Origin of the sequence: Photobacterium sp. 53610, assembly GCF_036409375.1 — a bacterium.
Lineage (GTDB): Bacteria > Pseudomonadota > Gammaproteobacteria > Enterobacterales > Vibrionaceae > Photobacterium.
On sequence record NZ_JAXOFS010000004.1, the window covers coordinates 1 to 115,343 of the forward strand.

A 115,343-nucleotide genomic window follows, 5' to 3' on the forward strand; every position below is an offset into this window, starting at 1 on the left:
CAACAATCACATCCCCGGCCGCGAAATCACTGCTGCTTTCGCTCAGGGTAAAGGTTAAGGTCGCGGTTTCACCCTGCTTCAGGGCCGACTTGTCGCTGGTGATGGTGACCGTGGGCGGAATCACATCGACCACAAGACTCAGTTGTATCGCTGCCGTATTGTTATTCCCAGCGCTGTCTGTAAATACATTGGCCGCAACATCAATCGTACCGAGCGTGATATTGAGATTCGGGGTAAAGGTCGCACTGTAACTGGTGCCACTGCCGGTAAAGTTTGACAAACTACCGCCGGACACAGTTACATCTGCGGCCGAGAAGTCGCTGCTGCTTTCACTCAGGGTGAAGGTGAGCGTAGCAGCCTCACCCAGCTTCAGAGCCAACTTATCACTCGTAATGGTAATACCAGGTTTTGTTGTATCCAGGGTTGCGGTACTGGCCACAGCCGTCGCCGCATTCCCGGCAGCATCGGTCAATGTGACGGACAAAACGATCGTGCCATCGGATAAGCCGGACACGTCGATGCCTGAGACCGTCTGCGAGCCACTACTGAGTGTTCCTGACCCGGTCACTGCTGTTCCGCCGCCACTGGAAGTAACGGAATAGCTGTATTGTGCGCCTACCTCACCACCGGAGAAGTTAAAAGCGACACTGCCGGCATTGCTGCTGTTGTATTGACTCTTATCCAGCGCAACGCTGTGTCCGGTAGGCGACGTCGTATCAATCGTGACACTGAGTCCGGATGACGCCACACTCTGGTTATTACTGCTGTCTGTGGCTTTGGCTGTGATCACATGGGTCACGCCTGAGGATAACGTACTGGTCGTTATGCTCCAGTTTCCTCCCGTCACCGACGAGGATCCCAATGGCGTACTGCCTGACTGATCACTGAAAAGTTCCACTGTACTGCCATCTTCAGCGGTGCCGGTAAAGGTCAAAGTGACATTCTTGGTCAGATTATCACTGTCAGAAGTACCGGTATCTGAGGATGAAGATAAATCCGGCGTCGAAGGTGCTGAAGGTGCAACATCATCGGCAACGGAAATTGTGAACGGTTTCTGGTAAGTGGTCGTGCCATCATACGTCTGAACACAAATGCTATAGCTACCAGGAGACAATGCGCTCCCGGTTTCCAGTATCGCACCGTTAATTTGAAACTGACTGTTATCTGCATCTGAAGTACAGCTGCCGAAAGCACTGCTCCCTTTCGAAACCAGTGAATAGCTGTGTGAGTCCCCGCTGTCAGCATCCGTCGTCGACAAGGTGCCCACATCCGCGCCGGAAGCCGTCGCAGACTGATTGATGTTGGAAGACGTCAGACTGATATTCGAGGGGGCATTGTTGGATGGTGGTGACGTATTACAATCCGCATCCGTATTACAGAGCTGGCCGGGATTATTGGTACAGACATAGAGATAGCATTCCCCGGCCGCAAGCATGGCTTCTCCGGGCTGTGAGCCGGAAGCTCCGTCCGAAAATGGTGACAGCTCACCGACGACACGTTTCGATGCCTGAAGCCCTGGATTCAGATTTTGGGTTTGGGATAAAAAAGTGTTCAGATCAAATTCAAGCCCGGAAGAGGCCGGCTGAGAAATGGCGGTTGGTTCCGCTTGAGTTGATTCAAAAGGCACAGGCTGTGTCGCCTCTGCGTAGGCGCTCGCGATAAGGAGCTGACTGCCAGCCAAACCTAAAGCCAGCGTCGATATCCAGCGTTTATTATCTTGTTTCACGGGATGAAGAGCGAGTATTTCAGCGCTCACCTCATCCGAGCCTGCGAAGAACTGTCGCGTAGCATGAGCCAATTGCGACATCATCAGTCCGTTGTTCATAATCTGCCTGCAATAGTGTGATGCGAAAAACGAGCGTGATGTCCGCATCACATCTTCCATTCATGGGCGCGAACAACAGCGACTCAACTGAGTACTCAATGAAAAACCCGGTTGAGAACTCAAACCAAAAAAATATGGAAATTAGTGCAACTAGTAGCTATTGAAACAGAGGATGATGAATGTGCAAGAAGCGCATATCAAAAATATGACATATCAGAATATTTTATGATTTCATTTCACCACAAAAATGACGTTTAAAGCATAAAATATTCCGTTCTTTGGTCGGAATATACGTCAATGAATAGTGGATTATTACTGCCAAACAGCAATTCAACGTCATAAATCTGGTTTAAATCGCCTGAAAACACCAAACGTGCAATTTCATGACCATTGCGGATATCAATCACGCTCACGCCGGACAGTAATTCGTTTTTTTTCTCCAGAAGCGGCATATCCGTGTGCCGGGAAGAACCGTCTTTTGCCTTCCGGACTCTGGATAACCCGACAAAAGCCATTTCACCAAATAGCCGGAGTCCGCGAGTAAATCCATCAAACTCGGCCACCAGCTCCAGATCCGCTCTCGTGGCAGGCAAACTCGACTCTAAACAACGCCACAGCCGCCCGGTACCGGATTCACAAAAATACAGATATCCCTGATGAAGTCTCGGCGAATGGGGCAAACACAGGCCACTGAGCACGGTCTGATTATCCTCAATCCGCATAATCTGACCATCGAAACTACTGCCTTCCCGCCAGCCGTACTGAACATCCGAAACTGCAAAATAACTGACATAAGCTGGCGATCCGTCTTTCATGGCCAGCCCGTTCAGATGGCAGCGGTCTTCAGCAACCAGCTCTGAAATAAACGGCGGCCGCCAGACATGTTCAAAACTTTTCCCGTAAACCGCTTTGGCAATACAATTAAACCGGGTGTTCACCATGAACAGCGCTTCACCTCCCCAGGCTAGATCATGTGTATTCAGGTCACCCGTCATGATGGAACCACAGGGATAAAAAATGGTATCCCGCGCCGTCGAATGATTCGGAGATATCACCAGTTCCGAAGATGACATTACTTGCCGGTATTCCCAGAGCTGATGGGCTGCAGCCAGAGATAACCGCTGCTGATCGTCACGCAATGCAATCCCGAGTAACTGAGGAACCCGGACATGTTCAACCCGGAGGGTTTCCCCATCACTGCTGATGACAAACAGACAATCCAGATGATGAGCACTCACCAATAAACTGCTTTTCATAGAATGCAGCAACATTGGAAAACGAGCACAACTGGTCATGACGTAATTGAGTTTCACTTCTTGCTCAGTCATAGCGATTGATTTTTATCCGGAAATAAAGATATGGTGCTTACAATATATACAGACTCAGATATTTCATTCTGACTTTCACGGGTAAATTATGCGTCTCGATAAAGCCTGCATCCGAATTGGTGATGTCGATATCACCGAAATCACCCGGCATTTGAAACAATTACCGGATTCCGCCTGGAAGGCAAATACTTATCGCCAAAACACCTATGCAGTGCACAAACAGACGGAAAGTCTGGTGCTGTATTTTAAAACCGATGAATTTACTGAAACTAATACGGAATTATTATCGGTCATGCAGCCTTTGCTGGCCCCGATATTTGCCCGTTTCGCGCAATACTATGGTTATTCCAAACTGGATATTGCGAAACTGATGTTTGCCAAATTACCGGCAGGTGCTGAAATTGCGGAACACAGTGACAGCGCACCGATATTTGCCCGGTACCACCGCGTTCATGTGCCAATAGTGACCAATGATGCCGTCATGTTTTATTTGGATCAGCAACCATTCCATTTTAAAACCGGGGTGATGTACGACATCAATAATCTTGGATTACACCGTGTGGTCAATCCCTCTGATGAAGACAGGATTCACCTGATTTTCGATGCCAGGCCCGTCAAACGTATTCAAAACGCCAGCAGCCACTTGTTTATCTTGAGCCCGAACAATTCCGGATCATCCCTCATGTCTGCTGCGCTCAGCGACTGTCAAAATGCCATTACCCTGCCTGGTGAAGGTCATTATATTGCCGGGTTTGCCGGACCGAATCCCAACCGGGATAACAGTCATTTTGTCTGGAGCCAATTCAATACACTGAATAAACTTCAGTGCTCCAAAGCTTACGACTGGCCGGCAATTCGCAACCTCTGGTCCGGCGTGGCAACGCCGCAATCCGGGACTGCCAGTATCTTTGTGGAAAAATCGCCCTGTAACATTGCCCGGATGGCGATGTTAGCTGAGGAGTTTGATGATGCGAAATTCCTCTTTCTGATCCGTAATCCATACGCCATGTTTGAATCAGTCGTCCGGGCCAGACGGGATTTACCAGAGGTTGAATCCCTGGCAGCACAACATGTTTTGTGGTGCTTCCGGCAGCAGGAAGCAAATTTGCAGCAGTGCGAATCTCCTCACCTGTTGATTCGTTATGAAGACGTCTGCGATTCACCGGAAGCGACTGCGCAGACAATCCGCAAATTTATTCCGGCGTTTGAAGACATCGACTTCATCCCGCCACGATGGGTGAAGGGTCAGAAGTCTGCGCTGGATAATCGTAATGCGACGCAAATCGCCAGGCTGACGGACAATGAGCGGGCTGTCGCAGAAGCCTTTTTTCAGCCGAATGCGGAACTGTTTGCCCGATTTGGTTACCCGGTTTAATCCGCTGGCTTATACGCCAGCGAAGACCGGTCGCAGGCTGGGCGGATACCAAATCATCCGCTCATAAGGCGGCTCTGCCTGCTCAATGGTAAATCCCAGTTTCAGGTAAAGCTGCCTTGCGCCCTGATTGATCTGCTGAACCGAGAGCATCATGGGCGCCTTTAACTGATTCGCTGAATACATAAATGACCGGATCACGGCTTCGCCCAGACCATGCCCTCTGGCTTCCCGTTTAAAAGCAATATCAATGAGATGCACCTTGCCCTGAGAAAAATCCAGCACCGCTCTGCCAACCGCTTCTTTGTGATACTCAATCACAAAATAAAGAGCTTCAGGATACTGATCGCCATAGCCCTGATTCATGGCTTTGAACTGCATGTCGATCAGCGACTCAATAAAATCACGTTCACCGTCAATCAAACGCAAATCATCCCGTCGCTCGTTATGTAATTGCTCCAGAAATATACGGTCTGCCGCCGAACGGTTCGAAGGCCGGACATGTAAACCACCCGGCAGTTTTAAATCCTGTAATTGCATCTTTTTTCTTCCTTGTATCAAAGCCTTACATTTTGATTCTGCGTCCTTTGCACATGCTGCATCAGGCTTTGTGCATCCAGAACCGGCTGACTGAACTGGCGCACCAAATGATGTAACTGAGCAGCCGTCAGCGTGGGCTGAACACTCAGCACGGCAGCCAGTACACCCGTTGTTGCCGCCGTGGCTGCAGAGGTGTTTGAATACGCCAGACTGTATGTCTGGGTTGCACTTGAATAAACCTGATAGGGAACTTCAACGGCAGTGGCAAGATTGCGGCCCGTTGCGGGCCATTGTGTACCCGCACTTACCGCATTCACGGCCAGCACCTGCGGTTGTGCCGCCAGCGCAAAATTCGCATCCAGATTCTGTGACTGATTTCCGGCTGCAGCAACCACGACCAGCCCTTTGCCATGTCGCCCCTGTGCTTTCAGCATGAGCAACGCATCCGTCAGCGCTTGCTGCGTGAATGGCAATGTCCAGGCTGCCTGAATCAAATCCGCTTCCTTCAGAAAGGCCAGTTGCAACGCAATCAGAATATCTGAGGTCCAGTTTTTATCCCGGCGCAGTAAAATGGCACTGGCATCCGGCGCCAGCCCGGTAAAATCCGGATGCCGCGACCAGATCATCGCTAAATCACCATCGCCATGTAGCGTATCGAACTGAAACGCCGCTAACGCTTTTGCGTTCAGCGGAAGTTCACGACGATGATCCACATCGTAATGAAACAGCACCGACATCGGCTGCAGCGTTGGATCTGATAAACTGAAAGCCGCATCAATCACAGCTACCCGCATGCCCGCCCCCGCCTGCGCAGGCCAATGAGTCAGAGATAGCTGGGTTCTGACAGCTTTCGCCTGGACGCTGGGTGAAAAAACAGGTTCCCGGTTTCGATGCAGCCGAACTTGCAGGAAATCAGGTTCAGCCAACGTCACCCCGTCTGCATGCCGTAACGACTCAACCAGACTCAGAGAGTCTGCCGCCCCCTGTGTCAACACCACGGACCAATAGACGGACTCCAGCTCAAACACCCGGGCAACTCGCCGGCCTTTCAGAGCATCAAGCTGATTGAAATTCAGTGATTTGTCATGACGAAACAAGACCCGATGGCTCAGCCGGAGACCTGCGTTCCCCATCGCAGGATGCGAATACACCGGCTCATCCTGCTGAAGCTTTTCAAAAGACAACCTGACCGGTTGTCCCTGATACTGCACCGTCAGCGATGCCGGCCAGATCTTGCGGGCCTCAGCCTGACCCGCTACAAAGATCGCAAACAGCACAATCAGCCAGTAAATGCTGATTGTGCGCATTCCAAATACCTTAGTGACAGTCACAGCCTGAACATCGTCATGAACGGACCGGATAAACCCCGTCAATACAGATGCAAAAGTTAATGGCCAGATACGGCTGCATATTTTCATGCGGAAGGCTCTGACCCGCCATATCCAGACTGCCAAGATTCAGTTTGGTATCAACATCGCCTGTACTGTATCGGTTTTCAACCGTGATGCTATCCGTCAACAGACCCGGTACGGCTCCCTGTGCAACATCTGTAGAACCTGGTTTAAAGGTACCCGACAACTGATGGGTGTGAGGCGGGATCTGTTGATCGGTCAATGAAACCTGATCACTCCCGATGACATTACCAATCTGATATGGGGTTAACCCCGGTCCCCGGCCTGCCCCCATAGGTACCCTGCCCCTGAGATCCGGCAGATAAAAATAGTTCGGGTCCCATGGACCAAAAATATTCTGAATCACGGAGAACAAAGCCTGGTTCTGTACAGTGCTCATTTTCTGCCCGTAACAGACGGCCCAGTAACGAGGCGCATAGTTGTAAGGCATCATCATGATTTCGCCGTAAAATGCTTCACTCATCTTGCCATCCCCTCAGCTTCTTTGCGGGTAAACACCCGCTGTGCAAATAATAAAATTCAGCGCCAGCACGGGTGCCATATTATTGTGCGCCAGGCCGCTGCCCGTGGATGCAATCGCGTCCGTTTTCATGGCAACCATGTCTTCTGCCGCCGGATTGGCAAAATACTGATTTGCTTTCCCCAGGACAAAAGAGGAAGAGGGTTCAGGTGAGACGGCGCTGTCAGAAGAAGCGATGAGTGAATGCGTATGTTCCGGCAGATTTTTAATGTCAAGAACCACAGATTCTTCTCCGAACCGACTCCCCTGATTTCTGAGTGTCAGCCCTTTGCCCTGCCCCATACCAACCGGCACGCGCCCCCGAAGATCAGGCAAAGCAAATGTTGTGCGACCATCCCCGCCATTGGTGGTTCCAAGCAACGAATACAGCGCTTCATTGTTCACAATAGGCACCACATCACCGTAGCAATATGCCCACTGCTCAGGTGAATAGTTACCCGCAAAAAGCGTAATTTCCGACAGAAAACGTGTAGACATAAATAATCTCCATTTCAATCTCTATTCGGGAAAATACCGGTCAAAGCAATGCAAAAATTCACGGCGGTACTTGGCTGCATATTGTTATGCGCAGTACCGGCACCGGTTGCACCGATTGCCAGCCCATTCATCTTCACCAGATTGGCAGGTAAGGAATAAACAGATGTATTCTGGGCTGATGCTGCAAAGACCGTCGGCTGCGTCAGCTTTTTATTATTTGGTCTTGGCGAGTCGCCCACTTGTGATGAAGCATTCACGACATGATTATGAGCAGGCATTTCTGATTGCAGCAAGGCAACGGACTCCAAGCCGCCAAGTTGTCCCTGACTCAGATTCGTGTTTGAAGGTTTGAGGGTTCCGGGATTGACCGGCATTCGCCCCTGTAAATCCGGTAATTGGAAATTCAACTGCGGGGTGCCGCCAAATGTATTTCCCAAGAGCACATAGAGTGTCTGGTTCTGGTTGATATCCAGGATTTGGCCATTACACAACGCATAGTTCCTGGGTGCAAAAAATGCCCCAAACATCTGAATATTACCGATATAAGGTTCCATACTCACCTCTGCTGATTAAGACTGGACTGCCTTCCGGGAGAAAATCACTTCCAGCTCTTTTTCAGAATTCGGGGAAACAAACAGTGCTGCTTCACCTAATTTCTGGTGGCTGAATAAATAAGTACCCTGTGCTATACCACCCTCTAAATCGCCACAATTGAGATACAACGCAAAAGAATCCCACGCCTTATTTTGCGTGTTTGTCCGTTGCACACCGGTAATCTCAATATTTCGGGTTGTCTTGTCATCCAATGCCACTGATATTTTTTCGCCGACCATTTTTTCCAGTCGTTCGAAAGTAAACTGCTCCATGTCGCCTCCCGTCACAATTACATTTACTGCTGATGGATGTTTCAGTTTCCACCCATTAGGTGTAGAGCAAGAAATCCCCTCCAACAAAACGGATCATGAAAACTTGATGTTCGATCATACAAACACATCTGGATATACAGAGAAAACATACAGTATTGATATCGCGATAAAAAACGACCCGGCAACCAATGGATTGATGAGTCGATATATATCCATCAGCGTTCGCAGCGTATGTCGGGGAGATTGAATGAATCAGGAGGAAAGACGATCAGCAGAGCGCCAGATGCAATATAGGATAAGGGTTACCTTGCCCGTCCAGCGGCGAACGGCTGGTTACCGTAAACCCCAAATGCTGATAAAACCCTAACGCTTGTTCATTTTGCTCATTAACATCCACTTTCTTTACACTCTGAACATGAATGGCATGATGCACCAATGCAGAACCCACACCTTTGCCCCGGACATCCGGTGAAACAAAAAGCATTTCAATATTGTCACCATGTACACCACAAAATCCCATGATTTCCCCATCCGGGTTTCTGACACACTTCAGGTCTACCGCATCGAAATACTGATTCAGAATGAGCGGCTTCAGGGCCTGCAGATCAGATTCCTTCAGAAAGTCGTGAGTCGCTCTGACGGAAGATTCCCAAATCTCTATCAATTTCTGATGATCTTTCTTTTTCGCTTGTTCTATTTTCATCATAACGCTTACCAAACCATTTCCTTGAAAAAGCTATTAACATTTATTTTCCAAAGAACCATTCAAATAGTTTTCAATTTACTTTGAACGGCCGCGGTACCAAGCATAAACAATCATCAGCAAGCCAGTGAATAAAGCTGGTAGTTTCATCTCCGCCAGGAGTTCCCATTCGCTGTCATGACCTGAAACCACACGAGCATAGTCGTCGGTCCCGGAGAATGACGTAAATGGTTCGGAGGATACACTCACCGGAAACCAGTCACTGGCAAACAGGGCAAGCGAACCAATCAAGAATATCCATCCAAACATGGCAATGAACTTCATCATCAATTATCTCGAATGCTTTTTAAAAAATGTCCAGATGACTGCTGCTCCGTCAATATCTCTGTTTTTCTGTCCCAAAATCCGGGGAAGATCGGGCAAGTCACTGCCCGACAGAGTATGACCGCCACCAATGACCGTATACAGTTCCACCGGACATGAGCTTCCATAAATTGTCCGGGTCACTCGCGAACTGTCACCTGTGTCCCGATCAGGTAATTGTCGGGTTTCTGGCATACCACGGCACTGATTCTGCTGTCGCCAAAACAACACTGTCTCTTGCGTTGAAACCACTTTCCCCCGCCTTTGACGAAAAAAACGGACATCCCCACCATCATAAGGTACCAGAGGATCTGCCGTACCATTCATCACAAGGACAGGAAGTGAAGCTGCTGGTTGACAGGTATTGTATATGCGCCTGGGAATATTGGCCGCAATCGGGGCAATGGCGGCCAATTTAGCACTGAGTTCACATCCCAAGCGCAAGGTCATCATACCGCCGTTGGAAATGCCGGTGACATACACCCGCTTCGGATCAACATGATATTGATGAACAAAACGATCGATGAGCGCAGAAATATACGCAACATCATCAACTCGTCCTTCAATATCACCACGAAATGTCAGGTCTCTGCCGTCACGCCAAAAAGCATCCACACCATTGGGGTATGCCACAATGAAATGTTCGCGGTCTGCCAATGCCGTAAATCCCATATAGCGGGCAGGCGTGAGACCATTCCCTCTTCCGCCGCCATGGAGCACCAGCACCAGAGGCAATCTGGCCGGTGTCCGGGAAACCGGTGGAAAGTGAACATAATAACTGCGTTGCAATCCATCAATCATGATGGACTGTTGCACGACACCTGAAGCCTTCTCTGCCCGATTGTTGAGCGACTGTGCACTTGCTGCGACCGGGATGAACAGCACGGCAAAGATGACGAATAAAGCTGAGATTAACTGACGCACTGATTCCTCCATGCTGATGATTCAATATAACTCTGCTTCAATATGATGCAGCATTTGGCGTATTGTTCATCTGAACAGTCTCAGCAACTCAGGTGAAGTGCTGACTGTCAGTTTTGTGCTTTGCCTGCTTCCAGAATTGGTAAACCAGCTTCTGTCGGAATATAAATTCGCTCCCCTTTACCGTCCTGAAGCCCTTTGATCCACACATAACGAAGATACTCTTCATTATTTTTCAGCGATTCGCCAATAATTCGGTTCGCTTCAGCTGCAGCTTTTGCCCGCTCTATATCGGCCTGGCCTTCAGCTTTCGCCAGAGTAATTCTGGCTTTTGCCTGCATGAGTGAAGCCTGTTCTCTCGCTTTTGCTTCTTCAATCAGAATCTTTTTGCTCCATTCCGCTTCTTTCAGCGCCGCAATCCCATCCATTTCCTGCTTATACACTTTGTACTGAGGCCAAGCCCACAGCGTCAGTAAAATATTGCCAACAATCACAACCATTAAAAATACAAGACTTCCAAAAGCAATCGCGTGCCGGTTCGGGTGCATCTCTTTTCCTTCTTTAAAACTATCCTGAAATAGGAACAACAATATTCATCAATGAATGATGAAATTTCACATCCATAAAGAAAGGCACACTTGGCGGTTCAAGCGTGCCATTTTTTAACGGAAGTATGCTGCATGCACATTGTGCATGCCCCGGAATGAAAACTTTAGACCCAGCCCAGCTGCTGGAGGCTAAACCCATCATTCCAGATTTTTGTCATATGCCGGATGAGGTTTCCCTCAAACTGCATGACGTATACATAGTCCGCCGCCACCGTTTTACCTGTCGGATCAACCGGGCCACCCGGTCCGGTATTTGTACCGTGATAGACCGCATAAGCCGCCACACAGGCACGCTCTGAGTCCTCGGCAAAGAAACGCAGCTCATAGTGGCCATCGGGTATCGGGCCAAACAGACCTTTCGTCCATTCGGTATACCCCTGAATTGTCCTGATATCGGCAAGCGCCGCAGCCTGCGCTGAAAAAGTCGCATCGGAGTGACAATAGGTTTTACACACTTCCCAACCTTTCCCTGTTTCACACGCATCAAAGAACTGCAGCGCTTGTTCAGCCAACCCACTCATAATGACATCCTATTTTTGAGAAAACCGGACTATGAGTGTGAACCATCACAGGGATCTTTGGTGACTCACTTTTACACATCCCTCTTGAAATCATTGGGTGATCAACAGACTTCAGCCCATCAGTCACGCAACACAATGAATCGCATCACCAGGTGTAATGCGAGTTGTCATCTGACGGATCACGCGGCATTAAAATTTCGGTTCACCGTCAGGGACATCATGGTGTAAGCATGTGATTTTCCATCGATTCGGAACTTATCTTCAATTTCGCCACACTTGATAAAGCCACACTTTCGGTAAAGCGCTTTCGCTGCATGATTTTCAGAAAGAACCCAAAGATCGATATATTCAATGGCCGTATGGGTTCGGACCCAGTCGATGAGAAAAGCAATGAGCTGGGTTCCTAAACCTTGTCCTCTGACAGCAGCGTCAACCCCCATCCCCAGCAACACCCGATGCTCAGTATGGCGGTCAGGATACGGCCTGATATCAATATGACCGATCACTGCATCACCCTCTGTTGCGATAAACAGCTTCCGCCAGCCAAGCTCATCAATCTCACGAGGCACTGCCAACCTGAAACGCTGCTCCAGCTCTGGCGTCAATTTCGACGCTTCGGCAGATAACGGCTGAAAGAATGGTGTCGAACCGATTCCATTTTCCCGAAGGTGTCTATCTAAATAAGCAAAGAACCCATCCAGGTGATGTTCTGTCGCTAATTGAAGTTCTATATTCACGAAAACCTCCCAATTTATTTACAGTATTCAACTGGCCAATTCACCAGACAGCATCAACCTGAACCTCAGCATCAGAGCTGGTTCTCCTGCGCTGTGATCGGACGCTTTCCGATTTGTCCCAAATGTGTGTCATGAAAGCCCGACGCATATTTCAGGCCATAACCCAGCGCACGGTCAAAACCAATATGCGCGCACCAGATTAATCCAGCCTGAATCAACAGATCCGATGCATTCAAATAACCAACGGCAATCATGGTCAATGCACCGACCAGCGAATGAGTCAGATTGTAAGCAATTGCGCCCAGCTTCGAATAAAAAAGGTAAGCGAACAAGGCAAGATCTGGTGCAAAGATGAACCAGGCAAATGTCGACCACGACATGTTAAGGTGCGCATAAACAAGTAATGAGATGACTAAAAGGCACAATCCTTCCATTCGAAGCAATGTGCGAACATTTCCGGTTGCTGATGACATTTCCCATCTTCCTGTGCAATTGAAAAGGCGAAGTATAGTATGACCGTGATTGATGAAACTTTTCTGCGATAAGTTGTTCGTCATTCGTTATCCATACATAAAACTGCACTTGACGAAGATCACCACGGGCTGTTTTCTGCGCATGCCGGATGCCGTCTTTCAATTCGGCATGATACGAAACAAATACATCTGCAATTTCAGGAAGATCACAATAAAATCTGTTATCACCTTCACTCAGACGTCAAGAATGCGTTCTCAGTATCCATTCTCAACCGACAGGCCAGACACCTGAGCCAGCGAGACTGAACAAACGATAAAGTCTGATGTTTCTAGTTCCCGATCGTTTCTCACATGCGCTGCGCCATTAACCTTTTCTGTTTTTTTGAGCCAACAGAAACAGTGAAGGAACTTAGGACGGTATCCTTTTCAGAATTGCTCTATACAGCACATTGGCATCAACCCCAAATGATCTCAGCTTGAAAGGTTTATCTCTACGCTTTGAGACAACCCATACTTCAGGAATACGTGACCTCTCTCAAATTGATCCACTAGATGAACCCCCTGAATTTCATGAAATTTCATTTCTTTTTTTGACAAAGGATAACGAATTTCGATAGCGTGATTGCCCAAGCAGATACCTGTCGGTGTCTTTAAATACTCATAGGAAAAAACCACCAGAATAAAGGCGAGCCCTGTATAACCAAGAAATATAGAATCTGATGTCTCAGCCCACATGATCATAAGGGCTGAAACGAAGACTGTGCCAAATATCATGAAAAGATGATAGCCAAAATTTTTTTGAATACATCTCTGTCGTAGTCACCACCTTCTGCTGGCATGCTTTCGACAATATGGCTTCTCAATAAATCATATTCAGTCAAATCATAGGAAACACGAATGATGTTCTTCCCACTAAAATCATGTATATCCAAGCGTTGCGTGATAAATTTTTCTTTTACTTCTGATATATCCAGCCAAGACACAAAACCATTGTCTTTTCCTTTATATTTATACCATAAGCCATTATCATCACACTCAATATCATATTGGTATAACTTCCGGAATTCATACCCTGCATAGGCCATGAAAAGAACAAGAAAAATACTCGCGCATAAAGACATCTGAAAAGCTTCTTCAGGATCACCAATTTTTTCATCGGGCAGAAACGCCCAAAGATTCACTAAAATAAGCAATAAAAAGCTGAGCAAAAAAACAAATTTTATTTTATTCACATAAGATTTTTTCAATGTAAAAATATGCATAAAACTTCCAAATCATAGTGTGGATTTTCATCACTGCATGATACTTTCATTCATCCTTGTAAAAGTTTCAGACCATAATATAAACAGACACACTGACTATCTAAAGTAACGTTTAATCGTCATTATTATATAGATATGTGCTCTGAAAAATCAGAACACATAATTTTTATCACATGTTTTATTCACTGATTCAAATTTAAATCAATGTACATAAACCCGATACGCTGTATTGCAGTCATTCTTATCTTTTAAGTCGACTCTGACTTTTTTATTCGCCATTTTGGCTGCCAGCAAAATGCTGAGTGCGGTATCTGTATCTGTATTTTCTTTTGTAAAACGAACTTCAGAGCATGAGCATTCATTCGTATTCGATCTTGTTGTTGCATAAATATTTCCTGATGCAGAATCAAGGCCGACCAGACCAGGCAATTCATTATAATTTTGAGAGCAAATTTCAGCCAGACTTGCCTGCGAATACACGGTGCATGCCAGCAGTAGCGACAATTTCATCATTTTTTTCATCATATAGCCCTTAATCAATGTCAATCGGAGAAATCATTAAAACAACCTTGCACGAATGCGTCATATCCGCACAAAAACTGAGTCCGCTTTTTAGAGAGAACACCAAGCCAAAGTGCATACTCACGCTCCCGAAGTACGCTACAGTTCGAAAGCAAATGCGAAATTGCGAGCATAATAAGATGATATGCTCTTAATTTCACCAATCTTTAGAGTTTTCTTGAGATATCTGTGGATTCGGACAAAATTATGCTTCTAAAGCCTGGTCTGCCGGAAGACTGCAGCCAGGCTAAGATGACATCTTCAATGATGATAAGAAGTATCCGATTTCATCCAACACTGAGATTCAGCACCATTGGCACATCCAGCATGCCGTCCCGATCACGGATGCCGTCGACACGTTGAAAACCGAATGCCTGATAGACACGTTCAGCATTCAATGCGGAATTCACTGTAAACTGACCCGGATTTCCATGCTGCAGGCATGCATTTTTCGCAGTTTCCCAGAGCTGGCGTGAAAGCCCTTTACCATGATGATCATCACGCACAAACAAATGATACAGATGGCTGTTTTCCTTCATGCCAACCACACCAATGATCTCACCCGACACCTGTTCAGCGACATGATAACGATATCCCTGATTCAGATAATTCGTAATACTTTGCGCCGACATCGTGTTCAGCAACATCTCATGGACTTGAGGGGCGACGGTTGGCAAAACATGCTGTCGTAATGCGGGTTGAATCAGTTCGCTGATGGCCTTCGCATCAGACAAATCTGCGATACGAATACTCATTGACTCTCCCCGAAAACCGGACTGAAAAAGCTTCGTTCATAACTCAGAAAACACCGGGTTTCTTCCGCAAATTGAACCGCGCGGATACACTCAGGATCATCTTTGGCTTGATTGCGATACGCTTCGTATGCCGCCAGACTCGGAAAAGAAAACAACGCCAGTGCGATATCACTTGCACCTTCTGAGGGCAGGAAATAGCCGTGATGCTGACCGCCAAACTGATTCACCAGCGGGATCCACATCCGGGCATATTCTTCGAATTCTTTCACTTTATACGGGTCAATCACGTAACGTAAATAACAGGTCACCATATTTAAATCCTTTTCACAGAGACTGTCGCGAGCTGACCGTTATGCCAGCGAGAAAGAAGTAGAATGGCACTAAGTGCGCCCAGTAAAGCAAATCCCATATCAGACTGGGTATCCCAGACATACCCCTGGGTCCCCAGGAATGCTTCTGCATTTTCTCCGGTTGCCAGAGCCACCCACCATTCAATCAGTTCATAAAATGCACTGAAGGCTAAGCAAATCGAGACCGAAACAAAGCTCACCCAGAATGCACCGTTGATGATTTGTTTTCGGATCAGAATCTCACGCGCCAGAATGGCAGGTACAAAGCCCTGGAAAAAATGTCCGACTTTGTCGTAATTATTCCGTTCGGCCCCAAAAAGATTGTCAAACCATGGCACTTCCGCGTACGTATAATGACCACCGAACATCAGGACAATACAGTGAAGTAAAATCAGCCCATACAATAGCGGTGTCAGCCGGAATGTATTGTATGTCCAGACAATCAGAACCAGTCCGATCATGGCCGGAAGGACTTCCAGAAACCAGGTGAATGTATCTTTGGGGTCAATACCCGACCAGATCAGTACAGCAGCAAAAATAGCCAGCCAGATAAATTTCATCGTCTTGCCTTTGTTATCAGTGTGAAATAAAAACTTGTATCGGAGTGTAATTAATCTGTCCGGACCGGCAAACGGATATCATCATCATGACAAAACATCATGGCAATATCTTCTGCCAGCACCCGACTGAGAGAAAGAGGCGGAATGGAATGGCGATCAAAAAAAGCGACTTCCGAGATTTCAAGATTCTCACTCGGATCACCTGAAATATAATCACAGAGAAAAAACAACTTATAAATATGATAAGGATACGCCGGCTGATAAGGGTGCGCTGCTCTGTCTTTGATTGCAACCAGTCTGGGATTGCCCACCAGAAGACCGGATTCTTCCATCACTTCACGAACGATCCCTTCCGACGGTGTCTCACAGACATCAGCCCAGCCACCCGGTAAGGTCCAGCAATCATCTTCCCGCTCTCGCACGAGCAGTATCCGGTATTCACGAATCACACCCGCCCTCAAATCGACTTTCGGCGTCGGATATCCCGTTTCCGGAATAAAAAGATTCTGAATTTTTGCCAATGGCTCATGACTGAGTTCAGCCAGCATTTGCTGGGAAATCGCTTCTATCTGGCCAAACCGTTCCAGATCATACGGATCTTTTGTGTAAGCTTTACCCGCCTGGGCGATTGCCTGCAGCTGAATTGCCCATACCAACGGGTCTGTCATTCTTATCTCAGTTCTCGTGCCTCATTACAGAATATGCACAATAACACACTACATCAGCACACGCACTGCCGTTATTCCTGATTTCCGGGCATCAAACCATAAGGTAAATTGGTAAACATTCCGGGTTGCCGCTGGTAAACAGGGGCTGGATGCGCGCCACGCCAGTCCAGCAGCATAATCGCCAGGGTGTTACGGTGCTCGCTATCCACCAGCTCGGTTTCCCCTTTCACCGATGGCACCATACCCGCTTTTCGGTCGATGGCTTTCTGAATGGCTTTTCGCGCTTTTTCAACAACCGGATCTTTTTCCAGACCCGCCAAAAGAAAACTGATACCGACCTCGGCAATCACATCTTCTTTGGTGTGCAGAAGGATATGATCGATGTTGTGACGAAAGTGATCGTAAATCCACTGAAAGTCACTTTCCCTGAGCTGATACTGATAATAGGACGAAGCCGCAAACAGGATATGCGTCATCCCATAAATTTTGTTCATGTACTGCTGCTCACTCAGTTGCTTGTCTTTGCTGTCAGGATAGGTCGCACGGAAAGCCGTAATAAAAGGCTCCACCACATCCTGCTCTCCCAGCTGACGGAGCCAGTAAACCTGATTCGCCAGTTGAGCTGCCCAGGCCCGAATCATCTCCGGATCAGTCGCATACCGTGCAAAGTCGTAACGGCGGAGAATCTCCCGCAGCTTGTGATCAGATTTATGTTTCAGACCGTATTCATTCGCCCGTGCCATTGAACCCAGTAAATCGACACCCAAAAAATAATATTCGGGATACTTGCGGGTCGCCAGGTACCTGAGCTCACTGCGCGCCCCTTCTTTCTGACTGTATCTGGCTTCACGCGCATCGGAGTAAGCCTTTACTTGCGCTGGTGTGTAGATGTCTTCACTGACTTCATTCAGACGGTCCGCCACCCGTGCCATGTCTGCCCACACCGCCGATTTATATTTTGGGTCTAAAGTCTGGCGGTACATTCGCAAACCATAATGGCCCATCTTAAAAGCGGGCAGCATATAAAGCCGGGTTTCGAAGGTATGCCGAATCAGGGCTGCATCCTCAGCATAAGCAGGCAGCACCTGTTGCTGAACAACCGCATGATTCTGCTGAGGATAGATTTGTACTGCCGACCACCCCGGCAATGACAGCAAGGCAATCAGAAGATAGATGATAGAGCTGCGCACCGTTTTCATAACAATCCCTTTATGTATGAATGACATAAACATAGCAAAGCCATGGCGAGCTGAAGTCAGCCAAATGTCATTTCAGGCCCGGACGAAAGCACGTTTAGACGTGATAAATCCACCGATAAGTCAGGTTGATCCGTTCACCTGAATGCTGCTGTGTTTTTGGCACACTGTGCGCCCAATTGGACTGGGTCTGGCCAGCCATGACCAGAAGAGAACCATGGCCAAGCTGGAATTCAATTTTCTCAGCCGTACGTTTATGTTTCAGTAAAAATCGCCGGCTTTCTCCAAATGTCACTGAGGCGATGACCGGCTGTGGACCCAGCTCGGGCTCATTATCCTGATGCCAGCCCATACTGTCCTGCCCGTTGCGATACAGGTTGGCGAGTACCGAATTGAACTGGCTTTGACACGCAGTTTCGCAAGCCATTTTGATTGCCAGCAGTTCCGGCGTCCACGGTTCTGGCTGCATCGTCAACCCGGAATAACTGTATTGCGCTTCGCCGCACCAGGACTGCAAACGAGGCTGCAACACCTGCCTGCCATAGAGTGCAATCGCCTCCTGCTTCCAGTGCAGTGACTGACGCAGTGCCGAAAAATACCGGTCAGATTCAGTCAGTTCGAAGAATGCCGGCGCCCAGTACAAACGGCCGCCATCAATTTCAATCCATTCCCCTTGTGAAGGTGCCGGGGTAAATAAGTCCAGATTCATCATCAGCTTTTATTTGATCAGCCTGTATTCACAGGCAATTGCACATCCACCCACACCAGCCGGTGATCCGAGCTGATTTCAGCGCGTTCCCTGCCGTCTTCCCCTGCCACCAGCTTCCGAAGCGGATCTTTCTTATCCGGCCAGAACACACCGCTGTTCATGACCGAAAAGTCTGTGGACGGCAGCACATAATCCAGTCGCAAGCCGCCCAGATGGGTCCATTCCGAGCTTCGGCCACGGCGCAGTTTCCACGGGCGGAAAAACCGGCCGCCCAGGCTTTTGGGCGTCAATTTACCTTCACTCACGGCGCGGTGAATCCGGGGGTGATACAGCAGGTGATGCAGTGCCAGCGCCATTCCCTCACCGTCATGCAGATCGGCATTGAGATCCCCCAGCAGCACAAACGGCTCATCGGCAGACAGTCCGCCTCGCCGTCCCTGATCATCTGCCAGATAACTTTCATTCCCGATGATATCCGTCAACAGACGCAGTTCATCATGGTTACGGCGGGCATTCCGCCGTTCCGGACCGTCAAACACCGGTGGTGTCGGATGCGCACAGAGCAACTGAAAGCGCTGCTGTCCGACCTGAACCGGCAGCAACAGATGGTTTTTTGAAGACAATCGGAGCGCATTCATTGCCGCTGCGCTGTAATACTCATCCGGCATCAGGTTCTCAGGCATGTGCTGCCATAAAAACGTCTGCCAGCTTCGAAGCTCTGCTTCAATCAAGGGATAACGCGACAACACGACAAAGCCGAAATGACCATGATGAAAACCAAATCCCTGTCCGTCCTGAGGCAGCGTCAGTGCTCCGTCACCATCAAGATCAACCTGGCACAGCAAGCCCGTATTCGATGGCGGACAATAGCGATAGGGATAATCCACGGGGACCTGACCGTGCTGAGGCTCCGCCAGATAATAACGACAGAAGTCTTCCAGACTGCCGTCATCTCCGCCCTCTCCGGGGTGATCAAATTCGCACAGCAGTAATACATCCGGCTGTATGCGCTGAATCATGGCGGCCAGACGGGAAATCCGGGCATCACCCGGCTCGGCGAGTATTTGTCTCATCCGGCCAGGTTCGGGGTCAGACATCGCTGCATTTAAAACAGCGATACGTATGGTCGGTGTCGGCACAACGTACTCCCAACAGACTGAAATTCAAAAGCCTGTTCAAATTGTACGCTGAGTTGCAAGCTGGCTCCAGCGGCATACGTCAGCCGGGAATTTTCACCAGACTGCTGATGGCCTGATAAATCTGACGGGCATCGTGCATCGCCCGGTGCCTGGCCGGCCCCAACTCTTCCAGCGCACGCTGAAAACAGGCGCGTTCTATGCCATTTTCCTGCTGCAGCCAGAGACCGACTTCCGTCAGAATAAATGACGGCCGCATATGTGCGGCATGATACAAACGGCCCAGCCAGAATAAATCCCACTGACTGTCACAAAACACATAATCCAGCTGTCCGAGCACACTGTTTAAATGCTGGCAGACCTCAAGCACCTGCATCCCATGCTGCTCAAGCTCAGAACGGGGGATCTGATGGATTCGCTGCTCTGCATAGCTGTCCCAGTATTGCCAGACATCGCCTGCAGTCAGCGGGTTAATCAAAATACTTTGGCCACTGCCGTCAGGCAGAACGTATCCGACTTCTATCGGGTAAGACTGATCAGATAATCCTGACGCTTCAAAATCGAGTGTTGCCCACATTGCACTCTCCCTGATGCTTATTTTATTGTCCGCCTGCCGGCACTCTGGCTCCTTCCGTCACCCGCACCAAAGGTGCAGGCTTACCTGCCCGGACGCTGCTTCGTTTCAGCAACATGGCTCCTGCCGTTCGAACCCTGTGAACGAATCCATGCTGGCTATCTTCATGTGTCACTATTCTTGTTTAACTTTAGACGCCACTCACCGCTTTACCTGTCAATTCATTTGCTTGACGCAGGAATGATACATTCATCCCAACCGTAACAGGCTTTGATAGATCGCCGTATCCTCTTGCCCGAAGCAAACAAAATAAACTTTGTCAGGCGTGGCCTGAATTTCCAGCACCTGCCGGACGGTTGCCACGGCAATTTCAGCAGCCTGCGCCTTCGGGAACCCATAAACGCCGGTACTGATACACGGAAAAGCAATCGTGACGGCGCCGACTTCATCGGCGAGTGCCAGACAGTTTCTGTAGCAATTTGCCAGAATTTCCGCTTCCTGCTGCCCGCCTCCGTGCCAGACCGGACCCACCGTATGAATGACCCACTTGGCAGGTAACTGATACCCCGGTGTGATTTTTGCGTCTCCGGTTTTACACCCATGTAAACGCCTGCACTCTTCGAGAAGTTGCGGGCCAGCCGCGCGGTGAATTGCACCATCAACACCGCCGCCACCCAGCAGGCTGTTGTTGGCAGCATTCACAATTGCATCCACAGCCAGCGTCGTGATATCGCCTTGCCACACCAATAAATCCGCCATGTGTGCCTCCGGTTTGATCTGTCACAGTCCATCGTGATTTCCGCTCACGCACGACTGTGTCGGCCATCACTATCATGTTATTTTAGTGTCTCTCATACAAAAACAGACCAAAGAGTGACTATGGTACCTGTCATCGGCTTTGCCGGGTTCAGCGGCTCAGGCAAAACAACCCTCATTGAACAGATCATCCCTTGCCTGAAAGCGCATGGGTTGCGGGTCGGCCTGCTCAAGCACAGTCATCATGATGTAGAACCGGACACCCCCGGAAAAGACAGCTACCGGCTCCGTCATGCCGGAAGCGATCAATTACTGCTGGCGACACCCCACCGGAATATTCTTTTCTTTGAATATCCGGAGCCTGCACAAAGAGAGCCTGAGCTTGTGGCATGTTTACAGCAACTGGATCAGTGCCAGCTGGACATCATTCTGGTCGAAGGTTTTCGTGATCAGCCCATCGCCAAAATCGAAATTCATCGTCCGGATTACGGCAAACCTCTGCTCTACCCGCAGGATCATCACATCATTGCACTGGCTACCTGTGAGCCAGATGAAGTTCATCCCTTGCCGGTTCTGGATTTAAACCAGCCCCAAACGATCGCGGATTTTATTGTGAAGTGGATGAAATAAACGGATGGCTTCATCAAGGTACGCATCAAGATAATGACGTCCATAAAAAACAGGTTGCGATGTATCCACGCCTTATTTACAACCAGCCTGTTTTTTCGGGACATCTGAAATGATATTGATGACATTGAACAATCACGTTCAAAGATAAATAACCGGTCTTGAGTTCAATTTATTTCTCATTGAAAAGTTTTCTTTTCATTTCGGAATCATAATGTAGAATCCCGCGCCAGATTACCTTAAATCTGTCACAACACAGCGGTATTCTGCCCACCTGCCTTCATTTTACTGATAAATACATTGGTTATTTCACAAAGGAATCTGTCATGAAAAAAATGATCTTTTTATTTTTATTACTGTTTGCTCCGGGAATGGCATTAGCAAATGCAATGTCGGCTCAGGGATACATTACCCAACTCTATGTGAAACCCGGCAGCAATTTCGTCCGGGTCACCTTTTCACAACCAATAGTCAATACAGAAAACTGCGAGAAGTCAGGTTCCTATATTGCTGAACTTGATGATTCAAAATCCAGCGACCGTTTTTACAGTGCCCTGTTAGCTGCACATATGGCACAGAAAAAAGTCAGTTTCTGGATTGCTGGTTGTACATCCGGTGAATATTGGGGAGGAAAACACCCTAAAATTTACGACATCTATATTTACTAATCCATCATTAAATCAAGCATGGATAAATAAAAGTGAATTGTAATAAAGTCTGAGAAAGCTGATTTTATTCGATTGGCTTGTAACAACTGGCTCAGGAATTTCCAAACCGGCTGCAATTGATTCAGCACAACCGATTTGGCCTGAGCCAGAAAATATTGCCGCTCTCAATCAGAACATCAGGCGTTTACGCCCGGTTTGCTGATCGGCATCTTTTCCAATCTTTGCAGGCTGACGGGTTTTAGACTTTGCATTCCCGCCCTTGTTTGCCGCTTTATTTTTTGCCTGTCTGGCTGGGCGTTTTTTCGCGGGTTGCTGAGCCTTCTCTGCTTTCGGCTTCACAACCGGCTCACTGACCGTTTCTGTCACCGGCTGATCACACAGCACAACGTAAAACTCCTCGTTAAATTCAATCACGTCACCGTTATAGACTTTCCGGCGCTTACGCTGTTCCAGCTCACCATTCACGGCTACGTAGCCTTCAGCAATGGCCATTTTGGCTTCACCGCCACCACCCACAGCATTGGCGATTTTCAGCACTTTATACAGCTCAATGGGTTGGGCGGAGACCTCTATCCCAAGGGCTTCGACTTCAATTTCCTGATCCTGACTCACGACACTCTGCCTGTAATTAACCGCGTATGACGTGAGTATACCATTCCCGGCCCGCAGTCAGCCCCTCTTTAACGAACGGAACCCCCTCCGGACGATGTGAGTGCATGAAAAATCTTCGAAACGCAGAGAATATCTTGGTTTGAAGCCACAGATTAGAGATAGCGATCTCAATCAGTTATGCTTGTAACAACTTTCACTCTGCGACTCAGTGACAAGGAAAACATCATGCTGAAACTGCTGTACACCACTGCCTTCTGTCTCCTCTTTGCCCTTCCGGCCATGGCGCAAGAAGAAGAGGTTCCCTATTCGGAACAACCGACTCTGGATAAGCCATTGATGGAAAGGTACATCATGGATGAGCTGAAATCCCTGCGCCAGGATCAGCAAGATCTGGAACGTCGCCTGACGGTTTCATTCACCGATCGGGAATTGGCCGTTGCCGACAAATCGCTCAACTACGCGAACGTAACCGTCACTTACTTTTTCTATCTGATCGCAGGTGCGGCTTCACTGATTGCTCTGGTCGGCTGGCAATCGCTGAAAGAAATCAAAGTCAATACAAAAAAAATGGCCGATCAGCAGCTGCAGGAAATCACCGAACAGTATGAGAAGAAATTCCAGATGCTGGAACGGGATCTGAAAAGAAAAACCCGCATTATCGCGCAGAACAATAAAGAGATTGAAATCATCAACGAGGTTCATAACCTCTGGCTTCGGGCACAGAGCTCTCAAACGGCCGAGCAAAAAATGGAAGTCTATGATGAAATTCTCAAGCTGCGGCCGGGCGATCTGGAAGCTTTAACTCACAAAGCCGACGCCGCCATGGAAATCCGTGAATTCCACTGGGCGCTGAGTATCTGTAACCGGGTTCTGGAAGTCGACGGTACGAATGCAAATGCACTGTATCAGAGAGCCTGTGCCTACGCCTGTTTGGGTGCCGAAGATCAGGCCGTCTCGGATCTTGAGCGAGCCATTCAGGGCAGCGCATTTCTGGTAGAACTGGCGCGTGACGAGGCTGATTTTGAAACCCTTCATGGTCATGAACGTTTTGATCAGCTGATCTCTCATCATCATGATTAGCGAGCTATGATTCAGGTATGGCAAGGGAATCGCCTTCATTTTGACGGCTTCTGCGACGCTGCCCTCCCTGTCGCGGATATTCTCTGGACAAGTTAATGACAGCGCGCTTAGTATCTCTTTAAACGACGTTTTTACCGAGTTAACGGAGTAACCCATGCAAGCAACTACCCGCCAGATGCAGGCCCGCAAACACATTGCCCTTGTCGCACACGATAACTGTAAAAGTCATTTGCAGCGTTGGGTTGAGGAGCACAAAACAAAGCTGGTTCAGCATACCCTTTATGCAACAGGGACAACGGGGCACCTGTTAGCCAAGCAAACCGGACTGCCTGTGAACTGCCTGCTCAGCGGCCCGATGGGGGGCGATCAGCAGTTGGGTGCCCTGATCTGCGAAGGCAAAATCGACATGATGATCTTCTTCTGGGACCCGCTCAATGCGGTTCCGCACGACCCGGACGTCAAGGCCCTGCTTCGAATTGCCGCGGTCTGGAATATCCCGGTTGCCACCAACCGTGCCAGCGCCAACTTCATGATCGAATCCAGCATGATGGATCAGGAAGTACTGATTGAGATCCCGGATTACGAAGCCTATCTGGCTGAGCGCCTTTCTTAATCTCAGCTCATGATACGTCCGGTCTCAACCCCCTTCACGTTTAATACCGATTTTGAAACCGGCAGCAAATTGATCATCGTCAGATAGTCGTTTTCCTCAACCAATCACCGCCATCCCCGCGAAAGCGGGGAGCCGGGGCATGCCGCAACAACACCAATCCGGGTTCTGAGTTTCCTGCTCCTCCAGTCCGGACATGAACCCATCCTCCCGATTCAGCGCGAGGCTCCCCGGCAGGCAAAGCCCCATTTTTCGGTATATGCTTTCAATCAATACCAAAAACAAACTGTTACCTCATGGTGGCCTATGAAAGCCTGGACCCTGACAGAACCCAACGGACTGGATTGTCTGCAACTGACCCGAACAACCCGCCCCAAACCCGGTCCGACAGAAGTCAGGATTCAGGTTGCCGCAGCAGGCCTCAATCCCATCGATTACAAACTTGCCCATTGGGGGTATGCCACCTGGGATTATCCGCAGGTCATGGGGATGGATATCGCGGGAACCATTGAATCTGTCGGATCCCGGGTCAGACAATACAAGCCCGGGGACCGGGTCTTTACCTTCCTCGACCCGCGCCAGTGCGGCGGATTCGCGGAATATGTCTGCTGCAAAACCGACGCACTGAGCCGATTACCGGCCTCCGTCAGCTTTGAGCAGGCTGCAGCGCTGCCTTCTGCAGGCTACAGCGCCTGGCTGGCCGTTCATGACAAGCTCCGTCTGGCCCCGGGACAACGGATAGCGATCACCGGTGCAGGCGGTGGCGTCGGGGGCTTTGCGGCACAACTGGCCAAGCTGGCCGATGCCACCGTTTATGCCATTGCGGCCAAGCAGCATCATGCCAGATTACAAAGTTACGGCGTGGATGCCGTGATTGATGCAGACAAAGAAAATGTCGCATTACGCCTTATTGAACTGACTGAAGACAGACTGCTGCACGCCGTAATTGACTGCGTCTCCGCCCGCTCGGGCAGTCTGATGAGTTCGCTGATCCGATACAACGGGCAGATTGTGATGGTCGCTGACCAGTTTAACCAGGTGCCCTTGCTCGCAACGACGAAAGCCATCAGCATGCACGAAGTGGCGCTCCACGGGACTTATGCCCATGGCGCACCGGAAGATATCCGTCATCTGGCCGATATCGGAAACAGCCTGAGTAATCTGGTCGCGGAAGGGAAACTGGACCCGATGCTGGATAAGCTGTTTCCCTTTGATCAGTTGAAAAACGGGCTGACGCAGCTGTACAACCAGCAGCACAGCGGCAAACTGGTCGTGGTGCTGGATTAGTTCAGGTGCTGACCTGTGGGCAGACTAACGGCCCGGTTTTTTGATCTTATTGTTGACCGGATAACGATCCTCAATCATTTCATGAATGAAAGGAGAAATGGTTTCCGGGTTGGCACAAATCCACACATGCTCCTTGGCCCGGGTCATTGCCACATAAAACAACCGGCGTTCTTCCGCATCGGCAATCCCTTCATTACCACCGGATTGCAGGCAGGCCAGCAGACCCCGGTCTCTGTCCGGTGCCGGAAATACACCCCGGTTGGCATTGAGCACGAATACAAAATCAGCTTCACGGCCTTTACTGGCATGGCAGGTCATAAACTGAAGATTTAACTGCGGCCACTGCGATTGCCAGTCCGCCAGTTTTTCCGGCCGGTGGTCATGATTCCGCCCCAGCAGCAATACTGTGACTTCTTTCTTCACTTTTGAAGCCAGCTGAACCAGTTCCTGTTCCAGCAAATCCTGCGCCAGCAGCGTCACCGCTTTGCGTTTCTGTTTTTTGAAACTCTTGAGTGACTTTTTCAGCTGTTGCGGATTTTGCTGAATAAACAGATTCGCGACTTCACCGATCATATTGTTAAAGCGGTAAGTCGTATCCAGTTCCATCACATGGCTGGCACCAAACCGCTGTTCAAATCCCGTGGTCAGATTGACATCCGCTCCGGCAAAGCGATAAATCGCCTGCCAGTCATCCCCGACGGCATACAGCGTGGGTGCGAGTGCGCCTTCCCGTACAGGCTGGCAAATGGCATCAATCAGCGCCAGCCGGTGCGGCGAAATATCCTGATATTCGTCCACCATCACGAAACGCCATTCCGGTACAAACTTACCCTGTTTCACATACTCAGTGGCGGTCTGGATCATTGAATTAAAATCAATCTGACGATTGGCTTTCAGGTGCTGGCTGTACGCTTTATAACAAGGCCACAACAGCGCCAGTTCACTTTTCATCTGCGCTTTGTCGTCATGACCCAGTGCACTGTCCACCAGCGCCGACAACACGGATTTATTCCCGCCGTGCTGTCCGATCAGTTCAAGATGGCGCCAGACCCAGTTCAGTAACTCTTCGCTCCGGGCCTGCGCCTCCATCGAGTTATCCCCCCGAAAACCCGGCAAACGCCATTGGGTCAGATGTTTCTGCCAGCGTTTGGCGGCAGCCTCATTCTGCCACTGATCTTTCAGTAAGGCCGACAGCCACTCGTGACGCGCCTGTTCGTCCAGGACCAGAGGAGACACCGCAGGTAATTCCCCTTCGACGGCCTGAATGATCTGGCATCCCAGACTGTGGAAGGTCGCCACCCGGATCCCACGCCCGACTTTTTCGGTCAGTCGTTCACTCATTTCTTCGGCTGCTTTTCGGCCAAAAGCCAGCAACAGGATTTCACCCGGCTCCGCCTGCTGGCTGGCAAGCAGGTACCCGGCCCGGGCGACCAGAACACTGGTTTTTCCCGAACCGGCACCGGCAAGGATCAGGTTATGGTCCTGATTCAGCAATACAGCCTGACGCTGAGACATATTCAGCGGCGACGATTCAATGCGGTCAAACCAGGAAGACCATTTCTCAGTTTCCGTTTGCATCCAGGTTTGGTTGGCTTCCTCAACCCACGCCGGATCATCTTCCAGCCAGGGAGAAATGCGCTCGAAGGCCATCGGACGGAAGGACGCCGCCAGTTCATCGGTCAGTCCGGCTTCTCTCAGGGCCGTATGCAAAGAATCCTGTAAATTCAGGTGAGCAGAGCGGCGCTTATAGCCGGGCTCCGTCATAAAAGCATCAATGTCAGACAGCATCTTCGGCAGATGCTGATCTAATGTTTCTACCCGGCCCCGGGCCCAGTGACGGTAAGTGCTGACAAGGTGTTCAGCGAAATCTTTACAGGCTTGCCAGGGCAGGCCATGGATGGTCCAGCTGGCAGATTGATCGGCTGAGGTCAGTTCCAAGGCCCCCCACATCACCCCGCGGTGCAGCGTCACGGAGCCGTCCCAGTCATCGAATGACAGGACTTCGCTTCCTTCCAGGCTCTCAAGCAGCACCTGCTCTTCCCCCAGTTCAATGCTGCAAAAATCTCCCTGCACCAACCATTGTGCAAGCCAATTGGCTGTTAATCGCATGTTGTATCCTGACACCTTGTTTTACCGAGCGAGAAGATTATCAAGATCTGTACACAGACCATAGCGGTAAGCACCTTATTTACGTAAAATTTGAGACAAAAATGTCTGCCGCTTCAAAACTGTGTTCTGTCTCGGCACTTACCGGATATGCAATGATAAAACGCTCCCTGCTCATGCCCATTCGTCGCTACTGGGCCAAAGAACGCTTCCAGCTCAGTGCCCGTGTTGCCATCGCCCTGATTTGTGCTGTTATCCCCTGCTGGTATCTGAATGCGACGACAGCCGTCACCCCGTTAGTCCTCGGCATCATTGCATCGGCGCTGGCAGAAACAGATGACAACCTGACCGGACGACTGAAAGCCCTGACCATGACGCTGCTGTGCTTTCTGGTGGCGTCCCTGTCGGTCGAGCTGTTGTTTGACTCGCCCGTTCTTTTTGCCATCGGTTTGTTCACATCCAGCTTCATCTTCATGATGCTGGGCGCGATGGGCACGCGCTATGCCAGTATTGCTTTTGCTTCACTGCTGCTGGCGATTTACACCATGCTCGGCGCCGAAAACAGTCAGGATTTATGGTTCCAGCCGGTCTTATTGCTGGCAGGTGCAAGTGGCTACGGGCTGCTTTCCCTGATCTGGCAGATGCTCTGGCCGAATCAGGCTGTCCAGCACAGCCTGGCCAGCGTTTTTGAAGCTCTCGCCGATTATCTGGATGACAAAAGCCGCTGGTTCCGGCCGGTTGAGAATCTGGATCCCCAGCAGTTGCGTATTCAGGCTGCCGGCAGTAACGCGAGAGTTGTTTCCGCACTGAATCAGGTCAAGATGACGCTGCTGAACCGGGCCAAACGCGTCCAGCCGAATCAGCGCGGGCATCGTTTTCTGAGTCTGTACTTTCACGCTCAGGATATTCACGAACGAATCAGCTCTTCCCACCAACGCTATCAGGATTTAGCCGCAGCGTTTCGCCGCAGCGATATCCTGTTCCGTTTTCAGGATCTGATGCACCAGCAAGCTGCGGCGTGCCGGCAGATCAGCCACTGCCTGGCGATGGGACACCACTATCGCCACAGCCTCGACAACAGCCTGGCGCTGGATGAACTGAAGGAATCGCTGGATTACCTGAAAGCGCAGAAAAATCCGGACTGGCGATCGTTTCTGGTTCAGCTGGATTATCTGTTCAGTAATCTGGCAACCGTCGAACGTCAGCTCACGAACCTCAACAACCCGGATGTCAGCGAGCCACAGGAAGACACTGAGCTGGCAGACTCTGAAGCCCATACACTGGCCGGGTTATGGCAGCGGGTGAAAAGTCAGCTGCATACCGACAGTCAGTTGTTCCGCCATGCAATCCGCATCGCCATTGCGTTAACTGTCGGATACGGCGTGATCCAGCTGTTGGACCTCAAGCACGGCTTCTGGATCCTGCTGACCACGCTCTTTGTTTGTCAGCCCAACTATAGCGCGACCCGCCAGAAGCTGACTCAGCGGATCATCGGAACACTGGGTGGTCTGCTCATTGGTCTGCCTTTACTGTATCTGTTTCCGGGTCAGGAAGGACAACTGGTGCTTATGATTCTTGCCGGGGTCGCTTTCTTTATCCTGCGCAATCAGCAATATACGCTGGCAACCGGCTTTATCACCCTGCTGGTTCTGTTCTGCTTTAACCAGTTAGGCGCCGGGTTTGCGGTCATGCTGCCCCGTCTGGGCGATACACTGGTCGGCTGTGTGCTCGCAGTACTGGCGGTCACTTTTATTCTGCCTGACTGGCAATCCCGCCGGCTGCACAAAATCATGGCTGCGGCTGTCACCACCAACCGGGATTATCTGGCTCAGATCATCGGCCAGTACCGGATCGGCAAGAAGGACAGCCTGAGCTACCGGATCGCCCGCCGAGAGGCCCACAACACGGATGCTCAGCTCAGCACGGCCATCAGCAATATGCTGGCCGAACCGGGCCGCTACCGGCTGGCCATCGAAGAATGCTTCCGCTTTCTCACGCTCAACCATGCCATGCTGAATTACATTTCGACGCTGGGCGCACACCGGACTCAGCTCGATGAACACAAAACTCACAAGCTGATCGCCCAGGCACACAGCCAGATCCATCTCCAGCTGGAAGCGCTGGCACAGCAACTGGCAGACAAACATTGCGCCCCGCCACCGGAAACGGACAGCAGTCTGGAACAGGCACTGGCGACGTGGCGGGAAGGCGACGATCAGTCGGTCCGCCTGATTTTGCAACAGCTGTTTCTGATCCAGCGGATGCTGCCGGAACTGCATTCAATGGCCAATAAACTGGCCGCCAGAACCCAGCAGGCCAACATGACTGGCAAGTAAATCTGCAGTAGCGATATCAACCTTAAACTGATACATATTCAGCCAATCAAACCACTTCAGGCATAATTTATCTTCAGTTATGCCTGTAATGGTATAGAATCCAGCCCATTCCTCGTTCCTGTTCTGTTGACTGAATACCATGATTGATTTCACGACACTGCCACTGTACCTGACTGCGGTGGTAGCTCTGTTGCTGGTGCCCGGGCCAGACATGCTGCTGATTGCCAGTTCAAGCCTGAGCTATGGCAAACGGGTCGGATTATTTGCCAGTCTTGGCAATGCCACATCAGGCCTGATTCTGACGTTTCTGGCCGCCATGGGGGTCTCGGCACTGATTGCCATGAGCCCCATCGCACTGGAAGCACTGCGCTATCTGGGCGGAGCTTACCTGCTGAAAATGGGCTGGGATTGCCTGCGCAGCCAGCCGGCAGAATCGCCGACTGTGGAAGCACAGAAAGGCTTGGCACGCGCCTTATATCGTCGTGCAGTCTTTAGTAACCTGCTGAACCCGAAAGCACTGATTTTTTTCGTCCTGTTTCTGCCTCAGTTTGTCTCCGGCCAGATTGAAGCCAGTTCAGGAGAGCAAATGCTGGCGCTCGGACTGGTGCTGAACGTCATGGGACTGGCATTCAATCTGCTGCTGGTGGTCCTGGCGGGCACACTGGGACAGCCGCTGCTCAGAAACGCAAAGTTCCGGGCGAACCAGAACAAGTTCATGGGCTGTATTTTTATCTTGCTGGCGCTGTGGCTGCTGCTTTCCCAGTTACCGCAAGCCTGAACCTTCTGTTCAAAAAAAGCCTCCCAACCAGGAGGCCTTTTTTCTTTGATTCAGACTATTTTCCTCTCGCATCAAGCCGTTTCAAACAGCCAGACACGACTTTCGTAAGGACACAGTTTGCCGGCCAGGCTGACCGTTGAGGCTTCTGCATCCTCATAATTGCACAGCAGCGTTTTCCCCCGGCTGAAATCCAGCACGCCATCCGCACCAATGACAGTACTCAGGTCGAAATCCACCAGCTCTGCCGAGTAATTATTCAGGCAGATCAGGGTTTGTTCCCCGGTCCGGCGACGGTATACATGCAGCGCTTGATCCTCAGGCAGCAAATCGGTGTAATCGCCTTCTACAATCACCGCCACCTGTTTTCTCAGCGCAATCAATTTTCGGTAGTAATGGAAAACGGACTGCGGGTCAGCCTGCGCCTGCCCGGCATTAATGCGGGGATAATTCTCTGCCACATCAATCCAGGGCGTTCCCTGAGTAAACCCGGCATGCCTCGTGTTATCCCATTGCATCGGTGTCCGGGAGTTATCCCGGGAACGCTGAGCCAGAATCGCCAGGGCTTCCGCTTCACTCAGTCCCTGTTCTGTGGTCAGAATACGGAACATATTGATGCTTTCCACATCGCGATACTGCTCAATCCGGCTAAAGCCCGGGTTGGTCATCCCCAGCTCTTCGCCCTGATACACATAAGGTGTGCCCTGCATCATGTGCAGCGAGGTCGCCAGCATCTTGGCGGACTGTTCGCGGTACACCCCATCCTGTCCGAAGCGGCTGACCACCCGGGGCTGATCATGGTTACACCAGAACAGTGCGCCCCAGCCCTGATCGTGCAATCCGTGTTGCCAGTGGCTGAACAACTGCTTGAGCGCAAGAAAATCCATCGGGGCCAGTTTCCACTTTTCACCGTCCGGATAATCCACTTTCAGGTGATGGAAGTTAAAAACCATCGACAGCTCTTTACCGTCTGTCGCCGAGTACTGCTGGCAATGTTCCAGTGTCGTCGATGACATTTCACCCACGGTGACTGACCCGTATTTCTGAAACACATCCGCGCTGATTTCCTGCAGATACTCATGAACACGGGGGCCATCGGTATAAAAACGGCGTCCGTCTCCGTGGTCATCGCTGGGGAAATCCTGCTGCTTGGAAATCAGGTTGATCACGTCCAGCCGGAAACCATCAACACCCTTTTCAGCCCAGAAGCTGATAACCTGCTTCACTTCCTCCCGAACTTTCGGATTTTCCCAGTTCAGATCCGCCTGTTCTCTGGCAAACAGATGCAGGTAATACTGCTGTGTGGGTTCATGCCATTCCCAGGCGTTCCCGCCGAATTTCGACTGCCAGTTATTCGGTTCCCGGCCGTCTACTGCATCCTGCCAGATGTAGTAATCCCGGTACGGACTGTGTTTATCTGCCAGCGCCTGCTGAAACCAGGCATGCTCTGTGGAGGTGTGATTGACAACAATATCCATGATGATACGGATACCCCGCTGACGGGCCTCATCCAGCAGGCGGTCAAAATCGGCCATGGTGCCGAAATTCGGGTTGATGCTGTAGTAGTCGGAAATATCGTACCCGTTATCAATCATCGGCGATGCATAGACTGGTGTGAGCCAGATGGCATCAACACCCAGTGCCTGCAAATAAGGCAACCGCTGGGTGATCCCATTGAGATCGCCGGTGCCTTTGTCTCCACTGTCAGCAAAGCTTTTCGGATAAATCTGATAAACCGTGGCTGTCCGCCACCAGGGTTGAGTTGTTTTTGTCATGTGACCTAGCCTTGAAAAGAAACGGCAGCTTTGCTGCCGTTCAATGACGTTATGCTGTTTGTGGTTGTTGATTGTTCAGTTGACCTTTTGCCGCAGCACGTTTGTACATCACCAGCGTCAGGACCAGCGGCACAGCAATGGCCACCACCATCGCCAGCAGATAAACCAGCCAGTACTGCGGCTGAATTGAAAGGATACCCGGCAGACCGCCGACACCAATGCCGTTCGCCATCACGCCGGATGCACCGCAGATCGCTGCGGCCAGTGCTGAGCCGATCATTGCGCACAGCATCGGGAACTTGTATTTCAGGTTGATGCCGTACATCGCAGGTTCCGTGACCCCCAGGTAGGCTGAAATAGCCGCCGGGACGGAAATCTCACGCTCGTTCTCTTTCTTACTGATGATGATAATACCGACCACAGCCGACGCCTGCGCGATATTAGACAGGGCAATCAATGGCCAGATTGGCGTGCCACCCATGTCCTGCATCAGTTGCAGATCCACAGCATTGGTGGTGTGGTGAATACCCGTGATCACCAAAGGCGCGTAGAGGAAACCAAACAGTACAGCACCCAGAATTGCAAAGTCGCCGGTCATAGCGGCTTTAGCTATATAAGCCACCCCATCACCCAGCATCCGGCCAAACGGGCCAATCAGGGCGTGAGCCAGCACCACCGCGGTAATCAGGGAAATAAACGGCACAACCACTAAATAGAGGTAATCCGGAATGATGCGCTTCAGCCGTGTTTCGATAAAGGCCAGTGCAATCCCCGCCAGCATCGCCGGAATGACCTGCGCCTGATACCCGACTTTCTCAATCACGAACCAGCCGAAGTCCCACACTTCCGGCACTTGTTTCCCGATCAGATACGCATTCATCAGCTGAGGAGACACCAGTGTAACCCCCAGCACGATCCCCAGAATCGGCGTCCCACCCAGTTTTTTTACGGTTGACCAGCACACGCCGACCGGCAGGAAGAAGAAAATTGCCTCGCCGATCAGCCACAGGAATGCATGCACCTGCGCCCAGAACGGACTGATTTGCGTCAGTGTCTTGCCGTCGAACATGGCAATGTCGCCAATGACATTGCGGAAGCCCAGAATCAGACCACCGGTGATAATGGCTGGCAGCAACGGTACAAAGATTTCGGCAAGATGGGAAATACCGCGCTCCAGCAAACTCATGTTCTGACGGGCAGCCACTTTCGCTTCATCTTTGCTGGCTGCTTTGCCGCCCATCATAGCATTCATTTGCTTGTAAACCTGATCAACCTCGGTTCCGATCACAACCTGAAACTGACCGGCATTGGTAAAACAGCCTTTCACCATAGGCAAAGCTTCCAGCCCGGCCGTATCGGCCTGTTTCGGGTCCTGTAACACAAAGCGCAGCCGGGTCAGGCAGTGGCTGACACTGACAATGTTCGCCTCGCCGCCGATGCGGGCGACGAGCTGTTCTATCTGCTGTTGGTCGATTTTACTCATGCCGATATCCGTTTAAGTCGTAGGTACACAGGGGGATGTTGTTATCGTCTTTATTAAATTGGGAATGTTCCCAAAACACACCGCTAATGATGAACCTGACAAAAAGAATTGCAAATGGGAATGTTCCCAAATTGTGTGACAACTCACGAACTGTGTCCTGTTTGAGGATAGACATAAAACCCGGATCACGTTCACGACAGTGTTCGCAGACTTGTCCGAGAAAGCGAACGCAGGGACCTTGATAAAAGTGTGCTTGAGTTAGCTCTGGCTTGAGTTAGCTCTGGCTTGAGTTAGTCCTGGCCTGAATTTCTGATCGTCAGGAACTGGAAGGTGCGCTGGCTTGCTGAATCAGATGGGTAATGGCAGCGCCCTGCTGCAAATGCTGCAATAACAATTGGGCTGCGCGCTGACCCGCATCGAAGTAACCCGGGTCAATGCTGAACGTGTTGGAAAACATAAAACTCAGCAGATCCGTTGCCCCCACGCCAGAGACAATCACCTCTGTCCGCTGAATTTCCTGAAGTCGCTTGGCGACGCCCATCGCCAGTGTGTCACTGGCACAGACAATGGCCTGCGTCTGCGCATTCAGGACTTTATCCGTCAGCTTGTAGGCACTGTCGTAACTGAGTTCGCCTGTCTGATAACAGGGCTCAATCTGACGCTCCCGGCAGGCGGCCAGATAAGCATCCAGACGAAACTGTCCTGTGGTCCGGTCGGCGGGATCCACACCGATATAACTGATTTGTTTCAGCCCCTGCTCAGCCAGCTGCTGCATCGCCAGACGGATCATCCCCTGATTGTCGTAACTAACGGATGAAACCGAATCGGTATCGACGGCAATCACAACAGCACGCTGTGCAAACCCATTCAGGATCGTGTCGTCAAAACCCGAAAAGCCAAAGACGATCACCCCATCCACATTGCGCTTTTCCAGCACGGCAAGATGCTCGCGGGTTTTCTCAGCGCTGAACTGGCTTTCCATGATCACGGCATCATAACCGGCCGCATAGATCACGGCCAGAATGCCTCGGACCGCTTTATTTTCAGACGGTGAATCGAGTCGCGACACCACCACGCCTATCACTTTGCTGGAGCCTCCACGCATCGACTGCGCTGATTTCGACGGCACATAGCCTGAATCACGAATGACTTCTTCGACTTTTTTACGGGTCGCAGGTTTGACCCGGGGATCTTGCGTCAGCACCCGGGAAACCGTGGATTTACCCACACCGGCCAGCTTCGCTATATCAAGAATGGTGAGTTTCTGTGCCATAGAATATTTTCGTGCGCCATGCAAAAGGCTTTGTCTGTCAACGCCGTATTGTCACTGTCTTGCCAGTGACCTGCAACAGTACCTTACAGAAAAAATGCAACAAATTGACAGGATGCCAACAAAAACTCCTGAGATATCCGATACTTTTTTTAAGTGCTTGAAAAAAGTTTTCCATGCACCCATATAAAATAAAAGCTTACTCCGAAGCAGGTACCGGCCGTTTTCTGTTCCCTCATTTTTGCCGGTATCAGCCGAAGCACAAAAGGATAATTATGATTACTCATGTTGGCATTATTGATCAGGACCCGGTCCGCTTGATCACCCCGCTTTTAGACCACGGTGTTCCTGCCGGGAAAATGATCTTTATTGGTACCGAATCACAGCGGGAAACTTTTGAGCGACTGAGCTCCATTCTGACACCCCGCGATATCCAGACCGAATTTTTTACGATTCCAGACTCTATCAATATCACAACGATTCGCAGCCGATTGAATGAACTGGCTGCCCGCCTGAAAGAAAGCGGCTGCGAAGTCTGGTTCAATGCCAGCTGCGGTCTGCGCCACCGGTTGCTGTCTGCCTATGAGGTTTTCCGCAGTTATCAGTGGCCCATTTATGTAATTGAACCTTTCAGCGATGAAATGTGCTGGCTCTTCCCGTCGGACCGGGAACAACAGCAGGTTGAAGACCGGATTCAGTTAACCGACTATCTGACCATTTTCGGTGCTCGGGCAGAGCTTCCGGAAACCATGGTCCCGGAAGCACTGAACCAGCAGCTGTGGGATTTAGGACAGCGCTGGGCCAGTTCGGCACTGGAACTCGGACCAGGTCTGGCAACCCTGAACTATCTGGCGACCACCTGCCGGAAAGAACAGAAACTGGATGTCGAACTGAGCGAAAAACAACAGGGTTACAAAGAACTTGCCCAACTGATCAATGACCTGCAGGAAACTGGACTGGCGAGCTACGACAAGGGTGTCCTGACGTTCAAACACGAAGAAGCCCGACGGTTTGCCAACGGCGAATGGCTGGAGAACCTGGTCCACAGTACGGTAAGAGCCATTCAGAGCAAACTGCCGACCATTCAGGATCACTCACTTGGTGTTCAGGTTTACCGTCAGATTGGCGACCGTGAAGTCCGGAACGAACTGGATGTCGCAACCGTGGTGAACAACAAACTGCACATCATTGAATGTAAAACCAAGGGCATGCGCGACGACGGTGATGATACCCTGTATAAACTGGAATCGCTGCGTGATTTGCTGGGTGGCCTGCAAGCCCGGGCAATGCTGGTCAGCTTCCGTCCGCTGCGTCATCACGATCTGGTCCGGGCTGAAGATCTGGGACTGGCCATTATCGGCCCTGAACAGCTGGGCGATCTGGAACAACATCTGCACACCTGGTTCAAAGCCGCAGGTGGTCAGGCCAACCGAATGCTGTAATCACATTCAGTCCAGATCAAAAAAACCGATGCCCAGGCATCGGTTTTTTGTTTCAGCTCTGAATCAATTCAGAACAATTATTTTGTCAGCATGCGACGGGCAGCATCAACCACAACGCGAATCGCGCGGGCTTCTGTCTCTTTCAGTGTCGCGTGATCAGGCGTTTCTTTCTGTGTACGGTTGATAATCACACCCGCCACACAGCCTGCACGCAGACCTGAACTTGCACACATGGTCAGCAGGGTTGCTGATTCCATTTCAAAGTTCAGTACGCCCATGTCCTGCCATTCTTTCATAGAGCCCTGGAAGCGGCGAACAACACGGCCAGAGAATGTGTCGTAACGCTCCTGACCTGGGTAGAAGGTGTCACTGGAAGCAGTCACGCCCGTGTGGACAGCAGTATCTTCTGCATCACAGGCTTCTTTCATTGCCGTTGCAACTTCAAAGTCAGCAACCGCCGGGAATTCCATTGGCGCAAAATGCAGGCTGGCACCATCCAGACGAACTGAACCTGTGGTCACAATCATGTCGCCAACATTAATGTTTGGCTGAATTGCACCTGTTGTCCCGACACGCAGGAAGGTACGCACACCCAGTTGCGCCAGCTCTTCAACAGCAATCGACGTAGACGGGCCACCGATACCGGTAGAACACACAACAACAGACTGGCCATCCAGCTTCGCACGGTACAGGGTGTACTCACGAGCACTGTTCAGAAATTCTGGCTCATCCATCAGGTTCGCGATTTTTTCAACACGAGCCGGATCGCCTGGAATGATGGCAATCTCAGCACCCTGAAGGTCAGATTTCGTAACACCCAGATGGAAAACAGCGTTCTCAGACATAATTCTATCCTTTATTGTGTGGCTCACTCTGTGGTGGCCTGGATCTTATTCAACAACTTGAACTCTCGAATACCCGCTAACCATAGCCCATTGCCGCACCAACATTATTGATGGTGATCACAACAATATGACAGCAAAATGTAACCGAAATCGAAAAAGATATCATAGATCACATTATGAATGTAAAAGTGGGGTAAGTTTCATCAACTATCTGTGCATCAGCAACCGTTACACTCACCCGCAACATGCTGAGCCATACTGCTGAATGCCGAATGTTTTCCCGGCCCCTTTGGTGTTTTTTCCGCTGTTTTCAGGCTGTTTTTTTCCGATTAGGCCACTGAAAACAAAGAACTCATTTTGAGTAAAGTTCATCCAGCATCAAATAATGTCACTCATTGTAATTTACATTCGAGAAACACTTGATTAAGTTATGCGTTTAGTATCACAAGTGTAGTTTATCACTGCTTCAGGCAGTCACTGTTTTTGCCCGCAAAATTCAGGTTGTTTCTTCAACTTTGTGAAAAATATTTTCATGATGGAAACGATGTGACGCCAGCCGGTGCTGAATCAACAAACACAAGTACATTGAAACGGGTAAATCCGATGTGGAATGAAATGAATAAGCTTCCCAAATTCATTTGGGTGCTGCTTTTTGGTGTCTTCGTGACACGGGGCAGCTTTTATATGGTATGGCCGTATATATCGATCATCCTGATTCAGAAACACCACCTTTCCGCGAGTGAAGTCGGTACGTTTTTATCAATCGCAGGCATTATTTCTGTCTGCCTTGGGCTGATTGTTGGTGTTATTTCTGATTTCATCGGAAGAAAATTAATTTTATTACTCAGCGGAATCCTGAACATCATTGCGTTTTGCATGTTAGCTGTTTTCGACTCTGTATGGGGATATCTGATTGCGATTGGACTTTCATCCATTGGCCGTGCAATGTGGGAACCCACCATTTCCGCTTTATTCGGCGATATTATCCATGATAAAAATAAAAGAGAGTTTGCTTTCCATATTCGCTATTTTGCGATCAATATCGGCAGTGCAATCGGACCGTTAACCGGAGTGTGGCTGAGTATCGAGGGAGAACCTTCGAACTTTTTCATCACCGCGTTTTCATATCTGATTTTTCTCATCGCGATGTGTTTATGTTGGATGAATGCCCCTCAAGAAGAAAATATAAAATCGGAGAAAATTCATCACTCACGTCAGCCACCGTTACGAGAAATATTCAAATCGCTCTGGCATGATAAATTATTATTACTCATAATCATTTCAAACATCATCATACTCTTTATTTATGGTCAGCAAGACTCGACTTTAATTCAGTACCTGACCATTGAAAATGCAGACAACCTGATGTCTTTAGTTTCTATGATGGTCGCAGCGAATTCATTCGTTACCATTGCATTCCAGTTTATTTTCATGAAAAAACTTGCGTCACTCTCGATCCATCTGAAAATGATCATTGGGATTGTTTTCTTCGCATTCGCTCAAATACTCTGTGCGTACAATTCGGTGACAATGTACTGGGGATGGATTGCCGTCGCTGTCACCATGAGCTTTGGCCAGACCATCATCTTCCCGCTCATGACGATTCAGATCGATAACATCGCACCTGCACACCTGAAAGGCACCTACTATGGGGCAGCCGCCCTGAACGCTCTGGGCTATGTTTGCGCGCCTTACATCGGCGGAATCATGCTGGATCACTGGGGAGGACCGGCTGTTTTTCAGATCATGAGTGGTTTATGCGGCCTGGTTATTCTGCTCTTCATCTGTTTAGACAAAAAACAACGCGCAACAATCGCAGTGCAACCCTCTCAGGTTTGAGGTTTTATTATTTCCCCTTAGCACCGGACAATCACATGCTGAAACTGTCGGATTGATACAAACGACAGCTGTCCGGAGAGCCGCACTCCGGACAGCTGGTTGGTTCCATTGAGCAGGCTGAATTCAGCCATCACGCCTGGGAGCGATCGTGAATACTCATTCTTTCGGGGCCGGCTTAAACCTTAACAGCCGCAGCGCATTCACCGTCACTAACGCGGTTGCCCCGCTGTCTGCCAGTACAGCCAGCCAAAGGCCGGTCCAGCCGAACAAGGTCGTCACGAGGAAGATCAGCTTCAGCCCCAGGGCCAGCGTAATATTCTGGCGAATATTGGCCAGTGTTTTACGGGACAGACTGATCATCTCGGGCAGTTCACTCAGGCGGTTATGCGTCAGCGCTGCATCTGCGGTTTCCAAAGCAACATCCGTACCGCTGCCCATGGCGACGCCGACATGTGCCATCTTCATGGCTGGGGCATCATTAATGCCGTCGCCCACCATTGCCACCCGCTGATGGTGACTCCACTCCGCCACTTCTCTGACTTTATCTTCCGGCATGAGCCCGGCTCTGAAATCCACCCCCACTTCAGCGGCAATCGCCCGGGCGGCACGCATGTTGTCCCCGGTCAGCATCAAGGACTTCACGCCCATCGCGGCCAGCTGCTTCACGGCATCCATGGCATCCTCTCGCAGATTATCCCGCCAGGAAATCAGTCCGACAGGCACCTGATCGCGCAGTACAACCACCAGCGTTTTCCCTTCATCACCAAGTCGCGCGATATCGTCGAGATGTGACTGGGATAACATGATGTCATCATCCAGACGATCCGGTGCCAGCAGCTGAATGGTGTGGCCGTTCACAATCCCCTGAATACCTCTACCCGGCAGTGCCTTGCGATTTTCTGCGGCAATCACAGGCACATCACTTTGCTGTGCTTTCTCGATCACAGCATTCGCGAGCGGGTGCAAAGACCCCGTTTCCACGGCTGCCGCCTGCGCCAGCACATCAGAGGTTTCTCCTTGCCAGGCAAGGATATCAGTGACCTGAGGTCTGCCCTGAGTCAGGGTACCGGTTTTATCAAATGCCACCACCTGAGCCTGCCCTAACTGCTCCAGAGCTGCCCCGCCTTTGATTAAAGCACCGCGTCGTGCCGCTGCGGCAAGCCCCGACGTAATTGCAGCCGGTGTGGAGATCACCAGTGCACAAGGGCAGGCAATCAACAATAAAGTCAGGCCTTTATACAGCCATTCATCCCAGGACTGTCCCAGGAACAGTGTCGGGATCAGCACTATCAGGGTTGCCAGCGCAATCATCGCCGGCGTATACCAGCGGCTGAAACGGTCAATAAAGCGTTCGATCGGTGCTTTACTGGCTTCTGCATTTTCAATCAGATGCAATATACGGTCGATGGCGTTCTCACCCGGTTCAGAGACAACTTTCAGGCGAACCAGATGCTCCACCGACAAGGAACCCGCCAGCACGGTTTCTCCTGAAAAACGCTCCACCGGTACGGATTCTCCGGTCATCGCACTCTCATCAAAACTGGCCGCCTGATCCATCAAGACCGTATCAGCAGGTAATCTTGCGCCAGGCGCAACTTCTATCACGTCACCCGGCTGCAGCTGATCTGCCGCGACGTCCTGAATTGTGCCGTCAGCATTGACCCGTTTTGCGGTTTCCGGCACCAGTGCCATCAGTGCCTTCACACCACTGCGAGCGCGGGAGGCCGCATAACCTTCCAACTGCTCACCCAGCAGGAACAAGAGCAACACCATTGCCGCTTCAGCCGTTTCCCCGAGATACAGCGCACCGACAGCTGCCACACTCATCAGAGTTTCAATTGAGAAAGGAGAACCATTTTTTGCCAGTTGAAAGGCTTTACGCAATATCGGCGCTAATCCCACCAGGGTAGTGGCCGTAAATGCCGCCAGGCCGAACAACTCAGACTGCGTCGAAATCAGATAGGAAAGAACAACCAGTACCGCCGTCAGAATCAACATACCGTATGTTTTCAGAATACTTCCCGATTCAGCCTCTTTCTCCTGCGGCCGCAACAAAGGAAATCCGGTGGCTTTTGCTACCGCTTCAACATCCGCCATCAGGCTGGCAGATGCCCCTGACACAAGCAGTTTTTCCGTCGCGAAAGCAACAGAGACATGTTTGACACCTTCGACCGACCGAACGGCTTTTTCAAGTTTCCCGGCACAGCTCGGACAGTCCATGCCCTGAATTTGCCAGCTCAATTGCAGATCTGAGCCTGATGGGATGTCATCAAAGGCTGATGACTCGGCAGCGTCATCCGTAATACGTTCGAAGCGAAGGTCCGGACTCAAAATAGCTGAGTCTGGTGCTAAACGGGCGGGTTTGAGATGGTTGATTCTAGACAGTGACGAAACTTTCGGTTCAGTCACTCGAACAGGCTGATGCTGACCGGGGCCTCTGGCGGGGTCACTGTCCTCAGCATCACCTGAGCCACAGGCTCCGCCGCAACAGTCGCCCGTCCCGGCAGACATTGAGGTGCTGCTTGAGACTGCTGATGCTGAGGCCGTCCCCTGTTCAATGCGGACACTGGTATTGTTGCCTGCAGGTTTGACGCTGTGAACATGCATTTTTTTGTTATTACATTGATGACACATGCTTTTCTCCTTCAAAGACTCAATGCTGGCTTGTGTTACCTTCACTATAAACCTTGGAGGCGACTCCAAGGTCAAGTCTGTTTTATCTCTGAAGTTATGTGCACGGCTATTTCCGGCCGAAGACACAAAAAGCGCCCGGAGGCGCCTTGTTCATGTGTAAACTGTCAGTTCTTAAACCGGATGCTTGAAACAGTCACTGATTTGATCACTAATCGCTGACAGCACATCCCGACGGGTAATAATACCAACCAGACGCCCACCCTCAACGACTGGGTAAAGCTTCGGTTTCTGACCGGACATGGTGTCCGCCAGCTCGATGATGCTGGTGTCCGGAGTGACCGTCAGTACCTCCGTTCGCATGACATCACCAACGGTATGAGTATCCTGACAGTGGTAACCGACCTTCAACAGTTTCTGAATAAAATCCTGTTCTGACACAAAGCCCACGACTCTTCGATATTCATCAATCACGGGCCCGCCAATCTGCTTGGATGTCAGCATTTTGTCCAAAGCTTTAGACAGTGACATACCAGCTTCGAAAGTGACTGGCCGTGTATTCATGTAATCTCTGACTTTGATAGACTCCATGCATCCCCCTGAATGATTTTCTTAGACTCGCAGGCAGGACGTTCACTTACTTCTTATCCCTGCGCCGATAACTTAAGTGTCGTCGATCTCAGCAAAATGTCTAAATCGAAACATTCTATTTTATGCATTGCTGTTGCCGATGAATCGGTCTTAAGAAAGAAGCAGGCTCATGAACATGGTCAATGGCAACTGGTCACCATTCCCCAGAATTACCTTGTCACCTTCCAGTTTGAGCGACAGATAAGCTCTGTCTTCTTTCAGGGTGAGCACACCACTCTGCACCAGTCGTTCAGTTTGCGCTTCCATGCCTTCAACGGTATTCAACAACACAGACGGAAATTCCAAATAGAATTCACCCTCCAGTTTTGAAGAAATTTGCGACAGATTTTGAGAAGCTCTCGCTAACCCGGGCTGTACGGTTAGCCGGACATGCCCGGCAACCAGCCCTTCCGGTGCCTCAATGCTGATGTCCTTCAGATTCACCGTCAACCCTTTGGCAATCAGTAAATCCAGCGCCAATATGACATCCTGAGCTTGCTCCTGCGTGAGCTCCCCGTCCAGATCTTCACCCATGACACTCAGGCGAGTCACTGCGTCATAATTCAGATCCGCCAGCAGCAAATCCACATTGAAATTCTGGTACTGCTTTCCGTCCAGACTGAGCAGAGAAGACACACTCAGCTGGTTTCGGTTATTCAGTGTCGTATTGGTGGTTGCCTTCTCTTCGGCCGCTTGCTCACCTTGCATCAATGTATTGACCGAAGACACTTTGATGGTGTCCAGGTCAACAGACTGTTCGGTCAGGTGATTCGTAAACCGCAGCTTATCCAGCTGTAGGTGCTGATCACCAATCCAGAAACCACCATCCCATCGGCCTTGACCGCCGCCCTGCAGGCCAGACACATGCATGCTTTCATCGGTGATTGTTTTCAATTGCGCATCTTTCAGTGCATAGCTGAAATGACCGTTACCGTCAGCAGAGACTTCTCCGGTGAAAGTCCAGGGCTCAGACTTGAAGGTATTGCCTTCCTCATCCTGATAGACGAAAGGATTCAGCGTTAAACTGAGGTCCGTTTTTCGGGTCAGTAATGTGGTTGTCTTGAGTGTCAGCGGTACTGCATCACTTCCCCACCAGGCTGTCACCTGAGGCGCCACGGCGTCATCAACGACCAGCGTACTGTCAGACGACAGACCAAACAAACCATGCCGGATGTCATGGGCAATGTGCCATTCAGTTGGCCAGCCCTGCTCTTCAAACAGATCTTTCCAACTGGATTTGAGCGCAATTTTAGAAATGGCATGCGAACTCAGATAACCGCGATCGTAGCTTTCCGTTGTCACTTCAACATAAGGACTGTCGTAATCTCCGACTGTGTCCTGATAAATACGTTCACCAATCTGACCGACGGCTAATGGCCAGCACAATGCGACAGCCACCGCACCGGCAACCGCACCAACTTTTCCTAACATATCTGTTTCCAATGATTATTTCGGGTTGAATGCAAAGAGTGTATTACAAACCCTATCTTTGCTCTATGGATCAAGGACTTTTATCGCCCTAACGACACGACTATTCTGCTTGTCTTACGCCATTGACTGTGGGAAAGTTGCGGTTGGATCACAATTTTACTTCTCCGGGAGACCATGATGAAAGTCGCCGTGTTCAGTGCAAAAAAGTACGACCAGATTTCATTCAATAAAAGTAACCAGCAATTTAACCTGGACCTCGACTTCTTTGACATTCAGCTGAATCTTCAAACGGTTAAACTGGCCCACGGCTACGATGCCGTCTGTGCTTTTGTGAACGACGATTTGAGTAAACCTGTGATTGAAGCGTTGTCTCTGCTGGGTGTGCGTATCATTGCCATGCGCTGCGCCGGATTTGATAAAGTCGATTTAGATGCAGCCCGAATGTATGGTGTTCAGGTTGTGCGTGTACCGGCCTATTCGCCTCAGGCCATTGCAGAACACACTATCGGCCTGATGCTGAGCCTGAACCGGAAAATTCACCGTGCTTACCAGCGCACCCGGGATGCAAATTTCTCGCTGGATGGCCTGACCGGTTTCAATTTCTACGGTAAAACCGTTGGTGTCATCGGTACCGGCCGGATTGGTATCGCCACCATGCATATCCTGAAAGGACTGGGGATGAACCTTCTGGCCTACGATCCATTCGAGAATCCGGAAGCTTTAAAACTGGGCGCAACCTATACCACGCTTGAAGACATTTACAGCAAAGCAGATGTCATTACCCTTCATTGCCCGATGAGCAAAGAAAACTATCATATGCTGAATGCTGATTCGTTCGGCAAAATGAAAGATGGTGTCATGCTCATCAACACCAGCCGCGGCGAACTGATCAACTCCAAAGATGCGATTGAAGCTCTGAAGAGCCAGAAAATCGGCGCTCTGGGTGTGGATGTTTACGAAAACGAAAAAGATCTGTTCTTCGAAGATAAATCCAATGACGTGATTCAGGATGATGTTTTCCGTCGCCTGTCCTCATGCCACAACGTTCTGTTCACCGGACACCAGGCCTTCCTGACCGAAGAAGCACTGGCGAATATTGCCGATACGACGCTCACGAATCTCGGTCGTTTTGCAGATGGAGAACAGTCGGGCAACGAACTTGTACAATAAAAAAATCCTGCATCTGTGCAGGTGATTCCGTTTTTGAAAAGTTTGTCAACGATCACAAATATGTGATTTTTGCTACATTTTTGCTCTATTGTCCCTGGAATACAGCAGTTATGCCCTTGCCAACCTGTTATTGCAGGGACGAGTTGATTAAAATAATCCAATTCATTTTTGTCCTTTGGAACAAGATTCATGCGTAAAACGTTAACCGCTGCTGCACTGATGTTGTCATGCATTTCTGCAGCACAAGCAAATCCGGCAAATACAATGAGCAACTTCAGCTATGACTATACTGAAGTGCGCATTGGTATGAGCCCGCTGACCTATGGTGCAGGCTTCAGCAAGTCTATCCATCCGAATGCTCATTTAACTGGCCACGTAGATTCTGAGTTCGAAAACGACTGGGATATCGCCTTGGGCGTCGGCTTCCATGCTCCTATCAACAACTGGGCAGATCTGACCGGTGAATTGAAAGCGCGCAACATCAAGAACCGTGACCGCTTTGACGAGACCGTTGGTAAAACAGGTATGGAAGTAAACCTGGGCGTACGTCAATGGTTAGGTCCGCAGCTTGAAGTCGGTGCGAAAGTTGGTCACATCAACGTCCACAAAATTGAAGAGACATTTGGTTCCATCTATGGACGTTTCCATGCGACCGAACTGTTCTCTGTTGGTGCAGAAGGCCGTATCAACGATGTCTACGGCGATCAGATCATGCTGACCACTCGCTTCAAATACTAAGAAACACTGTCACCTCTTTTTCAAAAAGACTCAGCCAATGGCTGAGTCTTTTGTTTTAAAGCAAGCGACTTCCTGAGCCGCAGACAAAAAGAAACCCGCCATTTGGCGGGTTTCATCTTTCGTAAGGACACGCTGATTACCAGCCAGTGACTTCACGCAGTGCTTTACCAATCTCGGCCAGACTCTTCACAGTCTTCACACCCGCGGATTCCAATGCAGCAAATTTCTCGTCTGCTGTACCCTTACCGCCAGAGATGATGGCACCCGCATGACCCATACGTTTACCTGGAGGCGCAGTGACACCCGCAATGTAAGAGACAACTGGTTTGGTCACGTTCTCTTTGATGAATGCTGCTGCTTCTTCTTCAGCAGTACCGCCGATTTCACCAATCATCACGATCGCTTCTGTCTCAGGATCTTCCTGGAACAGTTTCAGGATATCAATGAAGTTTGAACCTGGGATTGGGTCACCACCGATACCAACACAAGTTGACTGGCCGAAACCTTCGTCAGTGGTTTGTTTCACGGCTTCATAAGTCAGCGTCCCTGAACGGGAAACGATACCTACTTTACCTTTCTTGTGAATGTGACCCGGCATGATACCGATCTTACATTCATCAGGCGTGATCACACCCGGACAGTTTGGACCGATCATGCGAACGCCAGTTTCTTCCAGCTTCACTTTCACGTCGATCATATCAGTTGTAGGGATACCTTCAGTGATCGTCACGATCAGCTGAATACCTGCATCGATCGCTTCCAGAATTGCATCTTTACAGAAAGGTGCCGGTACATAAATCACAGATGCCGTTGCACCTGTAGCTTCAACGGCTTCACGAACTGTATTAAATACTGGCAGACCCAGGTGAGTTGTACCGCCTTTGCCCGGAGATACACCGCCAACCATCTGCGTTCCGTATGCAATTGCCTGCTCAGAGTGGAAAGTACCCTGACCGCCAGTGAAACCCTGACAGATTACTTTGGTGTCTTTGTTAATTAATACAGACATTCTTATTTGCCCTCCGCAGCAGCAACAACTTTCTGAGCTGCATCCGTAAGCGACTCAGCAGCAATGATATCCAGACCAGACTTAGCCAGTACTTCGCGACCCAGGTCAGCGTTAGTACCTTCAAGACGAACAACGACCGGCACGGTCACACCGACTTCTTTCACAGCGCCGATGATACCTTCTGCGATCATGTCGCAACGTACGATACCGCCGAAGATGTTCACCAGAACAGCTTTGACGTTGTCGTCAGACAGGATGATCTTGAATGCTTCTGCGACACGTTCTTTGGTTGCACCGCCACCAACATCCAGGAAGTTTGCTGGTTTACCGCCGTGCAGGTTCACGATGTCCATGGTACCCATGGCCAGACCTGCGCCATTCACCATACAACCAACATTACCGTCGAGAGCGACGTAATTCAGTTCCCATTGTGCAGCGTGGGCTTCACGGGCATCTTCCTGAGAAGGATCATGCATTTCACGCAGTTTTGGCTGACGGTACAGTGCGTTGGAATCGATGTTGATTTTACCGTCCAGACACAGCAGGTTACCTTCGCCAGTGATGACCAGCGGGTTGATTTCCAGCAGGGCCAGATCGTACTGAACGAACATTTCGCCCAGACCCATGAAGATTTTGACAAACTGCTTAATCTGGTCGCCTTTCAGGCCCAGTTTAAATGCCAGTTCACGGCCTTGGTAAGCCTGCGGGCCAACCAGCGGATCGATGGCAGCTTTATGAATCAGTTCCGGTGTTTCTTCCGCAACTTTCTCGATTTCAACACCACCTTCAGTGGATGCCATGAAAACGATACGGCGGGTTGCACGGTCGACTACTGCACCCAGGTACAGTTCATTGGCAATGTTCGACGCTTCTTCAACCAGAATCTTAGTGACAGGCTGACCATTCGCATCTGTCTGATAAGTCACCAGGTTTTTACCCAGCCACTTTTGAGCAAATTCTTTAACACCGTCTTTGGTGTCGTGCAGTTCTACGCCGCCCGCTTTACCACGGCCGCCAGCGTGAACCTGACATTTGACAACCCATTTGTTGCCGTTGATTTTACCTGCTGCTTCAGCAGCTTCTTGTGGGGTATCACATGCATAGCCTTCAGGAACTGGCAGGCCATACTCAGCAAACAGTTGTTTTGCCTGATATTCGTGCAGATTCATTATGTTCTATCCGTTCTCTAATCCCTGTGGGACGTGTTATATCCATTGAAATGCTCTTGGGCATTTCTTCTTCAGTCATTCTGGCTTGACTCAGCCACCCATGCGGATGGCGGAGTCAAGCACAGTAATTACACGTCCAGAAGCAGACGTGTTGGGTCTTCCAGAAGCTCTTTAATGGTCACCAGGTAGCCTACAGACTCTTTACCATCAATCAGACGGTGGTCATAAGACAGGGCCAGATACATCATCGGCAGGATTTCAACCTGACCGTTTACCGCCATTGGACGATCCTGGATCTTATGCATACCCAGAATTGCAGCCTGTGGCGGGTTGATGATTGGTGTAGACATCAGAGAACCGAATACACCACCGTTTGTGATGGTGAAGTTACCGCCGGTCAGCTCATCAACAGTCAGCTTACCGTCACGGCCTTTGATCGCCAGTTCACGGATGCCCTTCTCGATTTCAGCCAGGCTCAGCTTGTCACAATCACGCAGAACCGGAGTAACCAGACCACGTGGTGTCGATACTGCAATGCTGACATCGAAGAAGTTGTGGTAAACAACATCATCACCATCAATCGACGCATTCACTTCAGGGAAACGCTTCAGCGCTTCAACGACAGCTTTCACGTAGAAAGACATGAAGCCCAGACGAATACCGTGGCGCTCTTCGAAGATGTCTTTGTACTGCTTACGCAGATCCATGATTGGTTTCATGTTGACTTCGTTGAACGTTGTCAGCATCGCTGTGCTGTTTTTCGCTTCCAGCAGACGCTCGGCGATACGCTTACGCAGACGAGTCATCGGAACACGTTTTTCGCTGCGATGGGCCAATGGTGCCTCAACCTTCGCTTCAGCAGCTGGTGCAGCCGCTGATGCAGATTTTCCGCCTTTCACAAAAGCTTCAACATCTTCACGGGTAATTCGGCCACCCACGCCAGTACCTTTCACTGCAGAAGCATCAATACCATGCTCACTGATCAGGCGGCGAACCGCTGGGCTCAGGGCATCATTGGTTTCTTCTGTCAGCGACGCGGTTGTACGTTTGGTCGGAGAAGCTTCAGCACTGGCCGGTACATCTTTCGTCGGTTCACCGGCAACAGCACCGGCTTTGATTTTACCCAGCAGCTGCTTGGTCAGTACCGTAGTACCTTCTTCTTCAAAAATCGCTTCCAGGATGCCATCTTCAGGCGCTGGCACTTCCAGTACGACTTTGTCAGTTTCGATATCGACCAGAACTTCGTCACGGCTGACTGCATCACCAGGCTTCTTGTGCCAGGTTGCTACGGTTGCGTCTGCTACTGATTCAGGTAAATCAGGAACCAGAATTTCGATTGTCATCTCAGTTTGTCCTTTTTGTTCCAGCTCTGGGCTTATTGTTCTGTGTTCAGAGCGTCGTCAATCAACGCTTTCTGTTGTTTCAAGTGTACTGACATATAACCAACGGCAGGTGAAGCTGACGCTGGACGGCCGGCATACTCTAATTGCGCACCTGCAGGCAGAGCGGCACGGAAGTTATGCTGGCTGCTGTACCAGGCACCCTGGTTTTGCGGCTCTTCCTGACACCATGCGAAGTCAGTCACATGCTGATAATCAGCCAGAGCAGCTTCCACATCCTCTTTCGGGAATGGGTACAGTTGCTCAATTCGGATAATGGCAACATCCGTCTGCTCGCGCTTACGACGTTGTTCCAGCAGATCGTAATACACCTTGCCTGAGCACAGGACAACACGTTTTACTTGTTTCGGATCCAACGCATCAATCTCGCCAATCGCCGGCTGGAAATTACCTTCAGACAAGTCATCCATGGTGGATGTACACAGCGGATGACGCAGCAGCGACTTCGGAGACATCACAATCAGCGGACGACGCATCGGGCGAAGTACCTGACGGCGGATCATGTGATAAACCTGCGCTGGTGTGGAAGGAATCACGACCTGCATGTTCTGCTCAGCACAAAGCTGCAGATAACGTTCCAGACGTGCAGAGGAGTGCTCTGGACCCTGTCCCTCATAACCATGAGGCAGCAACATGGTCAGACCGCACATACGGCCCCACTTCTGCTCACCGGAACTGATGAACTGGTCAATCACAACCTGCGCACCATTGGCGAAATCACCAAACTGTGCTTCCCAGATTGTCAGACCGCCAGGCTCAGCCGTTGCGTAACCATATTCAAAGGCCAGTACAGCTTCTTCCGACAGGACGGAGTCGAAAACCTGGAACGGGCCTTGTTTGTCATGGATGTTCGCCAGCGGCATGTAAGTACTGGCATCCGTTTGGTTATGCAGAACCGCATGACGGTGGAAGAAGGTACCTCGGCCAGAATCCTGACCCGTAATACGGATGCGGTGGCCTTCATCAACCAGTGTTGCGTAGGCCAGAGTCTCAGCCATACCCCAGTCGACGTCTTTCTCGCCGGCAACCATTGACTGGCGATCGTTGTACAGTTTCTGTACACGACTATGCAGTTTATGGCTTTCAGGGTACTGGCAAATACGCTGACCCAGTTCATGCAGACGCTGGCTGCCGACTTTATTTGCCCACTCTTTCGTCCAGTCATGACCCAGATATGGAGACCAGTCGACAGAGTGCAGCGTCATCGGACGCCATTCTTTCACCACACATTCACCGCGATCCAGTGCATCACGGTATTCATTCACCAGTGCAGTTGCAGTTTCTGCTTTGATACACGTTTCATCAACCAGTGCATCAGCATAGATCTTACGTGGTGTCGGGTGTTTTTTGATCTTCTGGTACATCAGCGGCTGGGTCGCGTTCGGCTCATCCGCTTCGTTGTGGCCATGACGGCGGTAACAGACCAGATCAATTACAACATCACGCTTGAATTCATTCCGGAAATCCAGCGCCAGACGGGTCACAAATGCAACAGCTTCCGGATCGTCTGCATTGACGTGGAAGATTGGTGACTGAACCATCTTCGCGATATCAGTACAGTACTGAGTTGAGCGGGTGTCATGAGGATTTGAGGTTGTGAAACCAATCTGGTTATTCACCACAATGCGGACCGTACCGCCAACACGGTAGCCGCGTGATTGAGACATGTTGAACGTCTCAGCAACCACACCCTGTCCCGCGATCGCAGAGTCACCATGAATGGTGATTGGCAGAACCATAGAACCGTCTCTGTCTCCCAGGCGGTCCTGACGGGCACGCACAGAACCAACAACCACAGGGTTGACGATTTCCAGGTGAGAAGGGTTAAAGGCCAGAGCCAGGTGTACATCACCGCCTGGTGTTGCAAAGTCTGCAGAGAAACCCTGGTGATATTTCACATCACCGGTCCCCCAGGACTCACCGTGTTTGCCCGCGAACTCATCAAACAGATCCTGTGGCTTTTTACCCAGAACGTTCACCAGCATGTTCAGACGACCACGGTGGGCCATTCCGATGACAACTTCACGCACACCACTGTTACCAGCACTGCGGATCAGTTCTTTCATCATCGGGATCAGCGCGTCACCACCTTCCAGCGAGAAACGTTTGGCACCCGGGAATTTCGCACCCAGATAACGCTCAAGACCTTCAGCGGCAGTCAGTTCGTCCAGGAACGTTAATTTCTCTTCCTGAGTGAAAGTGCCTTGACCAATCACAGATTCCAGACGCTGCTGAATCCAGCGTTTTTCTTCCGTGTCGGTAATGTGCATATACTCAGCACCAATCGAACCACAGTAGGTTTTTTTCAGCGCCTCATAGATCTCAGAAAGCTTCATTGTCTCTTTGCCTACGGCAAACGAACCGACATTGAAGCTTTGATCAAAATCTTCCGCTGTGAGGTTATGGAAAGCAGGATCCAGGTCCGGAACTCGTTCCTGTTGCCATAATCCCAGCGGGTCCAGGTTTGCATGCTGATGGCCACGGAAACGGTATGCGTTAATCAACTGCAATACCTTCACCTGTTTGGCATCAACATCAGGATCGCTGACGCTAGCACTTAAAAAGGTCGTTTCTTTCGCTAAACGCCGGAAGTAATCACGAACACGTGAATGCGGCTGCTCGACGGCAACACCATTCACAACAGGCAATTCACTAAAAACGTGACGCCATTCTTCGTCAACTAATTCTGGGTCGCTTAGATACAACTCGTAGAGGTCTTCTACATAAGTTGCGTTGGCGCCAGCCAGATGTGAAGACTCGAGCCAAGCCTTCATAACGCCGTTCTGCATTGTTTTCCCTTAACCACTTGTTATCGCCACTTGCACCGGTCGTTCACCGGGCTGAAAAGCCAGCTGAAACTCAGCTGGCATATCGATAATTCTTTTGAATTACACCGCGCGCTTCAGCAGCATCGAACGGATGTTACCAATCGCTTTCGTCGGATTAAGTCCTTTCGGACAAACGCTGACACAGTTCATGATGCTGTGACAACGGAATACACTGAATGCGTCATCCAGATCAGACAAACGCTCTTCAGTCGCCGTATCACGGCTGTCAATCAGCCAGCGGTAAGCTGCCAGAAGACCAGCCGGACCGATGAATTTATCCGGGTTCCACCAGAAAGACGGGCACGATGTCGAGCAGCAAGCACACATGATGCACTCATACAGACCATCCAGATGCGCACGTTCTTCCGGCGATTGCAGGTTTTCCCGTGCTGGCGGATGCTCGCTTTCATTAATCAGGAACGGCTTCACCTTGGCATAGTTGGTATAGAACTGGTCCATATCAATGATCAGGTCACGAATGACAGGCAGACCCGGCAGCGGACGAATGACAATTGTTTTCTTGTCTGTCAGTGCTGACAACGGCGTGATACAAGCCAGTCCGTTCTTACCGTTCATATTGATACCGTCAGAACCACAAACACCTTCACGGCAAGAACGGCGGAATGCCAGTGTCGGATCCTGCTCTTTCAGCAGAATCAGCGCATCCAGTACCATCATGTCGGAACCTTCAGGCACTTCCAGCGTGTACCCTTTCATGTGTGGCGCGTTATCTACGTCAGGGTTATAACGGTAAATAGAGAAATTCAGTTTCATGTTGTTTACCTCCCTTAGTATGTCCGCGCTTTCGGCGGGAATGCTTCACGATGAACCGGGGTCATATTTACGTCACGCTTAGACATTTGCTCAGTCTCAGGGTTGTAAATTGAGTGACACAGCCAGTTCGCGTCATCACGCTCAGGGAAGTCGAAACGTGCATGAGCACCACGACTTTCAGTACGGTAATTCGCTGCAACAGCCGTCGCGTAAGCGGTTTCCATCAGGTTATCCAGCTCCAGACACTCGATACGCTGTGTATTGAACTCAGAAGACGTATCATCCAGACGTGCTTCTTTCAGACGCTCACGGATTTCTTTCAGCTGGTTCAGGCCTTCAGCCATTGCTGCACCTTCACGGAAGACCGAGAAGTTGTTTTGCATGCAAGATTGCAGGTCTTTACGGATCTGAACTGGATCTTCACCTTTCTGGGTGTTGTTCCAACGATTCAGACGTGACAGAGAAGCTTCAATGTCAGATTCAGTTGCCGGACGTGCCTCCGCTTGTGCCGCCAGTGTTTCACCCAGGTGCAAACCAGTTGCACGGCCGAAGACCACCAGATCAAGCAGGGAGTTACCACCCAGACGGTTAGCACCGTGTACAGATACCGATGCAATTTCACCACAGGCGAACAGACCCTGAACTTCAACATCCTGGCCGTTTGCATCTTGCTTGATTGCCTGACCGGAAACCTGAGTCGGTACACCGCCCATCATGTAGTGACAGGTTGGAATGACCGGAATCGGCTCTTTCACAGGGTCAACGTGTGCAAAGGTACGGGACAGTTCCAGGATACCCGGCAGACGTGATTCCAGAACATCTTTACCCAGATGATCCAGTTTCAGTTTAATATGCGGGCCCCATGGACCATCACAACCGCGACCTTCACGGATCTCAACCATCATCGAACGTGCCACCACGTCACGACCCGCCAGATCTTTCGCATTTGGTGCATAACGCTCCATGAAGCGCTCACCGTCTTTATTCAGAAGATAACCACCTTCACCACGACAACCTTCAGTCACCAGAACACCAGCGCCTGCAATACCGGTTGGGTGGAACTGCCACATTTCAATGTCCTGAACAGGAACGCCTGCACGCAGTGCCATACCCACGCCATCACCGGTGTTAATATGCGCGTTCGTCGTTGACTGGTAGATACGGCCTGCACCACCAGTTGCCAGAATTGTCGCTTTCGATTTGAAATAACAAATCTCGCCGGTTTCCATGCACAGAGCTGTACAACCCAGGATTGCGCCATCTTGGTTTTTCACCAGATCCAGGGCATACCACTCAGAGAAAATGGTTGTTTTATGCTTAATGTTTTGCTGATACAGCGTATGCAGCAATGCGTGGCCGGTACGGTCAGCCGCTGCAGCTGTGCGTGCAGCCTGCTCGCCGCCGAACTCTTTCGACTGACCACCGAATGGACGCTGATAAATACGGCCATTGTCAAAACGGGAGAAAGGTAATCCCATTTTCTCCAGCTCAATCACAGATTGAGGGCCATTCTTACACATGTACTCGATCGCGTTCTGGTCACCGATGTAATCAGAACCTTTCACGGTATCGTACATATGCCATTCCCAGTTATCCGGATGGGAGTTACCCAGTGCAACGGTGATACCACCCTGCGCAGATACGGTATGGGAACGGGTTGGGAATACTTTAGAAAGCAGCGCACATTTCAGGCCCTGCTCAGAAATTTGTAGTGCTGCACGCATGCCTGCACCACCAGCACCGATGACTACGGCATCAAACTCTCGAACTGCAATGCTCACTTACGCACCCCACAAAATAAAGAAACCAGAAAACAGATAACCAAATAGCACAGCGACAATCGCGAGCAGCAGACCAGCACGCAGCAGTGCAGGTTTAATGTAGTCTGTCAGCACTTGCCACATACCGATCCAACCGTGAATCAACACAGATACCAGAGCCAGCATCGTGAAGACTTTGGTGCTCAGTTGTGAAAAGAACGCCGTCCAGGTTTCATAGTTCAGCTCAGGGCCAAAAGCGAAAAAGCACACCATATAAATGGTGTAAAGAGTGAGGATAATCGCAGTTGCACGAACAAGGATAAAGTCGTGAACACCATTACGTCCGACAGTGGAAACGTTGCTTACCATACCAGGCCTCCTGCAAATACGGCCAGAACCGCCACAATTGCAAAACTGATTTTCGCACTCGTGGTTCCTGATTCAAGCTCTTCAAAATATCCCATGTCCATGATGAGGTGACGTACGCCCAGCACAATGTGGTAGAACAGTGCTGTCAGCACACCCCAAAGGACGAATTTGACGAAGAAGCTGTCGACAATTTCAGCGGCTTCCGCAAATCCCTGAGGAGAAGATAAAGAGAGGTTTAGCAGCCATAGCAGGATGGCAAGGGAAATAAAAGTGATCACGCCCGATACACGGTGCAGGATAGACGAGATCGCTGTCAGCGGAAAGCGAATCGTCTGTAGGTCGAGGTTGACAGGTCTTGTCTTATTAACTTTCACGGTCTTTGCCCACTCAGCTCCATAGAAGCGTTTTATTTTTATAAAACCTCCGGCATGCGTACGCCAAAACAGCGCAACAAAGGCACAACAACTGCGCTACACTTAATTAGCACAAGTCTATGTACAGCAAAGCAAAAGTCGTTTCAGCTTAAGTCGCTAATATTACTAATAACTTTATCATTGTTTCTGGCGATGGCAGAACCAGAGACCTGCCGCCGAGTATACGCCTCGCAACAATCAATTACAAACCCTGTTACATGACCTCTAACACGGTTTGAGATATACGCCCGCTTTTACTTAAAGTTATTAACAAGCGCACACTCCCATGAAGAGGAATTGACAACAACATATCCGAGCTGTACAAAGACGGCACATCCGATTTCGGATGAGGATTATAAAATAACAAAGGAGATTGTTATGGCAGACAAGAAAGCTACTCTTCATATTGAAGGGAAAGCACCGGTCGAACTGCCGATTCTCGGGGGCTCACTAGGTCCGGAAGTACTGGATGTGCGTAAACTCGGTGCATCTGGCTACTTTACCTTCGACCCTGGTTTCTTAGCTACTGCATCATGTGAATCTCAAATTACGTACATTGACGGTGCGAAAGGTGTGCTGCTTCACCGTGGCTATCCGATCGACCAATTGGCTAATAACGCTGATTATTTAGAAGTCTGTTACATCTTGCTGTACGGCGAAGTTCCTACCCGCGCCGAATACGAGCAATTCCGTAAAACCGTGACCCGCCACACGATGGTTCATGAGCAAATTGCAAGCTTCTTCCATGGCTTCCGCCGTGATGCTCACCCAATGGCCGTGATGTGTGGTGTTGTGGGTGCACTTGCAGCTTTCTACCACGATTCACTGGACATTAATAACGACGAGCACCGCGAAATTACTGCATTCCGCCTGCTGTCTAAAATGCCAACTCTGGCGTCCATGTGTTACAAGTACTCAATTGGTCAGCCGTTCATCTACCCTCGCAACGATCTGGACTACGCGGAAAACTTCTTACACATGATGTTCGCAACACCATGTGAAGAATATGAAGTCAGCCCGGTTGTAGCGAAAGCGATGGACAAGATCTTCACTCTGCATGCTGACCACGAGCAAAATGCCTCAACGTCAACCGTTCGTCTGGCAGGTTCTTCGGGTGCAAACCCGTTTGCATGTATTGCTGCTGGTATCGCTTCTCTGTGGGGCCCGGCGCATGGTGGTGCAAATGAAGCATGTCTGCGGATGCTGGAAGAGATCGGCAGTGTTGAAAATATCCCAGAGTATATCGAACGTGCGAAGGATAAAGACGACCCATTCCGTCTGATGGGCTTCGGTCACCGTGTCTACAAGAACTATGACCCGCGTGCAACCGTCATGCGTGAAGCATGTCATGAGGTACTGCAAGAGCTGAAGATCGATGATCCACTGCTGGATGTCGCGATGGAGCTTGAGCGTATTGCACTGTCTGATGAGTACTTCATTGATAAGAAACTGTATCCGAACGTAGACTTCTACTCTGGCATCATTCTGAAAGCCATTGGGATTCCTATCTCTATGTTCACAGTGATCTTTGCAATGTCCCGTACCATTGGCTGGATTGCACACTGGAACGAAATGCACAGTGATCCGAACAACCGTATCGGTCGTCCGCGTCAGCTGTACACTGGTCATCAGCAGCGAGATTTCCAACCGCTGCATGAGCGTGAGTAATACAGTAAATATACGCTGTGAAAAGAAGAGGTTGAGCTTCTGCTCAACCTTTTTTATTTCTTCAACCTCAGCCTGCGAACTTATACCGGATTATCGATATCAATAAATGTGACATCCAGGTGATGTTCGTCAGCTAACCACTCGCCCAACGCTTCAACGCCATAACGTTCAGTGGCGTGGTGGCCGGCACTGTAGAAATGAATACCCTGCTCCCGGGCTGTATGGACAGTCCGTTCAGAAACTTCGCCGGTAATATAAGCATCCAGCCCTAATGAAACCGCCTGATCAATGAAGTCCTGACCCCCGCCGGTGCACCAGCCAACCGTCTTAATCTCGGCGGCCCCACCTTCTCCGATGTGGAGCGGTTTCCTGTGTAATGCTTTCTCAATCCGGGTCGCCAGCTGTTCACCGGTAAGCGGTGTCGGAAACTCCCCATAAACAGCTACAGGATGGGGATTACCCGGCTCCATGCCACCTAAATGCTTGATTCCAAGCAGCTCAGCCAGCTGGGCGTTATTCCCTAACTCCTGATGGACATCCAGAGGCAAGTGGTAGGCATACAGGTTAATCCCATTTTCAATCAGCGCTTTGATGCGACGGTATTTCATGCCACGAATTTCTGCCGGTTCATTTTTCCAGAAGTATCCGTGGTGAACCAACAATGCATCCGCTTTCATCTCGATAGCGCGATCAATTAAAGCCTGACAAGCTGTCACACCAGCGACAATGGTTTGAACTTCACTTTTCCCTTCAACCTGTAAACCATTAGGACAGTAATCCCTGATCAAATGCGGGCTTAGTAAAGTATTCAGAATTGATTCGAGTTTAAGGTTGTTCATGCGTGCTTCCTTCAGAGCTGATACATTTATTTTAACCAACTCAGCAAGGAGAGAACCAGTCAGAACGAGCTCGGGACTGGGTCTTATTGCCCATTTGTCATAAAAAATGCTGCCGATGGCAGCATTTCAACAGCAACACCAGTATGCTGGTATGCTTAGTAAAGTTCCTGAACACCATGCTCTGACTGCTTCAGCCAGACAGGTTTTGTGCTGGTTTTCAGCCAGACCTTATGCAGATAACTGTAAACACGTGACTTGATAGAGGTCGGCATCAGCATCAAAATCGGAAAGCTCAGCACGCCCGCGATCACAACAAAAGTCCGGCGCAGGATAATTTGTTGAGTTGATAAAGGTGTAAACATCATTGCCTCCTGATTTGCTAACTGGTCATACCTCTACACTGTAGCGCGTTTTTGAAATTTTACTACTTTTATTTTGTTTTATTCTTGTTAAAAACTGGTAAACAATCGAATTCAGACAAATATTGATGACAAATTTCATAAAAAGTGAAAGAAAAGAACGTAATGTTCACGACAGAGATTTTCAGAGTGTCCTGACCATTCCTGTCCTGACCCAGGACATCAGCCATCAGGTTGATGATGCCTGGCTCTCTCATTTCAGAAAACGGGCAGTCATTCCGACACATGTGAGCTATGAGGGGAACCAGCGGCTTGGCTTTTATTATCAGTGGCTTTGGCAACAGTTGATCATCCACCATCCTGATTTCGAACTGGTCGCTGAAGAACTGCAGCTTCATGAAGACAAGCGTACACTTGGCGCAATTGATTTTCTGGTTTTCAACAAGTCCATGAATCAACTGGAACACTGGGAAGTGGCCATCAAATTTTATCTGGCTCACCAAAATCGCTGGTTAGGGCCAAACTCAGCAGACAACCTGGACCGAAAAATCAACCGAATGGTTGATCATCAACTGGCGATGACAAGTCATCAAGCCTATCAGACCCAATATGCAGAAACGCTGGGACAGCCGGTTTGCCAGCGTCTGATTGTGCAGGGAAGGCTCTTTGACCACTTTCGGTATGAAGAGTCAGGTTCCGGATTATCCATTAACCCCTGCGTTAATAAAGGCTTATGGTGTTTCCAATCACAGGCAGACACGCTCTCCTTGAGAACACTGTCCAAACGCGAATGGCTGACGCCGCCGGCCTATGTTCCAACAACGCTTGAAATGGATGTAAGTACGATCACCGTTCCCACTCAGGGGATCGATGCGTGCAATCGCGTCTGGTTCATTGTGCCCGACCACTGGCCACTACATAACCGGGATAAACACCGCAGCGCAGCTTTAAATCCTGTCAGAAAACCATAAAAAAACCCGCAGTCATCTGCGGGTTTCATGGACACACTTCACTGGAACACTACAGACCAGCGTCAGCAAAAACTATACTGACAATTTCCTGCGCTTCCGCTTCAATCTGGCGCAAATGCGCCTCACCTTTGAAACTTTCGCAATAAATCTTATAGATTTCTTCTGTTCCCGACGGACGCGCCGTAAACCAACCGTTCTTGGTGGTAATTTTCAGTCCGCCAATCGCAGCACCATTTCCAGGCGCATGCGTCAGGCGAGAAATAATCTCATCACCTGCCAGCATTTCTGCTTTCACCATTTCCGGCGACAGTTTACTCAACACAGCTTTCTGTTCGCCGTTTGCAACTGCCTGCAAGCGGCTGTAGCAACATTCACCATGTTTCTCGGTCAAGGCCTGGTAATATTGCTGCGGATTCATGCCTGTCACCGCGGTGATCTCAACCGCCAGCAAACAAAGCAGAATGCCGTCTTTATCCGTTGACCAAGGTGTTCCATCCTTGCGCAGGAAAGAAGCTCCTGCACTTTCTTCACCACCAAAGCCCAGCTCACCGCTGTACAAGCCATCAACAAACCATTTGAAGCCTACAGGGACCTCACACAATTCACGGCCTAAATCAGCGACGACCCGATCAATGATGGCACTGGAAACCAGTGTTTTACCAACAGCAACCGTTGCTTTCCATTCCGGACGGTGGCGATAAAGATAATCAATACACACAGCCAGGAAATGGTTCGGATTCATCAGTCCTGCCGGTGTCACGATGCCGTGGCGGTCAAAATCAGGATCGTTTCCGAATGCCAGATCATAATCGTCCTTATGGGCAAGCAGACCTGCCATCGCATAAGGAGACGAGCAGTCCATGCGAACGACACCGTCTTTATCCAGGCTCATAAACCGGAACGCCGGATCAATCGATTCATCCACCAGCGTCAAGTTTAGATTGTAGTGACTACCAATGGCACGCCAATACTCAATTCCGGAACCCCCGAGCGGGTCCACAGCAAGTTTCAGGTTCGCCTGTTGAATGGCAGCCATATCAATGACATGGATGAGATCAGCCACATAAGGTGCTACCAGATCCTGCTCAGAGACGAATTCACTCGACAGGGCTTCAGAAACAGGAATACGCTTCACGCCAACCAGGCCATCAGCAATCAGCTGATTTGCGCGATTTTCAATCGCAGTCGTAAGCGCACCTTCGGCAGGACCGCCATGAGGAGGATTGTACTTAATCCCGCCATCCTGTGGTGGGTTGTGCGAAGGTGTGATCACAATCCCATCCGCCTTATCCGCATGTTGGCGGTTATAAGTCAGAATGGCATGCGATATCCCTGGAGTTGGCGTATAGCCTTGTTTCATCTGGACAATGACTTTGACATCATTGGCAACCAGTACTTCCAGAGCAGAAAGAAATGCGGGCTCAGATAAAGCATGCGTATCTTTCCCCAAAAACAGCGGACCCGTGATCCCCTGCTCCCGGCGTACATCAGCCACAGCCTGAGCAATCGCCCAAATGTGAAACTGGTTAAATGTACCTTTGTCAGCACTGCCGCGATGGCCTGAAGTTCCAAATGCGACCCGCTGAGACGGTTCAGATGCATCCGGTTCAATCAAAAAATAATTGGCCACCAGGGCCGGAATGTTATGCATGTCTTCTTGCCGGGCGCGCTGCCCGGCACGAGGATGAATCGCCATGAACATATCCCTTGTACGAGTTTTTTGCTGTATCAGCAGCGGTTAAATTTCACCGCAAACTTTGTCGATGATGTCCTGAGTAAACTGCATTTTTTGCATCAGCTGCTCAATCATCTGACGTTTACGATCAGTATTCGTATTGGTGATTACCCAGAATGGTGTGTCAGGTATGGCTTTCGGTTTGGTCGTTTTACCGCTGTTCAATAGTTTTTCTTCACTGTCAGCGAAATAAACGCGAGTACGGCCTTTGATTTCTGTGGCGTCGGTGAAAGCCTGAGAATCGAGACGATAGAGTGTCGAAAGCACCAGCATGAAACGACCAATCGCTTTTTCCTGGCCGGCAAATTCGTCTGAAATCAGCAAAGAGCGCATCGCTTTCACTCTGTCTTCAGACTGCGGCAGATTGCCTGCATCTTTGCTGACAACAATCGCTTGTGCTGCCTTTGGACGGACTGGCATGACCGGTTGATGATGATGCTGTGCTTCATCCACCTTCAGTAACCGACGCAGAATATCTGACGCACTTTCACCGATGTGCCGGGTCTGGCTGGCAATATAACGATATAGCTCTTCGTCAACCTCAATAGTTTTCATCGTAGTGTTCATTATCGTTCCGTTAAAAAATCACCGGGAGATTATAACGTGAAGCGAAGGTATACTCTACGCCAAAGCGTTAACTACAAGAGAAATAGTCTGTGAATCTTCATTATCAAATTCAGGGGCAAGGCCAGACTGTCGTGCTCATCCATGGCCTTTTTGGCAGCGCAGATAATCTTGGCATTCTGGCCCGTTCACTGAAAGATACCTGCCAGGTCATCAGTGTTGACCTTCGTAATCATGGGCGCTCCCCTCATAGTGAGCACTTTACTTACCAGGCGATGGCACAGGATGTTCTTGACGTACTGAATCAACTGGATATTGAAAATTTCACTGTCATCGGCCATTCCATGGGCGGAAAAGTCGCAATGACAATGGCAGCGCTGGCTGCGGAACGCATCAAAAGTCTGATTGTACTGGATATGGCACCTGTCGCTTATCATGTACACCGTCATGAAAACGTCTTCGCCGGTTTGCAAGCCGTGAACAATCAGACCGTGACCAGCCGCAAAGATGCTGAACACTACCTTGCATTGCATGTTGAAGAAGCTGGTGTCCGGCAGTTTTTGCTGAAATCACTTTATAAAGCTGATGAGGGCTTCCGCTGGCGCTTCCATGTTGAGGCTCTGATTGCCAATTACAGTACAATCATGGGCTGGGAAACGATTTCACCATTCACGGGTCCGACGCTGTTTATCAAAGGACAGAACTCCGAATACATTCAGCCTGAACACAGAGAAGCCATTATGGGTCAGTTCCCGAATGCCAAAGCTCACATGGTTGCGAATACAGGCCACTGGCTGCATGCAGAAAAACCAGAAACCGTGAACCGTATCATTCTGAACTTTTTACAAGGCCTTAAGAATTAACACATCCGGCACACTATGCTATAGTGCGCGCCGGATGCAAGGATGAAACTTGCGAAGGAGAAACAGATGTTATACGAGCACATGGACCTGCTGGAATCAGTTGGACTGGATTTCTTGTTCGCTACTATCTTCTTTTTCATTGGTATGGCAATCAAAGATGTCCTCAAGCAAGGCAATGTGCCTCCGTTTGGTCGTAAAATCGTCTGGCTGGTCTTGTTCTTAGGGTGCTTCGGATTCATATCTAAAGGCGTGATTCAATTCACAATGGAAGGCGTTGGCATCGGTTAAAACCTGAGGTTTCGGCTTTTTTCAGCTCAAGCAAACCCAAAGGGCAATCTTAAGGTTTTCACAACAGCCGACACCACGATCGCTGCAACGAATACTTTCAGGCGCGTATCAGCACCAGAGTGACCGACAGCCTGTTCATTTTCTGATGCCGTTAGCCATAGCTGGCGGCCAACAACTTAAACACGGGTAATCTCTACTATGGCGAGTGTAGGACTCTTCTTTGGTAGCGACACAGGTAACACAGAAGCCGTCGCTAAAATGATCCAAAAGCAACTGGGTAAAAATCTGGTTGAAGTCAAAGACATTGCTAAGAGCAGCAAAGAAGATATTGAAAACTTCGACCTGCTGCTGCTGGGCATCCCGACCTGGTACTACGGTGAAGCTCAATGTGACTGGGATGACTTCTTCCCTGAACTGGAAGGCATCGATTTCGAGAACAAACTGGTCGCAATTTTTGGCTGTGGTGATCAGGAAGATTACGCCGAGTACTTCTGTGATGCCATGGGTACAGTCCGTGATATCGTTGAAGGACGTGGTGCCGTGATCGTGGGTCATTTCCCGACTGAAGGCTATGAATTTGAAGCCTCAAAAGCGCTGGTAGACGACAGCCACTTTGTCGGTCTGTGCATTGATGAAGATCGTCAGCCAGAACTGACGGATGAACGTGTTGAAAAATGGGTGAAACAAATCTACGAAGAAATGTGTCTGGCTGAACTGGCTGACTAAAACGCCATCCCTCTGCAACTTTAAAAAAACGCGCTTTCGCGCGTTTTTTTTCATTCATTTACCAAAGCTTCGCTTTGATTTTGCTGCTCATCAGAATCAGTTTCCCGGTACTGCGGTTTTTTTCTCACATAAAGCACGCGTTTCACCTGAGCAACAACCTCTCCTTTTGCATCCATGACATGCACAACAAATTCAGGAAAAAACTTATCACCCGATGCTGTCGAACGTCTGATTTCATCAACATACTGGTCTGAAATCGTAAAAACAGCCGTTAAATCGGTCTGACCCGGCTTCAGAAAATTCACTTCTGCCTGTTTATCCCAGACAAAGTATTCTTTCCCGAGAATTCCCATCAGCATCAGCGCATAGACTGGATCCGTCAGCGAAAAAATACTGCCGCCATATTGCGTCCGGTTTGCATTCTTATTCCACCATCTTAACTTCAGGCAGATTTCTACATGGCGAAAATCCTCACTGATCCGTCGAATCCGAATGCCGGCCCCCCAAAATGGCGGCCAGATATTCAAGGCAAATTTTACAATGCCAGGCTTATAAAACTTGTACACGCCTTCACTTCCCTATGATCTGGTACGATGAGTATAGTACGTTTTTTTAACATTTATATCAGGCGAATTAAAGTCACAACTTTCCTAGACCCATTCAGCATTAAGGTTTATTGTTGTGCTGTCGTCACTTATAATGAACAGATATGCGAAAGACTACCGTAACCTCCATTTTCATTGTTACGGCTAGCCAAAGGAAACTCGAATGTCAGATAACAACCAAGCACTTAAACAAGCAGGTCTAAAAGTCACACTTCCGCGCCTGAAAATTTTGGAAGTACTTCAGGATCCTGAGTGTCAACACATCAGTGCTGAAGATTTGTACAAAAAGTTGATCGATATTGGTGAAGAGATTGGCCTGGCCACTGTTTACCGTGTTCTGAACCAGTTTGACGATGCAGGCATTGTCACTCGACACCATTTTGAAGGCGGAAAGTCAGTTTTTGAACTTTCTACCCAGCATCACCACGATCACCTTGTGTGTCTTGATTGCGGAAAAGTCATTGAATTTTCAGATGATCTGATTGAAGAACGACAAAAGCAGATTGCTGAAAGCTACAACATCCGCCTGACAAACCACAGTTTATATCTGTACGGCCATTGTACTGCAGGTGATTGCAACAAAGATGAAAGTCTGCACGACGAGAAAAAATAACCATCTTTCAACCTCATAAAAAAACCAGCCCTTCGGCTGGTTTTTTGTTTCGCTCAGATTCAGGCTGACATAGAAGCCAGCCTAGAGATCATCATTCAGCAATCTTCGCCCAGGAATCACGCAGACCCACTGTACGGTTAAACACCAGATGCGCCGAAGACGAATCTTTGTTATCCGCACAGAAATAGCCCATACGCTCAAACTGGAAAGCATACTCAGGTTTGGCCTCTGCCAGACTTGGCTCAACAAAGCCCTTCATCACAAGCAGTGACTCTGGATTAATTGTCGATGCGAAATCATCTGCAGCACCAGGATTTGGCACATTGAACAGACGATCATACAGACGAATCTCAGCCGGTACTGCCTGCTCAGCCGAGACCCAGTGGATGACGCCTTTCACTTTACGGCCATCTTCCGGATTCTTACCCAGAGTCTCAGGGTCGTAGCTACAGAAGATTGTGGTGATATTACCTTCAGCGTCTTTTTCAACACGCTCAGCTTTAATCACATAAGCGCCACGCAGACGCACCTCTTTACCCAGCACCAGGCGCTTATACTTCTTGTTGGCTTCTTCGCGGAAGTCTTCACGTTCGATATACAATTCACGACTGAATGGTACATCGCGCTCGCCCATTTCTGGTTCATTCGGGTGATTCCCAATTTTCAGGGTTTCAGTGTCACCGAAGTTTTCAATCACCAGTTTCACTGGATCCAGAACAGCCATCGCACGCGGTGCATTCTCGTTCAGATCATCACGAATACAGGATTCCAGAGAGCTCATTTCAATGGTGTTTTCCTGCTTGGTCACACCAATGCGCTTACAGAACTCACGAATCGAAGCTGACGTGAAACCACGGCGACGTAAGCCAGAGATTGTTGGCATACGCGGGTCATCCCAACCCGAAACCAGATTCTCTGTCACCAGCTGGTTCAGCTTACGCTTGGACATCACTGTATATTCAAGATTCAGACGGCTGAATTCGTACTGACGCGGACGACTATCGATTGTGATGTTATCCAGCACCCAGTCATACAGACGACGGTTATCCTGAAATTCCAGCGTACACAGTGAATGTGTAATGTTTTCCAGCGCATCAGAGATACAGTGCGTGAAATCGTACATCGGGTAGATGCACCATTTGTCACCGGTCTGATGGTGCGTTGCAAAACGAACACGGTACAGCACAGGATCACGCATCACCATAAACGGTGAAGCCATATCAATCTTGGCACGAAGCGACATTTTGCCTTCTTCAACTTCGCCGTTTTTCATTTTCTCAAACAGAGCCAGGTTTTCTTCAACCGGGCGATCACGGTATGGGCTTTCCTTACCCGGCTCAGTCAGAGTACCGCGATATTCACGCATCTGCTCTGGCGTCAGCTCATCGACGTAAGCCAACCCTTTCTGAATCAGCTCAAGAGCATATGCATAAAGCTGATCAAAGTAGTTAGATGAGTAACAAATCTCACCGCTCCACTCAAAGCCCAGCCAGTTTACGTCCTTTTTGATTGACTCTACGTATTCAATGTCTTCTTTTTCCGGGTTCGTGTCATCAAAACGCAGATTACATTGTCCCTGGTAATCCTGAGCAATACCAAAGTTCAGACAGATAGACTTTGCGTGACCAATATGCAAATAGCCATTCGGTTCAGGCGGAAAACGTGTGTGGACGCTGGTGTGCTTACCACTGGCTAAATCCGCATCGATAATTTGGCGGATAAAATTGCTTGGACGAGCTTCAGATTCACTCATCAATAACACCTCGTGTGCTAACAGGATCTTCAAACCTGTAATGATCCACAAATACAGGCCATGACTCAACAATTAGTATGCATTGATTCATGATCAGAGCGAAAAAAAACCGGCCCATTTGGGCCGGCCTCACTTTTCACTCGATTTTTAACTCAGATGAGCTGTCAGTTACGGCAGTTTTACCGCAGACAGGTCTTCTGATGCCGGGATCTTCTTCATCTCACCCGCAACGATTTCGGCCAGTGGGCCAAGAATTACCTGCAGGTTGTTTGAACCCAGTTTCACAACACCCATGGCACCCAGTGCTTTCAGTGTTTTCTCGTCAGCCAGACTGCTGTCTTTCAGTGTCAGACGCAGACGAGTAATACAAGCATCAATGTTTTCCAGGTTGCCATGACCACCCAGCGCTTTCAGGTACTGTTTCGCCAGCTCACCGGTTTCCTGAGAACCTGCGCCAATAGCTTCGTCGGCATCTGCATCTTCACGACCAGGAGTCTTCAGATTGAACTTCACGATTGCAAAACGGAAGACTGCATAGTAAATCGCAAAGAAGACCAGACCCTGGACAATCAGCATATACCACTGTGTCGCCAGCGGGTTTTTAGATTGCAGAACCATATCGACCATGCCTGCAGAGAAACCGAAACCGGAAATCCACTGCATGCTTGCTGCGATATAAACGGAGATACCCGTCAGAACTGCGTGAACAACGTACAGCGCAGGGGCCAGGAACATGAAGGCAAATTCCAGCGGCTCAGTCACACCAGTAAAGAATGAAGCAAAAGCAGCTGCAATCATGATAGAAGCAACTTTCTCTTTGTTTTCAGGCTTCGCTGTATGGTACATCGCCAGTGCAGCACCAGGCAGACCGAACATCATAATTGGGAAGAAACCACCCATGTAAATACCGGTTTGACCAGGAACCGCCACACCGTCAGCAATAGACTTCGCGCCACCCAGGAAGTTAGGCAGGTCATTAATACCTGCAACATCGAACCAGAATACTGAGTTCAGTGCGTGGTGCAGACCAACAGGGATCAGCAGACGGTTGAAGAATGCGTACAGACCCGCACCAACATCACCCAGCCCTTGAATTCCTTCACCAAAGTGAACCAGACCGCCATAGACGTGTGGCCAGACGTACATCAGAACGAATGCCAGGAAAATACCTGCAACAGAAGTCAGGATAGGAACCAGACGCTTACCACTGAAGAATGCCAGCGCTTTATGCAGTTCAACACTTGAATAACGGTTATACAGCTCAGCCGAAACGATACCGACCAGAATACCGACGAACTGGTTTTCAATCTTACCGAATGCCGCAGGAACAGCACTTGGGTCGATACCCTGAATCTGAGCAACGGCCGCTGGAGAACAAAGAGTGGTGACAACAAGATAGCCAACGAAGCCAGAAAGTGCCGCAGCACCGTCTTTGTCTTTCGACATACCATAGGCCACACCAATGGCGAACAGCACAGACATGTTACCAATAATCGCTTCGCCAGCTTTCAGCAGAAACGCAGCAAATGCGCTGTTTGCACCCCAGCCAGTTGGATCCAGCCAGTAACCTATACCCATGAGTATTGCGGCGGCAGGCAGCGTGGCGACTGGCACCATCAACGCCTTACCTACTTTTTGAAAGTATCCAAGAATATTCACCCTTAGTTCCCCCTATGGTTTTCTTAGATGCGGTTTAGATAACTTATTTTAGTTACCCGATTAAGTTAGTTGCAGTTTATGCCTTTAATTTCGCCCCGCAAATTAAAACGTTATCATTTGTGATCCCAATCACCAGCACCTGCGCTGTTTACGCGATTTTGCTAGCCCGGTCATAAAACTTATTTTATCATTCGAAAGAAATCGGATATAAAGCTAAAATTCTCGAGTATTCTTTTATAGCAATGAGGTGTTACCGTGAGACTTATCCCACTGAACAACGCACGCGAAGTTGGTTTGTGGTCAGCACGTTATATCGTTGATCGCATTAATAAATTCAAGCCAACTGCTGATCGTCCTTTCGTACTTGGCCTGCCTACCGGCGGTACGCCTCTGGCAACCTACAAGCGTCTGATTGAGCTTTATAATGCTGGTGAAGTAAGTTTTAAGCATGTGGTCACATTTAACATGGATGAGTACGTTGGCCTGCCTTCTGACCATCCGGAATCCTACCGCAGTTTCATGTATAACAACTTCTTCAATCATATTGATATTCAAGAAGAAAACATTAATCTGCTGAACGGAAATACCGATGACCACTCAGCAGAGTGCAAGCGTTACGAAGAGAAGATTAAATCTTACGGAAAAATCCATCTGTTCATGGGCGGTGTTGGCAACGATGGCCATATCGCATTCAATGAACCAGCGTCTTCCCTGGCATCACGTACCCGGATTAAAACCCTGACCGAAGACACACGTATTGCTAATTCTCGTTTCTTCGATGGCGATATGAAACAAGTACCCAAGTATGCACTGACTATCGGCGTCGGTACTCTGCTGGATGCGGAAGAAGTCATGATTCTGGTAACAGGCCATAACAAGGCTCTGGCACTTGAAGCCGCTGTTGAGGGCTGTGTAAACCACCTCTGGACGGTTTCTGCCCTGCAGCTGCATCCGAAATCTCTGATCGTCTGTGATGAACCTGCAACGCAGGAGCTGAAAGTGAAAACAGTTCGTTATTTTGAGGAACTGGAAGCAGAAAACATCAAACACCTTTAATCAATAGGATATGTTCATGTACGCGCTGACCAACTGCCGCATTTTTACCGGTAGCGATGTGCTGGATAACCACGCTGTTATTATTGACGGAGTGAACATTCGCGCTGTATGCCCTGAGGCAGAGCTACCTGCTGATCTTCCTATCCAGAATCTGGATGGGGCGAACCTGTCTCCTGGCTTTATTGACCTTCAGTTGAATGGTTGTGGTGGCGTGATGTTCAACGATGAAATCACAGCTGACACAATTCACACCATGCACAAAGCCAACCTCAAGTCAGGTTGCACCAGCTTTCTTCCGACCCTGATCACCTCGTCAGATAATGACATGAAAGCTGCCGTTTTCGCTGCCCGTGAGTATGAAGAAAATTACCAAAACCATTCATTAGGTCTTCACCTTGAAGGGCCCTACCTGAATGTGATGAAAAAAGGGATCCACAGTGTTGATCACATCCGTCGTTCAGATGATGAGATGATTGATTTCTTGTGTGAAAACGCTGATATCATCACCAAAGTGACCCTGGCTCCGGAGCAGACCCCCGCTAAACATATTGAGAAACTAGCCCAGGCCGGCATTGTAGTTTCTGCAGGCCATACGAACGCAACATACGCAGAAGCTCGCAGAGGCTTTGCTGCAGGTATCACTTTCAGTACGCATCTGTTCAATGCGATGACTCCCATTGCCGGACGCGAACCGGGAATGGTCGGAGCTATTTACGATACGCCAGAAGTATACACTGGCATCATTGCTGACGGCTTTCACGTTGACTATGCCAATATTCGTATAGCTCACAGAATTAAAAGGGAAAAACTGATTCTTGTGACGGATGCGACAGCACCAGCAGGAGCAGACATAGATCACTTTATTTTTGTTGGTAAGAAAGTATATTACCGTGATGGTAAGTGTGTTGATGAAAACGGCACACTTGGCGGTTCTGCACTGACGATGATTGAAGCCGTTCAGAACAGTGTTGAACATGTAGGTATCGCCCTGGACGAAGCGATTCGTATGGCTACCCTGTACCCTGCCCGCGCCATTGGTGTGGATAAGAAACTGGGGGCTGTCAAAAAAGGCATGGTGGCTAACCTGGCTGTTTTTGATCGTGATTTCCGTGTCAGGGCGACAGTGGTTAACGGAAAATACGAGCAAACTTAACTATGACTGGCGGACAAATCGGTAATGTCGACCTGGTGAAACAGCTGAATAGTGCTGCTGTTTACCGGCTCATTGACTTGCAAGGCCCTATCTCTCGAATTCAAGTGGCAGACGTCAGTCAATTAGCGCCAGCCAGTGTGACCAAGATTACCCGCCAATTGCTTGAACGCGGCCTCATCAAAGAGGTCGCACAACAAGCTTCGACAGGTGGCCGTCGCGCAATCTCTCTCACAACAGAGTCAGCGCCTTTCCACTCGATTGCTATCCGGCTGGGTCGCGATTATATCGAAATGACGCTTTACGATTTGAGCGGTAAGAGCCTGGCAGGAACGGCTCATCATTTTCCTTACTCAAATCAGCAGGAACTGCTCGACGGACTCTCGGAGCATATCCGCCAGTTTATCAGTGCGAATCAATCCATCCTGAAAGAACTCATTGCATTCGGCATCACTCTCCCCGGACTCATCGACCCTGAAAAAGGGATTGTAGAGTACATGCCAAATATTACAATTGAGTCTCCTCTGGCGCTTGCCGATATCATTACGGATAAATATGGGGTGTCTTGTTTCGTCGGGAATGACATCCGTGGACTGGCTCTGGCCGAACACTACTTTGGCGCAAGTCAGGACTGCAGAGATTCGATTCTTGTCAGTGTCCATCGTGGTACAGGGGCCGGAATCATCGTCAATGGTCAGGTTTTCCTGGGTTATAACCGAAATGTAGGTGAAATTGGTCATATCCAAATCGATCCTCTCGGTGATAAGTGCCAGTGTGGCAATTTCGGTTGCCTTGAAACTGTTGCAGCCGATCCAGCAATTATCCGCCACGTTCAGGCATTGCTTGATCAGGGCTATCCAAGCAGCCTGCAGAAACTGGAAGACGTGACCATGCCGGCGATATGTGAAGCGGCGAATCAAGGTGATGAGCTTGCAACACAAGCGCTGGTGAAAGTGGGGAACCAGCTAGGCAAAGCGCTGGCGATGACAATCAACCTGTTCAATCCGCAAAAGATTGTTGTTGCAGGCAACATTACACTCGCAAAAGATATTGTTTTCCCGGCAATCAGACGTTGTATCGAAACACAATCACTGTCTACCTTCCACCAGTCACTGCCAATTGTGGAGTCCCAGCTCTATACGCAACCCACAATCGGAGCATTTTCGATGATCAAACGTGCGATGCTCAACGGAGTTCTGTTGCAACGCCTACTTGAAGATTAAAAACAGTTACAATTAGAAAACTATTATGTTGACAGGGTATGTCTTTTTTAAGGCATACCCTGTGTTATATTCGGCCCAACAAATGCAACCAATTGAAATGATATCATTTCTTATTGCTCTGGATACGAAGCTTTCTTATGGATCTGATTTATATCATTGCTGCTTTTCTGGCAGGTTATTTAGCGCTTAGAAGCAAACTCCCTCCGTTAGTCGGATTCCTGGTCGCAGGATTTGTACTGAACTCTTTCGGCTATTCAACCACTCCCGTGATTAGTGCCATTGCTGATCTCGGGGTCACCATCCTTTTGTTTTGCATCGGTCTGAAGCTGGACATTAAAACCCTGCTGCAAAAAGAAGTCTGGGCCGGAGCGACGATACACAACATTCTCACGACAGCTATCTTTACCTTTACCCTCTTCGCCCTCAAAACCTTAGGGCTGGGTATCCTTGAGAATCTGGAAATCGCACAACTTGCTTTACTCGGCTTCGCGCTTTCATTCTCCAGTACTGTATTTGCAATCAAGGCGTTACAAGAGAAAGGTGAACTGAATGCGACCTATGGTACCCTCGCCATTGGCGTACTGGTTATGCAGGATATTTTCGCGGTCATTTTCCTGACCGCTTCAACTGGCAAATTACCCGAAATCACTGCACTGGCACTGTTTGCCTTACCCTTACTCCGTCCCTCTCTGTTCAAGATTCTGGATAAAGCCGGACATGGAGAAATGCTGGTTCTCTATGGCATTTTTCTGGCTCTGGTTGCCGGAGCCGGGCTCTTCAGTCTGGTCGGCATGAAGGCAGATTTGGGGGCTCTGGTACTGGGAATGCTGCTGGCAGCTCATCCCAAATCGTCCGAACTGTCGAAGTCACTCTTTAACCTGAAAGAACTGTTACTGGTTTTCTTTTTCCTGAACATCGGACTTGCAGAATCGCCCACCTGGGAAGGGTTCCTGTTAGCACTGCTGCTCTTGTTGCTGCTGCCGCTGAAGGGATTACTTTACTATCTGGTATTCCATAAGTTCCATTTCAGGGTCCGGACTTCATTACTCGGCACACTCACACTGTTCAACTACAGTGAGTTTGGTCTGATAGTGGCCGGACTTGCCTATCAGCTTGGCTGGCTGCCGGGCGACTTTTTGGTCGCCATTGCAATTGCCGTGTCACTGTCCTTCTTGTTGTCCGCTCCGCTGAACAGCCTGAGCCACCGAATCTATCTGGAAAGTACCCGATGGCTGAAGGAATTTGAGCCGGAAAAACTGAATCCGAATGACCGGCTCATCGACTTAGGAAAGAAACAAGTCCTTATCCTTGGGATGGGCAGAATCGGCACCGGGGCTTATGAAGAAATGGTTCACCGCTTCGGTCCCCAGGTCGTCGGTATCGAAAACCGCGAAGAGGCCGTAGAAAGCCATGTTCAGGAAGGCCGTCACGTCATCCTTGGGGATGCAACCGATCCGGATTTCTGGGCACGGGTGATTTCGCGTCACCAAACCCGCCTGATCCTGTTGGCGATGCCTCACAGTCAGGCAAACACTGTTGCTCTTGAGCAAATCCGCCAGCTTGGCTACAAGGGAAAAATCGCAGCGATTGCGCGGTATGAAGATGAAGAAGCAGCACTCCTCGAACAGGGTGTTGACGCGGCCTTCAACATCTACCGGGAAGCCGGTAACGGTTTCGCCCGGCATGTCTGTGAATCAATCACCGCAGATATCAAATCCTTTTAATTCCTCTGAATTTTCCGAGCGGTCACCAAGGTGGCCGTTCGGATTCCCGCCCAAAAAACCAGCCGATTTTAAAAAAAATTCACCTAAGCCTAATTTTATTAAATATTATTCACCAAAGATGTCTTTTTTACATTGATTGATGGTTTTGGGTTGCTTTTGTTTGTTGAATACGCAATTTTAACAATCAGAACGGAACAAAAGCTGAGGGACAATAACAATACCCTTGCTTCATTCAGGCTTTGTTTCCCCCTATTTAACTATGTGTTGGAGTAGTCAGTATGTGCTCAGTATTCGGGATTCTAGATATTAAAAGTGACCCAACGGCCCTGCGCGAAACCGCGCTGTCAATGTCGAAAAAAATGCGTCACCGCGGACCAGACTGGTCTGGTATTTATTCATCAGATAAAGCCATCCTTGCACATGAGCGTCTGGCTATTGTCGACCTGAACAGCGGTGAACAGCCTCTGTATAACACTGACCGTACTCATGTTCTGGCCGTCAACGGTGAAATCTACAACCATAAAGATTTACAGGCTGAGCTGGCTGCAGACTACTCATTTCAAACCGAATCTGACTGCGAAATCATCCTGGCTCTTTACAAAGAGAAAGGCCCTGAGCTGCTGGACTACCTGAACGGTATTTTTGGTTTCATTCTGTACGATGCAGAAGAAGATGCTTACCTGATTGGCCGGGACCATATCGGTATCATTCCGCTGTATCATGGTCATGATGAACATGGAAACTACTACGTTGCCTCTGAGATGAAAGCGCTGGTTCCGGTGTGTAAAACCATCAGTGAATTTCCTCCGGGTCATTTCCTGTGGAGCAAAAAAGGCGAGCCTGTCCGTTACTACAAACGTGACTGGATGGAATATGGCACGGTCGCCGACGCAGCTACTGACAAAGCGAGACTGAAATCTGCACTGGAAAGTGCCGTGAAACGCCAGCTGATGACCGATGTCCCTTACGGTGTATTGCTGTCAGGCGGTCTGGATTCTTCCGTGATTTCTGCAATCACCAAGCAGTTTGCATCACGCCGTATTGAAGACAACGAACAGTCTGATGCCTGGTGGCCGACCCTGCACTCATTCGCAATTGGCCTGGAAGGCGCGCCGGATCTGAAAGCCGCGAGAAAAGTGGCCGATCATATCGGTACCGTCCATCACGAGCTGACCTACACCATTCAGGAAGGTCTGGACGCGATCCGGGATGTGATTTACCACATCGAAACCTACGACGTCACAACGATTCGTGCATCCACACCAATGTACCTGATGTCCCGTAAAATCCGTGCCATGGGGATTAAGATGGTTCTGTCCGGTGAAGGTGCTGACGAAGTCTTCGGTGGCTATCTGTACTTCCACAAAGCGCCTGACGCTCAGGAATTTCATGAAGAAACCGTTCGTAAGCTACTGGCTCTGAACATGTTCGATTGTGCCCGTGCGAATAAATCTATGGCAGCCTGGGGTATCGAAGCACGTGTTCCCTTCCTGGATAAAGAATTCCTGGAAGTCGCCATGAGCATCAACCCACAGGACAAAATGTGCGGCAACGGCAAGATGGAAAAACACATCATCCGCGAGTGTTTTGGTGACCTGTTACCAGAGTCCGTGGCATGGCGTCAAAAAGAGCAGTTCTCCGACGGTGTTGGCTACAGCTGGATCGACACCCTGAAAGAAGTTGCTGCAGCGAAAGTAACGGATCAGCAACTGGAAACTGCCCGCTTCCGTTTCCCGTACAACACGCCGACCACCAAAGAAGCGTATGTGTACCGTGAGATCTTTGAGGAATTGTTCCCGCTGGAAGACGCAGCCAAATGTGTACCAGGAGGCCCTTCAATTGCCTGTTCTTCAGCCAAAGCGATTGAGTGGGATGAAAGCTTTAAAAACAGCGCAGACCCATCCGGCCGGGCAGTTGCAGCCGTACACAACGAAGCCTATCAGAAGGCTTAAGACCGAGCGTTACTCCATCCAAGAGCGCGTCCGCCTTTGCTTGCCTTATCTCCGCTTGCGAAGGCTATCTCAAAGGGGCCAGGGAGGCCCCTTTCCCCCTTTCTGACATCCCAGAAAGTTCTCAGAAGCCCCAAATAAGAGTGACAAAAAAGGAGCCATCGCTGGCTCCTTCTGTCGTCACTGATCGTTGAACTTACACGTCGTAAGTTGTGGATGCAGTGTCACCACCTGTGCCGGTCCAGTTGGTGTGGAAATACTGGCCACGAGGCTGGTCGATACGCTCATATGTATGCGCACCGAAGTAGTCACGCTGTGCCTGCAGCATGTTTGCCGGCAAGCGTGCAGTTGTATAGCCATCCAGGAAAGTCAGTGCTGATGTCAGACATGGCATTGGCAGGCCGATTTCCAGAGATTTCGCTGCAACTTTACGCCATGACTTCATGCTGTTGTCCAAAATCGCTTTGAAGTACGGATCTGAGCCCAGGAATGCCAGAGACGGTGCATTTTCGAAAGCATCACGGATATTGCCCAGGAATGCAGAACGAATGATACAGCCACCACGCCACATCAGGGCAACATTACCGTAGTTCAGGTTCCAGTTGTTCTCATCAGAAGCCTGACGCATCAGCATGAAGCCTTGTGCGTAAGAGATAATCTTCGATGCCAGCAGTGCCTGACGAACTGCTTCCAGCCACTCGGCCTTGTCACCTTCCACCGTACCAACAGTCTTGTTGAACAGCTTCTCGGCTTCTTCACGCTGATCTTTCAGGGAAGACAAGCAGCGCGCGAACACAGACTCAGTGATCAGCGTCAGCGGGATGCCCATGTCCAGTGCATTAATGCCTGTCCATTTACCCGTACCTTTCTGACCGGCTGAGTCCATGATTTTCTCAACCAGCGGCTCACCATCTTCATCACGATATGCCAGAATATCGGCTGTGATTTCAATCAGGTAGCTGTTCAGCTCCGTTTCATTCCAGTCACGGAAAGCCTGTTCCATTTCATCATGTGTCATGCCCAGACCGGTCTTCATGAAGTGATATGCTTCGCTGATCAGCTGCATGTCACCGTATTCAATTCCGTTGTGGACCATTTTCACAAAGTGACCGGCACCGGATTCACCAACCCAGTCACAGCAAGGCTCACCCTGTTCAGTTTTAGCTGCAATCGCCTGGAAAATTGGCTTCACGAACGGCCATGCTTCAGCATCGCCACCCGGCATGATAGAAGGTCCGAAACGCGCACCTTCTTCGCCACCGGAAACACCGGCACCGATGAAACGCAGGCCTTTTTCTTTCAGGTAATCAACACGACGGATTGAATCCGGGTAGTTTGAGTTACCGCCATCAATGATGATGTCGCCTTTGTCCAGCAGCGGGATCAGTTGCTCAATAAAGCTGTCAACCACATCACCGGCACGCACCATCAGCATGATTTTGCGCGGCGCTTCCAGTTTGTCCACCAGCTCCTGCAGGCTGTAAGCACCTTCAATGTTGGTGCCTTTTGCAGGGCCGTTCAGAAATTCGTCGACTTTGGCAGCTGTACGGTTATGCGCAACGACCTTAAAACCATGGTCATCCATGTTCAGGATCAGGTTCTGGCCCATCACGGCAAGGCCGATTACACCAATATCACCTTTCATTCTTTTATTCTCCAATCGCTAACTTACTGGCTGCTACTGCATCCAAATACCATTCTGTTTTACCGTTACGGGCCTGAATTTTTGCGGCCGGGTAAGGCAGGGTCTCGGCAGGTTGCGTGTGGATTTCTTCCACAATCTCAGTTTTTCCTGCACCGATAACCAGATAAGAAATACGTTTTGCGGCTTCCAGCACACGCGCAGACTTACTCACACGCAGCTGACCGCTTTGCGGATGAGGTGCCACTAAGCTCAGTGCAGGCTCATCATAATTTGTCTGTCCCGGGAACAGAGAAGCCGTATGGCCGTCATCACCGACGCCCAGCAAAATCCAGTCAAATACCGGCACACCGTTTTCAGACGGGATAACTGCTGCCATTTCTTCAGCAAAGCGCTTGGCTTCAGCCTGAGGTTCATCCTCACCCCGGATGCGGTGAATATTTTCTGCAGGAATTGTGACGTGATCAAACAGCAGTGCCTGTGCACAACCATAGTTGCTTTCTGCATCATCCGGCGCAACGCAACGCTCGTCACCCCACCAGAAATGCAGATTTTTCCAGTTCACACCTTCGGCATACGGGGCTTGTGCCAATGCCGAAAATAGTTGCTTCGGCGTGCTGCCACCCGAAAGCGAAATATGAACCGGCGTATTCTGCTGGCTGATGGCCATCATCTCATCAGCCAGATTTTGAACAACCGCTTCCGCATTGTCATGAATTTTCAGCTCAGTCATGATTAAAGCTCGCAATATTCAGTGTTGGTCAGGTTTGAACACGGGAAACGCCAGGCACGATTGTCACGGGCCAGCAGCTCATCCGCTTCCTTCGGTCCCCAGGTTCCGCAAGCATAGCCAAACAGCGCATGCGGGTCCTGATTAAACGACAGGATAGGCTGTACATAGCGCCAGCAGGCTTCAACCGCATCGCTACGGGCGAACAGGGTTGAATCGCCACCCATTGCATCCAGCAACAGACGCTCATAGGCAGTCAGAACGTTGCTGTCCACCAGTTCGTCGTAACGGAAGTCCATCGCAACTTCCTGGGTTTTAAATCCTGCGCCCGGACGTTTCAGGGCGAAGTTCATCAGAATGCCTTCATCCGGCTGAATGCGAAGCACCAGCTTATTATCCGGAGCGTCTTTGCCGAATACCGGGTGAGGTGTTTTCTTAAAGTGAATGACAACTTCAGTGACACGGGTCGGCAGGCGTTTGCCGGTACGGATGTAGAATGGCACACCATTCCAGCGCCAGTTGTTGATGAAAGCTTTCAGGCCCACGTAAGTTTCGGTACGGGATTCTTCAGACACACCCGTTTCTTCGCGGTAACCCGGCAACTCTTTACCACGCAGCTCAGAGGCTGTGTACTGCCCCAGCACCAGATTCTGACGCAGGTCTTCATCAGACAACGGCTGCAGGCTGTTCAGCACTTTGGCCACTTCATCACGCATCGCGTTACCGTTGATTGCTGAAGGGGGTTCCATCGCAACCATCGCCAGCACCTGAAGCAGGTGGTTCTGAAGCATGTCACGTACAGCACCGGCGTTATCGTAATAACCGCCACGTTCTTCTACTCCGAGAAATTCTGCGGCTGTAATTTCCACATAATCAATGAAATTACGGTTCCACAACGGCTCGAACATACCGTTCGCAAAGCGGAAAACCAGCAGGTTCTGTACCGTTTCTTTCCCAAGGTAGTGGTCAATCCGGAAAATCTGACTTTCCTTGAAGTGCTTATGCAGCTTCTTATCCAGTTCCTGAGCCGTTTCCAGATCATATCCAAAAGGCTTTTCAATGATCAGGCGTTTCCAGCCGGTACTTTCATCGTTCAGGCCATGGGCCGCGAGACTGGCTGGAATCACATCGTACAGACTTGGTGGCGTGGCGAGATAGAAGAGGCTATTACGGGGTGCATCTGATTGAGCGGCTTTTTCTTGCAGTCGTTGTTGCAACTTACCATAGTCATCACAATCAAGCGTGTTGATGGCCTGATAACCAACATGCTGACAAAACTCGGCCAGCTTCTCAGGATCGGTCTTCTCGGTTTTCAGCAGAGAGGCCCGAACTTTTTCTCTGTATTCTTCATCGCTGTGAGCGGTACGGCTGACGCCAAGGATAGAGAAATCAGAAGGTAACATCTGATTGACATACAGATGATACAGCGCTGGGATAAGCTTACGATATGTCAGATCGCCTGAGGCGCCAAAAATAACGATATCGCTGTTTTCAGGTATGACCATGTTCTTTTTCTTTCCCTAACAGGTGTACAGGTTTGACGGGTTGAAAGTCCGGCAAAGCATAACATTCAGAACGACAGTATGCCGATGTCCTGGCCTCTCAATTTAATAGCCAAAGCCTATCAAAATGGGGGGTTACCCAGGGTGAAGCACACTATAGCTGCATTTGTCACAAAGTTACATCCCGCTAATTCTATCAATTGACGTAAAAACTGAAACATCAAGGCCTGATAAAATATCTCACTGCGCGTTTACAGTCAGAACCCATCCTCTGTACGATGAACAGAGCTGATCCGAAATCACCTGAAAAACAAGAAAAATGCACTTAAAATACTCAAAACAAGCCAGGTCGATTTTTTCACCCGCCCCAAAAAATCTGCCCTGAAACCCGATTTCCTCTGATGCGGACACTGTGAGGTCCAGTCAAAAATCACCCTGTTCCGCTCTTTTTCATCATGACGTGCTACTGGCGCTTATTCGGAGATTTTCTGAAAGTAATTAACAAAACCTATCATGACGAAATCGTTTGCTTGCATTTTCCAGTGAGATTCACCGTACGAATTTGTCATTTCTTTCATCACCAGATAGCAAAAAACCGTCAAAATGACGGTTTTTTACAAGCAGATTTTCAGACTGGATTAACGTTCCCAGTAGGCCTCTTCCAGACTGTCTTCCCGCTCAGGCAAACCACGCGACAGACGAGGTGAATGCTGCGCCAGTACTTCATAACTGACCCGGTTCGAGTACAGGCAAATCTGGGAGAATGACGAATAAGTCAGGAAATCGTAACTGTGCTTACTGGATTTCGGCACATTTTCTTTGTGATAGCGATTAGCAGCCATATCGTGAAGCAGCGCAGACAACGCACCGTCCCCTGCACCATTGGTGTTCTTGATGCGCTCAGGTCCACCCATGTAAGGCGCAATGTGCGAATACACCCGGATCGGCGTCTCACAGCCCGCTTTCATCATTGGACGACTGAATTCATAGCGATTGAACTCAGGAATTTCACCCGGCAGCAACGGCAGGCTGGTTTTACGCTTGGTGCTCTCTTCTGTATAACCCGCCGTATACAAACCGACCGGTCCAGCCGTACATAAAACAAAATCAACCCAATCCAGCGCTTTGTCGGCGGCCTGCAGCGGATCAGAATACCCGGTCAGGGCTTCCGCTTCGTCTTCGTTCATCGCGACAACGGTGACATGCTCCTTCAGAAAATCACGCCACCACTGAGGATCATCCGCAATTACAAACTTGGTTCCCAGCGTGAGGACAACAGGCACATCGTATTTTTTCGCATATTCGATAGCACGCATTGTCGCTTCCGGCATCGGATCGCCTTCTTTACAGCGAACCAGATACGCCGTCAGAACCAGCGCTGAAGCACGCTCAAAAATGGATTCAGAAATGTTGTCTGGCTCCAGCTGGTTCATTCGTCCTTCGTTAATGGCAAATGTGCGCTCGCCATCGGGAGTGATCAACGCAAAACAACGTCCGATCGGGCCATCCACAGGCTGAAGATGGTTCAAATCCATACGGCTGGAGGTATTTACCAGATACCGGTAGGCATAACTGCCAATCTGAATATCCTGGCTCATCACCCCAAGAAGAACCGACTTGTCATCAGCCAGCACAGAATAATTATGGAGCGTATTACCAATGGTACCGCCGGCAAACTCATGACGAATCAGATCATTCTCTTTCAGTTCACGGTACAGTGCTTCGGCTGCATCTTCAGCAATCACCAGAGAATGGCCTTTGCTGAGCGAGTAACGACTCAGGAATTCATCATCCACACAGGCTTCAATATCTACCAGGGTCTGATCAATACCGACGACATGCGTACGGGCAAGAGGTCGCGAGCTGGCCTGAGTCAGAAGGGGATCTCGGGCATGAACAGGAAAATAGTGTTTTGATTTACGTTGACCAGGAAATTTCATGATATCGCGCTGCCGGATAGAAAAAACTTGCGGATGATATCACAAAATATAGTCCAATGAAGAAATCGCTCGCACAATTAGTGCGAGCCGAATCATAGTATTTGTAAAAGTTAAGAAAAGGTTACCAGTTTTGAATTTGCTGCTGGACCAAAGCTTCCATCATTCCGATGTGCGCCGAGCTGTCGTTCAGACACGGGATAAGATTGAATTCCTTACCGCCTGCTTTCAGGAAAGCTTCTTTGCATCCTTCTGCAATTTCTTCAATGGTTTCCAGGCAATCCACCGAAAATGCCGGACAAACCACATCCAGCCGTTGTACCCCTTTTTGGGCCAGCTCAATGATTGTCGGCTCTGTATAAGGCTTGAGCCATTCTTCCCGGCCAAAAATCGACTGATAACTCATGCTCATTTTCTCACGAGGCATTTCCAGAGATTCGGCAAGCAATGCTGTAGTTTCATTGCAGTGAACCGGGTAAGGGTCACCCAGATCCGCGTATCGTTTGGGGATGCCGTGATAGGAACAAAGCAAATAATCGGGCTCTCCCTGCTTGGCCCAGAAATCAGAAACAGATTCTGCTAAAGCCTGAATATATGCCGGATGATCCTGATAATGATTGATGAACCTCAGTTCCGGCAGATAAGCGGTCTGCTTCAGACTGGCTGCAATTTTGTCGAACACAGCAGCAGTAGTCGTGCGTGAATACTGCGGATACAAAGGCAGAACCACAATTTTACGGCAGCCCTGATCACTGAGTTTTGCCAGCGCAGACTGAATCCCGGGATTACCATAGGTCATTCCCAGAGCCACAGGAATACCCAGTCTCGCTTCCAGCGCATCCCGCTGACGCTGGGAATACACCATCAGCGGTGAACCTTCTTCCATCCATACGGACTGGTACAGTTTTGCTACTTTCGGAGAACGAATGGGCAGGATCGCACCAAACAGAACCGGACGCCAGATCCAGGGGGACAGATCAACGACACGAGGATCACTCAGAAACTCTGCCAGAAACCGTTTCACGGCAGCAGGTGTTGCTTCATCCGGCGTACCCAGATTCACTAAAAGTACACCAATACCTTGATTTTCCATCTTCACCTACAGGTCATACTCATCTTCTTTCGCCTGAACAGTGTACCATTCCGCGATTGATTTGCATTATCGGACAAAAAAAAGCGAGGGGTGATTCACCCCCCGCTTTTCACTGTGCTGTCTGCCTGCGGTCACAATACTGCAGGGCGTGATATCACATTACTTCGACAGTGCTGCTGACAGCTCTGCACTTACATCCGCAACTGGCTGAGTGCCGTCAATCTTGATGTAAGTCGTGTTGCCTGCTTCCGCTTCTTTGCTGTAGTAGCTGATTAGTGGTGCCGTTTGATTGTGGTAAACACCTAGGCGCGCGCGAACTGTTTCTTCTTTGTCATCTTCACGAATCACAAGCTCTTCGCCAGTCACGTCATCTTGACCTTCCACTTTTGGCGGATTGTAAACCGCGTGGTAAGTACGGCCTGATGCCAGGTGAACACGACGACCAGCCATACGCTCAACAATCACGGTGTCCGGAACATCGAATTCAATCACATAATCCACGTCAACACCGATTTCTTTCAGGCCATCAGCCTGAGGAATCGTGCGTGGGAAACCGTCCAGCAGGAAGCCTTGTGCACAGTCGTCTTCAGCAATACGCTCTTTGACCAGACCCAGAATAATATCGTCAGACACCAGTTGACCTGCGTCAATCACGGCTTTCGCTTGCTTACCCAGCTCAGTACCCGCTTTGATTGCCGCACGCAGCATATCACCAGTCGAAATTTGAGGAATACCAAACTTCTCCATAATGAATTGTGCCTGTGTGCCTTTACCTGCACCTGGAGCGCCCAGAAGAATGATGCGCATCTTGATCCCCTTTTCTAGAAATTAGCCGGAGTTTTGGAAAGTCAGAAAAATACACTGATTAGACCATACTCGCAAGTCCGCTGCCGAAACAGCCCTGAGTTTACATTCTTTATCAGCATACTCTTTGAAGCAAAACGGGCGCTAACCTGCGCCCGTTTGGTTTTCATTACTGAGCCAGCAGCTTATTTACTGCCGACAGGAACTGCGACGGGTCTTCCATCGACCCACGCTCCGCCAGCATCGCCTGACCAAGCAGCATTTCAACCCAGCGGCCGAAAGCTTCTTCATCGGCTTCATCTGCCATCCGGTTCACCACCGGATGATTTGGATTCAGCTCAAAGATGTATTTCACTTCAGGCGCCTCATGGCCGGCAGCCGCCAGCAGTTTCGCCATCTGTGTTCCCATCTCATTTTCGTCCGTGACCACTACAGCAGGCGTATCCTGCAGCTTGAAAGTGGTACGAACGTCCTGCACACGCTCACCCAGATAAGCTTTGGTGCGCTCAACAACAGACGCAAAGGCTTCTTCCGTTTGCTTCTGTGCTTCTTTTTCTTCCTCACCATCAAAGCTGGACAAATCCAGACCGGCTTTGGTGATGGACTGGAACTGTTTCCCGTCGAACTCAGGCAGGTAACCCATCAACCACTCGTCGATCCGGTCATGCATCAGCACCACTTCCAGACCCTTCGTGCGGAACTGCTCCAGATGAGGGCTGTTCTTCGCGGCATTGAAGCTGTCTGCCGTGATGTAGTAAATCTTGTCCTGACCTTCTTTCATCCGGCTGACGTAATCGGCCAGAGACACCGTTTGTTCAGCGGTATCGTTGTGAGTCGTACTGAAACGCAGCAGACCGGCAATTTTTTCACGATTCGCGAAGTCTTCTGCCGCACCTTCTTTTAGTACCTGGCCGAACTCTTTCCAGAAACGCTGATATTCGTCTTCTTTCTTCGCCAGTTTTTCCAGCATCGACAGTGCACGCTTGGTGCAGGCTTTACGCAGTGCCTGAGTCACTTTGTTATCCTGCAGGATCTCGCGGGAAACGTTCAGCGGCAGGTCATTTGAATCAATCAGGCCGCGCATAAAGCGCAGATACATCGGCATGAACTGTTCCGCGTCATCCATGATAAAGACGCGCTGTACATACAGTTTCAGGCCGTGCTTGCTGTCACGGTTATATAAGTCAAAAGGGGCTTTTGACGGAATATACAGCAAGCTGGTGTAATCCTGCTGACCTTCCACACGGTTGTGGCTCCAGCTCAGTGGTTCAGCATAATCATGAGAGACGTGCTTATAGAATTCCTGATATTCTTCATCAGAAATCTCAGATTTACTGCGGGTCCACAGCGCCTGTGCCTTGTTGACCTGCTCCCATTGCTTACCCGTTTCGTTGCCTTCCTCATCGCGTTCAGCCGTTTCCATCAGCACCGGAATGCCAATGTGATCCGAATACTTGCTGATGATATTGCGCAGACGGTATTCACTCAGGAATTCTTTTTCATCTTCACGCAGATGCAGAATAATTTCGGTCCCGCGGGTCGACTTCTCGATATCTTCAACCGTGTAATCGCCTTCACCGGTCGAATGCCAGCAAACAGCCTGCTCAGCTGACGCACCTGCTGCACGGGTATTGACCGTCACAGCATCAGCAACAATAAAGGAAGAATAGAAACCCACACCAAACTGACCAATCAGTTGCGAGTCTTTACTCTGCTCTTCACTCAGCTTGGCGAAAAAGTCTTTCGTCCCTGATTTGGCAATGGTACCCAGGTGTTCAATCACCTCATCACGGGTCATCCCGATACCATTGTCGCTGATCGTGACTGTCCCAGCTTTTTCATCAAATGACAGACGAACAGCCAGCTCGCCATCATTTTCATACAGCTCAGGGGCAGAAAGCGCACGGAAACGTAACTTATCCGCCGCATCGGAAGCATTGGAAATCAGCTCCCGTAAAAAAATCTCTTTATTTGAGTACAGTGAATGAATCATTAAATGAAGTAATTGCTTCACTTCAGATTGAAAGCCACGTGTCTCTTTATTCTTTTCCAGGGTTTGCTCGCTCATTTGAACTCCGTAATCCATGTTTACGTCATTACTGACAACTAGATATGGGCTCGCCACTCATTTTCAAGACCTGTCGGCTAATTTTCTGTCCGATCGTCCCTGAACGGCTCATACTGATGACAGAGTTCCGGAAAAACAAATCACACTGAATGAATAGGTTGGGAATGGAACAAGCGCATTGTAAATTTCTGATTGGACAACGATTTATATTTTCACCGAACCACAACAGTCTGGTTGACAATACTCAGTCTGAAGACACCATCCATTTAGGCATCAATGAAAGCCGGGCCTTACACCGGATGCTGACTGAGCCAGGCACCATTATTTCCCGGCAGGAAATGCATGACTATATCTGGCGGGATCAGGGATTCGAAGTGGATGATTCCAGCCTGACCCAAGCCATTTCAACCCTGCGGCGATATCTGCAGGATTCAACCCGCTCTCCTGCCTTTATCAAAACGATTCCGAAACGCGGCTACCAGATGATTGCCAGTGTCGATCGCATTGACGACCGCCCGGCCGAATCCGGTGAAATACAGCAAAATGATCCGGAGCCGGAGGCGATTCTCAACTCGCACATCATTATCGCTGCCACAACTGCGCCAACAGACAAGCAGATAGCAGACACTGATGCCGTTCAGGTTAATCCTGTGATTTCAACCGCTGCGACTATGCCCGAAAACAAAATATCCGGACACAAGCAGCATCGTTACCGACTCACTCTGGTGACTGCCCTGCTGCTCTGTGTCGTGCTGCCACTCTGGGCTTATTTTAGTCCACCGCCAACCTCAAGTGCTTTCTATCCGGCGTTCAGTTATCAGGGGATACCGATGCTCATCCCCAGTGAAACGGTCATGACAGACGCCTGGTATCCGCTGATCAGACAATGTATTGCAGCCCATATCCAAACGCACGGCAAAGCATCCGCGCCAGCCCGGGTCATTGTCACCGGCGGAAGACATAATCAGCTTTGGATAAACCTGATATATGGAACCGCGGACTACCGGAACAACATGACACTCACCATTGTGACACTGGACAAGGAAAGGGAGCAGCCATGTCGCGTTCAGTAACCCGTTCAAATTTGAAGCGAGCATATGTTCCGCTGCTGTTGCTGGCTTTTATCACACTGATGTTCCTCGGCAGCCTCTATTACTATTTCAAAAGCGATCACCGGATAAACCGTTTTCTGGCATCCCATGACTGGGAGTCCTACACCGTCACCAACGTGGCTTCAACGGAAGCGCCTGGTCTGGGGCGCTTGAAAAAAATTACCGAAAAAAGCCAGGTTCTGTTTTTGCCGAATCACAGCTATTCACGAGTCACCCGCATGAGCATGACCAATCAAAGTCGTATTCAATTGCATCTGACGATCACAGAGTCCGGCTATTGGGAAGTCAGCGGCGGTTATCTGCAGGTTCGTCCGAAGCAATTCAGCAAGTTGAAGACCGGGGATGAGAACGCTTTCAGCAATGAACAAATCATGTCTGTTTATCAATATTTTCAGGCAAATGCTGAACAGAGTAACCGGGTTGATATTTTGAGCGAGTATTCAGTTCTGCTCACCGGATTAAATACCCGCTCACAAGTCCTGAATGCGGCTCCTTAACGAAAAAAGCCGACGATATACGTCGGCTTTCAATGTATGACTGACTCAAAAGATTTAATACAGCTTCTGCCGGCCAGCTATTGAGTGTGACAGAGTTGTCCCATCAACCAGCTCCAGCTCACCACCGACCGGGACACCATGTGCGATTCGGCTGGCAGGCACCTGATAGGCCTGACACAGCTCAGCAATATAGTGCGCGGTAGCCTCTCCTTCAACCGTCGGGTTGGTTGCCAGAATCAGTTCGGCAATCTGCTCGTTCTGCAATCGGTATTCCAGCATATCCAGCCCGATATCACTCGGACCGATTCCGTCCAGTGGAGACAGATGCCCCATCAGCACAAAATAACGGCCGGAAAACTGACCGGTTGCTTCAACGGCCATGATATCTGCCGGGCTTTCCACCACACAGATCTGCCCACTTTCCTGGCGGCGCGGATTCTCACAAATTGCGCACACATCTTCTTCTGTAAAAGTGCGGCAATCGCGGCAATGGCCAATCTCAGTCATGGCTTTACCCAGCATATCAGCCAGCTGCAAGCCTCCCTGACGGTTTCGTTGCAGCAGGCTGAAAGCCATACGCTGTGCAGACTTCGGCCCGACGCCGGGCAAGCAGCGCAGCGCGTCCATCAACTGCTCAAGTAACGGACTGATGCGCATTGATTAGAATGGCATCTTAAAGCCGGCTGGCAGGTTCATACCACCTGTCACGCTGGCCATTTTTTCTTTCTGGGCTTCTTCGATGCGGCGTGCAGCATCATTGAATGCAGCTGCAATCAGATCTTCCAGCATATCTTTGTCGTCTTCCATCAGGCTGTCATCCAGCTCAACACGACGCACGCTATGGCTGCCAGTCAGTGTCACCTTCACCAGGCCGGCACCAGCTTCACCAGTCACTTCCATGTTGGCGATTTCTTCTTGCATCTTCTGCATGCGCTCTTGCATCTGCTGCGCCTGCTTCATCATGTTCGCCATACCACCTTTACCAAACATATCTTCTCTCTCTATGGGTCTGGTTAATTTATTAGACGGGTCTTACGCTTTCTTCATCCAGTACAGCACTGAATCGCTGACAGATGAAGGAAACGTTCGGATCCTGCTGCAGACTGACTTTAGCCTGATCCAGTTTTTGCTGATAAATGAACTCCCGCCACTCCAACGGCGATCGTCCTTTATCACTGAGTTCTATCTGTAATTCTATCTCTTGTCCCAGCATCTCAGCCAGTGCCGCGCTCAATTGCGCTCTGGCTTTCGGCGTATCCAAATGCTGCTGAGACGGGCGCAATTGCAGAGTAAGCTGCTGCTCTTCCAGCGACATTGCAGAATTCAATGCTAATTGCTGAACAAGACGGTCAACATTCAGCTTCGTCACCATGTCGGACCAACTATCCTGATTTGCCGCTTCACTGACAAGCTGTTTTGCCATTTCAGGCGTTTTTTCGTGCTCCAGCGCTTGCTTCAGTGCTGTGGGTGCAACCACCACTTCAGGCTCATGATCAACTTCAGGCTGACTGAGCGGCTGCCACTGATATTCTTCAGCCGGTTTCGGCTCTGAAGGTTGCGATGCGTTCCCCGGCGCCATGGGTTGTCCAGCCTGCTGAGGTCGACGACCTGCATGCTGACTCGAAATCCGGTCAAGCACACTGACAGCAGGTTTTCTGACTGACGCCGGTTCAGCCTTTTTTGGCTCGGAAGACTCCTGTCCACGCTTTGTTTTACTGCGCAGCTTATTTCTGGCAGCCAGCAAACCGGAAGCCGGTGATGACGACGGCTGCGTCGGCGCCGGTTCTGGCTGCGGTGCTAGTGTTGGTGCTGGCATTTGCGCTTGCGTTGAGACCGGTACTGATGATGCCCCTTGCACCGGCTCAGCAACCTGTGCCACCTGAGGAGTAGCTGCCTGTGACTGTACCGTTTGCTGAGGTCGTTGCAGCGCTGGTGCAACAGCTCGGACATCCGGCTGATTTACTTGCGGAGCCGAAACTCTGGGCTCAGGTGCAGCGGCAGGCACCGGGATCGACTGCGGCATCAGCGTCCCGGCCGCAACCGGCCGAAATGCAAGCATGCGCAACATCACCATTTCCAGCCCGGTCCGACCGTCCGGAGCCAGTGGTAAGTCCTGCCGGCCCTGAAGTGCAATCTGATAATGCAGCTGGACATCCTGAGGCGGCATCACCTGACTCAATTGAACAATTCGGTCCGCATCCGGTAAAGAAGTATCCAGCGAAGCAGGCAAAACCTGATACATAGCGACTCGGTGTAACTGGGCTGCCATTTCACTGAGCAGACTATCCCACGCCACACCAACCGCAGCCAGTTCCGCGAGACATGCCATCGCCGGTTCCGCCTGCCCTTGCGCCATAGCCTCCAGTAGATAGAGCGCCTGCTCCGTGTTGAGTGTGCCCAACATCCCCGCTACGGTATCAGCCTGAACCTGACCATTACCCAGTGCAATAGCCTGATCGGTCAGGCTGAGGGCATCACGCATACTGCCTTCAGCAGCCCGGGCCAGCAAGCTGAGCGCTTTGATCTCGAAGCTGATCCCTTCTTCCGTCAGGACATGATCAAGTTGCTGCTGAATCTGGACATTATCCAGATGCTTTAAATGAAACTGCAGACAGCGCGACAGGATCGTGACCGGCAATTTCTGCGGATCTGTGGTCGCCAGAATAAATTTCACATGCTCTGGCGGCTCTTCAAGCGTTTTCAGTAAGGCATTAAAACTGTGACGAGACAACATGTGCACTTCGTCAATCAGGTAAACCTTAAACCGTCCGCGCGCAGGCTGATACTGAACGTTATCCAGCAGTTCACGAGTATCTTCAACTTTGGTTCTGGAAGCAGCATCAATTTCCAGCAGATCGACAAAGCGTCCCTGATCAATTTCCAGACAGGTATGACACTGCCCGCAAGGAGAAGCCGTAATCCCCTGTTCGCAGTTCAGCCCTTTGGCAAACAGCCGGGCAATCGTCGTTTTACCGACGCCCCGGGTTCCGCTGAACAGATAGGCATGATGAAGTCGGTTATGTGTCAGCGCATTGGTCAGCGCTGTCAGGACATGGGATTGGCCCACCACATCTTCAAATCGATGCGGCCGCCATTTGCGTGCCAGAACCTGATAACTCATGGTGATAAATCCTACAGAACACGATCATTCAGCGGCATCAGAAAGCCTGACTGAATCCAGTCGGTTATGCTAGCACAGGGAGATTCACGGCGCGAGAGAACACAGGAGGAGTTTATCCTTTCAAGTCATTACTGCTATCGTTTTGACCACAAAGATAACATCCCCCCTGCTTGATGGCATTGATTCAGGCTGATTAGTGGCCGTCGAAATCACAAATGCTGAAGACATTCAGACCCAGGCCACGCAGTCGCTGCTGGCCGCCGATGTCAGGCAGATTAATCACAAACGCTGCGTCTTCTACGATACCGCCCAGACGGCGAACCAGCTTGGTGGTTGCTTCAATCGTACCGCCGGTTGCCAGCAGATCATCGACGAGCAGCACCTTATCCCCTTCCACAATGGCATCAGTATGAATTTCCAGCGTATCCTGGCCATATTCCAGTTCATAGCTTTCACTGATGACGTTACGCGGCAATTTACCCGGTTTACGTACAGGAACAAAGCCTACACCCAGCGCCAAAGCTAATGGCGCACCAAACAGAAAACCACGAGCCTCTGTGCCAACAACTTTGGTAATCCCTTTATCGCAGAACTGCTGATGAAAGATCTGCAGGGTTGCCTGATAAGCATCAGGATCTTCCATTAAACTGGTCACATCCCGAAACAGAATGCCTGGTTTTGGGTAATCCGGAATCGTCTTAATACTGTTTTTAATCAGGCTGAAGTCGTCTTGAACAGTTTTTACTTGGCTCATAGTCTCTTCCATCTGCTGTACTGCACACAGCAGGTTATTAAGAAATTTGGTCGCGCATACCCATGCAAATTGGTACGACGAGCGAATTAAGCGCAAATAGTAGTGATTTTTACTGGAATGGGCAACTATCGTACTGCTCTGATTGAGAAAGCAGAGGATGAATCCTTTGATACATCAACAGTCACCGAGATGACAGACCATCCAGCTCCCGGACCGGAAGACGGTTAAACCAAATCAGTAAAATCACTGCAATAACAATCAGCAGGACTTTGACCCAATTCACAGGAACAATAAAGATGGAAAGCGTAAAACTGAGAACTATCATCAAATTCGCCCGTCGCTTGACCTTTGCGCTGATAGCCCGATGCTGATACCAGTTTTCTAAAACAGGTCCGAAATGGGGGTGGCTGTGCAGCCATTTGTGCAGCTTTGGAGAGCCCCGCATAAAGCAGGCACTGGCGAGAAGCAGAAAAACGGTGGTGGGTAAAAGAGGAAGGAAAATGCCCAACACACCTAAAATCACGAAACACCAGCCTGAAACCAGCAATAGCGTTCGCCAGAACAGTTGTCTCACATTCCCTCTCTTTTACATTTGCCTGAGCCGCCTGTGTTACAGACAGATCAATGGCTCAGTATACCCAACCAGGTCAGGCTTGCTGGTAATGTCGGCAACAGCATCGCCACCAGAAAACCAATAAAGTATTTCAGATTATAGGGTTCTTTAAAGTTATGTTCCATTCTATCTTCCTTTCTTCTCGTCTTAAGACACTGAAATGTAATAAAAAGCAGCAATTCAGCCACCTAAAAACCGTTCAGCACTATAAAGCATTCGATAGATTACAAAAACCGACAAAAAGAAGGGTTATTTTGCATCTGGTTTGACTTATATCAGTATCAGAACAGAAATTCAGCATAGACTGTGATCCAGTCTACAATGGAGTGCCACTATGAATAGTGAGTATCTGAAGCAACAAACAATCCGGCTGGAGCAGGAATATGAGGCCCTTTCAGCAAAACTTTATGCTGAATTAGACGCTGCCAGTCTTGTGACAACAGCAGAAAAAACAGCAAATGAGCTTTTGACTTTAGCAGCGCAAAGCATCAATCCTTCGCTGCGTCATAAAGCCAATCGTCTGGAAGCAATCGATGCCGCTCTCTGTGCGATTCGTCTGGACCTCTACGGGGTCTGCGCTGATTGTGAAGAGCCAATAGAAAAAATCATTCTCGATAATGACCCTGCACAGCCGCGCTGTCAGCAGTGCCAGTCTCATAATAAGTACCATCACCAGCGCTGAGTGCCAGTCTGGTGATGGCGTGGTACCCTACAATCGCTTTTAAGGCTGTTTTGCCATCCAGGCTTTAAAGGCGGCTTTTTCTTCTGGTTTTGCTTTGCTATACCACAGCTTAAGCTGTGCTAAGGCATCACCGGATATTTCAACTTTTCCGTCTTGATTCACCTCAACAACGGCCTGTTCCAGATCAACCGCATAGCCTTGCTCGAACGTTATCCCATGCTGGCGGTTATACTCTCCCACCAGCTTTTCCATATCACTGAACGCTGCAATACCATCGCCTTTCATCTCAACGAAAGGTAGTATTTTTTGGCTGCCGCCTGCCTGCGTCATGGTCCATTCCGGACCTTTTTGGAAATAAGCCTGTGCCTGGCTGTAAGCTACCAACGCAGGCAACTCAATATGTACATCCTGTTCTGGCATCACCATCTCAAACAGATACGGGCGGGTTGTATAAATGCTGTTCCGGCTGCCGTTTTTCAGTTCCCGGTCATAACGAAGCACGACCTGATGCTTTCCGGCAGGTAAATCGACTTCAGTCGTCCTGGACCAGAGGGACTGATTCACTTCTTTGCCATCAACCACCAAAAGTTCAATCCCGTCTCCCACAGAGAGCGTTGCCGCCTGTACATTGGCAACCAGCAGAGCTGCCAGAAACGCTAATTTTTTCATCGCCAATCTTCTTTTCGTTGTATGACTTACAAAATCAAATAAGTCTCTTGCCAGAAATTAACCCAGACGTGACTCTAACTCATCTGATTAATCACAATACAAAAAAGCCGCCTAAACGGCGGCTTTTGCAATATCTGTGCGGTAAGAACCGTTCTTAGAACAGAACTTCCATACCAGCGACATAACCCAGGTCGTATTCAGTGTTGTCACCGTCAGCCCAACCCAGCTCAGCATACAGTTTTACGTTGCTGTGCAGCTGGTGAGTTACGTTTGCATAAACGTTGTCAGTCGCTTCGCCACCATCAATATCGCTCAGGTTGTAACCCAGAGCGAAAGTGTTCTTACCCATAGTGTAAGAACCCGCCAGTGAAATAAAATCGACATCCAGAGTCGTTACACCTGCAGAGTTCTCAACTTCTCCATGGCCGTATGAAGCAGCAAGAGAGATAGCCTGAATAACGTACTCAGCTTCTAAGTTATAACCGGTAATGTCTTCACCAGGAGCATTAACGTCTTCTGACGTGTAGTAATAACCACGAACGTCAAGACCGGCAAAACGTGCACCCAGACGTGCGTCAGTGATGCCGCCGTTGTCGTCTGCATTGATGTCGTGAGAAGCGCCAGCGTAGAACATACCATTGTCGTAAACATACTTCACAACTTCGCTGCCACGAGTAGCATCAAAGCCCAGAGCTTGAGTACCCAGCTCGTAGTCTTTACTGATACCTGCATCATCAGAGATCAGGTATTGACGACCAAACGTCAGCGTACCAAAGTCTTTACCTTGGAAACCAACGTACAGCTCATCATTGAAGAAATCTCCAGGCTTACCATTGTTATCTGAGTTATGCAGATCCAGGTTAAAACCTGCAACCACATTCAGGTTGTTGTTGACTGGAATAGTGGTATTCAGCGAGATGTCACCATCATCCAGACGAATGGTAGGGTCTTCATCACCATTTTTTGGTACGATGTCTTGGAACAGCTGAACTTCCGCAGAACCTGACAAGTCGACAATAACGCCGTCTTTGTCAAGCAGGTTGATAGAAGCGTTTGCTGAGCCTGCAGCTACTAGTACAGATAGTGCAATAAGCGTTTTTTTCATGATATCCACTGCCTTTTCTTATGGATGGAATTCCTATTTCCAGAATCCCTATTGCTTTTCTTATTTCCCTTCCCGGCAGGTCACACAAAGCTCAATAAATCAGAGCAAAACTGACCATGCCAAGATGGCGTAACTTGCGGAACTCATCCTGACAGAGAATGAATCGCGATGTCAAATTCTCACACTGTAACAACAAATTTCTTATACTCCATTTATTTTCAATAACTTAAGATCATTAAAGGGCAAAAAATTAACAAAGAATCAAGTATCTCCCACTATTTGCATGTTTCTTAATAGCAATAAAAAACAGCATTTTAATCCCACAAAACCCAGAACCAACAACACAATTCAGAATAAAAAGCCATTAAAAACCACAAATGACAGTCAAATCAATCAATTCACCTGTAACACACCCTTGGTTAAACTGGGGTTCAATCTTATTTCGTGAGGGAAATCTCATTTCATATCAAAAATCCCCTACAAACAACCGGGCATCCCTACAGCAGAGCTTCATGTTATAATGCCCGCCCCTGCCAACATTAAGTTTCAGTCATGTTACACAACCAGATCAAAACTGATATTAAACAGTGCTATGCCAACCTGAGTGCACAATTGGATCACTTTATTCCCCGTCGTGCACAGAATTATCTGGTCGCTGAAATTGCCAAAACACTGGCAGGTGAGTATCACGCCAAAAACAGAATGCTGGTTGCTGAAGCCGGAACCGGCATCGGGAAATCTCTGTCTTATTTGCTTGGATGTATTCCTTATGCACTCTTTAACAATAAGAAGGTACTCATCGCCACAGCAACAGTCGCGCTTCAGGAGCAATTGATTCATAAGGATCTGCCGCTCTTTGCGCAAATTTTTCCCAAAGAATTTAGTTTTATCCTGGCCAAGGGACGTCAACGGTACTGCTGCAGCCACAAGCTGGAAGCCAGTTGTTCAGGACAAGATGACGGTCAGCTGGCGCTATGGCAGGAAAAACCCAAAAAATCAGACCTCAGCCTGCTGAAACGAATGCTGACAGCCTGGCAGCAAAATAAATGGGATGGTGACCGGGACAGCTGGCCAACGGTCATTCCTGACCGTGTCTGGCAGCAAATTGTGTCCGATAAACACAGTTGCCATTCAGGCATGGCCAAACACCGCCACTGTCCTTTTGCAAAGGCGCGGGAGCACCTGGATAAAGCCGATGTTGTGATCGCCAACCATGCGTTATTGATGGCTGATCTGGAGCTGGGTGGCGGCATCATTCTGCCAGAACCCGAGCAGACGATTTATGCCATCGATGAGGCACACAATCTGCCGCAGGTCGCCAGAGACTTTTCTGCTGCTGCCGCCAGCCTGAAGGGTGCCAGCAACTGGCTTGAAAAACTCAATCAGTCGGTCAGTAAACTGGCGGAACTCGCCGACCGGCAAAAGTCCGGACGCTTCCAGACCACGTTGCAAGAGTCGATCCAGCACCTTGTTCCCACACTGAGACAACTGTCCGGCCAGGTCGACCCAGCTGTTTTCAGCAAAGATGGCAGTTACCGTTTTCCCCATGGAGAGCTGCCTGCATGGCTGGCAGAAGAAGCTCAGGGATGCCGGGATGCCAGCAAGAAAGCGCGGCAGTCACTGGCGAAAATTCACGAGATGATCACCGAACGCCTCAAAGATGACGATGTACCGGCACGATCTGCTGAACCGGCACTCTCCGAATCAGGCTTTTACCTGCAACGTCTGGAAAATCTGGAAAAAGTCTGGACCCTGATGGCCCAGCCGGACAAAGATAAAGGCGCCCCTTTAGCCCGCTGGCTTGAAAAAAGCCCGGAACAGGAAGGTGATTATATTGTGCAGGTTTCGCCCCTGGAGATTGGCTACCGGTTAGATCAGTTGCTCTGGAGCCGTGCCGCGGGCGCAATTCTGGTGTCAGCAACCCTGCGTGCGCTCAACCAGTTCAGTTACTTCTGCCGCCAGGCCGGAATTCAGGAAAATGAGGGCGCACGCTTTCTGGCTCTGGCTTCGCCGTTCGATTATCAGAACAACGGACGCTTAGTCATTCCGCAAATGAAGTATGAACCTCAGGCGGATCAGTTCACGGATTTACTGATTGAAACCCTTCCGGAATATCTGGAAGGCGAAACCGCCAGCCTGGTGCTGTTTGCCTCATACTGGCAAATGAACAAAGTCGCAGAGGCCATCCGGCCCCAGTGTAAAAAAAATGGCTGGGCATTGCTGGTTCAGGGGGAAGAATCCCGGACCTCCCTGCTGGAAAAACACAAGAGCCACTGTGAACAGGGCAAAGTCAGTGTGTTATTCGGCACCGGCAGTTTTTCCGAAGGCCTCGACTTACCGGGCCACTTGCTGAGAAATTTAATCATTACCAAGATTCCGTTCGCGGTACCAACCTCACCTGTCGAGGAAGCCCATGCCGAATACATTGAAAGCCGTGGCGGTAATCCCTTTTTACAAATTGCCGTTCCGGAAGCCAGTAAAAAGCTGATTCAATCCGTCGGGAGATTGCTGCGTAAAGAGCAGGACTTTGGTAGAGTTGTCCTGCTCGACCGTCGGGTGATTACACGGCGATACGGTAAAGCACTGCTCGATTCATTGCCCCCATTTAAACGCGTAATTGAACACGCCATCGAACGAAAACGATAATGCATGATTGAAATGATTGACCCGGGCATGATGCTCATCCTCGGTCTGGTTGCTCTGACCGCTGGTTTTATCGACGCTGTTGCCGGCGGAGGCGGGATGCTGACCGTGCCGGCATTACTGTCATTAGGACTGCCGCCGCACATTGCTTTAGGAACCAATAAGCTGGCAGCAACTTTCGCGTCTTCCACCGCTGCGCTGACCTATTACCGGAAGCAGCTGTTTTCTCCGGCTTTCTGGAAAACGTCTTTTCTGGCAACGCTGATCGGCGCCATTGCGGGGACGCTGGTCGTCGATATCATCAGCACAGCCTGGCTGGAAAAAGTCCTGCCGCTGATCATCCTGGCCGCAGCGATGTACACCATCTGGCATCCCCACCCCAAAGGTGACAGCCGTAAACTGCCCACGCCATGTCCGCGCTTTAAACGAAAGCAATGGATACAGGGAACCGGTCTGGGATTTTATGATGGCCTTGCCGGACCCGGTACCGGTGCTTTCTGGACTGTTTCCAATATGGCGCTGTATCGCCTGGACATCCTGCTGGCGTCCGGGCTTGCAAAAGCCATGAACTTCACCAGCAACCTGACCTCACTCGTCACATTTGCCATACTTGGCCATATCAATGTTGCGTTAGGTTTAACGATGGGCGTCTGCCTGATGCTGGGTGCCTATATTGGCGCGCACTCTGCGATCCGTTTCGGCAGCCGGTTTATCCGCCCGGTTTTTGTCACCGTTGTTGTCATTCTGGCCGCCCGGCTGGCATGGCAGGCCTGGCTGTAACACCAAACGATAAGGAGAATATCGTGGCGACCGATCTCAGCCGTCTTTCTGGCCTGGTTGAACAGCTGATCCCGCAGGCCTCCGCACTGGATCATCAGCGTGGAGAAAGCGACAAGCCCCTTTTCGATAATCAGCTGTTTCACTGCCGGGCGCGCCTGTTGCTGCCCTGTATTCGCGAAATCCAGCAGGAAATTGCCGCTTTGATGAAAGAACAGGCTGCGGGGAACTTACAAATCGCCAGAGCCAGCTACGTCTGCGAAAAAATTCTGACTCAGATCCAGGCAATTCAGCGGGAGATGGCCACCAAACAAATTCGTGAAGCAGAACCGAAATACGTGGTGAAACAACGGAAGAGCCTGCATCAGTTGTATGACGATCTGGCTCAGCATCAGGACTGGGAAAGACGACTGTCTGCCATGGTCAAAGACAAAACCTTTGAGCTCGAACAGGCAACAGAAGTCAGCCAGCGGCAACCGCTGCAACAACAACTCATCGCTCTGGAAGGACGGCTGAACCGCTGTCAGCAGGCGATGACCGGGATAGAACAGGCGATCGTCCGCCGGGAACGTCAGGGATAAACCATGCTGCCACTGGTCTACCATCCCGTGTACTCAGAACTGGTTCTGCCGCCAAAACACCGGTATCCCATCACCAAGTACCACAGGTTATTTCTGCATCTCACTCAGGAAATGCACATTGAACAATGGGCCGACGTCCGTTTTTTCCAGCCGGAACCGGTGACGGCTGCAGAACTGAAAACCCTGCATCAGGCCGACTATATCGACAGCCTTGTAAACAACACACTGCCAGCGGCTAAAATGCGTCGTATCGGGTTCCCCTGGAGCCCGCAGCTGATTGAGCGGACACTGACGTCGACCGCCGGTACCCGGCTGACCGTCGAGCTGGCACATCAGCACGGGATCAGCCTGCATCTGAGCGGGGGGTATCATCATGCTCACCACGACTTTGGCAGCGGTTTTTGTCTGGTCAATGACCTGGCCTTTGCAGCAAGGCATGCGTTGACACTACCCGGTATCGATAAAGTGATGATTATTGACTGTGATGTCCATCAGGGCGACGGAACGGCGACGTTACTGGCAGATGACAGCAATATCATTACATTTTCAGTGCATTGCGATAAAAACTTTCCGGCCCGAAAACCCGATTCCGACATCGATCTGGCGCTGCCCCGCGAAACAAATACAGAAGACTATTTATCTGCATTCAGTGCCGTTCTGACGCTGGCTCTGGCCCAGTATCAACCTGACCTGGTGATATACGATGCGGGTGTGGATATCCATCAGGATGACGCGCTGGGTTACTTTCAGGTCACCACAGAAGGCATATTCCGGCGGGATCATCTGGTGATCAGCCATTGCCATGATGCCGGTATCCCGCTGGCCGCAGTGGTCGGCGGCGGCTATCGTGATGACCATCAGCAGCTGGTCAACATCCATGCACAGCTCTTCCTGGCTGCGCTGGCTGTGCATCAGCCACATCACCAGCCGACTCAACCCGGCACAACGAACGATTTTCAGGATATCTGATGACGAAAAAACATGAGAAACCAGCGAACACACCAGCATCCGGGCACCCAGCCCTTGCTGATGCACCGAAAGATGTTCAGTTGGCTGTAGATCTGATTTATTTACTGGAAACCAATGAGATTGACCCCGAAGTGGCACTGTCTGCCCTTGAAATTGTGAAAAATGACCTGCTGACGAAAATGAAACAACATCAATAGCAGGACACCTCATCTGCCCAGGCCGCTCTGAACGAGCGGCTATCTGTTCAGACAGAAATCACAACCGGGCACATTAAGAACGGATGAACTTGTTATAAACAAATAAGACGATAAATGCCCCAACGGTTGCGGTGAAGATACTGCCGATATTCACGCCGGTGACCGGACCGAATCCAATTAAACTGCCAACCCAGCCGCCAACAAAAGCCCCGACAATCCCCAGAGCCATTGTCACGATTAAACCGCCACCATCTTTACCCGGCATCAGCCATTTGGCGAGAGCCCCAGCGATGAGACCCAGAATAATCCAGGAAATAATGCCCATGTTTCGCTCCTCATAAGGTCATGACCCATCTCAGAAGAAGCTTAGCTGACTCTACGCAACCTGATGTATCGAAAATAATGCGAAGAAAAGATTCGTCAGAACCATCACAGTGGATTGCAATCTGATGTATTGCATGAAAAAGGAGGCACCGAAGCGATGACCGGAAACAGTCACTGAAAATCTGAAGTCGCAGAAACAGCCTAGATTCAGGCCGATGCAAACAGGGAGGTTATCTCACGGATAGATGCGGGTTGCTGAGTGCAGTTCACCCGCAGGGTTCAATAGCCATTCACCAGACGCAACCGGTTTGGACGGACTTGTGAGTCGGAGGACAGATTGATGATTTTACCTTCACGGCCAACTTCAGTCCTGGAAGCCACAATCCCAAGCAAAGGTTCCACTTTCATTGGGCTGCGAGTAGCAGGTATCAAATCGATCAACCTGGAAAACTCTTCGAACCCCATGGGCTCAAGATGATTAGGGCGAATTTTCATGTTCATTGCGGTCTTGTACTCCTTTCCCTGGCCGCCATCATCGCAACAGAATATGACAATAAAAAATCTCGATGTGACATTTATGTTAAACGTTAAATCCATGTCAAAAATTGACATAGCCCTCAATAAACTGGCCCTACCAGCTGAGTAAGCAGACCTGCCTCACAAATACCAGATCAATAAAACATCACAAAAACATTTAAATTAGACGCACAACAACTTCGCACTTATGACATTCCGACTGAAATTTTTATGCCTTAAGACTTTCTTAAGTTTCCCTTTCTAAGGTGTTAATACACACCTTCTGAGGGAATATGCGATGGACAATAACAATAATTCTAACAAGTTAACCTTGGTGCATATTGATAAAGATCATCCTTTCCGTGAAAAAACAGAACGTTATGTTGCTTCTCGCTATGCCTCCGCATTTCAGGCCCGAATTCATTCCTTCATGCCGGCTTTCCTGGCATTGGTGGATAACAATGAACAGCTGTTGTCTGTCTGCGGTTATCAGGCTGCCCATACCGGCAACCTTTTTCTTGAACAATACCTGGATCAACCAGCAGAACAGTTGATGTCCGAGCGGTTCGGTCAAGCGATTGTCCGTTCTGAACTGATTGAATTCGGGCAACTGGCGGCATTTTCGAAAGGGATGTCTTACCTGCATTTCACCCTGATTGCCGAGCATCTGGTCCGCTGTGGCTACAACTGGTGTATTTTCACTGCGACCGGCCCACTTCAGGCCATGATGCGGCGACTGGGGCTGAATCCGACAGTACTGGCCGAAGCCACCGCTGAACGCATTCCCAATGCCGATGCTATCTGGGGAACTTATTATCAGCAGCAGCCCAGAATTTCCGGCGGGAGCCTGGCTTCAGGATTAGAGGTGCTGAACCAGCGTCGCTTCCCTGTCCCGCAAGCTTTCGGAGGCCAGGCATGAGAAGCCAGATCATCAAACACCTGTTCCGGTTCGCAGAACAGATGCCCGGGAAAGATGCCCTGCACGGATTCGATTCAGAATCAGGCCAGTCATTTACCGTCAGTTACGGCCAGCTGGCTGAAGAAGTGATGCTGGCTGCCACTCAGTTGAACCAGCTCGGAGCTCAGCATATTGCACTGAGAGCCGACAATGGCATCCAGTGGGCCATTGCAGATTTGGCGGCGATGGCGGCAGACAAAGTGCTGATTCCGGTACCTGCTTTTTTCTCAGAGCAACAGGTTCAGCATATGCTGTCGGAAGCCAGTGTGGATACGCTTTGGGGCAACTGGCCGGCGTATGAGGATTCCTTCCAGACAACGATTGCAGATCTGCCTGTATATAGGTGTGCTTCTTTGAATGCTACGGCCACACAAGTTCACCCCGTACCACCACTGACCGGCAAAATTACCTTTACCTCAGGTTCAACCGGTCAGCCCAAAGGGGTCTGTCTGAGCCAGGAACACCTGCATACGACCAGCCAGGTGCTAGCCGAGCGCCTGTCATCATACGTCCGGCCTCAAAAACACCTGGTTCTGTTGCCTCTGGTAACCCTGCTGGAAAATATTACCGGCCTTTACATCCCGATTCTGATGGGCGCAACCACGGTTATTTTACCCGGCGAACAAGTCGGGCTGTCCGGTTCCAGTCAGTTTGACCCGGCACGATTCGCACATGCCCTGGCCTGCCACTGTCCTGAAAGTCTGGTTCTGACTCCGGCACTGTTGATGGCACTTTGCCAGGTCGCAATCCAGCAGCCTGAACTGGTCAGTCCGCTGAAATTTGTGGCGGTTGGCGGCGCCAGGGTCTCTCCCGCTCTGCTGACTCAGGCCAGAGCGTTGGGCATCCCGGCCTATGAAGGTTACGGACTCTCAGAATGCGGCTCCGTGGTCAGTCTCAACCTGCCCGGTGACGATAAACCGGGCAGCAGCGGCAGACCGCTTCCCCATTGTCAGGTCAGCATTTCTGAATCCGGCGTTGTCCGCGTCAGCGGCAGTACCATGCTGGGATACCTCGGTCAGCATGCCCCCGAACAGAAGATTGATACCGGAGATCTGGGGCATCTGGACAACGACGGCTTCCTGCATATTACCGGTCGGCAAAAGAATCTGCTGATTACGGCTTTTGGCCGCAATGTTTCCCCGGAATGGGTTGAGTCTGAAGCGCAGACTTTCCCGGCGCTCATGGGCATGGTGGTGATCGGTGATGCTCAGACCCAGCTGACCGGCGTGCTGTTTACCCCGTCACCGGCTCACCTATCAGATGCCATCAGCGCACTGAATCAGCGACTCCCGGATTATGCCCGAATCGGCAATCTGGTTGTGCTGGATAAGCCGCTTTCAGCGATTCCGGGACTGATGACTGCAAACGGGCGTCCTAAACGTGACGCCATTCAGCAATTGATTGTGCCTGCACTGGCTGCACTCCCGGATCACTCTGACGACACCAATCATCAGGCGACATCAACCCGAGTGCTGATGGCTACGCACACCGCCGAACGTCTGACACTGACCCCAATTCATCTTCAAGAGGACACAACAATGGGTTCTGGTTTTTTTCATACACTGATCGCCGAAACAGAAGCGGCCCGGAACCGGATGGCTGATGCCCCGATTTTTGCTGCCTGTCAGCAGGGTGCTATCGATCTTACCGGCTACACTGCTTTCCTGACTCAGGCTTATCACCACGTCAAGCACACCATCCCGCTGCTCATGGCCTGCGGCGGCAAGCTAGACGAAAGTTACGAATGGCTGCGCCAGGCTATCGGGCATTACATTGAAGAAGAAATGGGCCATCAGGTCTGGATCCTCAATGACATCAAAGCCTGCGGCGGCGATGCGGAAGCCGTGCGCGACAATCGGGATCAGGGCCGGGTCTGTGCCCCCATCGAACTGATGGTCGCTTATCTCTATCACCAGATTGACCGCCGGAACCCAATCGGATTTTTCGGCATGGTCTGGGTACTGGAAGGCACCAGCGTCAGCATCGGCGGCCAGATTGCACAACAGGTGCAGCAGGTTCTGGATCTGCCGGATCAGGCCATGACCTACCTGAAGTCACACAGTGAACTGGATCAGGAACACATCAAAACGTTCGAGCAGCTGATGAACCAAATCACGGATCCAGCCGATCAGCGGGCCATTATTGAGAGCGCCAACATGGTCTATGACCTCTACGGCCAGATGCTGGCTTCCCTGCCGTTGCCGGGACCGTCATCCCCACAAACACACTGATTGATTGCGCTGATTTAAAAAGGAATATGTGATGGATATCAACGATAAATATCTGGTCTTAACCGGCGCCTGCGGGGGAATTGGTTCAGAGATTGCCAGTGTCCTGGCGCATGCCGGAGCCAACCTGATTCTGGTTGGCCGCAATCTGAGCAAACTCAAAGCCTTGCAACTGTCTCTGCCCCGGGAAACGGCGCACAAAACACTGGTTGCCGATCTGAATACAACGGCCGGCGTTAATGCAGTTCACGACAGCTGCCAGCAATGGAAATCCGAAGGCTTAGGCATTCATGGTCTGATCAACAACGCGGGAAGCAACCAGTTTTCCAGCCTGTCCCAACGAGATGCCGGCAGTATCAGCGAAGAAATTCAGCTGAATCTGACAGTACCGATTCTTCTGAGTCAGCAGGCCATCCAGTGGCTGGCACATCCGGGTCTGATTCTGAACGTCGGCTCAACCTTCTCTGCCATCGGCTACCCGGGCTATACCACCTACTGTGCCGGAAAAGCAGGACTTCACCGATTCAGCGAAGCGCTCGACCGCGAACTGGATGGCACAGGGATCCGCGTGCTTTATCTGGCCCCCCGCGCGACCGATACCGCGCTGAACTCAACCCACGTGAACGAACTGAACCAGCATCTGGGCAATCAGGTAGACCATCCAAAGTGGGTCGCAGAACAGCTCTTGCTCAGCCTGCAACAGGAAACGCCGGTCCGCTGGCTGGGCTGGCCGGAAAAACTCTGGGTCAGAGTCAACCAGATTCTGCCTGCAGCGGTTGCAGGTTCAATACGTAAACAAAGTGCCACGATTCGCCAATTTCTTACCAAAGCTGAAGTGCATTAACTTCTGGAGGTCATATGAAAAAGCCATCTTTTAATCTCATCAAACCCCTGCTGGTCATGGCTTGTGTGACCGGCGCTTCGCTCAGCAGCCTTGCGTATGCCGATGAGCTCAGTGATATCCAGCAACAGTGGGCAAAATGCCAGTACGACACCTTTAATAAAGACAACAAAGTGCAATGCCTGAGAAACGTCATCACCGTGACAAAAAAAGCCTTGCAGCAATCACCGGACCGCGCTGACCTGAAAGTCTGGCTGGCTATTAACAAAAGCAGCCTGGCTGGTGCCAAAGGTGGCCTGGGCGCACTACCGCTGGTCAAAGAAGCAAAAGCATTGCTTGAAGACGTGATCAGGACCAACCCGAAAGTCCTGGACGGATCTGCCTATACCAGCCTGGGCACGTTATACTACCAGGTGCCCGGATGGCCGATTGCATTTGGGGATGACGACAAAGCCGAAGCCATGCTGCAAAAAGCACTGGCAATTAATCCGGATGGGATTGATCCAAATTACTTTTACGGAGATTTTCTGGCGCAGGACGGACGGCGAGATGATGCCATTGTTTACCTTACTCGTGCCAGCCATGCCAAACCACGTCCGGGCCGTAAACTGGCCGACGCGGGTCGCCAGCGTGAAATCCAGGAAAAACTGAAGGAGCTGCAATAGTCAATGCGGATCTTACTGATCGAAGATGACGTGATGCTGGGCGAGTCTATGGTGGCCTCGCTCAGCCGTCGTGGCTATACCGTTGACTGGCTGCAGCGCGGCCAGGGGGTTGAACACGCACTGAAAACTGAAGATTTTCTGGCTGTGATTCTCGATCTGACGCTGCCGGATATTGATGGCCTGCAGGTATTGCGTCATATCCGCCGTGCCGGCCATCAGGTTCCGGTGATGATCCTGACCGCCCGGGATGGCATCGACGACCGGGTCAAAGGACTCGACGGTGGCGCCGATGATTATCTGGTCAAGCCTTTCGCGCTGGAAGAATTACTGGCCCGGCTGCGGGTCATGATCCGGCGTCTGTCCGGGAGTACGGAGACTGAAATCCAGCTCGGAGATTTAACCCTGTCTCTGGACAACAATAGTGTGAGTTTTCAGGGAAAACCCGTCAAACTGACCCGAAATGAGTTCAAAATTCTCAGTACATTAGTGGCACAGGCAGGACGGGTACTGAGTAAGGACAGACTTCAGCAAGCCCTGCACGGCTGGGATGACACCGCCAGTGACAATGCCATTGAAGTCCATATTCATAATTTGCGGAAAAAACTGGGCAGCACGCTGATCAAAAATATCCGTGGCGTAGGGTATATCATTGAGAATCGCTGAAATCCGTCCCATGCTGTCGATAAAAAAGCGGCTGATCACAATGACGGTGACGGCCGCCACTGTGCTGATTGCCATCTCCTGGAGCCTGATCTTCGCTGAATCCAAACATGAGATTGACGAGATTTTTGATGCCCGGTTGGGGCAATCCGCAAAACTGCTTGCGTTAAGTGCCCCCCAGTTACTGATGATGCCGCCCGAACAGCTCGAATTGTTTTATGAGCAATGGTATCAGGGCATCAGCAATCATGCCGGGCTCGATGATGATGACCCGACCCCTTACGGACACCCCTATGAACAGAAACTGATGTTTCAGTTGTTCAGTGCCAGCGAAGGTGTCCTGCTCCGCTCGCCTGCGGCCCCGCCGACCCCGCTCTCTGTCCCGGATAAAATTGGCTATCACCCGATCTCATTTGACAGTCAGCTCTGGCGCAGCTTCCAGATTCGCCTGCCTTCGTCAGCACCGGACCAGGAAGCAGCCTTCCTGATCGTGGCAGAAAAACAGGCAATCCGGGATGAACTGATCGACGATATCGCCTTCTCAACCGGGATCCCGCAGCTCTTACTAATCCCCTGTCTGGCGCTTGCTATTATTCTGCTGGTCAACTACATCATGCAGCCTGTCGGGGAACTTCAGCAGGCCCTGTCTCGACGCACCATCAACAAATTGCATGCAATTCAGGTTTCTCAGCCCACCATCGAGCTCAAACCTCTGATTGATCAGCTCAATTATCTGCTGTCAGAACTGGATAAAGCCTGGGTCAGAGAAAAACGTTTTACACACACCGCAGCCCATGAGCTGAAAACGCCATTAGCGGTGCTGCGTCTGAATGCCGAAAATGCACTGGCCAGTGATAACCCGACAGATCTGCAAAACGACTTGACCCATATTCTCAAAGGCATTGAACGGACCGACCGCCTGATTCAGCAGCTGCTGATGCTCGCCCGAGTCGAAGGCGGGAATGCTTTTCCCTTCAATGAGACCGATCTGATGGCCTGCCTGCGCGATGTGATCGGCTCTCTGGTGCCCCTGGCATTAAAACAGGACCAGAATCTGTCGCTGGATGGCCCGGATACCCTCATGATGGACGCCAATGGTGTCCTGCTGACCAGTTTATTCAGTAACTTAATTGATAATGCCATCCGTTATGCCGGAAAGAATGCCGACATCAATATCTCCGTCACCCTGCAGTCCGATGACTGGGTGGCGATCCGTGTCTGCGATTCCGGCCAGCCCATCCCGGACATGATTCGGGAACGGATCTTTGAAAAGTTTTTCCGCGCCAATACAGAACGGGGCGATGGCGCCGGACTCGGCATGTCGATTATCAGCGATATTGCTCTGCTCCATGGCGGAGATATCGTCCTTGAGGGTAACCAGACGGCATCCGGGAACTGTTTTCTGGTCACACTGCCCGTTCACCGCGCCCTCAATCAGTAGTCATCTAACCTTCACCTGATTCCTGTTTTTGTCAGACACCCCCAGAAATTGTCTATTTATAAGACAAATAGGCAGTTTCTGATTCATAACCGCACCCTAAAACCTGATAAATATTCAAATAAACCCCTTATCACTTTGAAAGACATGCCATAATTGTTTAGAGTACAAATGTTTCATCTGTAATAATTTCTTTGCAGAGGAAGATTCATTTTGAAGGACTAGTACAATTTATGACTGTCAAACTTGAAGTAAAAAACCTTTACAAGGTGTTTGGCAGCGCTCCGGAAAGGGCGTTCCCACTGCTGGAAAAAGGGTTGAATAAGGATGCCATCTTTGAAGAAACCGGCCTCACCGTCGGGGTCAAAGATGCCAGCCTGACCATCCGGGAAGGTGAAATTTTCGTCATCATGGGCCTTTCAGGTTCAGGAAAATCAACACTGGTCAGGCTGCTCAACCGACTGATAGAACCCACACATGGTCAGGTGCTGCTTGACGGAAAAGACATTGCCAAGATTTCTGAAGAGGAATTGCGGACCGTCAGAAGAAACAACATCAGTATGGTGTTTCAGTCATTTGCACTGATGCCGCATATGACCGTGATCGACAACACCGCCTTCGGACTGGAACTGGCCGGTGTCGATAAAGATACCCGCTACGAGACGGCACTGAAAGCGCTGGCGCGTGTCGGCCTGGATGCCTACGCAGCCTCTTATCCGGACGAGCTGTCCGGCGGGATGAAGCAGCGGGTGGGGCTGGCCAGAGCGCTGGCGAATGACCCGGACATTCTGCTGATGGACGAAGCATTTTCCGCGCTGGATCCGCTGATCCGGACCGAAATGCAGGACGAGCTGATTCGGCTGCAAAGTGATGACAAACGAACCGTCGTTTTCATCTCCCACGATCTGGATGAAGCCATGCGCATCGGGGATCGCATCGCCATTATGCAGAATGGTGAAGTGGTCCAGATCGGGACCCCGGATGAGATCCTCCACCACCCGGCCAATGACTATGTCCGTTCCTTCTTCAAAGGCGTGGATGTCACCAATGTTTTCACAGCGAAAGATATTGCCCGCAAACAGCAGGTCACGGTCATCAAAAAAGGCGAAACCGACGGCCCGCGCGCCGCCCTGCAGCTACTCAACGACCAGGATCGCGAATTTGGCATCGTGGTCGATCGCCGCAATCAGTACGTCGGGATTGTCTCCACCGAATCCTTACAAAGTGCCACGAAAGCCAACCACCCGCTGACACAGGCGTTGCTGAATGACACGGTGACGTTCTTACCCAATACCCCGGTAGGTGAACTGATTGGTCATGTTGCCAGCCTGCCTTACGGTGTGCCCGTCGTTGATGAGCAGCAGCGCTACCATGGCATTATCACCAAAGCTCGCCTGCTACAGACACTAGACCGGGAGGCCTGACATGAGCCAGGAAACACAAACCGTATCATCCGCTCCGGGAACAGAAACGGTGTCGGAACAACCACCTGTGCAGGATCCCTGGTCTGCAACGACAGATGCTGCCAATACCGACCCTTGGGGGAATGCCGCCGGTTCAACGCCCAATTCCGGGTCTGACTGGCTGAACGAAGCGGCATCAGCCCCGCCCGATCCCAGTATCGACTGGATGCACCCGTTTCAGGATGCGCTGATCCCCTTTGATCGCTGGGTGGAAGACGGAATCAACTGGCTGGTCGCTAATTTCCGGCCCGCGTTTCAGGCCATCAGTGTTCCGATTGATTACATTCTCACGGCTTTTCAGGCCTTACTTCAGTCGACGCCGGCACTGCTGATGATTTTCCTGATCATGATTCTGGCCTGGCAGATTGCGGGCGCCCGGATGGGGATCGCATCCGTGCTCTCGCTCTTACTGATTGGCGCCATCGGTGCCTGGGATCAGGCGATGGTCACGCTGGCACTGGTTCTGACGTCGGTCTTTTTCTGCCTGTTGATCGGGTTGCCCACCGGGATCTGGCTGGCACGCAGTGAAAAAGCCGCCAAAATCATCCGGCCGGTTCTCGATGCAATGCAGACAACCCCGGCCTTTGTGTATCTGGTGCCGATTGTCATGCTGTTCGGTATCGGGAACGTCCCCGGTGTGGTCGTGACCATCATCTTTGCCCTCCCCCCCATCATTCGGCTGACGATTCTGGGGATCCGGCAGGTACCGGAAGAACTGATTGAAGCCGCGCATTCCTTTGGCGCGAATCCAAAACAAATGCTCTACAAGGTTCAGTTGCCGCTGGCTATGCCAACCATCATGGCTGGCGTGAATCAGACACTGATGCTGGCCCTGTCTATGGTCGTCATTGCCTCAATGATCGCCGTAGGCGGTCTGGGACAAATGGTCCTGCGCGGCATTGGTCGTCTGGATATGGGACTGGCCGCCATTGGGGGTCTGGGCATTGTCATTCTGGCTATTCTGCTGGACCGTCTGACCCAGGCCATGGGGGCATCCGATCGCGGCAAAGCATACCGTCACTGGTATGAACACGGCCCGATTGGCTTCATTTATCGCCGGTTCAAAAAAGATGAGACCCCGCAACTGACGACCCATTCACAATCTTAAGGAGAACACCATGACAACACGCTGGAAGTCACTTTCACTCTCAGCGGCACTGCTTGCCGGTGCCGCAACATGGACCGCCACCGCGGCCGAAGAACCCGGTCAGGGAATTTCCGTTCAGCCCTTACAGAGTACGGTGGCGGAAGAAACCTTTCAGACCCTGATTGTCAATAAAGCTCTGGAAGCGCTGGGGTACAAGGTTCTGCCGACCAAAGAGGTCGATTACAACGTCGGCTATACCTCGATCGCCAATGGGGATGCTACTTTCCTCGCGGTGAACTGGTCTCCCCTGCATAAAGACAAATTTATCAAATCCGGCGGAGACAATAAGTTTTACCGAAAAGGGGAATACATTACCGGTGCAGCCCAGGGCTATCTGATTGATAAGAAAACCGCTGAAAAATACGGCATCACCAATATCAGCCAGCTGAAAGATCCGAAACTGGCCAAACTCTTTGATGCCAACGGTGACGGCAAAGCCGATCTCACCGGCTGTAACCCGGGCTGGGGCTGTGAAGGTGTGATTGAGCATCAGCTGGATGTGTACGGGCTGCGCAACACAGTCACCCATAATCAGGGGAACTACGCCGCCATTATCGCCGACACAATTTCCCGCTACCGGAACGGTTCTCCGATTCTGTACTACACATGGACGCCTTACTGGGTCAGCGGCGTGCTGGTTCCGGGAAGAGACGTGGTTTGGTTGGAAGTTCCTTTCTCCGCACTGCCGGGCGAACGTAAAAAAGTGGACACTACTTTACCGAACGGCAAAAACTATGGATTTCAGATGAACAGCATGCGGATTGTGGCAAACAAAAAATTTGCCGAAGACAATCCGGCGGCCGCCAAACTGTTTGAAGTCATGCAGCTGGATATCAATGACGTCAGTGCCCAGAATATGCGGATGAGTCAGGGCCAGAACTCCCAGCAGGACATTGAGAACCACGCCAATGGCTGGATCAAATCGCACCAGAAACTGTTTAACAGCTGGATTGCACAAGCAAGACAAGCTGCAGAGGATGCGTCTTAATCCTCCGGTGACACACCACACAAGACTTTCTCTCCGACAGGCCGGCATTTCGCCGGCCTGCTTGATCTGAACGACGCCTTAAAGTCAAAAACCTTACATCGGCTAAGCTTATTTTTTCGCTATACTCTTGAGATCATGGTCCGGATTTTAGGGTAACTCTATGTTTTTAGATTATTTTGCATTAGGGCTGCTTATCTTCGTCGCCCTGGTGATGTTTTATGGCATCATCGCAATTCACGACATTCCCTATGAGATTGCCAAGGAAAGGGAGCATCCCCATCAGGACGCTATCCATTATGCCGGATGGGTCAGTTTATTCACTTTGCACGCGCTGTGGCCATTTTTATGGATCTGGGCCACCTTGTGGAGAAAAGAACGGGGGTGGGGCTTTCAGCAAATTCAGAATGAGCAGGTTCTGCTGCAATCCCAAATTTCCAAAATGGAAGCACAAATTCAGCTGCTGCAAACCGAACTGACCGCACTCAGACACGCTCCCTGCCCGCCGGTCAATCCCGCCAGTCAGCAGAAAAGCAATGACAATGACGAGGGCCATCAATAATGGAAACCCTGCTGGTTCTCTCATACGCTGCAATCTGTATTTTTATTTTTAAGATCTTCCGGATCCCTCTGAATAAATGGACGGTTCCAACTGCCGTTCTGGGAGGCATTGTCCTGGTAGGTGCACTGGTACTGCTGATGAACTACAACCATCCGCACACCAGTCTGGGTGGAGAATACTATGTTTCGACGCCCATCATGCCGAATGTCCGTGGCAAAGTCACCGAAGTGCCGGTCAGGCCAAACACCCCCCTGAAACAGGGCGATGTGCTTTTTAAAATAGACCCGACGCCTTTTCAGGCTGAGGTTGACAGACTGGAAGCACAGCTGGAAGAAACCAGACAAAATGTGCTGGGACTGGAAGCCGCCTACAAAGCTGCGATGTCAACAAGAGTCAAAGCTCAGGCCGAACGCGATCGAACCTACCAGCAATACCAGCGCTATGCGACCGGCTACAAACGCGGTGCATTCACCAAAGCAGATGTGGACAACCGCGAACAGTTCTACCGGAGCGCCGAAGCATCGCTCGATGCTGCGCATGCGGAAGAACGGCGAGCCAAACTGGCGTTCGAGTCCAATATTAACGGGCAGAACACCAGCATAGCCCAGATTGAAGCTCTGCTGGTCAAAGCTAGGTTTGATCTGGACTCCACCATTGTCCGGGCGCCGACCCGTGGATTTGTCACTCAGGTTCTGCTCCGGCCGGGCATGATGGCTGTTCCGCTCCCGCTGCGTCCGGTCATGACCTTTATCAATACCGATGATGAATTCATTATCGGTGCCTTTCGTCAGAACTCGCTGTTACGCCTCAAACCCGGTTATGAAGCCGATGTGATTTTCCGCGCCATTCCGGGAAAAACGTTCAAAGCAGAAATCGTGGGAGTACTGCCAGCCATCGGAGAAGGTCAGGCGCAGGCACAAGGCGTGCTATACGGCACCGAAATCCTGATGCGTCAGGGGCGGCCGCTGGTCAGACTCAAAATGATTGATGACATCAGTGCTTACAAGCTGCCTTTAGGGGCGAATATGGAAATTGCGGTCTACTCCGATCATGCGCACCATCTGGCAGTGATGCGTAAAGTACTGATTCGGATGAAGAGCTGGCAAAACTACCTGTACCTGGACCATTAAACCCTCACTGAACCATGCCCGCTGAAATCCGCGGGCATGACCGGATCAGTCACTCATTCCGGCGGCCAACCGGACTTGCCGTTGAGTCAGGATCTGGCGCACACAATCCAGTATCAGAAACGCCACGGCAACCCAGATGGCAAGGTAAGTGAGCCACTCTCCGCCCTCGATACGTTCCCCCAGCAACAGAGACACGATCACCAGTAATACCGGTTCAACATAACTCAGCAGTCCGAACAGGCTGAAACTCAGCAGGCGACTGGCTACAATATAACTGCCCACCGCCAGCGCACTGAGCACACCCAGTCCGAGAACCAGTGCAATCAGCTGTGAATGCTGCATCAACACACTCAGGCTTTCGGTCTGAATAAACAGCCACCAGATGACCGGGGGGAACATCATCGCCATATCAAACCACAGACCCCCCAGGCTGTCCGTGCCCATTTTCCGCCGCAACATAAAATAGGCCGGATAACCCATCGCGACCACAAGTGTTTCCCAGTACAAACCGCCAGACAGCCAGAGCTTATTGGCAACCCCTACCCCGGCAAAAAGCACAGCGACTTTCTGCAATCCGCTCAGTCTGTCTTTGTAAACCAGTCTGCCCAGCACCACCATCACCAGCGGCATCATAAAATAGCCCAATGATACAGGCAGGGCCCGGCCATTGACCGGCGCCCACAAGAAGAGCCAGAACTGTAACCCCAGCAAAACGGCCGACAGGGGAATTCCCAACCAGAGCAGCGGACGCTGACGGATCTGCAAGGCAATCTCTGTCACCTGCCCCCAGGCATGACTGCTGAGCAAAAAGAGCGTCAGAAAAGGAAGTGTCAGCAATAACCGCCAGCTGAAAATCGCTTCTCCATCCAGCGGATGAAGTAACGTTGCATAGAAATACATCCCGCCGAACAGGCAAGATGACAACACAGATAAAAAAACACCTTTCCCCACATCCACTCCTGCACATCGCAACCCACGGCCCTGCGGCCACTGAACGGCATCATATCAGTATGTTGCCTCAGTTTGCGATCACAGAAACCGGGTTCAGTCAGTCCAGCGTTTTCTTAAAGCGCCAGGACGCGACCAGCAGCCCCAGCAAGGTAAAACCGGCTAACCACAAGGCATCTTTCCAAAGCACAGCCAAATCCGCGCCTCTCAGCACAATGCCGCGGATCATCCGCATAAAGTGTGTTGCAGGCAGCACCTCCGCAATCCACTGCGCGACAACCGGCATCCCCTCATAAGGAAACATAAAGCCGGACAACAGGATGGAAGGCAGCAGAATAAAGACCGTCATCTGCATGGCCTGAAGCTGTGTCTGCGCAATGGTGGATATCACCAGTCCTAACGTCAGGCTGGCAGAGATAAACAATAAGGTGCCGAACAGGATCTGACTCAATGGACCGTTGATTGGCACATCAAAAATAAAATGACCCAGTCCAAGAATAATCACCACCTGAATCAGGCCAATGACGATATAAGGGGCAATTTTCGCCAGCATCAGTTCCAGCGAGTGCACCGGGGTTGTGATCAGCAGCTCCAGGTTCCCCCGCTCCCGTTCTCGGACAATGGCAGCCGAGGTAAAGAGAATCATCGTCATTGTCAGAATCACCCCCAGTAAGCCGGGCACAATGTTCACCGCCGTCCGGCGTTCCGGGTTGAAATACAATGCGACTTCAAAGGTCGGTGTCATGACGCTGGACTGCTGCGCTTTATAGTCTCCCACCAGATTCTGCACCGGCATATTCTGAAGCTGCAGCAGTGCCGAGCTGACCATGGTATCGGACCCGTCCACCAGCCACTGGCCCGCTTCCCGGTGCTGTGCCAGCCGCTGGTCCAGATCCCGGGGCAGTACCAGAACGCCGCGGACTTTACCCGCAGTAATGGCCTGCTCACCATCATGAGGCGTAGCGTAAACATCCACCACGGTCACCACCTGCGTGGCCTTGACCGCCTCAGTGATGATCCGCCCGTACTGAGACTGACTTTGATCGACCACGGCGACCGGAATGTTGCGCACATCGGTATTGATTGCAAACCCAAACAGCAACAGCTGAATCAGCGGGATCATCACCACCATCCCGAAGGTGATCCGGTCGCGGGAAAGCTGACGGAACTCCTTGACCAGAATCGCCTTCATCCGGATCAGGCTGGACACAAGATTCATTGGCGTGGCTTCCCGGTACTGGTAACAAACACATCTTCCAGACTGGGCCGGACAACCGTCAGTTCTGCCTGCTGCAGCGACGGCATCTGATGCTTCAGCCAGGCCACCGGATCGGTTTCAGCCGCCCGAACCAGCACACGAAGCCGGATCCCCAGCTGAGCAGCCGACACCACTTCGGGCAGCAAGAGCAGACGCTCTTTCATCTGCCGCAAACCCGGCGCCTCAATTTCTACCACACTCACGCCCATCTGTTCCATCAGCTCGCTGGGCGGGCCATCCGCTTTGATCTCACCTGACTCCATAATCGCCAGTCCGTGGCAACGTTCAGCTTCATCCATATAGTGGGTGGTGACCAGAATCGTGGTGCCCTGATCAGACAAATCAAACAACTGCTCCCAGAAATCACGCCTCGACTGAGGATCGACAGCCGATGTCGGCTCATCCAGAAATAGTAAATCCGGTTGATGCATTACCGCAGCCGCCAGAGCCAGACGCTGTTTCTGACCGCCGCTCATACTGCCGACCCGTTGCTTCATCAGCCGGCTCAGCTGATAAGTGTCCGCAAGTTCTGCCACCCTGGGTTTGAGTTCACGGGAAGAGAGGCCGTATATCTGCCCGATAAATTGCAGGTTTTCTGAGACGGACAAGTCTTCGTACAACGAAAACTTCTGCGTCATATAGCCGATTTTCATCCGAAGCGCTTCAGCCTGTTCCGGAATCCGCAGTCCCAGCACGTTGATTTCCCCTT

Annotated in this window: 111 protein-coding genes and 1 pseudogene (1 of these 112 running past the window's edge); 43 read left to right on the forward strand and 69 right to left on the reverse strand. The window is 50.2% G+C overall.

Translation table 11 applies throughout. From position 1 onward, the window contains the following. Both SPK40_RS12115 and SPK40_RS12120 read right to left on the reverse strand, forming a co-directional pair. Positions 1 to 1,825, reverse strand: a 1,825-nt coding sequence (locus SPK40_RS12115; protein ID WP_330960629.1) for an Ig-like domain-containing protein, incomplete at its 3' end; no start/stop codon positions are given. 254 nt (positions 1,826 to 2,079) lie between these two features. After that, complete coding sequence (locus SPK40_RS12120) at positions 2,080 to 3,153, reverse strand: TIGR03032 family protein (protein ID WP_330960630.1); 1,074 nt, start codon at positions 3,151 to 3,153, stop codon at positions 2,080 to 2,082. Between the two features lie 88 nt (positions 3,154 to 3,241). Here SPK40_RS12120 and SPK40_RS12125 point away from each other — a divergent pair, with 88 nt between their 5' ends. Next, on the forward strand, positions 3,242 to 4,528 hold the full coding sequence (locus SPK40_RS12125; RefSeq protein ID WP_330960631.1) for a sulfotransferase: 1,287 nt from the start codon (positions 3,242 to 3,244) through the stop codon (positions 4,526 to 4,528). A 9-nt stretch (positions 4,529 to 4,537) separates the two neighbouring features. On the opposite strand, the gene SPK40_RS12130 is transcribed toward SPK40_RS12125, so the two are convergent. The 24 genes from SPK40_RS12130 to SPK40_RS12245 all read right to left on the reverse strand — a co-directional run bounded on the left by SPK40_RS12130 (position 4,538) and on the right by SPK40_RS12245 (position 21,196). Next, positions 4,538 to 5,065, reverse strand: a complete 528-nt coding sequence (locus SPK40_RS12130; protein WP_330960632.1) for a GNAT family N-acetyltransferase — start codon at positions 5,063 to 5,065, stop codon at positions 4,538 to 4,540. A gap of 17 nt (positions 5,066 to 5,082) precedes the next feature. Further along, complete coding sequence (locus SPK40_RS12135; protein ID WP_330960633.1) at positions 5,083 to 6,372, reverse strand: S8 family serine peptidase; 1,290 nt, start codon at positions 6,370 to 6,372, stop codon at positions 5,083 to 5,085. Positions 6,373 to 6,409: 37 nt separating this feature from the next. Continuing rightward, positions 6,410 to 6,940, reverse strand: a complete 531-nt coding sequence (locus tag SPK40_RS12140; RefSeq protein ID WP_248139424.1) for a phage tail protein — start codon at positions 6,938 to 6,940, stop codon at positions 6,410 to 6,412. Between the two features lie 12 nt (positions 6,941 to 6,952). Next, positions 6,953 to 7,474, reverse strand: coding sequence for a phage tail protein (locus tag SPK40_RS12145; RefSeq protein ID WP_248139422.1), 522 nt, complete (start codon positions 7,472 to 7,474; stop codon positions 6,953 to 6,955). A 14-nt stretch (positions 7,475 to 7,488) separates the two neighbouring features. Next, positions 7,489 to 8,028 carry a phage tail protein gene (locus tag SPK40_RS12150; RefSeq protein ID WP_330960634.1) on the reverse strand — a complete coding sequence of 180 codons (540 nt, stop codon included), beginning with the start codon at positions 8,026 to 8,028 and terminating at the stop codon, positions 7,489 to 7,491. 15 nt (positions 8,029 to 8,043) lie between these two features. Continuing rightward, positions 8,044 to 8,340 (reverse strand): DUF6916 family protein, encoded by a 297-nt coding sequence (locus tag SPK40_RS12155; protein ID WP_330960635.1) that lies wholly within the window; start codon positions 8,338 to 8,340, stop codon positions 8,044 to 8,046. 268 nt (positions 8,341 to 8,608) lie between these two features. Beyond that, positions 8,609 to 9,046: an acetyltransferase gene (locus tag SPK40_RS12160; RefSeq protein WP_442957570.1), complete on the reverse strand. Its 438-nt coding sequence runs from the start codon at positions 9,044 to 9,046 to the stop codon at positions 8,609 to 8,611. A 75-nt stretch (positions 9,047 to 9,121) separates the two neighbouring features. Next, a complete protein-coding gene (locus tag SPK40_RS12165) occupies positions 9,122 to 9,370 on the reverse strand; it encodes a hypothetical protein (protein ID WP_248139417.1) in 249 nt (82 codons plus the stop codon). A 3-nt stretch (positions 9,371 to 9,373) separates the two neighbouring features. After that, entirely contained in the window at positions 9,374 to 10,330 is a 957-nt protein-coding gene (locus tag SPK40_RS12170; protein WP_330960636.1) for an alpha/beta hydrolase family esterase, read from the reverse strand. A 107-nt stretch (positions 10,331 to 10,437) separates the two neighbouring features. Beyond that, positions 10,438 to 10,875: a hypothetical protein gene (locus SPK40_RS12175; protein ID WP_330960637.1), complete on the reverse strand. Its 438-nt coding sequence runs from the start codon at positions 10,873 to 10,875 to the stop codon at positions 10,438 to 10,440. Positions 10,876 to 11,039: 164 nt separating this feature from the next. Further along, on the reverse strand, positions 11,040 to 11,456 hold the full coding sequence (locus SPK40_RS12180; RefSeq protein ID WP_248139413.1) for an ester cyclase: 417 nt from the start codon (positions 11,454 to 11,456) through the stop codon (positions 11,040 to 11,042). A gap of 179 nt (positions 11,457 to 11,635) precedes the next feature. Next, entirely contained in the window at positions 11,636 to 12,193 is a 558-nt protein-coding gene (locus SPK40_RS12185) for a GNAT family N-acetyltransferase (protein ID WP_330960638.1), read from the reverse strand. 71 nt (positions 12,194 to 12,264) lie between these two features. Continuing rightward, positions 12,265 to 12,750, reverse strand: a complete 486-nt coding sequence (locus SPK40_RS12190) for a DUF4260 domain-containing protein (protein WP_330960639.1) — start codon at positions 12,748 to 12,750, stop codon at positions 12,265 to 12,267. A 686-nt stretch (positions 12,751 to 13,436) separates the two neighbouring features. Further along, on the reverse strand, positions 13,437 to 13,928 hold the full coding sequence (locus SPK40_RS12195; RefSeq protein ID WP_330960640.1) for a hypothetical protein: 492 nt from the start codon (positions 13,926 to 13,928) through the stop codon (positions 13,437 to 13,439). 201 nt (positions 13,929 to 14,129) lie between these two features. After that, complete coding sequence (locus SPK40_RS12200) at positions 14,130 to 14,474, reverse strand: hypothetical protein (RefSeq protein WP_330960641.1); 345 nt, start codon at positions 14,472 to 14,474, stop codon at positions 14,130 to 14,132. 302 nt (positions 14,475 to 14,776) lie between these two features. Continuing rightward, entirely contained in the window at positions 14,777 to 15,244 is a 468-nt protein-coding gene (locus tag SPK40_RS12205) for a GNAT family N-acetyltransferase (RefSeq protein WP_248139405.1), read from the reverse strand. Continuing rightward, positions 15,241 to 15,555 (reverse strand): NIPSNAP family protein, encoded by a 315-nt coding sequence (locus SPK40_RS12210; RefSeq protein WP_248139403.1) that lies wholly within the window; start codon positions 15,553 to 15,555, stop codon positions 15,241 to 15,243. The genes SPK40_RS12205 and SPK40_RS12210 overlap by 4 nt, the downstream gene beginning before the upstream one ends. A gap of 2 nt (positions 15,556 to 15,557) precedes the next feature. Further along, entirely contained in the window at positions 15,558 to 16,154 is a 597-nt protein-coding gene (locus SPK40_RS12215) for a DUF2238 domain-containing protein (protein WP_330960642.1), read from the reverse strand. A gap of 50 nt (positions 16,155 to 16,204) precedes the next feature. Further along, on the reverse strand, positions 16,205 to 16,822 hold the full coding sequence (locus SPK40_RS12220; protein ID WP_330960643.1) for an NUDIX hydrolase: 618 nt from the start codon (positions 16,820 to 16,822) through the stop codon (positions 16,205 to 16,207). Between the two features lie 71 nt (positions 16,823 to 16,893). Next, positions 16,894 to 18,021 carry a DUF3541 domain-containing protein gene (locus tag SPK40_RS12225; protein ID WP_248139397.1) on the reverse strand — a complete coding sequence of 376 codons (1,128 nt, stop codon included), beginning with the start codon at positions 18,019 to 18,021 and terminating at the stop codon, positions 16,894 to 16,896. Between the two features lie 94 nt (positions 18,022 to 18,115). Next, positions 18,116 to 18,730, reverse strand: coding sequence for an alpha-ketoglutarate-dependent dioxygenase AlkB family protein (locus tag SPK40_RS12230; protein WP_330960644.1), 615 nt, complete (start codon positions 18,728 to 18,730; stop codon positions 18,116 to 18,118). Between the two features lie 14 nt (positions 18,731 to 18,744). Continuing rightward, positions 18,745 to 19,866: an endonuclease/exonuclease/phosphatase family protein gene (locus SPK40_RS12235; protein WP_330960645.1), complete on the reverse strand. Its 1,122-nt coding sequence runs from the start codon at positions 19,864 to 19,866 to the stop codon at positions 18,745 to 18,747. Positions 19,867 to 19,945: 79 nt separating this feature from the next. Further along, positions 19,946 to 20,440 (reverse strand): hypothetical protein, encoded by a 495-nt coding sequence (locus SPK40_RS12240; RefSeq protein WP_248139394.1) that lies wholly within the window; start codon positions 20,438 to 20,440, stop codon positions 19,946 to 19,948. Between the two features lie 246 nt (positions 20,441 to 20,686). Further along, positions 20,687 to 21,196: an O-acetyl-ADP-ribose deacetylase gene (locus SPK40_RS12245; RefSeq protein ID WP_248139392.1), complete on the reverse strand. Its 510-nt coding sequence runs from the start codon at positions 21,194 to 21,196 to the stop codon at positions 20,687 to 20,689. Positions 21,197 to 21,316: 120 nt separating this feature from the next. Here SPK40_RS12245 and mobB point away from each other — a divergent pair, with 120 nt between their 5' ends. Continuing rightward, the gene (gene mobB / locus SPK40_RS12250; protein ID WP_330960646.1) at positions 21,317 to 21,823 is read left to right on the forward strand and encodes a molybdopterin-guanine dinucleotide biosynthesis protein B; all 507 of its coding nucleotides are present in this window, start codon (positions 21,317 to 21,319) and stop codon (positions 21,821 to 21,823) included. A 323-nt stretch (positions 21,824 to 22,146) separates the two neighbouring features. Next, positions 22,147 to 22,488, forward strand: a complete 342-nt coding sequence (locus tag SPK40_RS12255; protein ID WP_330960647.1) for a hypothetical protein — start codon at positions 22,147 to 22,149, stop codon at positions 22,486 to 22,488. A gap of 168 nt (positions 22,489 to 22,656) precedes the next feature. On the opposite strand, the gene SPK40_RS12260 is transcribed toward SPK40_RS12255, so the two are convergent. Further along, positions 22,657 to 23,100 carry an RNA-binding S4 domain-containing protein gene (locus tag SPK40_RS12260; RefSeq protein ID WP_248139387.1) on the reverse strand — a complete coding sequence of 148 codons (444 nt, stop codon included), beginning with the start codon at positions 23,098 to 23,100 and terminating at the stop codon, positions 22,657 to 22,659. A 279-nt stretch (positions 23,101 to 23,379) separates the two neighbouring features. Here SPK40_RS12260 and SPK40_RS12265 point away from each other — a divergent pair, with 279 nt between their 5' ends. From SPK40_RS12265 to SPK40_RS12275, 3 genes are all read left to right on the forward strand, one after another. Continuing rightward, positions 23,380 to 24,180, forward strand: a complete 801-nt coding sequence (locus tag SPK40_RS12265; protein ID WP_371929395.1) for a TPR end-of-group domain-containing protein — start codon at positions 23,380 to 23,382, stop codon at positions 24,178 to 24,180. 154 nt (positions 24,181 to 24,334) lie between these two features. Then, positions 24,335 to 24,793 carry a methylglyoxal synthase gene (locus SPK40_RS12270; RefSeq protein ID WP_248139383.1) on the forward strand — a complete coding sequence of 153 codons (459 nt, stop codon included), beginning with the start codon at positions 24,335 to 24,337 and terminating at the stop codon, positions 24,791 to 24,793. Between the two features lie 303 nt (positions 24,794 to 25,096). Then, a complete protein-coding gene (locus SPK40_RS12275; RefSeq protein ID WP_330960648.1) occupies positions 25,097 to 26,077 on the forward strand; it encodes an alcohol dehydrogenase catalytic domain-containing protein in 981 nt (326 codons plus the stop codon). Positions 26,078 to 26,101: 24 nt separating this feature from the next. Here SPK40_RS12275 and helD read toward each other — a convergent pair whose 3' ends face one another. After that, positions 26,102 to 28,186: a DNA helicase IV gene (gene helD / locus SPK40_RS12280; protein WP_330960649.1), complete on the reverse strand. Its 2,085-nt coding sequence runs from the start codon at positions 28,184 to 28,186 to the stop codon at positions 26,102 to 26,104. Positions 28,187 to 28,338: 152 nt separating this feature from the next. Here helD and yccS point away from each other — a divergent pair, with 152 nt between their 5' ends. Beyond that, complete coding sequence (gene yccS, locus SPK40_RS12285) at positions 28,339 to 30,519, forward strand: YccS family putative transporter (RefSeq protein ID WP_442957571.1); 2,181 nt, start codon at positions 28,339 to 28,341, stop codon at positions 30,517 to 30,519. A gap of 139 nt (positions 30,520 to 30,658) precedes the next feature. Continuing rightward, a complete protein-coding gene (locus tag SPK40_RS12290; protein ID WP_248139379.1) occupies positions 30,659 to 31,297 on the forward strand; it encodes a LysE family translocator in 639 nt (212 codons plus the stop codon). A 71-nt stretch (positions 31,298 to 31,368) separates the two neighbouring features. Here the strand turns inward: SPK40_RS12290 and treC are convergent, their stop codons facing one another. The 3 genes from treC to treR form a co-directional block, all read right to left on the reverse strand. Beyond that, complete coding sequence (gene treC / locus SPK40_RS12295; RefSeq protein ID WP_330960650.1) at positions 31,369 to 33,069, reverse strand: alpha,alpha-phosphotrehalase; 1,701 nt, start codon at positions 33,067 to 33,069, stop codon at positions 31,369 to 31,371. Positions 33,070 to 33,118: 49 nt separating this feature from the next. After that, the gene (gene treB, locus SPK40_RS12300) at positions 33,119 to 34,552 is read right to left on the reverse strand and encodes a PTS trehalose transporter subunit IIBC (RefSeq protein WP_330960651.1); all 1,434 of its coding nucleotides are present in this window, start codon (positions 34,550 to 34,552) and stop codon (positions 33,119 to 33,121) included. 316 nt (positions 34,553 to 34,868) lie between these two features. Further along, a complete protein-coding gene (gene treR / locus SPK40_RS12305) occupies positions 34,869 to 35,825 on the reverse strand; it encodes a trehalose operon repressor TreR (protein WP_248139374.1) in 957 nt (318 codons plus the stop codon). Between the two features lie 272 nt (positions 35,826 to 36,097). Here treR and SPK40_RS12310 point away from each other — a divergent pair, with 272 nt between their 5' ends. Continuing rightward, positions 36,098 to 37,264, forward strand: coding sequence for a Card1-like endonuclease domain-containing protein (locus tag SPK40_RS12310; RefSeq protein WP_248139372.1), 1,167 nt, complete (start codon positions 36,098 to 36,100; stop codon positions 37,262 to 37,264). A gap of 77 nt (positions 37,265 to 37,341) precedes the next feature. Here the strand turns inward: SPK40_RS12310 and udp are convergent, their stop codons facing one another. After that, complete coding sequence (udp, locus tag SPK40_RS12315) at positions 37,342 to 38,109, reverse strand: uridine phosphorylase (protein WP_330960652.1); 768 nt, start codon at positions 38,107 to 38,109, stop codon at positions 37,342 to 37,344. Between the two features lie 546 nt (positions 38,110 to 38,655). On the opposite strand from udp, the gene SPK40_RS12320 reads away from it, so the two are divergent. After that, the gene (locus SPK40_RS12320) at positions 38,656 to 39,948 is read left to right on the forward strand and encodes an MFS transporter (protein WP_330960653.1); all 1,293 of its coding nucleotides are present in this window, start codon (positions 38,656 to 38,658) and stop codon (positions 39,946 to 39,948) included. Positions 39,949 to 40,104: 156 nt separating this feature from the next. Here SPK40_RS12320 and SPK40_RS12325 read toward each other — a convergent pair whose 3' ends face one another. The 3 genes from SPK40_RS12325 to SPK40_RS12335 form a co-directional block, all read right to left on the reverse strand. Next, positions 40,105 to 42,582, reverse strand: a complete 2,478-nt coding sequence (locus SPK40_RS12325) for a zinc/cadmium/mercury/lead-transporting ATPase (protein ID WP_330960654.1) — start codon at positions 42,580 to 42,582, stop codon at positions 40,105 to 40,107. A 171-nt stretch (positions 42,583 to 42,753) separates the two neighbouring features. Beyond that, complete coding sequence (locus SPK40_RS12330) at positions 42,754 to 43,170, reverse strand: CBS domain-containing protein (RefSeq protein ID WP_248143828.1); 417 nt, start codon at positions 43,168 to 43,170, stop codon at positions 42,754 to 42,756. A 150-nt stretch (positions 43,171 to 43,320) separates the two neighbouring features. After that, positions 43,321 to 44,640, reverse strand: coding sequence for a DUF945 family protein (locus tag SPK40_RS12335; RefSeq protein WP_330960655.1), 1,320 nt, complete (start codon positions 44,638 to 44,640; stop codon positions 43,321 to 43,323). 177 nt (positions 44,641 to 44,817) lie between these two features. Here SPK40_RS12335 and SPK40_RS12340 point away from each other — a divergent pair, with 177 nt between their 5' ends. Together SPK40_RS12340 and SPK40_RS12345 are read left to right on the forward strand one after the other, a co-directional pair. Then, positions 44,818 to 45,810 (forward strand): 2-hydroxyacid dehydrogenase, encoded by a 993-nt coding sequence (locus SPK40_RS12340; RefSeq protein ID WP_330960833.1) that lies wholly within the window; start codon positions 44,818 to 44,820, stop codon positions 45,808 to 45,810. A 189-nt stretch (positions 45,811 to 45,999) separates the two neighbouring features. Then, entirely contained in the window at positions 46,000 to 46,548 is a 549-nt protein-coding gene (locus SPK40_RS12345) for a hypothetical protein (protein ID WP_248143826.1), read from the forward strand. 136 nt (positions 46,549 to 46,684) lie between these two features. Here SPK40_RS12345 and sucD read toward each other — a convergent pair whose 3' ends face one another. The 8 genes from sucD to sdhC form a co-directional block, all read right to left on the reverse strand. Beyond that, positions 46,685 to 47,557: a succinate--CoA ligase subunit alpha gene (sucD, locus tag SPK40_RS12350; RefSeq protein ID WP_248143825.1), complete on the reverse strand. Its 873-nt coding sequence runs from the start codon at positions 47,555 to 47,557 to the stop codon at positions 46,685 to 46,687. 2 nt (positions 47,558 to 47,559) lie between these two features. Continuing rightward, positions 47,560 to 48,726, reverse strand: a complete 1,167-nt coding sequence (gene sucC, locus SPK40_RS12355; RefSeq protein WP_248143824.1) for an ADP-forming succinate--CoA ligase subunit beta — start codon at positions 48,724 to 48,726, stop codon at positions 47,560 to 47,562. A gap of 128 nt (positions 48,727 to 48,854) precedes the next feature. Next, positions 48,855 to 50,069: a 2-oxoglutarate dehydrogenase complex dihydrolipoyllysine-residue succinyltransferase gene (odhB, locus tag SPK40_RS12360; protein WP_248143823.1), complete on the reverse strand. Its 1,215-nt coding sequence runs from the start codon at positions 50,067 to 50,069 to the stop codon at positions 48,855 to 48,857. Between the two features lie 32 nt (positions 50,070 to 50,101). Continuing rightward, positions 50,102 to 52,915 (reverse strand): 2-oxoglutarate dehydrogenase E1 component, encoded by a 2,814-nt coding sequence (gene sucA, locus SPK40_RS12365; protein WP_330960656.1) that lies wholly within the window; start codon positions 52,913 to 52,915, stop codon positions 50,102 to 50,104. 99 nt (positions 52,916 to 53,014) lie between these two features. Next, a complete protein-coding gene (locus SPK40_RS12370; protein ID WP_248143821.1) occupies positions 53,015 to 53,728 on the reverse strand; it encodes a succinate dehydrogenase iron-sulfur subunit in 714 nt (237 codons plus the stop codon). Between the two features lie 14 nt (positions 53,729 to 53,742). Continuing rightward, positions 53,743 to 55,509 (reverse strand): succinate dehydrogenase flavoprotein subunit, encoded by a 1,767-nt coding sequence (gene sdhA, locus SPK40_RS12375; protein ID WP_248143820.1) that lies wholly within the window; start codon positions 55,507 to 55,509, stop codon positions 53,743 to 53,745. Then, positions 55,510 to 55,857, reverse strand: a complete 348-nt coding sequence (gene sdhD / locus SPK40_RS12380) for a succinate dehydrogenase, hydrophobic membrane anchor protein (protein WP_036748814.1) — start codon at positions 55,855 to 55,857, stop codon at positions 55,510 to 55,512. Continuing rightward, positions 55,851 to 56,231, reverse strand: a complete 381-nt coding sequence (sdhC, locus tag SPK40_RS12385; RefSeq protein WP_248143818.1) for a succinate dehydrogenase cytochrome b556 subunit — start codon at positions 56,229 to 56,231, stop codon at positions 55,851 to 55,853. The genes sdhD and sdhC overlap by 7 nt, the downstream gene beginning before the upstream one ends. 417 nt (positions 56,232 to 56,648) lie before the next feature. Between sdhC and SPK40_RS12390 the strand changes: the two genes are divergently transcribed. Beyond that, complete coding sequence (locus tag SPK40_RS12390) at positions 56,649 to 57,938, forward strand: citrate synthase (RefSeq protein WP_248143817.1); 1,290 nt, start codon at positions 56,649 to 56,651, stop codon at positions 57,936 to 57,938. 80 nt (positions 57,939 to 58,018) lie between these two features. Here the strand turns inward: SPK40_RS12390 and SPK40_RS12395 are convergent, their stop codons facing one another. Together SPK40_RS12395 and SPK40_RS12400 are read right to left on the reverse strand one after the other, a co-directional pair. Beyond that, positions 58,019 to 58,777, reverse strand: a complete 759-nt coding sequence (locus SPK40_RS12395; RefSeq protein WP_330960657.1) for a Nif3-like dinuclear metal center hexameric protein — start codon at positions 58,775 to 58,777, stop codon at positions 58,019 to 58,021. 155 nt (positions 58,778 to 58,932) lie between these two features. Continuing rightward, the gene (locus SPK40_RS12400; protein WP_248143815.1) at positions 58,933 to 59,139 is read right to left on the reverse strand and encodes a DUF2517 family protein; all 207 of its coding nucleotides are present in this window, start codon (positions 59,137 to 59,139) and stop codon (positions 58,933 to 58,935) included. 125 nt (positions 59,140 to 59,264) lie between these two features. Here SPK40_RS12400 and SPK40_RS12405 point away from each other — a divergent pair, with 125 nt between their 5' ends. Beyond that, positions 59,265 to 60,107 carry a DUF1853 family protein gene (locus tag SPK40_RS12405; RefSeq protein WP_330960658.1) on the forward strand — a complete coding sequence of 281 codons (843 nt, stop codon included), beginning with the start codon at positions 59,265 to 59,267 and terminating at the stop codon, positions 60,105 to 60,107. Positions 60,108 to 60,156: 49 nt separating this feature from the next. Here the strand turns inward: SPK40_RS12405 and pgm are convergent, their stop codons facing one another. Further along, the gene (gene pgm, locus SPK40_RS12410; protein WP_330960659.1) at positions 60,157 to 61,803 is read right to left on the reverse strand and encodes a phosphoglucomutase (alpha-D-glucose-1,6-bisphosphate-dependent); all 1,647 of its coding nucleotides are present in this window, start codon (positions 61,801 to 61,803) and stop codon (positions 60,157 to 60,159) included. A 42-nt stretch (positions 61,804 to 61,845) separates the two neighbouring features. Next, positions 61,846 to 62,397 (reverse strand): replication initiation negative regulator SeqA, encoded by a 552-nt coding sequence (gene seqA, locus SPK40_RS12415; RefSeq protein WP_248143812.1) that lies wholly within the window; start codon positions 62,395 to 62,397, stop codon positions 61,846 to 61,848. Positions 62,398 to 62,498: 101 nt separating this feature from the next. On the opposite strand from seqA, the gene SPK40_RS12420 reads away from it, so the two are divergent. The 3 genes from SPK40_RS12420 (at position 62,499) to fldA (ending at position 64,283) form a co-directional block, all read left to right on the forward strand. Further along, positions 62,499 to 63,269 carry an alpha/beta fold hydrolase gene (locus SPK40_RS12420; protein WP_330960660.1) on the forward strand — a complete coding sequence of 257 codons (771 nt, stop codon included), beginning with the start codon at positions 62,499 to 62,501 and terminating at the stop codon, positions 63,267 to 63,269. Between the two features lie 66 nt (positions 63,270 to 63,335). Then, entirely contained in the window at positions 63,336 to 63,557 is a 222-nt protein-coding gene (locus SPK40_RS12425) for a DUF2788 domain-containing protein (protein WP_248143810.1), read from the forward strand. A 198-nt stretch (positions 63,558 to 63,755) separates the two neighbouring features. Further along, positions 63,756 to 64,283 (forward strand): flavodoxin FldA, encoded by a 528-nt coding sequence (gene fldA / locus SPK40_RS12430; RefSeq protein WP_036748804.1) that lies wholly within the window; start codon positions 63,756 to 63,758, stop codon positions 64,281 to 64,283. A 50-nt stretch (positions 64,284 to 64,333) separates the two neighbouring features. Here fldA and SPK40_RS12435 read toward each other — a convergent pair whose 3' ends face one another. Next, positions 64,334 to 64,849 (reverse strand): DUF4442 domain-containing protein, encoded by a 516-nt coding sequence (locus tag SPK40_RS12435; protein ID WP_330960661.1) that lies wholly within the window; start codon positions 64,847 to 64,849, stop codon positions 64,334 to 64,336. A gap of 202 nt (positions 64,850 to 65,051) precedes the next feature. Between SPK40_RS12435 and fur the strand changes: the two genes are divergently transcribed. Further along, positions 65,052 to 65,501 (forward strand): ferric iron uptake transcriptional regulator, encoded by a 450-nt coding sequence (fur, locus tag SPK40_RS12440; protein WP_248143808.1) that lies wholly within the window; start codon positions 65,052 to 65,054, stop codon positions 65,499 to 65,501. A gap of 91 nt (positions 65,502 to 65,592) precedes the next feature. Here fur and glnS read toward each other — a convergent pair whose 3' ends face one another. Together glnS and nagE are read right to left on the reverse strand one after the other, a co-directional pair. Next, positions 65,593 to 67,254 (reverse strand): glutamine--tRNA ligase, encoded by a 1,662-nt coding sequence (gene glnS, locus SPK40_RS12445; RefSeq protein ID WP_330960662.1) that lies wholly within the window; start codon positions 67,252 to 67,254, stop codon positions 65,593 to 65,595. 168 nt (positions 67,255 to 67,422) lie between these two features. Then, positions 67,423 to 68,913 carry an N-acetylglucosamine-specific PTS transporter subunit IIBC gene (gene nagE / locus SPK40_RS12450; protein ID WP_330960663.1) on the reverse strand — a complete coding sequence of 497 codons (1,491 nt, stop codon included), beginning with the start codon at positions 68,911 to 68,913 and terminating at the stop codon, positions 67,423 to 67,425. A 255-nt stretch (positions 68,914 to 69,168) separates the two neighbouring features. Between nagE and nagB the strand changes: the two genes are divergently transcribed. The 5 genes from nagB (at position 69,169) to asnB (ending at position 76,018) form a co-directional block, all read left to right on the forward strand. Further along, positions 69,169 to 69,969, forward strand: a complete 801-nt coding sequence (nagB, locus tag SPK40_RS12455) for a glucosamine-6-phosphate deaminase (RefSeq protein WP_330960664.1) — start codon at positions 69,169 to 69,171, stop codon at positions 69,967 to 69,969. Between the two features lie 16 nt (positions 69,970 to 69,985). Next, positions 69,986 to 71,122 carry an N-acetylglucosamine-6-phosphate deacetylase gene (nagA, locus tag SPK40_RS12460; protein WP_248143804.1) on the forward strand — a complete coding sequence of 379 codons (1,137 nt, stop codon included), beginning with the start codon at positions 69,986 to 69,988 and terminating at the stop codon, positions 71,120 to 71,122. A gap of 2 nt (positions 71,123 to 71,124) precedes the next feature. After that, positions 71,125 to 72,342, forward strand: coding sequence for a DNA-binding transcriptional regulator NagC (nagC, locus tag SPK40_RS12465; RefSeq protein ID WP_248143803.1), 1,218 nt, complete (start codon positions 71,125 to 71,127; stop codon positions 72,340 to 72,342). Positions 72,343 to 72,479: 137 nt separating this feature from the next. Continuing rightward, complete coding sequence (locus SPK40_RS12470; RefSeq protein WP_330960665.1) at positions 72,480 to 74,066, forward strand: cation:proton antiporter family protein; 1,587 nt, start codon at positions 72,480 to 72,482, stop codon at positions 74,064 to 74,066. Positions 74,067 to 74,344: 278 nt separating this feature from the next. Beyond that, positions 74,345 to 76,018, forward strand: a complete 1,674-nt coding sequence (asnB, locus tag SPK40_RS12475) for an asparagine synthase B (RefSeq protein ID WP_330960666.1) — start codon at positions 74,345 to 74,347, stop codon at positions 76,016 to 76,018. Between the two features lie 193 nt (positions 76,019 to 76,211). Here the strand turns inward: asnB and gnd are convergent, their stop codons facing one another. The 7 genes from gnd to htpG all read right to left on the reverse strand — a co-directional run bounded on the left by gnd (position 76,212) and on the right by htpG (position 85,791). Next, positions 76,212 to 77,660, reverse strand: coding sequence for a decarboxylating NADP(+)-dependent phosphogluconate dehydrogenase (gene gnd, locus SPK40_RS12480; RefSeq protein WP_248143800.1), 1,449 nt, complete (start codon positions 77,658 to 77,660; stop codon positions 76,212 to 76,214). 4 nt (positions 77,661 to 77,664) lie between these two features. Then, positions 77,665 to 78,390, reverse strand: coding sequence for a 6-phosphogluconolactonase (pgl, locus tag SPK40_RS12485; RefSeq protein WP_330960667.1), 726 nt, complete (start codon positions 78,388 to 78,390; stop codon positions 77,665 to 77,667). A gap of 2 nt (positions 78,391 to 78,392) precedes the next feature. After that, positions 78,393 to 79,892: a glucose-6-phosphate dehydrogenase gene (zwf, locus tag SPK40_RS12490; protein ID WP_248143798.1), complete on the reverse strand. Its 1,500-nt coding sequence runs from the start codon at positions 79,890 to 79,892 to the stop codon at positions 78,393 to 78,395. Between the two features lie 635 nt (positions 79,893 to 80,527). Next, positions 80,528 to 81,829, reverse strand: a complete 1,302-nt coding sequence (locus tag SPK40_RS12495; RefSeq protein ID WP_248143797.1) for an inosine/guanosine kinase — start codon at positions 81,827 to 81,829, stop codon at positions 80,528 to 80,530. A 121-nt stretch (positions 81,830 to 81,950) separates the two neighbouring features. Further along, positions 81,951 to 82,919, reverse strand: a complete 969-nt coding sequence (gene hemH / locus SPK40_RS12500; RefSeq protein ID WP_248143796.1) for a ferrochelatase — start codon at positions 82,917 to 82,919, stop codon at positions 81,951 to 81,953. Between the two features lie 159 nt (positions 82,920 to 83,078). Next, positions 83,079 to 83,726 carry an adenylate kinase gene (gene adk / locus SPK40_RS12505; protein WP_330960668.1) on the reverse strand — a complete coding sequence of 216 codons (648 nt, stop codon included), beginning with the start codon at positions 83,724 to 83,726 and terminating at the stop codon, positions 83,079 to 83,081. A 166-nt stretch (positions 83,727 to 83,892) separates the two neighbouring features. Next, on the reverse strand, positions 83,893 to 85,791 hold the full coding sequence (gene htpG, locus SPK40_RS12510) for a molecular chaperone HtpG (RefSeq protein ID WP_330960669.1): 1,899 nt from the start codon (positions 85,789 to 85,791) through the stop codon (positions 83,893 to 83,895). Positions 85,792 to 85,955: 164 nt separating this feature from the next. Between htpG and SPK40_RS12515 the strand changes: the two genes are divergently transcribed. Then, the gene (locus SPK40_RS12515) at positions 85,956 to 86,864 is read left to right on the forward strand and encodes a transcriptional regulator (protein ID WP_330960670.1); all 909 of its coding nucleotides are present in this window, start codon (positions 85,956 to 85,958) and stop codon (positions 86,862 to 86,864) included. Beyond that, positions 86,849 to 87,400: a regulatory protein ToxS gene (locus tag SPK40_RS12520; protein ID WP_330960671.1), complete on the forward strand. Its 552-nt coding sequence runs from the start codon at positions 86,849 to 86,851 to the stop codon at positions 87,398 to 87,400. The genes SPK40_RS12515 and SPK40_RS12520 overlap by 16 nt, the downstream gene beginning before the upstream one ends. A 54-nt stretch (positions 87,401 to 87,454) precedes the next feature. On the opposite strand, the gene recR is transcribed toward SPK40_RS12520, so the two are convergent. The 5 genes from recR to SPK40_RS12545 all read right to left on the reverse strand — a co-directional run bounded on the left by recR (position 87,455) and on the right by SPK40_RS12545 (position 91,849). Beyond that, the gene (gene recR / locus SPK40_RS12525) at positions 87,455 to 88,057 is read right to left on the reverse strand and encodes a recombination mediator RecR (protein ID WP_330960672.1); all 603 of its coding nucleotides are present in this window, start codon (positions 88,055 to 88,057) and stop codon (positions 87,455 to 87,457) included. A gap of 3 nt (positions 88,058 to 88,060) precedes the next feature. Next, entirely contained in the window at positions 88,061 to 88,390 is a 330-nt protein-coding gene (locus tag SPK40_RS12530) for a YbaB/EbfC family nucleoid-associated protein (protein WP_330960673.1), read from the reverse strand. Between the two features lie 31 nt (positions 88,391 to 88,421). Next, positions 88,422 to 90,521, reverse strand: coding sequence for a DNA polymerase III subunit gamma/tau (gene dnaX / locus SPK40_RS12535; RefSeq protein WP_330960674.1), 2,100 nt, complete (start codon positions 90,519 to 90,521; stop codon positions 88,422 to 88,424). A gap of 193 nt (positions 90,522 to 90,714) precedes the next feature. After that, complete coding sequence (gene apt, locus SPK40_RS12540) at positions 90,715 to 91,275, reverse strand: adenine phosphoribosyltransferase (RefSeq protein ID WP_248143788.1); 561 nt, start codon at positions 91,273 to 91,275, stop codon at positions 90,715 to 90,717. Positions 91,276 to 91,456: 181 nt separating this feature from the next. Next, on the reverse strand, positions 91,457 to 91,849 hold the full coding sequence (locus SPK40_RS12545) for a YbaN family protein (RefSeq protein ID WP_248143787.1): 393 nt from the start codon (positions 91,847 to 91,849) through the stop codon (positions 91,457 to 91,459). A 373-nt stretch (positions 91,850 to 92,222) separates the two neighbouring features. On the opposite strand from SPK40_RS12545, the gene SPK40_RS12550 reads away from it, so the two are divergent. Continuing rightward, positions 92,223 to 92,570, forward strand: a complete 348-nt coding sequence (locus SPK40_RS12550; RefSeq protein WP_248143786.1) for a conjugal transfer protein TraR — start codon at positions 92,223 to 92,225, stop codon at positions 92,568 to 92,570. 39 nt (positions 92,571 to 92,609) lie between these two features. On the opposite strand, the gene SPK40_RS12555 is transcribed toward SPK40_RS12550, so the two are convergent. Next, a complete protein-coding gene (locus SPK40_RS12555) occupies positions 92,610 to 93,239 on the reverse strand; it encodes a YccT family protein (protein ID WP_330960675.1) in 630 nt (209 codons plus the stop codon). Between the two features lie 154 nt (positions 93,240 to 93,393). Further along, on the reverse strand, positions 93,394 to 94,344 hold the full coding sequence (locus SPK40_RS12560) for a porin (protein WP_248143784.1): 951 nt from the start codon (positions 94,342 to 94,344) through the stop codon (positions 93,394 to 93,396). A gap of 552 nt (positions 94,345 to 94,896) precedes the next feature. Between SPK40_RS12560 and dinG the strand changes: the two genes are divergently transcribed. Genes dinG through rsmS form a run of 5 tightly spaced genes read left to right on the forward strand, consistent with a single transcriptional unit; the run spans position 94,897 to position 99,511 of the window. Next, complete coding sequence (gene dinG, locus SPK40_RS12565) at positions 94,897 to 96,990, forward strand: ATP-dependent DNA helicase DinG (RefSeq protein ID WP_330960676.1); 2,094 nt, start codon at positions 94,897 to 94,899, stop codon at positions 96,988 to 96,990. 3 nt (positions 96,991 to 96,993) lie between these two features. Further along, complete coding sequence (locus SPK40_RS12570; protein WP_330960677.1) at positions 96,994 to 97,767, forward strand: sulfite exporter TauE/SafE family protein; 774 nt, start codon at positions 96,994 to 96,996, stop codon at positions 97,765 to 97,767. Positions 97,768 to 97,790: 23 nt separating this feature from the next. After that, complete coding sequence (gene priC, locus SPK40_RS12575) at positions 97,791 to 98,345, forward strand: primosomal replication protein (protein WP_330960678.1); 555 nt, start codon at positions 97,791 to 97,793, stop codon at positions 98,343 to 98,345. A 3-nt stretch (positions 98,346 to 98,348) separates the two neighbouring features. Next, positions 98,349 to 99,314, forward strand: coding sequence for a histone deacetylase family protein (locus SPK40_RS12580; protein ID WP_330960679.1), 966 nt, complete (start codon positions 98,349 to 98,351; stop codon positions 99,312 to 99,314). Further along, the gene (gene rsmS, locus SPK40_RS12585; protein WP_248143779.1) at positions 99,314 to 99,511 is read left to right on the forward strand and encodes a pleiotropic regulatory protein RsmS; all 198 of its coding nucleotides are present in this window, start codon (positions 99,314 to 99,316) and stop codon (positions 99,509 to 99,511) included. Before SPK40_RS12580 ends, rsmS begins: the two co-directional genes overlap by 1 nt. 73 nt (positions 99,512 to 99,584) lie before the next feature. Here rsmS and SPK40_RS12590 read toward each other — a convergent pair whose 3' ends face one another. Together SPK40_RS12590 and SPK40_RS12595 are read right to left on the reverse strand one after the other, a co-directional pair. Next, positions 99,585 to 99,836 carry a GlsB/YeaQ/YmgE family stress response membrane protein gene (locus SPK40_RS12590; protein WP_248143778.1) on the reverse strand — a complete coding sequence of 84 codons (252 nt, stop codon included), beginning with the start codon at positions 99,834 to 99,836 and terminating at the stop codon, positions 99,585 to 99,587. Between the two features lie 278 nt (positions 99,837 to 100,114). Next, entirely contained in the window at positions 100,115 to 100,336 is a 222-nt protein-coding gene (locus SPK40_RS12595; protein WP_248143777.1) for a hypothetical protein, read from the reverse strand. Positions 100,337 to 100,649: 313 nt separating this feature from the next. Here SPK40_RS12595 and SPK40_RS12600 point away from each other — a divergent pair, with 313 nt between their 5' ends. The 12 genes and pseudogenes from SPK40_RS12600 to SPK40_RS12655 all read left to right on the forward strand — a co-directional run bounded on the left by SPK40_RS12600 (position 100,650) and on the right by SPK40_RS12655 (position 112,428). Next, positions 100,650 to 101,270 (forward strand): thermostable hemolysin, encoded by a 621-nt coding sequence (locus tag SPK40_RS12600; protein ID WP_330960680.1) that lies wholly within the window; start codon positions 100,650 to 100,652, stop codon positions 101,268 to 101,270. Beyond that, positions 101,267 to 102,262 (forward strand): annotated as a pseudogene (locus SPK40_RS12605) (AMP-binding protein); the annotation flags it as partial. The gene SPK40_RS12600 and the pseudogene SPK40_RS12605, both read left to right, overlap by 4 nt. A 585-nt stretch (positions 102,263 to 102,847) precedes the next feature. Then, entirely contained in the window at positions 102,848 to 103,540 is a 693-nt protein-coding gene (locus SPK40_RS12610) for a TenA family transcriptional regulator (RefSeq protein WP_330960834.1), read from the forward strand. Between the two features lie 31 nt (positions 103,541 to 103,571). After that, positions 103,572 to 104,381: an SDR family oxidoreductase gene (locus SPK40_RS12615; protein ID WP_330960681.1), complete on the forward strand. Its 810-nt coding sequence runs from the start codon at positions 103,572 to 103,574 to the stop codon at positions 104,379 to 104,381. A gap of 14 nt (positions 104,382 to 104,395) precedes the next feature. Beyond that, positions 104,396 to 105,043, forward strand: coding sequence for a tetratricopeptide repeat protein (locus tag SPK40_RS12620; protein ID WP_442957572.1), 648 nt, complete (start codon positions 104,396 to 104,398; stop codon positions 105,041 to 105,043). A gap of 3 nt (positions 105,044 to 105,046) precedes the next feature. Beyond that, a complete protein-coding gene (locus SPK40_RS12625; protein ID WP_330960682.1) occupies positions 105,047 to 105,706 on the forward strand; it encodes a response regulator in 660 nt (219 codons plus the stop codon). A gap of 10 nt (positions 105,707 to 105,716) precedes the next feature. Then, the gene (locus SPK40_RS12630) at positions 105,717 to 107,144 is read left to right on the forward strand and encodes a sensor histidine kinase (protein ID WP_330960683.1); all 1,428 of its coding nucleotides are present in this window, start codon (positions 105,717 to 105,719) and stop codon (positions 107,142 to 107,144) included. 230 nt (positions 107,145 to 107,374) lie between these two features. Then, on the forward strand, positions 107,375 to 108,565 hold the full coding sequence (proV, locus tag SPK40_RS12635) for a glycine betaine/L-proline ABC transporter ATP-binding protein ProV (RefSeq protein WP_248143772.1): 1,191 nt from the start codon (positions 107,375 to 107,377) through the stop codon (positions 108,563 to 108,565). Position 108,566: 1 nt separating this feature from the next. Further along, positions 108,567 to 109,712 (forward strand): glycine betaine/L-proline ABC transporter permease ProW, encoded by a 1,146-nt coding sequence (proW, locus tag SPK40_RS12640; protein ID WP_330960684.1) that lies wholly within the window; start codon positions 108,567 to 108,569, stop codon positions 109,710 to 109,712. 10 nt (positions 109,713 to 109,722) lie between these two features. After that, on the forward strand, positions 109,723 to 110,739 hold the full coding sequence (proX, locus tag SPK40_RS12645) for a glycine betaine/L-proline ABC transporter substrate-binding protein ProX (protein ID WP_330960685.1): 1,017 nt from the start codon (positions 109,723 to 109,725) through the stop codon (positions 110,737 to 110,739). A 160-nt stretch (positions 110,740 to 110,899) separates the two neighbouring features. Continuing rightward, positions 110,900 to 111,298, forward strand: coding sequence for a DUF3302 domain-containing protein (locus SPK40_RS12650; RefSeq protein ID WP_248143769.1), 399 nt, complete (start codon positions 110,900 to 110,902; stop codon positions 111,296 to 111,298). Further along, positions 111,298 to 112,428: an HlyD family secretion protein gene (locus tag SPK40_RS12655; RefSeq protein ID WP_330960686.1), complete on the forward strand. Its 1,131-nt coding sequence runs from the start codon at positions 111,298 to 111,300 to the stop codon at positions 112,426 to 112,428. The genes SPK40_RS12650 and SPK40_RS12655 overlap by 1 nt, the downstream gene beginning before the upstream one ends. A 45-nt stretch (positions 112,429 to 112,473) precedes the next feature. Here the strand turns inward: SPK40_RS12655 and rarD are convergent, their stop codons facing one another. The 3 genes from rarD to SPK40_RS12670 form a co-directional block, all read right to left on the reverse strand. Further along, entirely contained in the window at positions 112,474 to 113,379 is a 906-nt protein-coding gene (rarD, locus tag SPK40_RS12660) for an EamA family transporter RarD (RefSeq protein WP_330960687.1), read from the reverse strand. A gap of 97 nt (positions 113,380 to 113,476) precedes the next feature. Further along, positions 113,477 to 114,595 (reverse strand): ABC transporter permease, encoded by a 1,119-nt coding sequence (locus SPK40_RS12665; protein ID WP_248143766.1) that lies wholly within the window; start codon positions 114,593 to 114,595, stop codon positions 113,477 to 113,479. Further along, positions 114,592 to 115,343, reverse strand: the 3' portion of a protein-coding gene (locus SPK40_RS12670) for an ABC transporter ATP-binding protein (RefSeq protein WP_248143765.1). It continues 175 nt past the right edge of the window; 752 of the gene's 927 nt are visible here — the last part of the coding sequence; the start codon falls outside the window, past its right edge; it ends in the stop codon at positions 114,592 to 114,594. Before SPK40_RS12670 ends, SPK40_RS12665 begins: the two co-directional genes overlap by 4 nt.

Coding starts and splice junctions, on each gene's coding strand:
- SPK40_RS12590 (WP_248143778.1), bottom strand. CDS start 99,836: ATGGGCATTATTTCCTGGATTATTCTGGGTCTCATCGCTGGGGCTCTC.
- nagA (WP_248143804.1), top strand. CDS start 69,986: ATGTACGCGCTGACCAACTGCCGCATTTTTACCGGTAGCGATGTGCTG.
- SPK40_RS12555 (WP_330960675.1), bottom strand. CDS start 93,239: ATGAAAAAATTAGCGTTTCTGGCAGCTCTGCTGGTTGCCAATGTACAG.
- SPK40_RS12160 (WP_442957570.1), bottom strand. CDS start 9,046: ATGATGAAAATAGAACAAGCGAAAAAGAAAGATCATCAGAAATTGATA.
- SPK40_RS12560 (WP_248143784.1), bottom strand. CDS start 94,344: ATGAAAAAAACGCTTATTGCACTATCTGTACTAGTAGCTGCAGGCTCA.
- SPK40_RS12125 (WP_330960631.1), top strand. CDS start 3,242: ATGCGTCTCGATAAAGCCTGCATCCGAATTGGTGATGTCGATATCACC.
- SPK40_RS12665 (WP_248143766.1), bottom strand. CDS start 114,595: ATGAATCTTGTGTCCAGCCTGATCCGGATGAAGGCGATTCTGGTCAAG.
- SPK40_RS12580 (WP_330960679.1), top strand. CDS start 98,349: ATGCTGCCACTGGTCTACCATCCCGTGTACTCAGAACTGGTTCTGCCG.
- proX (WP_330960685.1), top strand. CDS start 109,723: ATGACAACACGCTGGAAGTCACTTTCACTCTCAGCGGCACTGCTTGCC.
- SPK40_RS12325 (WP_330960654.1), bottom strand. CDS start 42,582: ATGTGTCATCAATGTAATAACAAAAAAATGCATGTTCACAGCGTCAAA.
- SPK40_RS12370 (WP_248143821.1), bottom strand. CDS start 53,728: ATGAAACTGAATTTCTCTATTTACCGTTATAACCCTGACGTAGATAAC.
- SPK40_RS12240 (WP_248139394.1), bottom strand. CDS start 20,440: ATGTGGGCAACACTCGATTTTGAAGCGTCAGGATTATCTGATCAGTCT.
- SPK40_RS12400 (WP_248143815.1), bottom strand. CDS start 59,139: ATGTTTACACCTTTATCAACTCAACAAATTATCCTGCGCCGGACTTTT.
- SPK40_RS12145 (WP_248139422.1), bottom strand. CDS start 7,474: ATGTCTACACGTTTTCTGTCGGAAATTACGCTTTTTGCGGGTAACTAT.
- SPK40_RS12655 (WP_330960686.1), top strand. CDS start 111,298: ATGGAAACCCTGCTGGTTCTCTCATACGCTGCAATCTGTATTTTTATT.
- SPK40_RS12345 (WP_248143826.1), top strand. CDS start 46,000: ATGCGTAAAACGTTAACCGCTGCTGCACTGATGTTGTCATGCATTTCT.
- SPK40_RS12340 (WP_330960833.1), top strand. CDS start 44,818: ATGAAAGTCGCCGTGTTCAGTGCAAAAAAGTACGACCAGATTTCATTC.
- recR (WP_330960672.1), bottom strand. CDS start 88,057: ATGCGCATCAGTCCGTTACTTGAGCAGTTGATGGACGCGCTGCGCTGC.
- apt (WP_248143788.1), bottom strand. CDS start 91,275: ATGAGCCAAGTAAAAACTGTTCAAGACGACTTCAGCCTGATTAAAAAC.
- sucA (WP_330960656.1), bottom strand. CDS start 52,915: ATGCAGAACGGCGTTATGAAGGCTTGGCTCGAGTCTTCACATCTGGCT.
- pgl (WP_330960667.1), bottom strand. CDS start 78,390: ATGACTGAGCTGAAAATTCATGACAATGCGGAAGCGGTTGTTCAAAAT.
- SPK40_RS12190 (WP_330960639.1), bottom strand. CDS start 12,750: ATGACGAACAACTTATCGCAGAAAAGTTTCATCAATCACGGTCATACT.
- helD (WP_330960649.1), bottom strand. CDS start 28,186: ATGCGATTAACAGCCAATTGGCTTGCACAATGGTTGGTGCAGGGAGAT.
- treC (WP_330960650.1), bottom strand. CDS start 33,069: ATGACAAAAACAACTCAACCCTGGTGGCGGACAGCCACGGTTTATCAG.
- yccS (WP_442957571.1), top strand. CDS start 28,339: ATGATAAAACGCTCCCTGCTCATGCCCATTCGTCGCTACTGGGCCAAA.
- SPK40_RS12615 (WP_330960681.1), top strand. CDS start 103,572: ATGGATATCAACGATAAATATCTGGTCTTAACCGGCGCCTGCGGGGGA.
- fur (WP_248143808.1), top strand. CDS start 65,052: ATGTCAGATAACAACCAAGCACTTAAACAAGCAGGTCTAAAAGTCACA.
- SPK40_RS12205 (WP_248139405.1), bottom strand. CDS start 15,244: ATGAGTATTCGTATCGCAGATTTGTCTGATGCGAAGGCCATCAGCGAA.
- SPK40_RS12550 (WP_248143786.1), top strand. CDS start 92,223: ATGAATAGTGAGTATCTGAAGCAACAAACAATCCGGCTGGAGCAGGAA.
- treR (WP_248139374.1), bottom strand. CDS start 35,825: ATGGCACAGAAACTCACCATTCTTGATATAGCGAAGCTGGCCGGTGTG.
- SPK40_RS12255 (WP_330960647.1), top strand. CDS start 22,147: ATGAAAAAAATGATCTTTTTATTTTTATTACTGTTTGCTCCGGGAATG.
- SPK40_RS12600 (WP_330960680.1), top strand. CDS start 100,650: ATGGACAATAACAATAATTCTAACAAGTTAACCTTGGTGCATATTGAT.
- adk (WP_330960668.1), bottom strand. CDS start 83,726: ATGCGCATCATTCTTCTGGGCGCTCCAGGTGCAGGTAAAGGCACACAG.
- SPK40_RS12425 (WP_248143810.1), top strand. CDS start 63,336: ATGTTATACGAGCACATGGACCTGCTGGAATCAGTTGGACTGGATTTC.
- SPK40_RS12245 (WP_248139392.1), bottom strand. CDS start 21,196: ATGGCGGATTTATTGGTGTGGCAAGGCGATATCACGACGCTGGCTGTG.
- htpG (WP_330960669.1), bottom strand. CDS start 85,791: ATGAGCGAGCAAACCCTGGAAAAGAATAAAGAGACACGTGGCTTTCAA.
- SPK40_RS12595 (WP_248143777.1), bottom strand. CDS start 100,336: ATGAACATGAAAATTCGCCCTAATCATCTTGAGCCCATGGGGTTCGAA.
- zwf (WP_248143798.1), bottom strand. CDS start 79,892: ATGGTCATACCTGAAAACAGCGATATCGTTATTTTTGGCGCCTCAGGC.
- SPK40_RS12165 (WP_248139417.1), bottom strand. CDS start 9,370: ATGATGAAGTTCATTGCCATGTTTGGATGGATATTCTTGATTGGTTCG.
- SPK40_RS12310 (WP_248139372.1), top strand. CDS start 36,098: ATGATTACTCATGTTGGCATTATTGATCAGGACCCGGTCCGCTTGATC.
- fldA (WP_036748804.1), top strand. CDS start 63,756: ATGGCGAGTGTAGGACTCTTCTTTGGTAGCGACACAGGTAACACAGAA.
- SPK40_RS12135 (WP_330960633.1), bottom strand. CDS start 6,372: ATGCGCACAATCAGCATTTACTGGCTGATTGTGCTGTTTGCGATCTTT.
- udp (WP_330960652.1), bottom strand. CDS start 38,109: ATGTCTGAGAACGCTGTTTTCCATCTGGGTGTTACGAAATCTGACCTT.
- gnd (WP_248143800.1), bottom strand. CDS start 77,660: ATGAAAGGTGATATTGGTGTAATCGGCCTTGCCGTGATGGGCCAGAAC.
- SPK40_RS12175 (WP_330960637.1), bottom strand. CDS start 10,875: ATGCACCCGAACCGGCACGCGATTGCTTTTGGAAGTCTTGTATTTTTA.
- SPK40_RS12515 (WP_330960670.1), top strand. CDS start 85,956: ATGGAACAAGCGCATTGTAAATTTCTGATTGGACAACGATTTATATTT.
- SPK40_RS12275 (WP_330960648.1), top strand. CDS start 25,097: ATGAAAGCCTGGACCCTGACAGAACCCAACGGACTGGATTGTCTGCAA.
- SPK40_RS12625 (WP_330960682.1), top strand. CDS start 105,047: ATGCGGATCTTACTGATCGAAGATGACGTGATGCTGGGCGAGTCTATG.
- odhB (WP_248143823.1), bottom strand. CDS start 50,069: ATGACAATCGAAATTCTGGTTCCTGATTTACCTGAATCAGTAGCAGAC.
- SPK40_RS12140 (WP_248139424.1), bottom strand. CDS start 6,940: ATGAGTGAAGCATTTTACGGCGAAATCATGATGATGCCTTACAACTAT.
- SPK40_RS12630 (WP_330960683.1), top strand. CDS start 105,717: ATGCTGTCGATAAAAAAGCGGCTGATCACAATGACGGTGACGGCCGCC.
- SPK40_RS12150 (WP_330960634.1), bottom strand. CDS start 8,028: ATGGAACCTTATATCGGTAATATTCAGATGTTTGGGGCATTTTTTGCA.
- SPK40_RS12120 (WP_330960630.1), bottom strand. CDS start 3,153: ATGACTGAGCAAGAAGTGAAACTCAATTACGTCATGACCAGTTGTGCT.
- SPK40_RS12265 (WP_371929395.1), top strand. CDS start 23,380: ATGGCGCAAGAAGAAGAGGTTCCCTATTCGGAACAACCGACTCTGGAT.
- SPK40_RS12495 (WP_248143797.1), bottom strand. CDS start 81,829: ATGAAATTTCCTGGTCAACGTAAATCAAAACACTATTTTCCTGTTCAT.
- SPK40_RS12395 (WP_330960657.1), bottom strand. CDS start 58,777: ATGAACAACCTTAAACTCGAATCAATTCTGAATACTTTACTAAGCCCG.
- SPK40_RS12210 (WP_248139403.1), bottom strand. CDS start 15,555: ATGGTGACCTGTTATTTACGTTACGTGATTGACCCGTATAAAGTGAAA.
- pgm (WP_330960659.1), bottom strand. CDS start 61,803: ATGGCGATTCATCCTCGTGCCGGGCAGCGCGCCCGGCAAGAAGACATG.
- SPK40_RS12230 (WP_330960644.1), bottom strand. CDS start 18,730: ATGATGAATCTGGACTTATTTACCCCGGCACCTTCACAAGGGGAATGG.
- SPK40_RS12335 (WP_330960655.1), bottom strand. CDS start 44,640: ATGTTAGGAAAAGTTGGTGCGGTTGCCGGTGCGGTGGCTGTCGCATTG.
- seqA (WP_248143812.1), bottom strand. CDS start 62,397: ATGAAAACTATTGAGGTTGACGAAGAGCTATATCGTTATATTGCCAGC.
- SPK40_RS12225 (WP_248139397.1), bottom strand. CDS start 18,021: ATGAAAACGGTGCGCAGCTCTATCATCTATCTTCTGATTGCCTTGCTG.
- SPK40_RS12530 (WP_330960673.1), bottom strand. CDS start 88,390: ATGTTTGGTAAAGGTGGTATGGCGAACATGATGAAGCAGGCGCAGCAG.
- hemH (WP_248143796.1), bottom strand. CDS start 82,919: ATGGAAAATCAAGGTATTGGTGTACTTTTAGTGAATCTGGGTACGCCG.
- SPK40_RS12390 (WP_248143817.1), top strand. CDS start 56,649: ATGGCAGACAAGAAAGCTACTCTTCATATTGAAGGGAAAGCACCGGTC.
- nagC (WP_248143803.1), top strand. CDS start 71,125: ATGACTGGCGGACAAATCGGTAATGTCGACCTGGTGAAACAGCTGAAT.
- SPK40_RS12215 (WP_330960642.1), bottom strand. CDS start 16,154: ATGAAATTTATCTGGCTGGCTATTTTTGCTGCTGTACTGATCTGGTCG.
- SPK40_RS12155 (WP_330960635.1), bottom strand. CDS start 8,340: ATGGAGCAGTTTACTTTCGAACGACTGGAAAAAATGGTCGGCGAAAAA.
- mobB (WP_330960646.1), top strand. CDS start 21,317: ATGGTACCTGTCATCGGCTTTGCCGGGTTCAGCGGCTCAGGCAAAACA.
- treB (WP_330960651.1), bottom strand. CDS start 34,552: ATGAGTAAAATCGACCAACAGCAGATAGAACAGCTCGTCGCCCGCATC.
- SPK40_RS12270 (WP_248139383.1), top strand. CDS start 24,335: ATGCAAGCAACTACCCGCCAGATGCAGGCCCGCAAACACATTGCCCTT.
- SPK40_RS12470 (WP_330960665.1), top strand. CDS start 72,480: ATGGATCTGATTTATATCATTGCTGCTTTTCTGGCAGGTTATTTAGCG.
- proV (WP_248143772.1), top strand. CDS start 107,375: ATGACTGTCAAACTTGAAGTAAAAAACCTTTACAAGGTGTTTGGCAGC.
- SPK40_RS12405 (WP_330960658.1), top strand. CDS start 59,265: ATGACAAATTTCATAAAAAGTGAAAGAAAAGAACGTAATGTTCACGAC.
- SPK40_RS12220 (WP_330960643.1), bottom strand. CDS start 16,822: ATGACAGACCCGTTGGTATGGGCAATTCAGCTGCAGGCAATCGCCCAG.
- sdhD (WP_036748814.1), bottom strand. CDS start 55,857: ATGGTAAGCAACGTTTCCACTGTCGGACGTAATGGTGTTCACGACTTT.
- glnS (WP_330960662.1), bottom strand. CDS start 67,254: ATGAGTGAATCTGAAGCTCGTCCAAGCAATTTTATCCGCCAAATTATC.
- SPK40_RS12520 (WP_330960671.1), top strand. CDS start 86,849: ATGTCGCGTTCAGTAACCCGTTCAAATTTGAAGCGAGCATATGTTCCG.
- SPK40_RS12180 (WP_248139413.1), bottom strand. CDS start 11,456: ATGAGTGGGTTGGCTGAACAAGCGCTGCAGTTCTTTGATGCGTGTGAA.
- SPK40_RS12330 (WP_248143828.1), bottom strand. CDS start 43,170: ATGGAGTCTATCAAAGTCAGAGATTACATGAATACACGGCCAGTCACT.
- SPK40_RS12195 (WP_330960640.1), bottom strand. CDS start 13,928: ATGCATATTTTTACATTGAAAAAATCTTATGTGAATAAAATAAAATTT.
- SPK40_RS12570 (WP_330960677.1), top strand. CDS start 96,994: ATGATTGAAATGATTGACCCGGGCATGATGCTCATCCTCGGTCTGGTT.
- SPK40_RS12290 (WP_248139379.1), top strand. CDS start 30,659: ATGATTGATTTCACGACACTGCCACTGTACCTGACTGCGGTGGTAGCT.
- SPK40_RS12130 (WP_330960632.1), bottom strand. CDS start 5,065: ATGCAATTACAGGATTTAAAACTGCCGGGTGGTTTACATGTCCGGCCT.
- rsmS (WP_248143779.1), top strand. CDS start 99,314: ATGACGAAAAAACATGAGAAACCAGCGAACACACCAGCATCCGGGCAC.
- asnB (WP_330960666.1), top strand. CDS start 74,345: ATGTGCTCAGTATTCGGGATTCTAGATATTAAAAGTGACCCAACGGCC.
- sucC (WP_248143824.1), bottom strand. CDS start 48,726: ATGAATCTGCACGAATATCAGGCAAAACAACTGTTTGCTGAGTATGGC.
- proW (WP_330960684.1), top strand. CDS start 108,567: ATGAGCCAGGAAACACAAACCGTATCATCCGCTCCGGGAACAGAAACG.
- dinG (WP_330960676.1), top strand. CDS start 94,897: ATGTTACACAACCAGATCAAAACTGATATTAAACAGTGCTATGCCAAC.
- dnaX (WP_330960674.1), bottom strand. CDS start 90,521: ATGAGTTATCAGGTTCTGGCACGCAAATGGCGGCCGCATCGATTTGAA.
- sucD (WP_248143825.1), bottom strand. CDS start 47,557: ATGTCTGTATTAATTAACAAAGACACCAAAGTAATCTGTCAGGGTTTC.
- SPK40_RS12610 (WP_330960834.1), top strand. CDS start 102,848: ATGGGTTCTGGTTTTTTTCATACACTGATCGCCGAAACAGAAGCGGCC.
- SPK40_RS12650 (WP_248143769.1), top strand. CDS start 110,900: ATGTTTTTAGATTATTTTGCATTAGGGCTGCTTATCTTCGTCGCCCTG.
- SPK40_RS12620 (WP_442957572.1), top strand. CDS start 104,396: ATGAAAAAGCCATCTTTTAATCTCATCAAACCCCTGCTGGTCATGGCT.